Here is a 115,343-nt window from a genome sequence, read left to right as displayed (position 1 = left end):
GTGCCGTAGACGGAGTCGCCGCCGCCGGGCAGCTTCTCGGTGAAGAAGGGGATCTTCACGTCGCCGTTGGTGCCCGCGCCGCCCTGGTGAATGTGTCCGGCGGTGGGGGTGCCGGTGCCCTTCCAGGTGAAGGCGAAGGAGACCTCGTCGCCCTGGACGCGCATCAGGGCGATGGCGTGTCCGTCCTTGTCCCCGACCGCCGGACCGCCCTTCGTGGGCACCTCGTTGGCGCCGTTGAGTACGGAGGCGAAGAAGACGGCGTCACTCCGGTCGACGGGGTCGTACGCGCCGATCACGTCGGCCGCCGGCGCGCCGGTGTGCGGGTGCCCGCTCGACTCCGCCGCCGAGGGGGCGACCGTACCCGCGGCGCCGGTGTCGTCACCGTTGCAAGCGGTCAGGAGCATCGCTCCGGCGGCCGCGGCGGTGGCGGCGATCAGCTTGGCGCGGTGGTTCAACATGCGTGTCTCCCGAGGTCAGACCCACCGGAACGTCCGGTGCGGTCACCACGGGGTACGAGGGCGGGACGCGGCCCCCTCAGCCGGTTACGGCTCCGGGACACAACGCCGACAACACTCCGACAACCCCGACAAGATCAAGACGCCGGCGGCGGTGCGGATGCGGGGCGGGGGACGAAGCGGGCGCCGGAGAAAAACGATCCGCCCCCGCGCCGCCGACGGTCACGGTCGGCGGGCAGGGGCGGATCAGGGGTTGAGAGGCTGAGCCGAGAGGACTACTTACCGGCCTCGTCGACGACGCCGGACGCCGAGACGGCGATCTTGGCGCGGGTGGCTCCGGAGCGGGATCCCAGGGACTCGATCTTCTTGACCAGGTCCTCGCCCTCGACAACCTCGCCGAAGACCACGTGCTTGCCGTCCAGCCACGGCGTCTTCACCGTGGTGATGAAGAACTGCGAGCCGTTGGAGTTCGGGCCGGCGTTCGCCATGGACAGCAGGTACGGCCGGTCGTGCGTGAGGGTGAAGCCCTCGTCGGCGAACTTCTCGCCGTAGATGCTCTTGCCACCCGTGCCGTCGCCCCGGGTGAAGTCGCCTCCCTGAAGCATGAAGTCCGGGATGACCCGGTGGAAGGGCGAGCCCGCGTAGCCGAAGCCGTGCTCGCCGGTGGCCAGCTCCCGGAAGTTCTTGGCCGTCTTCGGTACGACGTCGTCGTACAGCTTGAAGACGATCCTTCCCGCGGCCTCATCCTGGATGGTGATGTCGAAGTAAATGTTGCTAGGCATGCGGACATCCTGTCACGACCGGTAGCGCGGGGTCGCACGACGCTCGGGGCACGGCGGGCGCGGGCCCGGTGCCGGCAGCGTCAGATGCGCCACCGGCGAAGCTGCTCGGCGACGTCGTAGAGGGTCACCCCGCCGGTCTGGATCTTGCGGACCAGCTCGGGGAGGGCTCCGTACGGCGGATCGATGCCCTCACCGGACTGCCCCATGTACTGGGCGGCGACGAGGGCCGCGAACCAGCTGTTGCGCTGGGGCAGCGGCTCCAGCCGCACAATCGTGTGGAGGAGCGCCGCCGCCCGCCAGGCCGCGTCGGGGTCGGCGGCGGCGAGGGTCGGCAGCTTCGTCCGGTGCCGGGCGACGGCGGCGACCAGCGCGGAGTAGTCGGCTATCGACACGTCCTCGGGGACTGCCCCTTCCTGGACGTCGAGCAGCCAGGGCACATCCACGTACAGGAGCATCAGGCGGCACTGGCTCCGTATCCGGGACGCTGTGCGGCGGGGATCTCCTCGGGGAAGGCCTCGTCGAACTGGCCGCGCAGTTTGTCGCCCCAGTCCAGCGCGCCGGTGACAAAGGTCCTGCGCTGGTGTTCGCGGACGCCGAGGTCGTGCAGGTACTGCTTCAGGCTCTTGCCCTCGGCTGCCGCGGCGACCCGGACATGTTCGAGTTCCTCATCGGTGAAGGACACGTTCAGAGAAGGCATGACAGTACGGTACCTGATTGGTACCGCGCGGCAGAGCCCCCGTGCGCGGACGGTCCGCCGGGCGGGGGCGCGCGCCCGGGGTGCGGCGGGTTCGTGGGGCGGAAGAGCAAGATGGGTTCATGGCTGCACCTCCCCTGCCTGGTCCGCTCGCGTATCTGGCCCCCCTGCTCGACCACTACGGCTACCTGGCGGTCGGCCTGCTGATCCTGGTCGAGGACTTCGGTGTCCCGGCCCCCGGCGAGACGATCCTGATCGCCGCGGCGGTCTACGCGGGGGCGGGGCAGCTCAACATCTTCGCCATCGCGGCGATCGCGGTCGCGGCGGCGATCGTCGGGGACAACATCGGGTATGTCATCGGCCGTACCGGCGGGCGGGCCTTCGTCCACCGGTGGGGGCGGTACATCTTCCTCACCCCGGAGAGATTCGGCCGCGCCGAGGACTTCTTCACCCGCAACGGCGGGAAGGTCGTCACGATCGCCCGCTTCGTGGAGGGGTTGCGGCAGGCCAACGGGATCATCGCCGGGACGACGGGCATGCCGTGGCTGCGGTTCCTCGCGTTCAACAGCCTGGGGGCCGTGCTGTGGGTGGCGTTGTGGGCGGGGCTCGGCTACACGGCGGGCACGAACATCGGGCCGATCTACGACGAGATCTCGCGCTACCAGACGTATGTGCTGATCGGGCTCGGGGTGCTGATCGCGGCGTTGGTCGCGCGCCATGTGATCCGGCGCCGGCGGCGGCGCGCGGAGGAGGCGCGCGAGGAGGGGGAGGACGGGGAGGACACGAAGCCGGAGGAGCGGGCGGACGACTGAGGGACGGGGCGGTGTGCCGTACGGGCATGGTGCGTCGTACGGCGAGGCCGGGCGCCCTGGGTCAGATGCGCCGCTGGATCGCTTCGAGCGCCCCGTCCTTGCGGCCCGGCACCTCGCGGCGCAGCGCGGTGAGCGCCGGGGCGAGCGAGCGGGCGCGTACGGGGTCACCGAGCTGCTCCCACTGGTGGTGGGCGCGGTCGACGTTCGCCTCGACGTCCTTGTCGTCGCCGGCCTCGCCCCGCGCGAGGCGGGCCTGGGCCGCCGCCATCCACAGCTCGCAGCTGCGGGCGGCGTCGTCGGCGAGGCGGGCGAGGTCGGCCCGTACCTCCAGCCAGTGGATCGCCTGCGCCGAGCCGGGCCCGTACGTGTGGAGCGCGGCGCTCTCCCAGGTGGCCGCGATGGACGCCGCCTCGGCGTGCCGGCCGTCCCGCGCGGCGGCCAGGATCGCCGGATGGGGATCGGTCTCGGGCTGAGGCTGAGGCTGAGGCTCGGGCGCGGGGTCCGGGGTGGCGGTACCGGCCACCGGCCGGACCGGCGTACGGTCGTCCTTCCCCCAGGCCGGCGGCCAGTTGCCCCGCCCCGGGGCGGCCGGAAGGGCAGTGTGCCCGGGGGCCGCCGGGACGGGACGGCCGGTGGCCGGTGACGGGGACGCTTGTTCTTGGGGCGGTGGTGCGGTTGCCCGCGTGGGCTCCTGCGGGCCCGTCGTCCCCCGGGCGGCGGGCGGGACGTCCTCGCGTGCCCGGCCCGACGGCTCCGGTACGACCGGCGGACCCGACGGCGTCCAACCGGTCCCGGCGGAACCGGGGACCGTGGACGCGGGTGCCGTCCCGACCGTGAGGAACAGCGCGTCGGGGGTGGCCGAGCGGGCCACCGCCTGTTCGTGCAGCTGGGTGAGCGTGGGCCGCATGCCGCTGCGCCAGATCGCCGCGCACGCCGCGAGATAGGCCGGGGCGAGGACGGTACGACGTGACGGGGCCGGGACCACGCGCCCGTACAGGCGGGTGCCGTAACCGAGCCCGATGCCCTCGGTGGTGACCTGGCGCCAGGCCTCCCCGTCGGCGACCAGGTCCACCACCACCGTGGTCGTGCCCGGCCTGCGGAGCTTGAGTTCACTGACCAGCCAGTGCCACGGCAGGCCGGTGTAGCGCAGGGTGGCCGGGGTCGTACGGGCCAGCGCCAGGTGGAAGAGACTCTGCTTGTGGTCCAGTTGGAGCTGCCCGGCGATGTAGAGGAACAGCGGCCCGGCCGTGGTGGCGGCCGCGCGGATCCGGGTGAGGACGGTCTGGGGGTCCAGCGGGTCGGCCAGTTCGATCACGGTCGCCGCCGGCGTACCGGTCAAGGTGCTGGGGGCCACGGTCGCGAGCGCCGGCAGGACCGACGTGGCGTCGATCAGACGTCCCTTGCCCGCGGGCGCCGCCGCGAGCAGCACCGCCGTCCCCGCTTCTGTGTCCGCTCCGCTGATCACCACCTCAGCACCGTATCCCGGCGCCGCCGGGAAGCCCGCCCCCACGACGGAGGAGCGCCGAACCGGTCTGTTATCTCTCCGTGATCCGGGTGGAGTTCACCGCCGCACGGCGGTCCGGGGGTGCCGGAGCCCGGCGGGCCGACTTCTGACGAAGCATCCGGTTTGGCTTGTTTGACCCCTGGGAAAGCGTGTGCGAATCTTGCCCCGTGTTCCGCTCCCTGCACCTCGTCGGCCGAGCCCACGTGGACCTCCTCCGCGTCGCGAGCGCTCTCTGTAGCCGCTCCGCCGCCTGACCGGTCCCCCCGGGCTCCCTTGGGCTGCGCGGCCTGTTCCCGCCGCCTCCGCCGGTACCACGGCCGGACCCACGTCCCACGGAGTGGACACGAGCCGAGCCGCCCACCCCTCCGCGGCACACCACGGAACAGGGTCGTTCCCCTCCTCCTCACGCCATGCCCGTCCCGGGTCCGGCCTCCCCATCTCACCTTTCGAGACGTGTGTCGAAGCACACATCCTCGCCGTTGAATCGAGTCAGCATGTCCCTCCCGTCGAGCGCCCCGGCGCGGATCACCGACCCCGCGCCGGACGACTGGAACGCGTGGCGCACCGCGCGGGCCGCGTCCGTGACGGCGCCCACCGGCAACCTCGCCCTGGTCGAGACCCGGTGGCTGCCGGCGGGTACGGAGGCGGACCCCGAGGCCGAGCGGCAGGGGCTTCCCCCGGACGTACGGGTGACGACGCTCGAACGGGCCGACATCCTCACCGGGGAACCGGAACAGGGGCTGCGTTTCTGGGACGCCCGCTCCCCCGCGATCCAGCACTTCTCGCACATCGACACGTTCGGCTTCGACCCGGCGTGGGTGACGCGGGCCACCTTCACCCCCGTCGCCGCCGACCGCCGGATCCCCTTCGAGTACATACGCGACAACGGGGGCAGCCGGGGCATGATCGTCCCCGGTGACATCAGCCTCTCGCTCGACGGCGTCGACTACACCCTGGCGGCCTTCGACGACGAGGGGACGCTTCTCCTGGTCTTCGGGGACCCGACCAACGGGGTCGAGACCTACGGCTCGGGCCGCTTCCTGTTCGTCCCGCGCGAGGACGGCGGTGAGACCGTCACCCTGGACTTCAACCGCGCCTTCGTGCCACCGTGCGGATTCTCGGCCCAGTACAACTGCCCGCTGCCTCCCCCGCAGAACCGGCTCCACCTCCCCGTCCGGGCCGGCGAGAGGCTCCCCGTCTTCCGCGACGGCCACACGATCGGCTGAGCCGGCCACCGTCCCGGCCGGAAGCCCCGAACACCCCGCAGCCCCTCACCCCACAAACCCCGCACGCGCGCACAGACGCACGCACCAGCGCCCCCGCCAGACCTCCGGCGGCCGCCCCTCAGGAGAACGAAGTGAAACGAATTTCCACGCCCCTCGCCGGTGGCGCTCTGGTGGTCGCCCTGTCCGTCGCCCTCACCGCGTGCGGTGGTGGTACGTCGAGCCAGAAGAGCGGCTCGGCGTCCGGGTCCTTCGACAAGAACGCGACCGTCGGCATCGGCTCCGTCTACGAACCGCAGAACCTGGACAACACGGGCGGCGGCGGTCAGGGAGTGACCGAGGCGCTCAACGGGAACGTCTACGAGGGCCTGTTCAAGCTCACGGACAGCGGCAAGGTCGAGAAGCAGCTGGCCCAGAGCTACACCGTCTCCCCGGACGGTCTGACCTACACCTTCAAGCTCCGCGACGGCGTGAAGTTCCACTCGGGCAAGGCCCTGGACTCCGCCGACGTGAAGTACAGCATCGAGAAGGTGACGGGACCCGACTCCCAGTCGGCCCGCAAGAGCAGCCTCACCGTCGTCAAGTCCATCGCCACCCCCGACGCGAGCACCGTGAAGGTGACGCTGTCGAGCAAGTCCATCTCGTTCATCTACAACCTCAGCTACGTCTGGATCATCAACGCCCAGGCCAAGAACCTGAAGACGTCGGAGGACGGGACGGGGCCGTACAAGCTGGACAAGTGGACCCGGGGCTCCGCGCTGAGCCTCGACCGGTTCGCCGGCTACTGGGGCGACCCCGCGACCAACAAGGAAGTCGTCTTCCACTACTACAAGGACGCGACCGCCCTCAACAACGCGCTGCTCACCAACGCCGTGGACGTGGTGACCAGCGAGCAGAGCCCCGACGCGCTCGCCCAGTTCAAGTCGAACTCCGCGTACAAGGTCAACAGCGGCAGCTCGACGACCAAGCTGCTGCTGGCCTTCAACGACAAGGTCAAGCCGTTCGACAACGTCAAGGTCCGCAAGGCGGTCACCTCGGCGATCGACAACAAGAAGCTGCTGGAGTCCATCTGGGGCGGCTACGGCAAGCTGATCGGGTCGATGGTCCCGCCGACCGACCCGTGGTACGAGGACCTGACCCACGTCAATCCGTACGACCCGGCGCTCGCCAAGAAGGAACTGGCCGAGGCGGGCTACCCCAAGGGATTCGACTTCACCCTCGACACTCCCAACTACGACCCGCACCCCACCGCCGCCACGTTCATCAAGTCGCAGCTGGCCAAGGTCGGGATCAACGTCAAGATCAACGTGATCACGCCGGACCAGTGGTACACGAAGGTCTACCAGAACCACGATTTCAGCGCGACGCTCCAGGAGCACGTCAACGACCGCGACATCGTCTGGTACGGCAACCCCGACTTCTACTGGGGCTACAACAACAAGCAGGTCACGCAGTGGGTCGCGCAGGCCGAGCAGTCGGACACCACCGACCAGCAGACCGCGCTGCTGAAGAAGGTCAACCAGCAGATCGCCACCGACGCGGCCAGTGACTGGCTGTACCTCTACCCGCAGATCGTCGTGGCCTCCTCGAAGCTCTCGGGCTACCCTCTCAACGGCCTGAACTCGCAGTTCTACGCCTACGACATCAAGAAGAGCTGATGGTACGGAGAGATCCCGCCCGGCCGGCCGGACCGACGGGACCGGTCGGCCCATGACCGTGTACGTGCTACGGCGGCTGGCGTTCCTGATCGCCTCGCTGCTGCTGGCCAGCGTGGTGCTGTTCCTGCTGCTCCGGCTGCTCCCCGGCGACCCCGCCAACGCGCTGACGTCCGTGGGCGCCAGTCCGGAGCAGCTGGCGGCGGCCCGTCACCAGATCGGGTCGGACCAGCCGCTGCCCGAGCAGTTCGTGACCTGGCTGCACGACCTGGCCACGTTCGACCTGGGGAACTCCTTCATCAGCACGCTGCCGGTCGGCCCCGAGATCGCCACCCGGATCGAGGTCACAGGACCCCTGACCCTGATGGCGTTCGTCCTGGCCCTGGTGATCGCGGTGCCCGTCGGCTTCCTGGCGGCCCACCGGGCGAACACCTGGTACGGACTGATCCTGAGCGGCGTCTCGCAGCTCGGGATCGCCGTCCCGGTGTTCTGGGTCGGCATGATCCTCATCACGGTGTTCTCGCTGCACCTGGGTGTGCTGCCGGCCGGCGGTTTCCCGCAGGACGGCTGGTCCGACCCGGCGGGCGCGCTGCGGTCGCTGGCCCTGCCGGTGATCACGGTGGCCCTGGTGATGTCCGCGTCCCTCATCCGGTACGTACGGTCGGCGACGCTGGACGTCCTCGGCAGCGACTACCTCCGGACGGCGCGGGCGCTCGGTTCCTCGTTCGGGGGTGCGATACGGCGGCACGGGCTGCGCAACGGAGCCGTACCCGTCGTCGCCGTCCTGGGCATCGAACTCGCCTCCACCCTGCTGGGCGCGGTGGTCGTCGAGACGGTCTTCGCCCTGCCGGGCCTCGGCAGCATGCTCTCGCAGGCCGTGGCCCAGCACGACTACCCGACCATCCAGGGCGTGCTGTTCGTCACCACGCTCGCGGTCCTGGTGATCGGGTTCCTCGCCGACCTCGCCCAGCGGCTCATCGACCCGCGGCTGCGCTCCACCCTCACCGGCGGGAAACCATGACCGAACACACCACGGCCGAACAGCCGAAGACCGGACGCCCGGAGACCGCGCACCCCAAGACCGCCCGCTCTTCCCGCCGGCGGCGTTCGGCGACCCTGATCACCGGTGGTGTGCTGGTCGGGGCGATCGCCGCGCTCGCCCTGGTCTCCTTCTTCTGGCTGCCGTACTCCCTGGACGACACCTCGGGCAGCCGACTGGCCCCGCCCGGGGCGTCGCATCTGCTCGGCACCGACAAGCTGGGGCGGGACCTGCTCTCCCAGGTGATGATCGGGGCCAGGATCGCGCTGGAGTCGGGGCTCGGGGCGGTGGCGATCGGCGGGGTGCTCGGGGTCGCCGTCGGCCTGGCGGCCGGCTTCGCCCAGCGCTGGCTGGACGACACCTTCTCGGCCTTCCTCGACGTCCTGATCGCCTTCCCCACCCTGCTGCTGGCGATGCTGGTGGTGGCCGCGCGGTCGGCGTCACTCGGCTCGGCGATCGTCGCGATCGGCCTCGCCATGACGGCGGTGGTCGCCCGGCTGACCCGCATCCTGGTCAAACGGGTGCTGGCGCAGGACTACATCACCGCCTCCCGGACGTCCGGCACATCCTGGTTCCGGGTCGTCACCGGCCATGTACTGCCCAACATCTGGCCGACGCTGGTCGTGAACCTCGCCCTCCAGTTCGGCCTCGCCGTGCTCGCCGAGGCGAGCCTGTCGTTCCTGGGGCTGGGCGCCCCGCCGCCCAATGCGTCGTGGGGGCGCATGCTCCAGGAGGCGCAGGCGACGGTGTCGATCGCGCCGTACGGGGCGATCGCCCCCGGCGTCCTGCTGGTCGCCCTGGTCGTGGGCGTCAACCTGGTCGCCGACGGACTGCGCGACACACTCGACCCCACCCGCAGGAGGACCGCATGAGCCTGCTCGACGTCTCGGGTCTCACCATCCGTACGGAATCGGGCCGCGCCCTGGTCTCCGACCTGTCGTTCACGGTCGAGCCGGGGGGCCGCGTCGGGCTGATCGGCGAGTCCGGGTCCGGCAAGTCGCTGACGGCGCTGGCCGTGATGGGGCTGCTGCCGCCCGGTCTGACGGCGTCGGGCAGTGTGGTGCTGGACGCGCCGGGCCTGGACCGTACGGACGTGGTGGGCGCGGGCGAGTCCGCGCTGCGCGCGCTGCGCGGGCGGGGCGCGAGTGTGGTGTTCCAGGAGCCGCTCACCGCGCTCGACCCCTTGATGCGGGTCGGCCGCCAGATCGCCGAGCCGCTGCGGCGGCGCCGGGGGCTGCGCGGTACGGAGTTGCGCCGGGCGGTCGCCGCGGCGCTCGACCGGGTCAGGCTGCCGGAGCCGGACCGCATCGCGCGTGCCTTCCCGCACGAGATCTCGGGCGGGCAGCGCCAGCGTGTCGCCCTGGCGATGGCCCTGGCCTGCGAACCCGCCCTGCTGATCGCCGACGAGCCGACGACCGCGCTCGACGTGACCGTCCAGGCGGAGATGCTGCGGCTGCTGAACGAGCTGATCACGGAGCAGGACATGGCGCTGCTGTTCGTCAGCCACGACCTGGCCGTCGTCTCCGGGGTCACCGACCGTCTGGTCGTCCTCAAGGACGGCTCGGCGGTGGAGTCGGGATCCACCGCAGACATCCTGCACGCGCCTCGACAGCCGTACACCCAGGGGCTGGTGGCGAGCGCCAGGACCTTCGAGAACGCACTGGAACGGATCACGCGATGAACGTCCCCGTCCTCGCGACCCGGGATGCCGGCTTCGCCTACCGCGGCGCCGCTCCCGTCCTGCACGGCATCACCCTGGACATCACGGCCGGCCGCAGTGTGGCGCTGGTGGGTGAGTCGGGCGCCGGGAAGACCACGATGCTGCGGCTGCTCCTCGGCCTCACCCGGCCGACCAGCGGGCAGGTCCTCTTCGACGGGGAGCCGCTGCGGATCGGGGACCGGGCGCGGATGCGGACGTTCCGGCGCAGTGTGCAGAGCGTCTTCCAGGACCCGTACTCCTCGCTGGATCCCCGGCAGCGGGTGCGGAACATCGTCTCGGAGCCGCTGCGCTCCCTGGGCCTGGCCGGTTCCGGCACCGCGGAGCGGGTGTCGGCGGCGCTGGCGGGCGTGGGGCTGCCCGCCGACGCCGGGGACCGCTATCCGCACGAGTTCTCCGGCGGACAGCGCCAGCGGATCGCCCTGGCGCGGGCGACGGTCTGCGACCCGCGGGTCCTGCTGGCGGACGAACCGGTCAGCGCCCTCGACGTCACCACGCGCGTGCGGATCGTGGATCTGCTCGAAGAGCTGAAGGAAACGCGGGGGTTGACCATCGCGATGGTCTCGCACGACCTGTCGGTGGTGGCCGCGCTGTGCGAACACACCGCCGTGCTGGAGAACGGCCGCATCGTGGAGCAGGGCGACACCCACGCCGTCCTGGGCGCGCCCGGCCACCCGTACACACGGCGGCTGATCGCCAGTGTGCCGCGGCTGCCGGCCGGCCCCTCCGACCGCGGCTGACCGGTTGACTTGGAGTGCTCTTCAACGCTCAGACTGCCCACGGGCGCCCGGAATTGCCGGGCGGAACGAGGGGACGGGCGTATGAAGTACCGCACGATCGGCACGGATCCGGCGACGCGCCGCGAGGTCAGTGTGCTGAGCCTGGGGGCCATGCTGTTCGGCTCGGTCACGGACGAGGCGACGTCGTTCGCGATCCTGGACCGGTACGCCGAGGCGGGGGGCACCTTCGTCGACACCTCGAACAACTACGCGTTCTGGGTCAACGGCACGCAGGGCGGGGAGAGTGAGGCGCTGCTCGGCCGCTGGCGGCGTGAGCGGGGCGCCGGGGACGAGATCGTGATCGCCACGAAGCTCGGGGGCCGGCCGAACGTGCCGACCAGCACGTTCAGCAAGAACATCGAGGGGCTCTCGGCGAAGGCGATCAGGGAGTCGGCGGAGCGGAGCCGGGAGCGGCTCGGTGGGGAGAAGCTGGACCTGCTGTACGCGCACGTCGAGGACCCGGCGGTGCCCCTCCAGGAGACGGTGGAGGCATTCGCGGAACTGGTCGCGGAGGGCGCGGTGGGTCTCCTGGGGGTGAGCAACCACTGGGCGTGGCGGGTGGAACGGGCCCGCGCGCTGGCCGCGGCGGCGGGCCTGCCGGGCTACGAGGTCCTCCAGTACCACCACAGCTACCTGCGGCGGCGCACCGACCAGCCCGGTCCGCGCTCCCCCGACGGCAACCAGGGCATCCTCGGCGGCGACCTGCTCAGCTACGCCCGCGCCGAGCCGTCGCTGGCGCTCGTCGCCTACTCGCCGCTGCTGTCGGGCGGTTACGTGCGCGAGGACAAGCCGCTGGACCCGGACTTCGACCACGCGGGCACGCCGGTACGCCGGGCCGCGCTGCGCGAGGTGGCGCGGGAGACCGGCGCGACGGTGAACCAGGTGGTGCTCTCCTGGCTGATCGGCGGAGAGGTCCCGGTGATCCCGCTGGTCGGGGCGTCCTCGGTGGCGCAGCTGGACGAGAGCCTGGCGGCGGTGGACCTGGAGCTGACCCCGGAGCAGCGGGCGACGCTGGACGCGGCGCGGTAGCCCGTACGTCCACCCGGGCGGTCCTGTGGTCCCGGCGCTCGCCGGCCACCGGACCGCCCGGGGACAGAAGCCGTGTCCAACTGACGCTAGTTCGCCGCCGGTTCCCCGGGTTTCGCGTGGATCAGGCGGATGATCCGGCCGCTCATGTCCGCGTAGTCGTGGTTGTTGCCGACCTCTCCGCGGGTACGGTTGTCGCCCATCACGATCACCCGGTCGGCGAGGGTCACCATCTCGCCCAGGTCGCTGCTGATCAGCAGGATCGCCAGGCCGTCCCTGGCCAGTTCCCAGATCAGTTCGTGGAAGGTCCGCTTGGTGCGGATGTCCACGCCGACCGTCGGCTCGTCGATGACCAGCATCCGGGTGTCGGCGGCCAGCCACTTGGCGAGGCTGACCTTCTGCTGGTTGCCGCCGGAGAGTTCCCCCGCCAGTTGGTGAACGCTCGACACACGGATGCCGAGGCGCTCCACGAGGTCGTCGGCGACGGCGGTCTCCTCGGCGCGGGGGACGTATCCGAAGGCCCGGGCCAGCCGCCGCCATACGGTGACGGTGATGTTCCGTACGATCGGCTGCTCCAGGAAGACGCCTTCCTCCTTGCGGTTCTCGGTGACGTACCCGATGCCGTACTCGTGCAGTGCCTGCCTCGGGGACGTGATGGTGACGGCCTTGCCGTGCACCCGGATCTCGCCCGCGGTGATCCGGTCGAGGCCGAGGATCGCCTTGGCCAGTTCGCTGCGGCCGGCGCCGACCAGTCCGTACAGGCCGACGATCTCACCGACGCGGACGTCGAGGGACAGGTCCCGGTGCCCGGACGCGGTGGAGACCCCGGAGAGGGAGAGCGCCGGCGGGGACGTGGTGTCGGCGGTACGGGGGGTGAGGGCGGCGGACGCGTGGGCGCGGCCCACCATCAGGTTCACCACGTCGTCGTGGGTGTGGTCCGCGAGGGGGGCGGAGTCCACCACGGAACGGCCGTCGCGCAGCACGGTGACGGTGTCGCAGACCGCGAAGACCTCTTCCAGTTTGTGGCTGACGAAGACGACGCAGGTGCCGCGCGCCGCGAGCCGGCGGACGACCTCGAAGAGGCGCTCGGTCTCCTGGGGGGAGATCGAGGCGGTCGGTTCGTCGAGGAGCAGGACCTTGCTCCGGGTGTACAGGGCCTTGGCGACCTCGACCAACTGCTTCTGCGCGACGGACAGTTCGGCGACGGGGGTGAGGGGGTCGAGCTCCACGCCGATCTCGGCGAGGCAGCGCAGGGCCGGTTCCGTCATCGCCGCGCGGTCGATCATGCCCCGGCGGGACGGCGGGTTCTGGAGGGTGATGTTCTCCGCGACGGAGAAGCCGGGCACCAGATTGCGCTCCTGGTGCACCACGCCGATGCCGGTGTGGGCGGCCTCCAGCGGGGTGCGGAGGCGGACCTCCTCGCCCCGCCAGAGCAGTTGTCCGCCGTCGGGGGCGTGCACGCCGGTCAGGACCTTGATCAGGGTCGACTTGCCGGCGCCGTTCTCGCCGAGCAGGGCGTGCACGGTCCCCGCCTCCAGGCGCAGTCCGACGTCGTCGAGGGCGCGGACGCCGGGGAAGACCTTGACGATGTTCCGGCATTCGAGGAGCACTTCGGGGAGCACGCCGGGGAGCGTCTCGCTCATCGCGCGCCTCCGGGGGCCGTCACGGCGGCGGCCGTCGTGGGTGGGGGCGGCGGCGCGCCGCCGCCGGGGGCCGGCCGGGGGTCCTTGAGCCGCGACTGGCGCAGCCGGCCGCCGACCACCGTGCCCAGCACCACCACGCCGATGAGGAAGTTGACCCAGCTGGGGTCGAGGGAGAACTGGGCGCGCGCGGTGTCGATGAGCCGCATCACGAACGCGGCGAGGACGGTGCCGAGGATGGCGACGGAACCGCCGGTCAGCGCGACCCCGCCGATGATGGGCGCCGCGAAGCTGGGCAGCAGCCAGTCGCCGCCGACGCTGCGGTTGACCCCGGGCAGTGACGCGGTGGCGGTGAGGGCGGCCACGCCGATGAGCAGGCCGGACAGGGTGTGGGCGACCACGATCTGCCGGTCGGTGGAGATGCCGGACAGGCGCGCGGCGAGCGGGTTCCCGCCCGCCGCGAGGAGCCGTCGGCCGGCGATGCCCCGGTGCATGAAGAGGGCGAGGAGGGCGGCCATGGCGAGGGCGGTCAGGAACACCAGCGGGATGTTCAGCGGGGCCGCGTCGCCCAGGTCCTTGAGGGCGGCGGAGTAGCCGTCGACGGTACGGGTGCCCACCACGCGGTACTGCGCGCCGAGCAGGATCGTCATGGTGGCCAGGGTGACGATGAATCCGTTGATCCGGGTGGCCACGATGAACAGGCCGGTGAGCAGTCCGACCACGGTGGCGATGAGAAGGCCCGCCACGACGGCGAGCACCATGGGCACGTGGGCGTCGGCCATGAGGACGCCCATCACACAGGCGGTGAAGCCGCCGAGGGCGCCGACGGCCAGGTTCAGCTGTCCGACGCAGAGCGCGACCATCTGGGCGAGGCCGATGAGGACGGGGGTGGCGAGGTACTGGAGGAACGTACGGAGCGAGTTCCCCTCGAAGAAGGAACCGGACGACGCGATGCCGAGGCCGGCGTATCCGGCCACCACGACGCAGAGCAGCGTCATCTCGGTGGACCGGGAGAACCGGCGCAGCCCGGCCCGGGCCTGAACCCGGTGGTCACGGGTCGTGGTCATGAGGAGCGCACCACCTTCCGGTAGGAGACGACGTTGCGCAGCCGGTCGACCGACAGGGCCAGCAGGAGTACGCAGCCGAGATAGATGTTGAGGCTCTCCAGGCCGACGCCGAGGAGGTCGAGTCCCTTGCGGATGACCCCCACCAGGGACGTGCCGAGGAGGGCACCCAGAACGGAGACGACACCGCCGGTCAGCAGCGTGCCGCCGAGCACCGCGCCGAGGAAGGAGGGGAGCATGAACTCGTCCCCGATGGTGGCCCGGAAGGATCCGGTGCTGACGGCCGCCATGAACCCGGCGAGCGCGGCGAGGAGACCGGAGAGCGCGTGGGCGGTGATCACCCGCCGTGCGGTGGGGATGCCAGACAGCTCCGCCGCGGCCGGGTTCGCCCCGGTGAGCAGCAGCTCCCGGCCGGTGCGGGTGTACGTGTAGAGGAAGCCGAGCCCGAGCAGGGCCAGGACGGTGAACTGCGCCATCTGCGGGACGGCGGGCGATCCGCAGACGGGGCCGGCGCAGATGTCGGCGAGGGAGTAGTCCCGCAGCTCGGCCATGCCGGACGGTGTGGTGGTGAAGGCCGCGTTCTCGGTGAGCGCCGAGTAGAGCAGGGAGACGAGCCCCAGGAGCGCGAAGTCCATGGCGAGGGTCACCACGAAGGAGCTGACGCCGGTCCTGGCGATCACCCATCCGGTGAGAGCGCCGATGGCGGCGCCCGCCAGCAGGCAGAGCAACAGGCCCAGCGGCAGGGGGAGATGGAGTTTATCGTAGCCGAGTCCCGCGAACATCGCGCCGAAGGCCGCCATGCGCCCGACGGCGAGGTTCATGTGGCCGACGGACAGGACGACCATCTGGGCCAGGGCCACCACGGTGAGGGTGGAGATGTCCCGCAGGAGGGGGAACAGCACCAGCCTGGCGTCGAAGAACGCGGGCCGCAGCACACCGAACAGCACGGTCAGGGCGATGATCAGCAGAAGCAGGCCGAGCCGCTGATTCACCCAGAAGGGCAGGCGGTGGGAGCGCGGGGCGGGCGCCGGGGACTCCCCGGTGCCGGGAGGCGCGGGCGCCGGTGCGGTGGTCATGCCACCCTCCGGTCGTCCATCGCGTCCCGGTCCCAGTCGATGCCGATGCCGGGCTCGTCGGGCGCCACGGCGTGTCCGGCACGGACCTCGATCTCGGTGCGGGTGACGGCCCTGAGCTGCGGTATGTACTCCACGTACCGCCCGTTGGGGATCGCGGCGGCGAGGCTGACGTGCAGTTCCATCAGGAAGTGGGGGCAGACCATGACGTTGAACGTCTCGGCGAGGTGGGCGACCTTCAGCCAGGGGGTGATGCCTCCGACGCGCGCCACGTCGACCTGGACGACGGAGGCGGCGCCGCTCTCCAGGTACTGGCGGAACTGCGTGGGCGAGTAGAGGGACTCCCCCACCGCGATCGGCACGGAGGTCGAGCGGGCGAGCCGGGCGTGGCCGCTGACGTCGTCCGCGGGGAGCGGTTCCTCCAGCCAGAAGGGTCCGTACGGTTCGAGGGCGGCGGCGAGCCGGACGGCGGAGGACAGGCTCTGCGACTGGTTGGCGTCGGTCATGATGTGCGTCTCGGGGCCGACGGCGTCCCGTACCGCACGCAGCCGTTCGACGTCGTGCGCGACGTGCGGCTTGCCCACCTTGATCTTCACCCCGGGCCAGCCGTTGGTACGCGCCTCGACCGCGCCCCTGACCAGTTCCTCGGTCGACAGGTGGAGCCAGCCGCCCTCGGTGTCGTACAGCGGCACCTCCTGGCGGTATCCGCCGGCCAGGCGCCAGAGCGGCTCGGCGGCCCGCTTGCAGCGCAGGTCCCACAGCGCGGTGTCCACGGCGGCGAGGGCGAGGGAGGTGATCGCTCCGACGGTCGTGGCGCGGGTCAGGGAGAACAGCTCCTGCCAGAGCCCCTCGACGTTCCTGGCGTCCTGGCCGGCCAGGCGCGGGAGGAGGTGGTCGCGCAGCAGCGCGAGGACCGACGAGCCGCCCGTACCGATGGTGTACGCGTAGCCGGTGCCGGTGAGGCCGTCGGAGGTGGTGAGGTCGAGGAAGATCGTCTCCTGTTTGACGAACGACTGGACCGCGTCGGTGCGTTCCTTCTCCACCTCGATGTCGACGAGGTGGGCGGTGGCGGCCGTGATGATGCTCATGGGGTTCCGTCAGCTCCTGGAGTTCTGGGCGCCGGCTCAGCGGCAGGAGAGCAGTTCGTCGGCGAACTGCTTCTTGAGCTTTTCCGTCCTGGCACGCCGGGCGGTGTCGTACGTGTCGACGTCGGCCTTCGTCACGACGAAGGAGCCGGAGTCGACGGCCACACCGGGGGTGCGCATCACGCACTGTTCCGTCTGGAGCAGGGCCAGGGCCCAGGTCCCCACGTCGGCCTGGCCGACGGGATTCTGGACGACGGTGGCGTCCACGGATCCGTTCCTGATCGAGCTGAGGATCTTCGCGTCGTCGTCGATGGCCACGACCTTGACGGGCAGTCCGGAGCGCTGTACGGCTCCCGCCGCCGCGACCGCCGGGTTGTACGCCGTGGACACGATGCCCTGGATGTTCCTGCCCTTGGCGGCGAGCAGGTCGGAGACCGCCTTCTGGGCGGTCTGGAGGTCCTTGTCGATGTCCGTGACGGTTTGCAGGAGCGTGACCCGGCCGCCGGTCTCCTTCACCGCCTTCGCCACGCCCCTGATGCGCAGCTGGGTGTTGGAGTCCACGTTGATCCCGGTCAGATGGACCAGCGTGCCCTTGCCGCCCATCGCCTCGATGGTGGCCCTGGCCGCCTTGTAGGCGGCGAGTTCGACGTCGGTGGAGAGGCAGAAGTCGGCCGCGTCGGTCTTGCCCGCGGGGCAGGAGCCGAGGGAGGCGACGGGGAAGCCCTGGGACGTGAGGTCGGCGAACGTGGTGTTGATGTCGGTCGGGGAGACGCCGAACACACCGAAAGCGTTGTATCCGCGGGCCGCGAGGGACGACAGCAGGTTGTTCTGCTTCTGCTGGTCCCATTCGGCGGTCTCGTCGAAGGTCACCCCGCCCAGCTTGTACGTGGTGCGGGCGGTGGCCCCCGCCTTCTTCCAGGGCTGGAAGTACGGGTGGGCGCCGCCGGGGACCAGGGCGACCTTGGTCCCGGACCCGTCCACCAGTGTCGCGGATCCCCCGCCCGCCGCCCGGGCGCCGCCCGGGGCCACGTTGTTCGCGGGCTCGCCCGAGTTCTTGATCGTGCATCCGGCCGTGCCGGCGGCGAGGACCGCGACGGCGACCGGGCCCGCCAGCATGGTTCTGAGGAGTGGCTGCTTCATCACGGCTCCCACATAATCCAATAGGATATTTGCCTGGTGATGGTGGGGGCAGCAACGCACGTACGTCAATACATCGGACCGAGAAAGAGCTGTAAGCTGCCCGATCCGGACAGTGACCACCGGGCGGATCGACAGCCGGGGCGCCTAAATCATATAGGAAAGAGAAAGATCCGGTCCGGACAGGACCGGTCCCGGACAGCACGGAAGCCCACGGCCTCGGGGGCCGTGGGCTTCCTCAGTGCCTCAGGACGTCAGTGTCCGCGTCACGCGGTCCGCGTCAGGCGGCGATGTGGCTCGACCGCGCCGGCGTGTCGGACCTGTCCTCCGCCGGACGGCGAACCTCCAGGGAGTGCACCACACGCTCGGTGCGCAGTTCGTGCGCGACCAGGTCGCCCAGGGCGACCGCCACCACGGCGGCCCCTCCGGCGAAGACCAGCCAGGTCAGCACAGTGCCGGAGAAGATCAGCGAAGCGATCAGCGACCACAGGGCGACCGCCGCCAGCAGGCCGTGGCCCGCCTTCGCGGCCGCCTTGCGGGCGAAGACAGCACCCACGATCCCGAGGACCGCGATACCGGTGAACACTCCGAAGCCGATCCAGCCGGCCACGGAAGCCGTGAAGGCCATGGCCACCACCGCCAGGAACGCACCGGCGATGACCGCGATGCCATTGAGCGCGAAACGAGGGCTGAGAGCCATCGTGAAACACCTCCTCGGTACCGCATCCGAGCGGCACCGCATATGAAAGCAAGGAAGTGGGTCGTCGCGGGGCGTCAAGAGACGCCGAGGGCGGCTCGCTTGCCTCCGATTCGCAACCGGAGACATATGTATGTAACTCGTGAAGAGAACGGTCCATGCCCGCTCAGTCACCCCTATTCCTGTGACCTGCATCACATTATATGAACCTTATCTGAGTCATCGCAACAGCGCCGGATCGACGGCTCCCGCGATGGCCCGGAGCCCCGCCTCGTTGGGGTGCAGATGGTCGCCGCTGTCGTACTCCGCACGGAACTTCGTCGGCCGCGCCGGGTCGTGTGTCGCCGCGTCCTGGTCGATCACACCGTCACACCCACTGCCCGCGCCCCGGACGAAACTGTTCACGGCGGCCCGCTTCGTCTCCAGTTCCGGCTTCCACCCGCCGGCCCCCTCGAACGGAGTGAGTGTGGAGCAGAGGAACTTGACGCCCCGTTCGTGCGCCCGCGCGATCAGCTGCTTGAGCCCGTCGATCAGACGGTCCGCCGTGGGGTTGGTGTTCGACAGATCGTTGATGGGGTCGTCGGCGAAGATCACCCACCGGACGCCGGGCTGCGAGAGCACGTCCCGGTCGAACCGGTTGAGGGCGCTCTGCCCGGCGCCGTCGGTGAGCAGTTGGTTCCCGCTGATGCCCTGGTTGAGCACGCCGACGGTGCGCCCGGCGCCCACCAGCCGGCTCGCCAGCTCGTTCGGCCAGCGCCGGTTCGCGTCGGTCCTGGAGGCGATGCCGTCGGTGATCGACGCGCCGAGCGTGACGACCGCGCCCTCGGCCGCCGGGTTCACCACGTCGAGCCCGGAGAGGAAGTAATAGCTGTTGGTCGTGCGGGCATTGGTCAGATTCGCGTTCCCGCTCACGTCCCCGGCGGCGACGTAGTTCGTCTGCAGTCCCGACTGGTGGTACGTGACGGGGCCGGTGGTCCTGGGGAGGTGGAAGCTGACCGCCACGTCCGACAGGGCGTCCACCGGGAACGCGACCTCGTCGCTGACCGCCGATCCCCCGGCCGGGATGGTGACGGCCCGCTGGCCGCCGAAGGTGACCGTACGGTCGGTGGCGGCGGACACCGAGGAGCCCGAGGTGCGGCGCGCGAGGTGTATGTCCTGGACGGTCAGGGGGGCGTTGCCGAAGACGTTCGACAGGCGGACGCGCGCCGCGGTGCCCGCGATGCTCGTACGGACTATCTGACGCACGGTCTGCTGAGTGAACGTGTCGCCGCCGCTCTGCGGCGCGGCGGCCCACGTACCGGTCCACGGGCCCGCGGCGGGAGCCGGGGCGGGGGCGGCCGACGCCGTCCCCTGGATTCCGGTCATGAGGAGGGCTGCCGCGCCCGCGGCAAGGATGTGGGGGGTTCGCTTCACGGGGGACTGTCCCTTGTCCGGATGAGGCGCCCCCGGCCGGGGCGCCCCTCCCCCACCACCTACCCCCTCGGCACCGGCGTGACCACCCAGTCCGGGTGGCCCGGCATCGGGGGCGTCGTCGGCCCGTACAGCCACGGGGTCAGGAACGGCTCCAGATCCCGTCCCGCGACCTTCGACGCCAGCGCGACGAAGTCGCCCGTACCGGCCGCCTCGCCCGTGTACGTACGGATCCAGGCCCGCTCGATCTTCTGGAAGGTGGCGTCACCGACCTCCTCGCGCAGCGCGTACAGCACGAGGGTGGAGCCGTCGTAGCGCATCCTCTTGAAGAGGTTGGGCTCGGTGGGTTCGGCGGGGGCGCCGTAGTCGTGACGCCACTGGTCGTGGTTCTGGTACGCGGTCCTCATCGCGGACTCGAAGCTGTCGCCGCCGTGCTCCTCCGAGTACAGCCGCTCGTAGAAGCGGGCATGGCCCTCGCTCAGCCACAGGTCCGACCAGGTGCGCAGAGCGATGCTGTCACCGAACCACTGGTGGGTCAGCTCGTGCACCATGGTGCGTTCCGCGTCCACGCGCGTGCCGAGCAGGTCGGCCTTGGGGAGCAGCGAGAGGGTCTGCGTCTCCAGCGCGACCGCCAGGTCGGTGTCGCCGACGAGCAGGCCGTACCGGTTGAACGGGTAGGCGCCGAGGCGCTGTTCGAGCCAGGTGAGGTGCTCGGGGGTGAGCTTGCGGTACGCGTCGGTCGCGTCGACCAGGGCGTCGGGGACGTAGTCCCGGATCGGCAGCCCGTGCGGGCCGGTGGTGTCGACGGCGGTGAACCCGCCGATCGCCAGCTGGGCGAGCTGGGTGGCGACCGGCTGTTCGGAGTCGTACGTCCAGCGGACCCGGCCGCCGGGCCTGTCCTGGCGGGAGACGAGCTTGCCGTTGGCGACCGCGGTCAGTCCGCTCGGCACGGTGATCCGGAAGGTGATCGGGGCGCGCCGGCTGGGATGGTCGTTGGACGGGAAGATCATCTTGGCGCCGTTGGGCTGCGGATAGAGAACCGTGCCGTCGGGCGTGGGTATCCAGCCGTAGTCCTCGATCGCGTCGTCGCGGTGACGCGTCTGGGTCGGGTCGGCGGTGTAGGTGACCGTGACGGTGAAGTTCCCGCCGTCGCGGATGGGCGACTTGGGGGTGATCACCAGCTCGTCGCCGTCGCGTACGGCGGCGGCCCTGGCGCCGTCGACCGTGACCGTGTGCAGGGTGTTGCCGGCGAAGTCGAGGTCGAAGCGCGACAGCGCCTGGGTGGCGGTGGCCTTGATCGTGGTCTTCGCCTCGAAGGGTGTCCTGGGCGCCTGCCAGTCGAAGTCGAGTGCGTAGTGGCGCACTTGGTAGCCGCCGTTGCCGTCGAGCGGGAACATCGGGTCGCCGAAGCCGGGAGCCCCGGGCGACGGCCTGCTGTCCGGTCCGGCCGCCGAGGCGGCGGGCCCGAGCGGGGCGGTCAGCGCGGCGGTCACCGCGACGGCCGCCGCCAGGGCGGGCCGTAGGCCGCGCCGGGACATCGCGAACGTGGTCATGTGGTGCCTTTCCCCCGTGACGGGAACATCAGGTCGTCCCGCCTCACCTCTCAGGACGGCGGAGAAGCACAAAGGGTTGCCCCGGCCCGGCCGCCCGGACCGGTGACGACGACGGGTCCCGGCCTCTTTCGGCGCATCCGGGCGGGCGGGAAACCGCTGCCAGGCGGGCCCGAGTCCGCGGCCGGGGACCCGCGTGTGCCGCTCGGCGGGAGCCCGTTCCCCCGGTGGTCGGGGGCATCGCCCCGTGGTTGCCTGGGAGCGTGACCACCGCCCTCCGCGACCGCCGCACCTGAGCCCCGAGGCAGGACGTCCCATGAGCGAGTCCACGCTGATCACCACCCCGTTCACCGCCCGGTCCACCGCCGCCGAGGTGGTGGCCGGCACGGATCTCCTGGGCCGCTTCGCCGTCGTGACGGGCGGGGCCTCCCCGGTGGGGATCGAGACGGCGCGGGCGCTCGCCGCCGCGGGCGCCGACGTGACGCTGGCGGTACGGGACACGGAGGCGGGACGGCGGGCGGCGGAGGACATCATCGACACCACCGGCGCCAGGGAGGTCCGTATCGCTCCGCTGGACCTCGCCGACCGGGCGTCGATCGCCGCGTTCCTCGCCGCGTGGCAGGGGCCGCTGCACATGCTCGTGCACAACGCGGGCGTACGGGAGACACCCGAGCGGCGGACCCCGGAGGGCTGGGAGCTCCAGTTCGCCGTCAACCACCTCGGCCACTTCGCCCTCGCCACCGGCCTCCACGGCGCGCTGGCGGAGGCGGGCGGGGCACGGGTGGTGGTGGTCGGCTCGGACGCCCACCTGCGGGCGCCCCTGGACTTCGACGACCTCCACTTCCGTACACGTCCGTACGACCCGGTGGCGGCATACGGGCAGTCCAGGACGGCCGACGTGCTGTTCGCGGGCGAGGCGTACCGGCGGTGGGCCGACGACGGCATCACGGTCAACACACTGGACGCCGGGGCGACCGAGGCCGAGCGGAGAACACCCGCGCAGGCCGCGGCCACCTCCGTGCTGCTGGCGGCGTCGCCCCACGTCGAGGGCGTGGGCGGCCGGTACTTCCAGGACTGTGCCGAGGCACCGCGCTACGTACCGGGCGGGCCGCTCCGGGGTGTCGCGCGGCACGCGCTCGACCCCGGGGCGGCCGCCCGGCTGTGGCAGGTGTCCCTCGGCCTGCTGGCCGCGTAGCCGGTCGGCGGCGCCCCGGCGATCAGGCGTCGGGACTCAGGAAACGGCCGTTCAGACCGGTGGGAACGGGATCTCGGCCAGGGCCGGGAGCAGCGATTCCTCCTCGTGGTCGAGATGCGCTCCCAGCCGGTGCGACAGATCGTCCAACGTGGCGAGGAACAGCGCCGGTTCGGCCGTGTCGATGCCGTCGAGCAGCGCGAGCAGTTCGCCCTGGATGCGGGCGACCGTACGGTGTTCGTCGCCGAGCCGGTCCAGGACGCCGCGCAGTCGCGGGTGGTGGCGTGCGAGCGAGGGGAACACATGGGTGTCCTCGCTGGTGTGGTGGAATTCCAGCCAGGCGCAGAACTCCAGGCAGTGGCGCCGCAGTTGCAGTCCCAGGCCGGGGGCCGGGGGTGCGCCGGGGCCCCGGTGGGCGGCCCGTTCCGCGACGTGTGCCTCGGCCTCCACACGCAGGGCGCGCACCTGCTCGCGGAGCCCAGTGTGCACCTCGATGAGCTTGTCGGCCAGGGTGGGGACGGCGCGGGAGCCCTCCGCCGTGTCGGCCTGGGGCCGTCCCAGCACCACGACCGGCAGGGTCCGCGCTGTCCTGGACTGGTAGTCGGCGTAGCCGGGGGCCGTACGCACCACCTGCGCGAACAGCCGGTCGCGCCGCGCCCCTTCGGCGGGGACGGCGCGGGCGGCAAACACCTCGGTGCCGATCTCCACCCGTACCAGGGGGTGGGCCAGCAGGTTGTGATACCACGCGGGGTGCCGGGGAGCGCCGCCCGCGGAGGCGACCACAAGCAGGTGTGCGCCGTCGCGGACGTAGCCGAGCGGCACGGTGTGTTCGGCTCCCGACCTGGCGCCGGTGGTGGTGAGCAGGAGGAGGTCTTCGCCCTCGAAGGGCCCGCCGACCTTTCCTCCGCCGGAACGGAACTCGTCGATGATCCGCTGGTTGAACGATGTGGGCATGCGCTGTCGCATCTCCTGATGGGCGCGGGCATTCCGCGCGAAAGGTATGAGTGAGGAACGACGTGATGCGCGCAGGACGTACTGACGTCACACTGCGGGGACGGAAGACGTCGTGCGCGGGCGCTGACGTCAGTCGCGGGGTGCGGAGTATGAACTCATGGCGTGGCCCCTTGGTGAAGGGTGTCGCCCAACTGCCCGCCTGCCCACTGCTCTTTGGCGGACGTCACGCGACACCGGACTTATTACAGCCGTCCGGCGGCCCGGTGTCAACGCGCGTGTCCTCGGGCGGTGTCGACCGCCGTGGGAGGGGAGCCCGGCTCAGCGAAGGGGGATGGTGAAGTCGTCCTCGACGGGCGGTGCCAGCTCCTCCGTACGGTAGCCGGTCGCCGCGAAGCACCGGATCCGCAGGTGGTCCGGGGTGACGTCCAGCCGGAGGAAGCTCTTGAAGAAGGGCGGGGTGTATGTCGTGGAGCCCGGCGAGAAGGCCTGCGCGTAGATCTTGCGGACGGGCAGCCGGAACCGTCGCCTGGCGTCCGGCCGGGCGGGCACGCCGAGGAGGGAGGCCACCAGTCTCGTACGCCGGGTCACCGGCGCGTCCGTCTCCCGGGTCGGTGCCACGCCGAGGCGCTCGGCGACGACGGCCGCCGCCTGTTCCGCGGTGAGTTCGAAGAAGCGCCGCATCCGCAGCCGCCGCCCGTAGAGCTTGCTGTAGAACGCCAGGGAGTCCCCGCGCAGCGGGTAGCAGCGGAAGTCCCGTTCGGTGACGTCGGCCACCGCGACGCGCGGAATGGTGTGGGTGGCGTGCATGAACGCCCCGCCGCCCCCGGCGACGAGGTACTCGACGGTCCTGCCGTCGACGTCGACCGGGTAGTGCTGGTAGTTGTGGATGTCACCGCCTATGGCCGCTATGTAGTGGCAGGCGGGGTCGCGGACGATGTCGTCGACCGTGCCGCCGCCCTCGATGGCACACGGCTCGTGGGCGCCGTCCACGTAGATCGGCGAACCGGTCACCAGGATCTTGGGCCGGGGGCCCGCCGAGACGCGGCGCAGCCACTCCCCCTGTTCCTGGTCGATGCCGCCGAGCAGACCGGTGTCGATGCCTATGATCCGCAGCGGGCCCGCGTCGACGGCCCAGTACGGTCCCGGCTGCGCGGCCTGCTGCTCGGGGGCGGACCGCAACTGCCGCGCCTCGGCGAGAAGTCGCTCGTCCACGGAGCCGGGGCGCCGCCACAGCAGGGCCCGCCACCAGCCGGCGGACAGGGGTTTCGGGCGGGCGGCGGGCGGCAGCGCGGGGGCGTCGCAGAAGACGCGCATGAAGCCGTTGAGGCCGTCGTACCAGTCGTGATTGCCCGGTACGGCGTAGACCGGGGCCGGGTAGTCCTTGTACGGCCGGAAGAACTTGGGGCCGTACTCGTCGGCGCTGCCGACCGGGTAGATCACGTCGCTGGACAGGACGGCGAAGCGGGTGCCCTCGGCCGCCTCCAGGAAGCCGGGCACCACGGCGTACTGCGGGGCGTCGCCCTCACCGGTGTCCGCGAGCAGCATGAACGAGAAGGTGTCCGGGTCGTCCCGCTCGATCACCAGGTCCGGTGCGGCGCCCCGGTCGAGCTGCCCCCGTACCCAGCGCTTCCGGTCGTCGCCGGTCGGGTCCCCGAACAGGGAGGCGACCACGCCGTTGCGCGCCTTCCACAGAGTGGCCGGGTTCAGCCAGGAGATGTGGGTGGTGCGCTCCGGCATGAGGGCCCGGTAGCGGCCGGGCTCCTGGCCCGGCTCCTGACCGTGCCAGCCTGCGCCTGCTGCCGAGTCACGTGAAGAGGGAGACACCGCCGCACCCTAGCAACCCTTCCCGGGCACAGGGAGGTTGGGGCGGTGGCCTGTCCGGGAGTACGGGCCGGGCGGCGGGTCGACGGTCGTGCGGCGGGACCGGCGGCGACCGGAAGGCGCCGCCCGGCGGGCGGGACGAGCGCGCCGACGACGATGATGGTGCGGAAGACCGGCAGGCCACCGCTCGCCCGGAAGAAGAGAGAAGAGTCCTTCGTGACGTACGACATCGACGCCGTCCGTTCGCACTTCCCCGCGCTGGACGCGGGGGGTGCCCACTTCGAGGGGCCCGCCGGTACGCAGACACCCCGGCCGGTCATCGACGCCATCGCCGAGGTGCTGGCGAACCCGCTCTCCAACCGGGGGGCGGCGACGCCGGGGGAACGCAACGCGGACCGCACGGTGGCCGGCGCCCGGCTGGCGATGGCCGATCTGCTCGGCGCGGACCCGGCGGGCATCGTCTTCGGCCGCAGCGCCACCCAGCTCACGTACGACTTCGCCAGGACGCTCGCCAAGACCTGGTCGCCGGGGGACGAGGTGGTCGTCACCCGGCTGGACCACGACGCCAACATCCGCCCCTGGGTACAGGCCGCGCGGGCGGCCGGGGTCACCGTGCGGTGGGCCGACTTCGACCCCGCGACGGGCGAGCTGTCCCCGGCGGACATCGGCGCGGTGCTCTCGGAGCGCACCCGGCTGGTGGCGGTCACAGGCGCCTCGAACCTCATCGGCACCCGGCCCGACCTCCCCGGGATCGCCCGGCTGACACACGCGCAGGGGGCCCTGTTCTACGTCGACGGGGTGCATCACGCGGCGCACTCCTTCGTCGATGCCGGGCTGCTGGGCGCCGACTTCTACGTCTGCTCGCCGTACAAGTTCCTCGGTCCCCACCTGGGGGTGCTCGCGGCCGCGCCCGGACTGCTGGAGGGGCTGGCGCCCGACAAGCTGGCGCCTTCCACGGACGCGGTCCCCGAGCGTTTCGAACTGGGCACGCTGCCCTACGAGTTCCTCGCGGGCGTGCGCGCGGCCGTGGACTTCCTCGCCGATCTCGCCGACGGCGGTCCCTCCTCCCCGGGCGCCACCGGTGACAGGCGGGAGCGGCTCGCGCGGTCCTTCGCCGCGCTGGAGGAGCACGAGGAGGGCCTGCGGCGGCGGATGGAGGAGGGGCTGGCGGGCCTCGCGCCGGTCACGCTGCACTCGCGGGCGGCGGACCGTACGCCGACCCTGCTGCTGACCCTCGAAGGCCGCGACACCCGGGACGCGTACCGCCATCTGGCCGGGCGTGGGGTCACGGCGCCCTCCGGATCGTTCTACGCGCTGGAGGCGTCCCGCCGGCTGGGTCTTGGCGACGCCGGCGGGCTGCGGGCCGGCCTGGCACCGTACAACAACGCCCAGGACGTCGACCGGCTGCTGGAGGGTCTCGCGGACTTCCTGCGACAGCCGTCGACGTGACGTGTGACGCGCCGGGCCGGGGCATGCTGGGGGTGCGCGGACGCGCACTACCGCTGTGACAGGGGGCCGGCCGGTGTTACGCATTCACTTCACCGCGGAAGACCTCGCGCGGACCCGTGTGGCCGCGACGATCGGAGTCGCGGCGGAGACGTACTACAGCCTGGAACTGCTGGGAGGGGGCCGGGACCATCCTCACTTCCGCGCGTGGCGGTCGGCGGTCGCGGGCCGGACGGGAGCGGACACGCGCCCGCTGACCTCCCCGCTGACGTCCCTGCTTCCGGTACGCGGCCCGGGGCTCGACCTGCTGGCCCTGATGGGTGACGTGCCCTCGCTGGATCACGCCGTGGACAATCTCCTGCACGCGCCCGCGGCCCGGCTGCGCCGTGAATTCGAGGGTCTCGACTTCCGTCCCGCCCATCTGCCGTGGGCCAGACGGGTGGCCGAGGGGGACAGCGACGCGCGGAAGGAGCTCGCCGAGGCCGTGCGTGCCTGCCATCGGCTGACCGTGGAGCCCCACTGGGACAGAGCGCGGTCCGAACTGGTCGCGCTCTCCGCCCGCTACGCGCGTCTGATGCTTGAGGGAGGCATCGATCTGCTGCTGCGCTCGCTCTGCGCCCCCTTGGTCCGCTGGCGTCCGCCCGTGCTGGAAGCGCCCTATCCGCGCCCGACCGAGGTGCGTCTCCGGGGCAGGGGACTGATCATCACCCCCACGGTGTTCGCCACGCGCCCGGCGAGCTTTCTGTGGGACCCGCTCGACACAGCCCAGCCGCCCCGGCTGGCCGTGCCGGCCCTCCGCGGACCGCTGGCCGAGGCCGGCCCGGCCGCACCGGACGGCTCCTCCGGCCGGAACCTGGAGTCGCTGCTCGGCCGCACGCGGGCCGCCGCGCTGCGTGTGGCGGTGGAGGGCTGCACGACCACCGAGCTGGCACGCCGCCTCAACGTCTCGGCCGCGGCGGCCAGTCAGCACGCGACGGTGCTGCGAAACACGGACCTCATCACCACCAGCCGCCGGGGCGGATCCGTGCTGCACCTCATCACCCCTCTGGGGCTGGCCCTGTTGAAGACCGGCACCACGACGGAACCGTGAGCCGAGGCGGCGCGGGCACCGGCCCGGCGGAGTGCCTGAGCGGCCCCCTTTAAGCCGTGGCTTAAGAGCTGGGCCGCGGGTGTACGGCCCGGGCAGCATTCGAGGCCCCAACCGGCTCACACCTTGGAGATCGCATGCGTACCAGTCTCGCCGCCGCCCTCGGTTCCGTCGTACTGACAGCGGGCACCTTGCTCGGCGCACCGGCCGCCGCCGCCGACGCGACGGCCTACCCCGTGGTGGAGTTCGACATCCCCCTCGGGAACACGTGGACGAAGGGGACGCTGACCTGGTACAACCGGTCGGTCGTCGTGACGGGAACACACAAGTCGGTGAGCTCGGCCGGCCCGGAATACTGCCGGCTCACCTGGGCGTACACCTACAACGCCGCCGACACCGTGAAGCTGGGCTCGAACGGGTCCGCGGCCTCCGCCACGGCGTGCAACACGTCCAAGAACTTCAGCTTCACCGTTCCGGCGGATGTCCCGGGCGGAGCCGGCCTCGTGCGCGTCTGCCTCGACGACGGCAACTACAAGGACCTTCTCTGCAAGCCCTTCCGGCGGCCCTGACCTCTGAGCGGTGACCGCCGCGTGTGCAGCGATATCCAACTGGTACGCCAGTAGGCCCCGTTGAGGGTGGCGGTTGGGAGTACGGCTCTGCCAAGCTCTCAGCCGCGATCAACACGGGTGCGACCAGGAGGAATTGGGATGGGTACTGTGCGGCGGCTCTTGACGGGGCGGCTCATGGCGCGGTGGCTGATGGTGGCCGCGCTGTTGCTGGGCGGTACGACGCTGACGGGAGCCCCCGCCGCCGTCGCGGCCGGGACGGCGGCTCAGGGCGCCACGACGACGATCTGCGGCTACACCCCCGTCCCCGCCGGGTGGGTGATCATCAACCAGACGACCGCGGGGTGCAGCGGCTACGGGTCCCGCACCATCACCGAACTGGGGTCCGCGACCAGCATTCAGGCCTGTTCGAACTCGCCCATCCCCGACTGGTGGGTCATCACCGCCATGCAGAACTCGAGCACGTGCGGCCTCTACCCGGTGTACTCGCTGTTGAAGATCACGGACCAGACCACCGTCACGGACTGCGGGCAGTCCTTCATCCCGCCCGGCTGGGTCATCATCTCCGTCCAGCAGGGCGCCCAGTGCGGGGCCTACACCGTCTACACCGTCACCGCGCTCGGTGACCGGACGACGATCCAGGCGTGCGGCCACTCGGCCATCCCCAACGGCTGGGTCATCACCGCGATGCAGAACAACGCGGGCTGCGGCGCCTACCCGCTCTACACGCTGCTGAAGATCACCGATCAGACCACCATCACGGACTGCGGGCAGTCCGCCATCCCGGACGGCTGGGTCATCACGTCCATCCAGCAGGGCGCCCAGTGCGGGGTGTACACCGTCTACACCGTCGTGAAGCCGACCACCCAGACCGTCATGCAGGTCTGCGGGCCGACCAGGATCCCGGGCGGCTGGTCGATCGTCAGCCAGCAGTCCGGCTCGCAGTGCGGTGTCTACGCGATCTACACGATCCAGCGCACGGGCTGACGTACGGACCGGCCCATGGACCGGCGCACGGCCCGCCTGCCTGAGGGGGCGGGCCCGGACACCCGGGTGGCGGTCCCGGCCTCGGGACCGCCACCCGACCCGTCCCGGGCCTCAGTTGACGAGGTCGTTCGCGGACTTCACCACGTCGGCCCCGCCCCGCACCATGCCCTCGGCGGCGTTCACCTTCTCGCCGAGGTCGGGGCGGTGTTCGCCCTCCTCGCCCGCGACGGCGCCGGCGGTACGCGCCGCGCCGTTCAGGGTGTTGCCGAGGTCGACGGCGTGGGCGGCGGGGACGACGACGGCGAGGAGAGTGGAGCCGGCGGCGGCTGCGGTGAGGAATCGGCGCATGTTCATGGTCCGTGTAACGCGGCGGGCGCCCCGAGGTCACGATGCCGTGGCACCGTCGTACCGGATTCACCTCCGTGGCCCGCAGCCGGCCGTTACGGTTTTTGTATGACCGACACCTGGCAGCCCACCGACACCGGAGTCCTCACCCTGCCCTCCGGACGCCTCGTCAGGGGACGTGGTCTCCGCCGGCCGCTCCCGGCCGGTGCCACCCCGTCCTTCGCCGTGTACCTGCTCGGCAAGGAGCCGCCCGAAGTCGCTTGGGAGACACGGTGGTTGCGCTGGCCCGACTTCCGGCTGCCCAGCAGCCGCCCGCAGGCGAGGGCCGTGCTCGGCGAGGTGTGGGAGCGGGCGGCGGACGAGCGCGTCGAGCTGGCGTGCGGCGGCGGACGCGGCCGTACGGGCACCGCCCTGGCGTGTCTCGCCGTCCTCGACGGGGTCCCGGCGGACCGGGCGGTGGAGTACGTACGCGCCCACTACTCCCGGCACGCGGTCGAGACGCCCTGGCAGCGGCGGTACGTCCGCCGCTTCACCGCCTGACCGCCGGCGCCGGGACCTGTCGCGCACCAGGCACCGGCGCCGTCCTCGGCCGACATCCGGCACGGGAGCGTGCCCCGCGCACGGGAGCATGTGATCGTGTGGGGAACGCGCACCCGTGTGCCCGGCCGGCGAGGAGCAGGAAGGTCCCATGACACAGCCCACGCACCCCTTTCAGGCCGATCCGGCGCTGCTGCGCCGTCATGTGACGGCGCTGGCCGGGGAGCCCCGCAGCCGCCGTCACGCCCCGCAGGCCATGGAACGGGCCGAGGAGTACGTCACCGACCACCTCACCGGGGCCGGCTGGGACGTGCACCGCGACCCGTTCGACGTGCGGTGGCGGTGGGGCTCGGCCGACGGGCCGGGGCATCGTGCGATGCCGCTGAAGATCCGTCTGCACCGGCGGGTGACGGGCGCCAACCTCCGCGCCGAACCGCCAGGACCGCGGGACCGGGGCGAGGGCCCCGCCCGGCGCTCCACCATCGTGGTCGGCGCGCACCTCGACACGGTGGTGGACAGTCCGGGAGCCGACGACAACGCGTCCGGCGTCGCGGTGGTCCTGGAGACCGCGCGGGTCCTCGCGCGGCTGCCCCAGCCGCCGGACGTCACCCTGATGCTGTTCGACATGGAGGAGATGGGCCTGATCGGCTCACGGGAAGCCGTACGGCAGTTGCTGCGCACCCGCCGCGTCGCCGGGATGATCTGCCTGGAATCCGTCGGCTACTTCTCCTCGGCCCTCGGCAGCCAGCGGCTCCCGCCGGGCGCGGGCCTGGCGTTCCCCGCCGCCGCGGAGGCGGTCAGCGAAGGCCACCACCGGGGCGACTTCACCCTCGTGGTCCACCGCACGTCCTCCCGCCCGGCCGCCGAGGCGTGGGCGCGGGCCGCCGCCGAGGCGTCCCCGTCGCTGCCCTCGGTCCTGCTGCGCGACCCGCGCCCGGACGGGCGGTTCGGCGCGGCCGCCGGTCTGGCCCTGCCCGTACTCAACAACCTCTCGCGCAGCGACCACGCGCCGTTCTGGAACCACCGGATCCCCGCGCTGATGCTCACCGGCACCGCGAACTTCCGCAACACCCACTACCACCGGCCCACGGACACCCCCGGCACACTGGACTACGACCGGCTCGCCGCGGTGGCGACGGCGACCGCCGCCACCGCGGCCGCCTGGCCCGGCGCGGCACCGGCCGGCGCCTGAGGACGGCACGTGAGTACGGGGACGGGACTTCCCGCCCTCAAGCGCGGCCGCCGTCGCCGGGGAGGGGGAATCCGAGCTCCCTGGCCGCCGTCTCGGGGGTCGGCTGGGACCAGCGGTCGATCATGTGCGGGGTGGTGGCGAAGGAACGCGTCTCGGCGAGGTCGAGGTAGAGCGTGCCGCCGAGATGGTCCGTCTCGTGCTGGACGATACGGGCCGGCCACCCCGAGAACTCCTCGTCGAACTCCCGCCCTGTCTCGTCCTGTCCGCGCAGCCTGACCGTCTCGGGCCGGGCGACGACGGCCTGGAGGCCGGGGACGCTGAGGCAGCCCTCGTAGAAGCCGGCACGCCGGTCACCGACGGGTTCGTACGACGGATTGACCAGGACGCGGAACGGCTGGGGCACCCGGCCGCGCGTCCGGCCGACCTCCTCCGCCACCTCGGCGGGGTCCTCGATGACGGCGATCCGCAGTGGGATCCCGACCTGCGGCGCCGCCACGCCGACGCCGGGGGCGGCGTGCATCGTCGCGCGCATCGCGTCCACCAGGCGCTGGAGCCGGGCGTCGCCGAGCTGTCCTTCGTACGGCGCGGCGGGGCGGCGCAGCACCGGGTCGCCGACGTGGACGAGGGGCAGCGGTACGGGGCCGTCGAGGAGTCCGTCGACGAGTTCGGTCAGTGTGGTGTCGATCATGGGTCCACTTTCCCAGACCCGGACCCGGGCACGGAGCCGGACCCGGAGCCGGGCGCGGAGCCCGGCCCGGAGCGGGTCCGGGGCGGGGGCTCCCCCGGCGGTACGAAGGAGAGCAGCGTCGCGCCCAGGAGCAGGCCCGCCGGCAGCACGGGCGCGTAGGTGCGCGCCCAGGTCACCAGGATCGCGCTGAGGGCGGCGCCCAGCGGCAGCACGGCGATCAGGACCACGTTCGACCGCTGGAGCCGCCCTTTCGTGGCGAGTTCGGCCAGGATCCCGGTGAGTGTGCCGGTGAGGTAGGTGGTGGACATGGTGGGGGTGCCGATGACCCGGATCATCCCGCTCTGGCAGCCCATGGCCACGGACGCGGTGGCCAGCAGCCCCATCTCCGCGCCCCCGGCGGGCCGGCCGCCGACCGCGATCCAGCCGGCCAGGAACCCGCAGAGGAGCAGGGTCTCGACGGCCAGCGCGCCGCGGTGGGGCGCCTTGCCGGAATGGCCCGAGGCGGCGATCCGGCTGCCGAGGAGCACGCCGCAGATGTATCCGGCCAGGGCGACGGCCACATGTCCGGTGAGGGTGAAGTCGTCGGATCCCACGGACAGTCCGAGCAGGGCGAGATTCGCGGTCATGACACTGGTGAAGACGTCACCGAGGGCCATGAAGCTCAGGGTGTCGACGGCGCCGGTGACCAGCGTCAGTGTCACCACGGTCGCGGACGGCGTGGAGCCCGCGTGCCGGGAGGTGAGCGGGCCGCCCGCCCCGCCGGACCGCGCCTGCGCCGTCACCCGATCTCCCCCTCCGGTCGGACCGCCTCGTGAGCGGTCCGGTGCCGGGCCGGCGCGGGCGCTCAGGGGAAACCTGCCCCACCGGGGCGGACGAGCACGGCGCCGACACCTCGGGGGCCGGCAGATGGGCCCGGATGGAGTCATCGGACGGGCCGGGGGACGGACGAGGCCGGGGGTAGGACGAAGCGGGGGGTAGGACGAAGCGGCCCGCCGGACGATCCCGGCGGGCCGCTTCACCGGCCCGGCTGTCCCCCGGTCGGCCCGGGGGTGTGGTGCGGCCGGAGTGTGTTACGGCTGCTGGACGAGCTGGAACGACTGGGCGGCCGATCCGTTGCAGGCGCGCTGGACCAGACCGGTCCCGATGGTGGCGGTGTCGGGAGCGCTCAGGCACTTCCCGCTGTGCCGGGCAGTGAAGTGGAAGCGGCCCCCGGTCTCGGCCACCGCCTGCCACTGCTGGTTCGTACCGCCGCTGTAACTCCACAGCTGGAGCGCGGCGTTGTCGGCGGTCGACACGTTGGTGACGTCGATGGCCTGTGCGGCGTTGGCGCGCGGGCCGATGCGGGAGAACCCGCCGTCGGTGGCGCGGACCTGGTACTGCTGGGCCTGCGTGCTGTTGCAGGTGTACTGCTGGATCACGGTGCCGTTGGCGGTGGCCGCCGCGCGGGCGTCGACGCAGAGGTTGTTACCGCTGTTGACGAGGGAGTACCAGGCGTTCTCGTTGATGGGTCCCGGCGGGTTGGTGGTGCCGCCCTCGCCCGTGCCCAGCCACTTGAGGCTGTCGAGCACGAAGCGGTTCTGGGTGGCGCTGCCGAACGTGGAGGACAGGGTCTGACCCGTGCTGTAGTTCATGGCGTTGTGCCCGAAGTTGGCGTAGATCATCTTGTAGTTGGTGTTGGTCCACGTGATCGGGTAGTCACCGCTGTACCAGGACTGATTGGGGTCCGTGCCGAGCGGGAAGCTGACCGGGTCGACCGAGGAAAGGACCTTGATGCCCGGGCGGGTGCGCAGGTTGTTGGTCCAGCTGTACCACTCGCTGACCGACGAGGTGAAGGTGCCGGGCAGGCCGACGGTGGTGGGGTGCGTACGGTCGTCGACCTTGATGGTCGCCGTGGTGGGTCCCCAGGTGTTGGACTTGAAGTTGCCGGAGCCGAGGAAGTCGTTGTAGTACCAGGACCAGGCGCCCGCGTTGGTGGTGAAGGCGGAGACGTGGAAGCCCATCCAGGCGCCGCCGCTGCGGATGTACCGCTCGAACCCGGCCCGCTGGGAGGCGCCCTGCGGGGCGTCGTCGAGGAAGAGGACGACCTGGTACTGGTCCTTGGTGATGTTGTTGAGCTGGTCCCAGTTGGTGGTCGCCGTGTACGTGAAGTTGTTGGCGGCGGCCTGCTGGGGGAACCAGGTGTTGGCTTCCCGTACGAAGCTGATGTGCGCGTCGTCCCAGGTGCCGTTATAGAACGCCAGCACCTTGTACGGGGCCGCGGCGGCCTTCTGTTCGGCTCCGTGGGCGGCGGGAGCGGCGGTCAGGCCGAACAGCACGGCGACGAGCGCGAGGAGTCGGAGGCCGACGTTTCTCGCGCGGACCCTGTCTATGGTCATCCGGGGATGATCCCTTCTTCTGCCGACATGGGGGGTGAGGTCGCGCCGGTCAGCGACCTATCATGTATATGACAGGCGTTCACAGCACGACGGCCGGGGAATGCGCCGCCCCGGGCAGGGCGGCAAGGCTCGTTCGTGATTTAAGAAGTGAACCCACCCCATGTCAAGGCTTTGGTATGGACCAATACTCTCGAACGCGGTCCGCGTGAACTCGACGGGCCACCAAGGCAGTTGCGCCACCCCGCGTTCACGAGTCTGTCCAGGGGTCCGTCAGGGGACCGGGAGGATCATCTCGGGCCGGTCCCACATTACGGCCGGCGGACGGGCGTACTCCGTACCGGTTCGTCCCGCCCCCACCCTGAGGTAGAAGCCCTCCGAGGGCGGATGCGCGACCACCCGTACCCCGGTCAGCCCCGCTTCGCGGGCCCGGTCCGTCAGATGCGCGACCAGCAGGCGGCCGATGCCGCGCCCCTGGGCGTCGTCGGCGACGAACATCAGGTCCAGCTCGGCCGCGGTGACCAGGAGGGCGTAGAAACCGAGCACCCGCTCGGAGTTGTCGCCTCCCGTGGGGCTCCCCGCCGCCTCGACCGCCACGAAGACCTCGTGCGTCTCGATGTAGTCGGGGCCGATCCGGTAGCCGGCGATCATCGGCGCGTACGGTCCCTCGTAGGCGCGGGAGGACCGGACGATCCGGGTGAGGCGCCGGGCGTCCCGGGCCGTGGCCCGCCTGATGCGCACGGCGTCGCCGCGGCCGCTCTTCACGAGGCCCTACTCCTGAACTTCGTCACCGGGACGCCGAAGTGTCCCATTCCGGGTCGGCGGTCATCGGCAGGCAGATCTGGAACCGGGTGTCCCCCGGCCGCGAGTCCACCCGGATGTCCCCGTGGTGCTTGTTGACGACGATGCGGTACGAGATGTCCAGCCCGAGGCCCGTCCCCTCGCCCACCGCCTTGGTGGAGAAGAAGGGCTCGAAGATGCGCGGCCTGACCTCGTCCGGGATCCCGGAGCCGGTGTCGCCGATCTCCACGATCAGCCGGTCGACCTCACCCCACGTACGCAACGTGAGCGTGCCCCGCCCGCCCATCGCGTAGACGGCGTTGTCGATCAGGTTGGTCCACACCTGGTTCAGCTCGGCGCCGAACGCGGGGATGGGCGGCAGGTCGCGGTCGTACTCCTTGACCACCCGTACCCCGGTCGGGATCTTCGCGCGCAGCATGGTCAGCGTGGCGTCGAGCAGGGTGTGCACGTCGACGGGCTGCTGGGGCGCCCGGTCCAGCTGGGAGTACTGCTTCGCCGCCCCGACCAGGTCGGAGACGCGGGTCACGGCGTCGTCGATCTCGCCCATCAGCAGCTCGGCGTCGATGGTGTACGCGAGCCAGCGGACCGCCGACTCCAGGTGTTCCGCGCCGACCGCGTCGGCGACCGTGGCCAGCCAGGGCACCTCGATGCCGCCGGCGACCAGCGCGGGCGCCAGGTCCCAGGCGCTGCTCACGCCCTGCTCGTCCAGCCAGTCGCCGATGACGTCCTCCGCGTCGGCGGCGGCGAGCGCGGGCAGCGGGGTCGCGGCGGCGGCCTGCTTGACCGCGGCGTCCTGGAGCTCGACCAGGCCGCGCAGCCGGCTGCCGTCCAGCCGGCCGTCGGCGATCATGGCCAGCTTGTGGCGCATCCCCGCCACCCGCTCGCGCAGGGCCTCGGTGGCCCGCACGGCCGCCGCGGCCGGGTTGTTGAGTTCATGGGTGAGGCCGGCGGACAACGATCCGAGGGCGACCAGCCGCTCCCGCTCCCCCACGATCATGTTGGCCGCGCGCGAGCCGAAGAACAGCCCCTCCAGGAGATGGAGTGCCATCGGGAACCACGTCCGGATCGCGGTGGTGAAGTCGTCCGCCGACAGGACGAACAGCTCCACGTCGCTCACGGCCCGCATGGTGTTGCCGTACACCTGGTCCACGCGGTCGCCGAGGTAGGCCTGCATGGCGCCGCTGTAGACGCCGCGCTGGTCGGTCCTGGTGACCTCGATGTCGTCGCCGTGCAGCCGCCGGTTGAGGGTGATCGCGCCGCTCAGCAGGACGAAGAAGCAGGTGGCCGGCTCGCCCTCCTGGTAGACGGCGGTGCCGCCGTCCCGCCTCTCCACCCTGCCCCGCTCGGAGAGCCAGGCCAGTTGCCCGTCGTCCAGCGCCTCGAAGAGGAAGAGCGTGCGCAGTTCCGCCGGGCTCAGCCGTTCCTCGGGGGCACCGGCCGGCGTGTCGGAAGAATGCTCCGAGGACGAGGAATGCTCTGAAGTCTCTGAAGACGTCACTGTGCCTCCATGTAGCGATGGACCAGCGAGATGGCCATCGCGCCGTCACCCACGGCGGACGCGACGCGCTTGAGAGATGCCGCGCGGACGTCACCGGCGGCGAAGACCCCGGGAATGCTGCACTCCAGGTGGTACGGGTCCCTGGGCAGCGTCCAGTCGGCCGGCCGCTGTCCGCCGGCGAGCAGGTCGGGTCCTGTGACCACGAAGCCCAGCTCGTCGCGGACCACCACACCGTCCAGCCACTCCGTACGCGGCTCGGCGCCGATGAAGACGAACAGCCACGACGTACTGACGGTGTCGGTCGCGCCCGACCGGGTGTCCCGGAGGGTCAGCTGCTGGAGGTGACCGTCGCCCTTGCCGTCGACCACCTCGGTCCACGGGTGCAGGACGATGTTGTCGATGGCCTCGATCTGGTCGATCAGATAGCTGGACATCGACCGTCTCAGGTCACCGCCCCGGACCAGCATGTGCACCCGGTCCGCGTAGCGGGAGAAGTGGACGGCCGCCTGGCCCGCGGAGTTGGCGCCGCCCACCATGTAGACCTCCTGGCCCTTGCAGGTGGGCGCCTCGGTGACGGCGGCCCCGTAGAAGACCCCGGCGCCGGCGAACTCCTCCAGGCCCGGCGCGTCGAGCCTCCGGTACGAGACCCCGGTGGCCAGCACCACCGTGTGCGCGGTGATGGAGGCGCCCTCGCCGAAGTGCAGCACCCGCCCGGAGCCGGCGGCCTCCATGCCGGTGACCTCGCGGGTGCTGAGGATCTCGGCCCCGAACTTCAGCGCCTGGCGGCGGGCCCGGTCGGTGAGCTGCGATCCCGACACGCCGTCCGGGAAGCCGAGGTAGTTCTCGATACGGCTGCTCTGGCCGGCCTGGCCGCCGGTCGCGGCGCGCTCGACGAGGACCGTACGCAGGCCCTCGGAAGCGCCGTAGACGGCGGCGCCGAGTCCGGCGGGGCCGCCGCCCACCACGACGAGGTCGTAGAAGTCGGACGTCGGTGTGGTGCTCAGCCCGACGTGCGCGGCCAGCTCGCCGTCGGCCGGCGCCAGCAGCGACGTGCCGTCGGACGTGACGACCAGCGGCACGTCGGCGGCGGTGGCCCCGGCGGCGGCCAGCAGCCGCTCGCCCTCGGGCTCGTCCGCCTGGAGCCAGCGGTAGGGGACCAGGTTCCGGGCGAGGAAGTCGCGTACGGCGAACGACGGCGCCGACCAGCGGTGTCCCACCACGCGGATCTCGGTGGCCGTCGGGTCGGGGGTGGCGAGCCAGGCGTCCAGCAGGGTGTCGATCACCGGGTAGAGGTGTTCCTCCGGCGGGTTCCACGGCTTGAGGAGGTAGTGGTCGAGATCGACCACGTTGATCGCGTCGATGGCCGCGCCGGTGTCGGCATACGCCGTCAGGAGCACGCGCCGGGCGCGCGGGAAGAGGTCCATCGCCGCTTCGAGGAACTCCAGGCCGTTCATCTGGGGCATGCGGTAGTCGGCGAGCATGATCGCGAGTTGTTCGCCGCGCAGCTTTATCTCGCGCAGCGCTTCCAGGGCGTCCGCTCCCGAGATGGCGCGCACCACCCGGTACCGGTCGCCGTAACGGCGCCGGATGTCGCGGGCGACCGCTCGGGAGACCGCCGGATCGTCGTCCACGGTCAAGATCGTCGGATTCACCATGACACCGCACCACCCCTGCTCTGCCGGCAGCTCCGCGCGAAGCACCGCCCGGTCGAGGCCGGCGGCGTGATCGACTCCCCACATTACGCCGTCGACCCCCGCCGGCGCCGTTTGTGAGTCTTCGGTGAAGCAACCTGAGATGTCCATGAGGATCGCGTGCGGGATCGGTTTGTGGGCAGCGGCTGGGAGTGGACAGCATTCGAACAGCCCCGGCGACCAGGACAGGAACGGACAGATCGGGCGGGACCGGCACCCTGGGGGTGGTGCCCGTCCAGGTCGGGCGCCGTGCCGGGCACGGCTTTCCCTCGGCGCTGACCGGCGGGCGGATCGACGGGGTGGACGGGCTGCGGGCGCTCGCCGTCGCGGTGGTCATGGTCTACCACCTGGACGCGGACCTCCTGCCGGGCGGTGCCTTCGGTGTGGACGTCTTCTTCACCATCAGCGGGTTTGTCATCACCCGGCTGCTGCTGGCCGAGTTCGCCCGCAGCGGGTCCGTGGCCATGGGCCCGTTCTACCGGCGCCGCTGGCTGCGGCTGGTGCCCGCGCTGCTGGCGCTGTGCGCGGTGTGCGCCGTGCTGGCCCTCACCACCGGTCTGCCCGGCTTCGACAACGCCTGGGCGTCGATCGGGCTGTCCGCCGCGTTCCTGGTCAACATCGTCCGGGCGGGACAGCCCGGCGCGTACTCGGACGACACCACACTCCTCGCGCACACCTGGTCACTGGGGGTGGAAGAGCAGTTCTACCTGCTCTGGCCGCCGGTCCTGGTGGTCCTCCTGCGGTGGGTCAGGCCGCGGACGGTCCTGGTCGCGGCGGGCGGGCTGTGCCTGCTGCCGGTGTTCTGGCGGTGGTACCTGTGGGACCCGAGCGCGGCCCACCGCATCTACAACGGCACCGACACCCGCGCGGACCAGCTGCTCGCCGGGGCGCTCCTGGCGATCGTGGTGGCCCGGCTGCACGCGGAGGACCGGCGGCTGGCCGCGCTGCGGCGCTGGTCGGGCCGGCTGGCCTGGCCGGCGCTGGGGGTGCTGGGCCTTCTCGTGTGGTACATCCCGAGCACCCACGCGGGGGCGTGGACCGTGCCGCTGTACACCGTCGGTTTCCTGGTCACCGCTGTCCTGACGGCCACGATCCTGGCGGCGCTCGACCTGTCCCCGCGCTCCCCGCTGGCCCGGGTGCTGTCCGTCGCGCCGCTCGTCTGGGTCGGGCGCAACCTGAGCTACGCCCTCTATCTCTGGCACTACCCCCTCGGGCGGCTGCTGGCCGGGCTGGGGGTCGGCACCTGGCACACCCCGGCCACCCTCGCGGCCTCCTTCGCGGCAGCCACGGCGTCGTACTACCTGATCGAACGACCGCTGACGCGCCGCAAGCGCCCGAAGCGGGCGGCACCGGACACGCCCCCGCCCCCGGAGCCCGCGCCGTGCGCGGCCGCTCCCGCCGTGCATGGCGGTCCGGCCGGCTGACCTGTCGGCCCTCTACTTTCATCTCGTCATACCTCACATATCCGTACAGAACGAGGATGAGATGAGAGTCCGTACCTTCGGCACCCCCACCGGAGCCGGGACCGGTCGCCGGTTCCTGGCGGTGCTGCTGTCCCTCGCCGCGGGTCCCGCGGCGGTCCAGGTGCCGTCCGCCGCCGCGTCGACGCCCGCCGCGTGCGCGACCTCCGTGCCGTACCGATCCGGCCAGTCGGGTTACTTCACCTTCCGCATCCCCGCCGCCCTGCAGGTGCCCGGCGGCGCCCTGCTCGCCTTCGCCGAGGGGCGGCGGCGTTCGTCCGCCGACGACGGTGACATCGATCTGGTCCTGCGGCGCTCCTTCGACGGCGGATGCACCTGGGGGCCGCTCCAGGTGGTGGCCGACGCGGGCGCCGACACCGCGGGCAACCCCGTACCGGTGATCGATCCGGCGAGCGGCGACGTGGTGCTGCTCAGCTGCCGGACGATCAGCGGGGCGAGCCGCCGCCAGGTGACGACGGGCGCGGCGCCCGCGTCGACCCGCCGCGTGTACGTCCAGCGCAGCGCCGACGGCGGCGCGACGTGGACGCCGCAGCGCGACCTCACCGACACGGTCAAGCCCGCGGACTGGCGGTGGTACGCGGTCGGCCCCGGGCACGCGGTGGCCCTGCGCAGGGGCGCGCACCGGGGAAGGCTGCTGATCCCCGCGAACCACACGTCGGGCCGTACGGGACGCAGCGGCGCGCACTCCCTCTACAGCGACGACGGCGGAGTGACCTGGCACGTCGGTTTTGTGGCCGGCTCGGCCGGCGGGCCCGTCCAGCTGAACGAGAGCACCCTCGCCGAACTGCCCAACGGCCTGGTGTACGTCAACTCCCGTGACCACAGCCGCAGACCGGACGAGGCCCGCGCCGACGCCTACAGCTCCGACGGCGGGCTCACCCTCTCCGTACCGTTCCGGCCGCAGCCCCTGATCGCGGGCCCGGTCGTCCAGGGGAGCGTGCTGCTCGCGTCCGGACTGCCGGGCAGGGGACCGCTGTTGTACTCGGGACCGGCGGATCCGCGCGCCCGGGTGCGGATGCAGGTGCGGGCGAGCGGCGACGGGGGCCGGTCGTGGCGGCCCGTGTGGACGGTGTCGGAGGACCGCGCCGGTTACTCGGACCTGGCGCAAACCGGCCCGGGGGCGGTGGGCTTGCTGTACGAGACCGGGCCCCGGACGTTCCACGACACCATCCGCTTCACCCGGCTCCCGGCCCGCGTCCTGTCCCCCTTCTCCGCCTCCACGGTCGCCCCACCCTTGATCGGTCGCCCTCGGTGAACGTACCATTACCTTGAGTGACGCCATGTCACTGCCCGTACGGCCCTCATGCTCCCTACGCTGCCAGGCCGTACACCGTCGGTACCGGTGAAAGGGATGCGATGGGACAGCGTGGATCCCCGTTCGTGGAATGGCTCGCCGAGAAGCTCGGCCGGGTGCCGGGACCGAGGGGCGGACCACCCGGTCCGGTGTCCCAGGACCCGGCGCGTCCGAAGCCTCCGGGGCCGGTGCCCACCGGACCGGTGCCCTCGCGCCCCGGAGCGCCGCCGGTCTTCACCGCCGACTTCTCCTCGACCGACCAGTGGGTCGCGGGCCGCTCGTGGGCCTATCCGAACGGCGGGCCCACCAATCCCGGCGACAACAAGCTCGACCACCTATCCCCCGACGCGGAGTTCAGCCGCGACGGGGTCTTCCGCGCGTCCCGCAGGAGCGACGGCTACTGGGACACGGGCCTGCTCACCACGGAGGGCAGCGAGGACGGGTTCATGGTCCGTACGGGCGACGTCCTGGAGGCGCGTGTACGGCTGCCGGCCGAGATCGGCGCGTGGCCCGCGATCTGGACCTGGCGGGACGGCGGGAACGAGATCGATGTCTTCGAGTACCACCCGGACAACCCCGATCTGCTGGAGCTGACCAACCATGTCCGGGGCGGACAGCGCTACTTCACCGATGCGGCGATCGCGCCCGGCGCGTGGGTGGACCTGCGGGTCGAGTTCCGGAGGTGGTCGGTCGTCTGGTGGGTCAACGGGGTACGGGTCTTCGCCGACAACCGGGGCGTGGGGTGGTTCTGGCGCGCGTATCTCATCGTGAACCTCTCCGTCTGCGCCGGCGCCTTCCACCCGGCCCCCGAACCGTCCGTGGACACGATGTCGTACGAGGTCGCGTATCTGCGCGTCTACCGCCCCTGACGCGCCCCGGCCTCCGAGGAGGACCCGCCGGCCGCCTCCGACATGCGGGAGCGCGGCCGGTGGGCAAGACTCGACGGGATGAACCGCGACGATCAGGACACCGGGGCGGAGGGGCCGTGGAGAGCTGCCGGGCAGCGCTCCGCGGAGCGTCCCGACGACCGGAGCGAGGACTACCTCCCGATCGCCGACCACGGTCTGATCGGTGATCTGCGCACCGCCGCGCTGGTGGGCACGGACGGCCGGGTCGACTGGTTCTGCGCGCCCCGCTTCGACTCCCCCAGTGTCTTCGCGTCCCTGCTGGACGTCCGGCGCGGCGGCTTCTGGGAGATCGCGCCGGTGTGCGAGGTGGTGGACCGGCACCAGTTCTACTTCCCGGACACGAACATCCTGATCACCCGCATGTTCACGGTGGACGGCATCGTGGAGATCCAGGACTTCATGCCGGTCCTGCGGGAGAACGACTCCGCCCACCGGCAGCGGCTGGTGCGGCGGGTGGTGAACATCCGCGGTGGGATGTTCATGTCGGTGCGGATCGCGCCCCGGATGAACTACGGACGCGACGAGCACCGGCTGGAGCGGATCCCGGAGGGGGTGCGGTTCAGCGGCGACACGCTCACCGTGTCGGTGCGGGCGAGCGTGGATCTGGAGCTGGACGACACCGACGCGTTCGGCGAGTTCGTCCTCGGGGAGGGCGAGACGGCGCTGTTCGTGCTGGAGACGTCCGCCGAGACCACCGGGCCCACCGAGCCCAACGAGTCCAACGACCGGCCCACGGGCACGGTCGAGGCGGCGGCCGCCGACGAGCTGTTCACGGCGACGGTCGCCTTCTGGCGGCGCTGGCTGAGCCGGTCCACCTACACGGGCCGCTGGCGCGAGATGGTCCACCGCTCGGCGCTGACCCTCAAGCTGCTCACGCACGAACCGTCGGGGGCGGTGATCGCCGCGCCGACGCTCGGGCTTCCCGAGCAGCTGGGCGGAGTGCGGAACTGGGACTACCGGTACGTGTGGATCCGCGACGCCGCGTTCTCGCTGTACGCGCTGCTGCGGCTCGGCTTCACCCAGGAGGCGCAGTCCTTCATGGACTGGCTGACCGAGCGGCTGCGCGACGCTACGGACGGGGAGGCGGGCCCGCTGCGGGTCATGTACTCGATCGACGGCCACGCGCACCTGCCCGAGGAGGTGCTGGGGCACCTGGAGGGCTATCGGGGCTCGTACCCCGTCCGTACGGGCAACGACGCGAGCGGCCAGCGGCAGCTGGACCTCTACGGCGAACTGATCGACTCCATCTACCTGTTCGACAAGTACGGCGCCGGGATCTCGCACGAGAGCTGGACCGATCTCTGCGTCGTCCTGGACTGGCTGCTGGAGCACTGGAACACCGTCGACGAGTCGATCTGGGAGACCCGGTCGGGCCAGCAGCACCACACGTACTCACGGCTGATGTGCTGGGTCGCGGTCGAGCGCATGATCAGGATGGCGCGCCGCCGGGGTCTGCCCGGTGACCTGGGCCGGTGGATCGCGGTCCGGGACCGGATCTACCACGAGATCATGGCGCGCGGCTGGAACGACGAGGAGCGGACGTTCGTGCAGCGGCTCTCCGCGGACGACGGGCAGCAGCCGGCGAACATCCTGGACGCCTCGCTGCTGCTGATGCCGATGGTCAAGTTCGTCTCGCCGGTGGACCCGCGCTTCCGGTCCACGGTCGAGGCCATCCGCCGCCGGCTGGTGGTGGACAGCCTGGTGTTCCGGTACGACCCCGAGCAGGCGCCGGACGGGCTGGACGGCACCGAGGGCACGTTCTCGATCTGCTCGTTCTGGTGGGTGGAGGCGCTGGCCAGGACCGGGGACGTGGAGGCGGCGCGGCTGGCGCTGGAGAAGATGTTCACCTACTCCAACCACCTGGGGCTGTTCGCGGAGCAGATCGGGCTGACGGGTGAGCACCTGGGCAACTATCCCCAGGCGTTCACCCATCTCGCGCTGATCAGCTCGGCGATCAACCTCGACCGTGCGATGGGCTGAGCGCGCCCGTCACCGCTCCTGACACCGCTCCCGACGCCGTTCCCGCGGCCGTCGCCACGGCGTGCCGGGCCGCGTCGGTGTGTCCGACGGCGGTGTAGGCCAGGAGGACGGCGGCGGCGTCCTCCAGCAGGGCCGCCGGCCAGTCGGGGCGGCCCGCCCCGGCGACCGTGCGGCGCCAATACGCACCGGCCAGGGTGCCCACCGCGGACGCGGCGGCCCCCACCGCGGCGGCGAGGACCGGCGGGGCGCCGTCCGGCTCCCGCGAGGACAGCGCGACGGCGGCGAACCCGCCGAACGCCATCCGGGAGACGATCCCGGCGGGGTTCAGCCGGCTCGGGGTCCACGGCAGCTTGTCCGCGACCAGTTCCCCGACGGCCCCGGCGGCGGCGCCCCGTTTGCCCCACACCCCCGCGAACAACGACGCGGGCCGGGCGCTCTCCCCCGGCTCGGTGGTCAGCGCGACGGCCGCCACCGCCATCTGGCTGCGCAGTCCGGAGACCAGCCCCACCAGGACCAGGCGCGTCACGTCATATTTCACACAAACACTTTCCCGGGTCATGCACGCCTGAGTGCCCGGCCCCGCTTCCCCGGAAACGGACCTGGCGGCCGCTCACCCCAATGCCGGGAGCTGCGACGATGTCACCATGAGCGCGCAGAGCGGGAACGATTCGCTGTCCGGGGCCGTACGACTCAGGGAAGAAGGCCGGCCCGAGGAGGCGCGCACGCTGCTGCTGGACCTCGCCGCGCGGTTCCCGCAGGACGCGGAAGTGGCGTACCAGACGGCGTGGATCCACGACGTGCTGGGGCTGGAGGCCGAGGCCGTGCCGTACTACGAACGTGCGCTGGCGGGTGACGGGCTGTCCGAGGAGGACCGCCGAGGCGCGTTGCTCGGGCTCGGGTCCACCTACCGGGTGCTCGGCCGGTACGGGCAGGCCGTCGAGACGCTCCGGCTCGGTGTGGCGCGGTATCCCGGCGACGGGGCGCTGCGGGCGTTCCTCGCGATGGCCCTGTACAACACGGGCGCGCACCGCGAGGCGACCGGGACGCTGCTGGAGGTGCTGGCCGCGACCAGCGGGGACCCGTCCGTACAGCGGTACCGGCGGGCCATCGCCCACTACGCCACGGATCTCGACGGGACGGTGTGACGGAACGGTCTGACGGGACCGTGCAAGGGCGTCGCCGAACCTGCGGCGCGTCACATGCGTAAGAGCGTGTCCGGCGGCAAGGTGGGGAGCATGCGTCGGGGGCGGGGGTCGATCCGTCCCCGCCCGGACGAATGGAGCGCACCAGCGTCATGCCGGCGTCACCTCAAGCCGTCACCGGATCGCCCTGCTGGGTGAGTCTGATGGCCCGCGATCTCCCCGCCGCCCAGGAGTTCTACCGCGCGGTCCTCGGCTGGTCCTTCCGTTCGACGTCCCTGGGCGACGAGTTCTCCGTCGGGCTCGTCGACGGGGAGGCCGTCGCCGGGATCGGCGGTCTCGCGTCCACCCTGCGGACCGCCGTCGCCTGGACTCCGTACTTCGTGGTGGACGACGTGAACGGGGCCACGTCCCGGGTCCGGGAGCGGAGCGCCACCGTCGCCGTCGGTCCCCTCGCGATGAAGACCGGGCGCGGGGCGCTGGCCGCCGATCCCGACGGGGCGGTCTTCGGCCTCTGGGAGGGCAGGATCATCCCGGGCTGGTCGATCGGGAAGGGGCAGGGCCCCGCGCGGCTGGAGCTGCGCACCCGGGACGCCTTCGCCGCCGCGATCTTCTACGGGCAGGTCCTGCACTGGGCCCCGGAGGGGACACCGGGGCTGGAGGTGCACTACGAGCAGGACCGGGTGGTGGTACGGGACGGCGAGCGCACGGTCAGCGCGCTGCGCGGCGGGGCCGTGGGCAGCGCTCCCGATCCGCGGATCCGCCCGCGCTGGCAGGTGTCCTTCCGGGTGGACGACGTGGACGCGGCGGTGGCCGCCGCCCTCGCGGCGGGGGGCGAGGCCGTCGCTCCCCCGTCGTCCCCGCCGACCGGCCGGGAGGCGACGCTGCGCGACCCGGACGGTGGCATGTTCACCGTGGTGAGCGACGGTTAGAAGGGTCCGGGAGGCCCGCCCGGAGGCGGGCCTCAGGCGTCGGACCCGCTCTTCTCCAGGCGCCTGTTGCGGAGGACAGAGGACCAGAACGACCAGCCGATCAGGACCACGCCGACGAGCCCGGTGATGAGTTCGCTGATCTGGTACTGGATGGTGACGATCAGGATCACGGCGAGCGCCCCGATCGCGTAGTGCGCGCCGTGCTCCAGGTACACGTAGTCGTCCAGGGTGCCCTTGCGCACGAGGAAGACCGTGAGCGACCTGACATACATCGCGCCGATGCCGAGGCCCAGCGCCAGCAGCACGATGTCGTTGGTGATGGCGAAGGCGCCGATGACCCCGTCGAAGGAGAACGACGCGTCGATGACTTCCAGGTAGAGGAACATGAAGAACGCGGCCTTGCCCGTGACGGCCGCCGCCGAGCGCGCCCCGCCGCTCGCCTCGGCCTTCTCGGTCTCGCGTTCCTCTTCGTCCTCCAGCCGGCCCTCGAAGAAGCTGGAGAGCCCGGCGACGATCAGATACGTGATGAGCCCCGCGACCCCTGCGGTGAGCACCGTGGACGTCTTGTCGGCATGGTGCCCGCCGTGCTGGTGGGCGCTGGTGGCGACCGTCATGGACGCGACGAGCAGCGCGATCAGCGCGAGGCAGACGGCGAGCATGTCGACCTGGCCGAGCTTGGCCAGCGGCCGCTCCAGCCAGGCCTGCCACTTGATCTCCCGGTCCTCGAAGATGAAGTTGAGGAAGATCATCAGCAGGAACATGCCGCCGAAGGCCGCGATCGACGGGTGGGCGTCGGTGACCAGCTGCTGGTAGCGGTCCTTGTCGTTCAGGGCGAGCCGTACGGACTCGATCGGACCGATCTTGGCCGTGACGGACACGATCAGGATGGGGAAGACCAACCGCATGCCGAAGACCGCGATCAGCACACCGATGGTGAGGAAGATCTTCTGCCAGAAGGCACTCATCTTCTTGAGGATCCCGGCGTTGATCACCGCGTTGTCGAAGGACAGCGAGATCTCCAGCACCGCCAGGATCGCGACGATCCCCAGTGCCTTCGTGCCGTCGTAGAGGACCCCCAGCCCCAGGCCGAGCGCGGTGACCACGAAGGCCCACCGGAAGGTCTTCAGAATCACTGGCTATCCCATCATCCGTATCATCCGTGTGCGAAGTCGCGTCATCCGGGTACGAAGGCGCGGATCTCCGGCCCAGTGAATCATCATGCGTCCTACACCGTCCTGGCGGGGCGGCCGACGGGCCCCGCGCCCCGGATGTTCGTACGGCTGTCCCCGCCGGTCGGTCTCCGGGGAGTCAGTTGTTGGGGTAGCGGTCCGGGTCGAAGCCGGTGCGCTCGTCGCGGTTGAGCGCCGAGATCTCCGCCATGTCCCCCTCGGTGAGGGTGAAGTCGAAGAGCCGGAAGTTCTCCTCGACCCGTGCGCGGGTGACGGACTTCGGGAAGACGATGTCGCCGCGCTGGATGTGCCAGCGCAGGGTCACCTGGGCGGGGGTGCGGCCGAGGCGCTCGGCGATGGACGTGATGGTGGGGTCGTCGAGCACCTTGCCCTGGGCGATCGGGGACCAGGCCTCGGTGGCGATGTCGTGCTCGGCGTTGAAGGCCCGTACGTCGTCCTGGCTCAGGTAGGGGTGGATCTCGATCTGGTTGGCGGCCGGCACGATCACACTGCTCTGGAGCAGCCGGCGCAGGTGGTGCGGCTGGAAGTTGGAGACGCCGACCGCCCGGACCCGCCCGCCGTGGTACATCTCCTCCATGGCGTGCCAGGTCTCCACGAAGTCGCCGACGGAGGGCATCGGCCAGTGGATGAGGAAGAGGTCGAGCGGGCCGATGTCCAGGACCTCCAGGGTCCGGTCGAAGGCCCGCAGGGCGTCCTCGGGCGCGTGGGCCCGGTCGTTGAGCTTGCTGGTCACGAAGATCTCGCTCCGGTCGATGCCGGAGTCGCGGACGGCCTGGCCGACCTCCTTCTCGTTCCCGTAGGCCTCGGCGGTGTCGATGTGCCGGTAGCCGGTCTCCAGGGCGAGGAGCGTCGCCTCGCGGGTCTGCTCCGGCGGGATCTGGAAGACGCCGAATCCGAGCTGCGGGATCGTGACGCCGTTGTTGAGCGTGCGGGTGGGGACTGCGGGCATGGGGGTTCCTCGATCTGTCTCGGCGTCAAGCGGGAAGATATCGGCACAGAAGGTGACTGGATCTCCCTGGACAGGACAAAACGTACCCATGATCCGGGACCCCGGCCGTGATTGATGGGGCCGTCCCGCGCACCGGACCGGCCCTTCCGGGAAGCGCGGGCGGCTGACAGACTCCTCCCGTGCCCGACTTCGACATGCTGGTCATCGGATCAGGACCGGGCGGCCAGAAGGCCGCCATCGCCGCGGCCAAGCTCGGTCGCCGGGTGGCGGTCGTCGACCGCCCCGACATGGTGGGGGGCGTCTCCATCCACACGGGGACGGTGCCCTCCAAGACGCTGCGCGAGGCGGTGCTCTATCTCACCGGGCTCAGCCAGCGCGACCTGTACGGCCAGAGCTACCGGCTCAAGGAAGAGATCACGGTCGCCGACCTGACGGCCCGTACGCAGCACGTGGTCAGCCGTGAGGTCGACGTCGTCCGCAATCAGCTGGCCAGGAACCAGGTCACGCTGCTCTCGGGCACCGGACGGTTCGTGGACGACCACACCGTGGCCGTACGGGACACCTCCGGCCAGGACCGGCTGCTGACCGCCGACCACATCGTCATCGCGACCGGCACCCGTCCGGCGCGCCCCGCGACCGTCGAGTTCGACGACCGTACGGTCATGGACTCGGACAGTGTCCTCAACATGGCCGACGTGCCGCGGTCCATGGTGATCGTGGGCGCGGGGGTCATCGGCATGGAGTACGCCTCGATGTTCGCGGCCCTCGGCAGCAAGATCACCGTGGTGGAACAGCGGGACGGGATGCTGGACTTCTGTGACGTCGAAGTGGTCGAGGCGCTCAAGTACCGCCTCAGGGACCTGGCCGTGACGTTCCGGTTCGGCGAGACGGTCGCGGCGGTGGAGCGGCACGAACACGGCACGCTCACCGTCCTGGAGAGCGGCAAGAAGATAGCCGCCGACGCGGTGATGTACTCGGCGGGACGCCAGGGGCTGACGGACGAACTCGACCTGGACAAGGCGGGGCTGAGCGCCGACAAGCGCGGGCGCATCAGCGTGGACGAGCACTACCGCACCACCGTGCCGCACATCTATGCCGTCGGTGACGTCATAGGCTTCCCCGCGCTGGCCGCGACCTCCATGGAACAGGGCCGCGCCGCCGCGTACCACGCGTGCGACGAGCCGGTGAACGCGATGCACCACTTGCAGCCGATCGGGATCTACACCATTCCCGAGATCAGCTTCATCGGGAAGACCGAGGACCAGCTGACGGACGAGAAGGTGCCGTTCGAGGTCGGCGTCTCCCGCTACCGGGAGCTGGCCCGGGGCCAGATCATCGGCGACACGCACGGCATGCTGAAACTGCTGGTGTCACCGGGGGACCGGAAGCTGCTGGGGGTCCACTGCTTCGGCTCCGGCGCGACCGAACTGATCCACATCGGCCAGGCCGTGATGGGCTGCGGCGGGACGGTCGACTATCTGGTGGACGCGGTGTTCAACTATCCGACGCTCGCGGAGTCCTACAAGGTCGCGGCGCTCGACGTGACGAACAAGATCCGCCAGATCGACCGCATGGAACGCTGACCCGCCCGCTCCCCCGCCGCTTATTCTTCAGGCTACCTGCACATTTGCTGTACGATGCGAGCCATGACCGGTCGGAGGAACGAGGCGGCGCGGGCGGCGGTGGACCTGTCGCTCGCCCTGGGCAGGCTGCGGGGGCGGTTGCGGGCGGAGGGCGGGCCCGGGTCCTCGGTGTGGACCCGCAGTCAGCTCGCGGCCCTGCACCGGGTGGTCAGCGGGCCGCCCGCCACGACCAGCGACCTGGCCGCGGCGGAGTACATGCGGCCGCAGTCCATGGCGCAGACCCTGGCCGCGCTGGAGAAGGGCGGGCTCCTCACCCGCCACCCCGACCCCGACGACGGCCGCCGGTTCCTGGTGGTGGCCACGGAGCAGGGGCGGGACGTGCTGCGGGCCGCCATGGAGGGGCGTGAGGCGTGGCTGGCGCACGCCATCGAGACCACGCTGAGCCCCGAGGAGCTGGCGGCCCTGCCGGGGCTGATCGGAGTGCTGGACCGGCTGGCCGCGTCTCCGCCCGGAGTGCCGTCGCGCCGCTCAGGCTGAGGGCGGCCTGCGGTCCGCGAGGAGGCCGAAGATCAGGTCGTCGGTCCACTCGCCCTTGAGCCAGGTGAACGCGGGGCGCAGGCCCTCCCGCTGGAAGCCGACCCGTTCCAGCAGCCGGGCGGAGCGGGTGTTGCGCACGTCGCACTCCGCCGACACCCGCCGCAGCCCGCGCGCGAACAGGTCGTCCAGCACGGCGCGTACGGCTTCCGTGGCATAGCCGTGCCCCTGCCGGTCGGCGGCGAGGGTGAAGCCCAGGTCGGCCTGCATCAGGTTCTCGTGCAGGTTCACCCCGACATCCCCGATCAGGCATCCGTCGGCCTTCAGCTCGATCGCGTACTGGAACCAGCCGGGCAGGCCGGGGTCGGCGGCGGCGAACCGCTTCACGAGCGGCGCGGCCTCCTCGACGGGGACCGGCGCCGTCCAGCCCTGGTAGCGGGCGACGTCCGGGTCGGACTGGTAGGCCGAGAAGGCGGGCACGTCGTCGGCCTGGAAGTGGCGCAGGCGGAGCCGGGGGGTTTCGAGCAGCACCCCCCAACCCTCTCACGACCCCTCGGAGGGCGGGGCCGGATTCCGTCCGGTTTATCAATGGGCGAAAAATACGGCAAAACAGTAAACAGCCATCGCAAACAAACATCAAACACCATCTAAATGCCCAATTCGCCAAGAATGATTGACAGTGCTCAGTTCGGCTTGAGAGGGTGACCCGGATCGACATTGCTGTCAAATTGCTTAATTGGCTGCTCCTGGCACGGAGCGCGAGCGTCGACCGGGGTGCGGAAATGTCTGGATCATATGAAGACCGTCGTGAACTGATGGCCGGACAGCTTGGCGTATGGCATGCGCAGCAAATGAATCCAGATAATCCGATCTACAACATGAGTGAATACATAGAGATTCACGGAAAGGTGAACACCGGCTTCTTTGAAACGGCAGCGCGACGAGTTGTCCAAGAAGTCGACTGTTTTCACCTGCGCTTCGAGGGATCCATAGGCGAAGACCCGCAGCAGTATTTTGACCTGCGGAGCGATTGGCCGTTTCACGTGATCGACGTGAGCGACGAGGAAGATCCCCGTGCCGGCGCGGAGACGTGGATGCGGGCGGACCTGCGGCGTGCGGCGGAACTCCAGGGCGGCGAACTCTTCACCCAGGCCCTGTTCAAGGTGGAGGAAGACCTCTTCTTCTGGTATCAGCGAATACACCACATCATCGCGGACGGACTCGCAGGACCCCTGATAGCGGCCCGATTGGCTTCGGTTTACTCGGCACTGCTGGCCGGCGAATCAGTCACGGACAGCACGCTTCCTTCGAGTTCCGTACTGATGGACGCCGACGCCGATTACCGGGTTTCCGCAGAATTCGAACGGGACCGGGAGTACTGGACGGAGCGTCTTTCCGATCGCCCTCGTACGGTCAGTCTGAGTGGCCGGGAACCTTCCACCACGCCCCGTGAATTGACACGGCATACGCTCCGCATTCCTCCCGACGCCGCTGGGGAACTCAGAAGCTCCGCACGCCGGCTGGGAACAAGCCTCTCGGGCCTGTCCATAGCCGCGAGCGCCGCCTACCTGCATCGCGCGACGGGACAGGAGGACATCATCCTCGGGGTCCCCGTCATGGGCAGAGCAACCGCACTGCGGGGCATCCCGGGAATGACGGCGAATATCGTTCCGCTGCGCCTCACCGTCCAGCCGATGGCCACGGTGAAAGAACTCGTGAAGCAGGTGTCTCGCGGGGTGAGGGATTCCTTGCGGCATCAGCGCTACCGTTACGAGGACATCCTCAGGGACCTGAAGCTCGTAGGGCGCGGCGGCCTTTACCCTCTGCTGGTCAATATCGTCTCCTTCGACTACGGGCTGAGATTTGGTGACGCCCCCAGCACTGCGCACGGACTCGGTGGCATAAATTTCAATGACCTGTCGATTTCGGTGTACGACAGGTCGTCCGACGGAAGCATGTCCGTGGTCGTGGATGCCAACCCGGATCTTTACGACCGGGGAGCAGTGCGTGAGCACGCCGCGAAATTCCTGGACGTGATGAACTGGATGGCGCGTTCCACCGCCGAGGAACGCGTACACGAGATCACGTTGATGAGCCGCTCCGAGCAGCGTCTGGTTCTCGAGGACTGGAACGACACCGCCCGGGAGGTGCCGGCGGCGACGCTGCCGGAGCTGTTCCAAGCCCAGGCCGCCCGTACCCCCGACGCGACCGCGGTGGTCTTCGAGGGGATCGAGGTGACCTACGCCGAGCTCAACGCGCGTGCCAACCGCCTCGCCCGGCTGCTGATCGGCCGGGGTGTGGGACCCGAGTCGCTGGTCGCCGTCATGATGCACCGCTCCGCCGACCTGGTCGTCGCCCTCCTCGCGGTGGTCAAGGCCGGCGGCGCGTACGTACCCGTCGACCCGGACTATCCCGCCGAGCGGATCACGTACGTCCTCACCGACGCCCAGCCCCTCCTCGTCCTCACCACCACAGACCTCGCCTCCCCACTCACCGACAACCACCCGCCCTACGTGGCCGTCAACGACCCCCACACCACCACCGCACTCAAAAACCTCCCCCACACCGACCCCACCGACACCGAACGCCACACCACCCTGCTCCCCGCCCACCCCGCCTACGTCATCTACACCTCCGGCTCCACCGGACAGCCCAAGGGCGTGGCCGTACCTCACGCGGGTGTGGTCAACTGGCTGACCTGGTTGCAGGGCACCTACCACTTGACCTCCTCGGAACGGGTGTTGCAGAAAACCCCCTTCGGTTTCGACGTGTCGGTACGGGAGTTCTTCTGGCCGCTGCTCCACGGTGCGACGTTGGTGGTCGCCAGGCCCTCGGGCCACCGCGACCCCGCGTACCTGGCCGAGGTGATCCAACGCGAACGTGTCACGATCGCGCACTTCGTCCCGTCCCTGCTCCAGGTCTTCCTGCGCGAACCGGCCGCCGCCGCCTGTACCGACCTGCGAGCTGTGTTCTGCAGCGGCGAGGCGCTCCCCGGCGACGTCGCCGGACAGTTCCGGAACGTCCTGGACGTTCCGCTTCACAATCTCTACGGTCCCACCGAGGCGTCGGTCGAGGTCACCGCATGGACGTGTGACGGCGACACCAGCAGGAGCAGTGTCCCCATCGGACGCCCGGTCTGGAACACCCAGGTCTATGTGCTGGACGCGGCGCTGCGGCCGGTGCCGGTGGGTGTCGCGGGCGAGCTGTACCTGGCCGGCGTGCAGCTGGCCCGTGGGTACCACGCCCGGCCGGGACTGACCGCGCAGCGGTTTGTCGCCAACCCCTTCACCTCGGGTGAGCGGATGTACCGCACCGGCGACCTCGCCCGCTGGAATGCCGACGGGCAACTGGAGTATCTGGGCCGTACGGATGACCAGGTGAAGATCCGGGGTTTCCGGATCGAGCCGGGTGAGATCGAGGCCGCGCTGACCGCGCACCCGGACGTGGCCCAGTCGGCGGTGACGGTGCGTGAGGACCGCCCCGGCGACAAGCGCCTGGTCGGCTACCTCGTCCCGGCGAGCGGTCCGGAGAACGGTACGGCGGGTGTGGACGTCGCCGGAGTGCGCAGGCATCTGCAGCGCGTGTTGCCGGAGTACATGGTGCCGTCCGCGCTCGTGGTCCTGGATGCGCTGCCGTTGACGGTGAACGGCAAGCTGGACCGTAAGACCCTGCCCCCTCCGGACTACCAGGCGGCCGAGCGTGGCCGGGGGCCGGCCACGGTGCAGGAGGAGCTCCTGTGCACCGTGTTCGCCGAGATCCTGGGCCTGGACACGGTCGGCGTGGACGACAACTTCTTCGAGCTGGGCGGCCACTCACTGCTGGCGACCCGCCTGGTGAGCCGCATCCGGTCGGTCTTCGGAGCCGAGGTCCCGATCCGGACCCTCTTCGAGGCGCCCACACCGGCAACCCTGGCCGGCCGATTGGCCTCCTCCCGTGCCAGGCGGCCACCGCTGGTACGGGCGGAGCGGACGGAGCGGGCGCCGTTGTCGTTCGCACAGCAACGGCTCTGGTTCCTGGGCGAGTTGGAAGGCCCGTCGGCCACCTACAACATCCCCCTCGCCCTGCGGCTGACCGCGCCCGTGGATGTCGGCGCCCTGAAGGCCGCCCTGCGGGATGTGGTCGGCCGCCACGAGGTCCTGCGCACCGTGTTCGCGACGGTGGATGGGGAGCCGTACCAGCGGATCCTGCCGGCCGAGAACGCCCCGGTCCCCCTCACAGTCGAACGGGCCGCTGACCTCCAGGCCGCGGTCACCGAGATCGCGGGTCACCACTTCGATCTTGCCAGGGAGATCCCGCTGCGGGCCTGGCTGTTCGACACCGGTCCTGACGAGCACGTCCTGATGATCATGGTGCACCACATCGCGGGTGACGGGTGGTCCCTGGCCCCGCTGACGCGGGATCTGACGGCCGCGTACGCGGCCCGATCCGCCGGCCGGCCCCCGGAGTGGGCGCCGTTGCCGGTGCAGTACGCCGACTACAGCCTGTGGCAGCGCGAGCTGCTCGGCGACAAGACCGACCCCGACAGCGTCCTGACCGAGCAGTTGGCCCATTGGCGCCAGGCATTGGCCGACCTGCCGGAGGAGTTGGCGTTGCCGTTCGACCGGTCGCGTCCCCCGGTCGTCTCCCATCGGGGTGGCAGTGTCGCACTGACCATTGACGCGCGGGTGCACCAGGGGCTGGTCGAGCTGGCCCGGGTGCAGGGCGTGACGGTGTTCATGGTGGTGCAGGCGGCGTTGGCCGTCCTGCTGCACCGGCTGGGGGCCGGAGACGACATCCCGGTCGGCACCCCGATCGCCGGACGCACCGACGAGGCACTGGACGATCTGGTCGGGTTCTTCGTCAACACCCTCGTCCTGCGCTCCGACCTGTCCGGCGATCCGACCTTCCTGGAACTGCTGGCCAGAACACGGGAAGCGGACCTCGGCGCCTATACGCACCAGGATGTGCCGTTCGAGCGGCTGGTGGAGGACCTGGCCCCGGCCCGGTCGATGGCCCGCCATCCGCTGTTCCAGGTCATGCTCACCCTCCAGAACGCCGCCGACGCGCATCTCGACGTGCCCGGGCTGGACATCGAGGCACTGCCCGCGGGCGTCCTTCCCGCCAAGTTCGACCTGGACTTCCAGATCGCCGAGCAGACCACCGACGGCGGCACCCCGGCGGGCCTGACCGGACGGGTCATCTACGCCACCGACCTGTTCGATCCCGCGAGTGTCGAGGCGATCGCACGGCGCTTCCTCATGGTCCTGGAGACAGTGACCACGGATCCGTCGGTGCCGGTCGGCCGCGTGGACGTCCTGGACACCGTGGAGCGGGAGCGGATCCTGTCCGGGTGGAACGGCCCCAGCCACGAGATCCCGCCGACCACGCTGGCCGCACTGTTCGAAGCACAGGTCGCCCGCACCCCCGGCGCGACCGCGGTGGTCTTCGACGGCACCGAGACGACCTACGCGGAGTTGAACGCGCGGGCCAACCGGCTGGCCCGTGTCCTCGTGGGCAGGGGCGCCCGGCCGGAAGAACGTGTGGCGGTGATGATGGACCGCTCCGCCGACCTCGTCGTCGCACTCCTCGCGGTGGTCAAGACCGGAGCCGCGTACGTCCCGATCGACCCGGCCTACCCCGCCGACCGCGTCACCTACACGCTCCACGACGCCCAGACCACACTGCTGGTCACACACCGGGCCATGACAGGCGCGGTGGACGACGGTGTGACGCGCGTCGTGACGGATGCCCCGGACACCACGGCGGCCCTGTCCGCCACGGCCGGGGAGAACCTCACGGACCGCGAGCGAGGAGCGGCGCTCCTGCCCGCCCACCCCGCCTACGTGATCTACACCTCCGGTTCCACGGGACGCCCCAAGGGCGTCGTGGTGAGCCACGCGGCAGTCTGCTCCTATCTCACGTGGGCACGCGGCGCGTATCCCGGGTTGAGTGGCCGGACCGTGCTGCACTCGTCGGCCGCGTTCGACCTGACCGTCACCCCGTTGTACGGCACGCTGATCTCGGGCGGTGCCCTGCATGTCGCGGATATCCGGGAGGGGATTCCGGCTGGACTGGCGCCCACCTTCCTGAAGGTGACGCCCAGTCACCTGGGCCCGCTGTCCGAAGAGCCCGGCGGATCCTTCGCCCGGGGAGACCTCGTCGTCGGCGGCGAGAGCCTTGCGGGCGAGCAGCTCACCCGGTGGCGGTCCGCGCACCCCGACGTCCTGATCACGAATGAGTACGGTCCGACCGAGGCGGCCGTCGGATGTGTGACATTCACCGTCCGTCCCGGGGATCCGGATGGGCGGGGTGGCGTCCCCATCGGCCGTTCCGTTCCGAACATGGCAGCCTTCGTCCTGGACGCGGCCCTGCGGCCGGTGCCGCCCGGGGTGGCGGGTGAGTTGTATCTCGCCGGCGTACAGCTGGCCCGCGGCTACCTCGGGCGGCCGGGGCTGACCGCGCAGCGGTTTGTCGCCAACCCGTTCGGTGGTCAGGGTGAGCGGATGTACCGCACGGGTGACCTGGCCCGGTGGAACGCCGAGGGGCAGCTGGAGTATCTGGGCCGTACGGATGACCAGGTGAAGATCCGGGGTTTCCGGATCGAGCCGGGTGAGATCGAGGCCGCGCTGACCGCGCACCCGGACGTGGCTCAGTCGGCGGTGGTGGTGCGTGAGGACCGCCCCGGGGACAAGCGCCTGGTCGGCTACCTCGTCCCGGCGAGCGGTCCGGAGAACGGTACGGCGGGTGTGGACGTCGCCGGAGTGCGCAGGCATCTGCAGCGCGTGTTGCCGGAGTACATGGTGCCGTCCGCGCTCGTGGTCCTGGATGCGCTGCCGTTGACGGTGAACGGCAAGCTGGACCGTAAGGCGCTGCCCGCTCCGGACCATCAGCCGACGGACGGCGGGCGGGAGCCCTCGACGGTGCAGGAAGAACTCCTGTGCTCGGTGTTCGCCGAGATCCTGGGCCTGGATACGGTCGGCGTGGACGACAACTTCTTCGAACTGGGCGGCCACTCACTGCTGGCGACCCGGCTGGTGAGCCGCATCCGGTCGGTCTTCGGGGCCGAGGTCCCGATCCGAACCCTGTTCGAAGCGCCCACTCCGGCAGCTCTGGCCGGCCGATTGACCTCCTCCGGTACGAGGCGGCAATCACTGGTACGGGTGGAGCGGGCGGAGCGCGTGCCGTTGTCGTTCGCGCAGCAGCGCTTGTGGTTCCTGGGCGAGTTGGAGGGCCCGTCGGCGACCTACAACATTCCTGTCGCTCTGCGGCTGAGCGGTGACCTCGACGTCGAGGCGTTGCGGAGGGCGCTGGGCGATGTGGTGGGCCGGCACGAGGTGCTGCGGACGGTCTTTCCGACCGATGAGGGCAGGCCGTATCAGCGGATTGTCGCCGCGCCTTCCTCTTTCGAGCTGCCGGTGGTCGAGGTGGGACGGGAGGGCCTGACGGAAGCGGTCGCCGGGCTGGCGGGTCATGCGTTCGACCTGAGTGCTGAGCTTCCTTTGCGGGGGTGGCTGCTGCGGGTGGGGCCGGGTGAGTGCGTGCTGGTGATGGTGATGCATCACATCGCCGGTGACGGGTGGTCGATGGGACCGCTTGCGAGGGATGTGTCGGTCGCGTACACGGCCCGTGCTACCGGGCGGGCACCCGACTGGGAGCCGCTGGAGGTGCAGTACGCGGACTACACGCTGTGGCAGCGCGAGCTCCTCGGCGAGGAGAGCGACCCGGAAAGCCTCCTGAACGAGCAACTGGGCTACTGGCGCAAGGCCTTGGACGGGGTGCCGGAGGAACTGGTGCTGCCGTTCGACCGCCCACGGCCACCGATGGCCTCCCACCGCGGCGGCCAGGCGGAGCTCCGTGTGCCGGCCGACGTACATGCCCGGGTGGCGGAGCTGGCCCGTGCCCAGGGCGTGACCGTGTTCATGGTCCTCCAGGCCGCTTTGGCAGTACTGCTGTCCCGGATGGGCGCGGGGAGTGACATCCCCGTGGGCACCCCCGTCGCGGGACGCACCGACGAAGCACTGGACGACCTGATCGGGTTCTTCGTCAACACCCTGGTGATACGCACCGACCTGTCCGGCGACCCCACGTTCACCGCCCTACTGGAACAGGTCCGCGAAAACGGCCTGGCCGCCTTCGCCCACCAAGACGTGCCCTTCGAAAGACTGGTCGAAGACCTCGCCCCAGCCCGCTCGATGGCCCGCCACCCCCTCTTCCAAGTCATGCTCGCCCTGCAGAACAACGACCAAGCCGTCCTCGACCTGCCCGGTATCGACGCCGCGCTGTTGCCCGCCGGCGAGCCGGTGGCCAAGTTCGATCTGTCCTTCACCCTGGCCGAGACCTTCCACACCGACACCGAAACCGCCGCCAGCACCGGCACCGGCAGCGGTAGTCGCCCGGCCGGTCTGCACGGCGGTATCGACTACGCCCTCGACCTGTTCGACCCCGAAACGGTGGAGACTCTGGCCGAACGGTTCGTCCGCGTCCTGGACACCGTCACCGCCAACCCCCACCAGCACGTCAACGCCATCGACGTACTGGACCCGGCGGAGCGGCAGCGGATCCTGGCCGAGTGGAACAACACCGCCCGGGAGGTGCCGGCGGCAACGCTGCCGGACCTGTTCCAGGCCCAGGCCGCCCGTACCCCCGACGCGTCCGCCGTCGTCTTCGCCGGCATCGAGGTGACCTACGCCGAGCTCAACGCGCGTGCCAACCGCCTCGCCCGGCTGCTGATCGACCGCGGAGTGGGTCCCGAGTCGCTGGTCGCGGTCATGATGCACCGCTCCGTCGACCTGGTGGTGGCCCTCCTCGCGGTGGTCAAGGCCGGCGGCGCGTACGTACCCGTCGACCCGGACTACCCCGCCGAGCGGATCACCTACCTCCTCACCGACGCCGAACCCCTCCTCGTGCTCACCAGCACGGACCTGGTCTCCCGCCTCACCGGCACAGAGCTGTCGCACCTGATCGTTGACGACCCTCGGACCATCACCGCACTCGAGGATTTCCACAACACCGATCCCACCGACACCGAGCGCCGCACCCTCCTGCTGCCCGCCCATCCCGCCTATGTCATCTACACCTCCGGCTCGACCGGGCAGCCCAAGCGCGTGGCTGTCACCCACCAAGGGCTGCCGAGCCTGACCGCCGCGCAGGCGGAGGAATTCACGATCACAACAGGTAGCCGGGTACTCCAGTTCGCCTCGGCGAGCTTCGACGCGGCAATCTGGGAGACGGTGATGGCCTTGTGCAACGGGGCCTGCCTCATCTCGGCCCCGCCGCACGACCTGCTGCCGGGCCAGGCGCTCGTCCGCCTGGTCGCGGAGCAGTCGGTCACCCACGCGCTCCTGCCCCCGGCCGTACTGGCTCTCCTGGAACCGGGCAGTCTGCCGTCGATCACAACTCTCATCACCGGCGGCGAGGCCCTCAACCAGAACGTGGTCGCCCGTTGGGCCGACGGCCGCCGTCTCATCAACGCCTACGGACCGACGGAATCCACCGTCTGCGCCACCACCACCGACCCCCTGCCCGCCAACGACAACAAGACTCCGCACATCGGCACGCCTGTCGCCAACACCCGGGTCCATGTGCTGGACGCGGCGTTGCGGCCGGTGCCGGTGGGTGTGGCAGGTGAGTTGTACGTCTCCGGCGCGGGCCTGGCCCGTGGCTACCACGCCCGGCCGGGACTGACCGCGCAGCGGTTCGTCGCGAACCCGTTCGGTGGTCAGGGTGAGCGGATGTACCGTACCGGCGACCTCGCCCGCTGGAACGCCGAGGGGCAGTTGGAGTATCTGGGCCGTACGGATGACCAGGTCAAGGTCCGCGGGTTCCGTATCGAGCCGGGTGAGATCGAGGCCGCGCTGCTCACCCACCCGGACGTGGCCCAGGCAGCCGTGATGGTGCGTGAGGACCGCCCCGGCGACAAGCGCCTGGTCGGCTACCTCGTCCCCGCCACCGGTCACCCAGGCGGTGTCGACACCGCTGCCCTGCGCGCTCGTCTTGGCGCGATGCTGCCGGAGTACATGGTGCCGTCCGCGCTGGTGGCCCTGGATACTCTCCCGCTGACGGCGAACGGCAAGCTGGACCGCAGGGCCCTGCCCGCTCCGGACCACCGGCCGACCGACGGCGGCCGGGGGCCGGCCACGGTGCAGGAGGAGATCCTCTGTGCCGTGTTCGCCGAGGTCCTGGGCCTGGACACGGTCGGCGTGGACGACAACTTCTTCGAACTGGGCGGCCACTCACTGCTCGCGGTGCGGGTGGTGGAGCTGCTGCGTGCCCGGGGGATGTCGGTTGATGTGCGGTCGTTGTTCGCGGCGCCGACGGCTGCCGGACTGGCCGCGTCGGACGGCCGGGCCGAGGTGGCGGTGCCGGAGAACCGGATTCCGGACGATGCCTCGACGCTTTCTCCCGACATGCTTCCCCTGGTGGATCTGACGCGCGGGGAGATCGACCGGATCGTGGCCCGGGTTCCCGGCGGAGCGGGCAACGTGGCGGATGTGTACCCGCTGGCTCCGTTGCAGGAAGGGATCCTCTTCCACCACCTGATGGGTGACTCCGGTGACGGGACCGATGTGTACGTCCTGCCGGTGCTGTTGGGGTTCGACTCCCGGCAGCGGCTCGACGGGTTTGTGGAGGCACTACAGAGGGTCGTCGACCGGCATGACATCCTGCGGACCGCCGTCTTGTGGGAAGGTCTGCGCGAGCCGGTCCAGGTGGTGGTACGCCACGCTGCGATCCCGGTGGAGAACGTCGACCTGCCCGAGGGGCCCGACGATGAGCTGACCGGCCGGATGCTGGCCGCGTGTCCTGGATCGATGGACATCGGCCGGGCGCCGCTGATCCGCGTGTACACGGCGGCCGACCCGGTGAACGGTCAGTGGCTCGGGCTCGTTCAGGCCCATCACCTGATCTCGGACCACACCACCCTGGACGTGCTGCTGGAGGAGGTGCGCTCGTTCGTCGAGGGCCGCGAGGACACGCTGCCCGCGCCTTTGCCGTTTCGGAACTTCGTCGCCCAGGCCCGCCTGCGGGTGACGCAGGAGGAACACCAGAGGTACTTCTCCGCCCTGCTGGGGGACGTGACCGAGCCGACCGCCCCGTTCGGCCTGCTCGACGTCCGCGGCGACGGCACCGGCGTGACGGAGTCCCGTCGCGTGATGGATACGGAACTCGCGCGGCGACTGCGGGACCAGTCACGCCGGCTGGGCGTGAGCCCGGCCACGGTCCTGCACGTGGTGTGGGCGCGGGTTCTGGCGGCCACCGCGGGCCGGGACGACGTCGTCTTCGGTACCGTCCTGTTCGGCCGCATGGCCGCGGGAAGCGGCGCGGACCGCGTTCTGGGCCTGTTCATCAACTCCCTGCCGGTACGGGTGCGGACTCACGGCGCGCAGGTGAGGGACACGGTCCGGTCGGTGCAGGACCAGCTGGCGGACCTGCTCGTCCACGAGCACGCCCCTTTGAAACTGGCCCGGCAGGCCAGCGGTATCAAGGCGGACACCCCGCTGTTCACCTCCCTCTTCAATTACCGGCACTCCAGGAGCGCCGAGCCAGGGACGGACAACAGCCTTGACGGCATTGAGGTGCTGTACGAACAGGAGCGGACGAACTACCCGATCGGGCTGAGCGTCGATGACGCCGGTGACGGATTCACCCTCACCGTGCAGGCCGCCGAACCCGTCTCGGGTGAATCACTGTGCGCCATGGTCCATACCGTCGCCGAAGGCGTCGTCAGCGCCCTGGAAACAGCACCCCACCAGCAGATCAGCGCGGTGGACGTCCTCGATCCCGCAGAGCGGCACCGGGTCCTGGTCGAGTGGAACGACACCGCCCGGGAGGTGCCGGCGGCAACGCTGCCGGACCTGTTCCAGGTCCAGGCCGCCCGTACCCCCGACGCGACCGCCGTCGTCTTGGAGGACGTGGAACTGAGTTATGCGGACCTCAACGCGCGTGCCAACCGCCTCGCCCGGTTCCTGATCGACCGGGGTGTGGGACCCGAGTCGCTGGTCGCCGTCATGATGCACCGCTCCGCCGACCTGGTCATCGCCCTCCTCGCGGTCGTCAAGGCCGGAGGCGCGTACGTACCCGTCGACCCGGACTACCCCACCGACCGCATCACGTACGTCCTCACCGACGCCCAACCCCTCCTCGTCCTCACCACCACAGACCTCGCCTCCCCACTCACCCACAACCACCCGCCCTACGTGGCCGTCGACAACCCCCACACCACCACCGCACTCAAAAACCTCCCCCACACCGACCCCACCGACACCGAACGCCACACCACCCTCCTGCCCGCCCACCCCGCCTACGTCATCTACACCTCCGGCTCCACCGGACACCCCAAGGGCGTGGCCGTCACCCACCAAGGGCTGCCGAGCCTGACCGCCGCGCAGGCGGAGGAATTCGCGATCACAACAGGTAGCCGGGTGCTGCAATTCGCCTCGGCGAGCTTCGACGCGGCAGTCTGGGAGACGGTGATGGCCTTGTGCAACGGGGCCACCCTCGTGTCGGCGCCTCACAACCTGCTGCCGGGCCAGGCGCTCGTCCGCCTGGTCGCGGAGCGGTCGGTCACCCACGCCACCCTGCCTCCCGCCGTACTGGCTCTCCTGGAACCGGACAGCCTGCCGTCGATCCACACCCTCGTCACCGCCGGCGAAGCGCTGACCCAGAACCTGGTTGCCCAATGGGCCGACGGCCGCCGGCTCATCAACGCCTACGGACCGACGGAGTCCACCGTCTGCGCCACCATCAGCAGCCCCCTGTCCGCCAACGAACACAACACCCCCCACATCGGCACGCCCATCGCCAACACCCGGGTCTATGTCCTGGACGCGGCGTTGCGGCCGGTGCCGGTCGGTGTCGCGGGTGAGTTGTACATCGCCGGCGCGAGCCTGGCCCGTGGCTATCTCAACCGGCCGGGACTGACCGCGCAGCGGTTCGTCGCCAACCCGTTCACCCCGGGTGAGCGGATGTACCGCACCGGCGACCTGGCGAAATGGCGACCGGACGGTGTCCTGGACTTCCTGGGCCGTACAGATGACCAGGTGAAGATCCGAGGGTTCCGGATCGAGCCGGGTGAGGTCGAGGCCGCGCTGCTCAGCCACCCGGACGTGGCCCAGGCAGCCGTGATGGTGCGTGAGGACCGTGCCGGGGACAAGCGCCTCGTCGGCTACCTCGTCCCCAACGATGGCAGTACTCCGCAGGCGGACAGTGCCGCGCTGCGTGCCCATCTCGGCGCGATGCTGCCGGAGTACATGGTGCCGTCCGCTCTGGTGGTTCTGGATGCGCTGCCGTTGACGGTGAACGGCAAGCTGGACCGCAGGGCCCTGCCCGCTCCGGACCACCGGCCGGCCGACGGCGGGCGGGGGCCGGCCACGGTGCGGGAGGAGATCCTCTGTGCCGTGTTCGCCGAGGTCCTGGGCCTGTCCCAGGTCGGCGTGGACGACAACTTCTTCGAACTGGGCGGCCATTCACTGCTCGCGGTGCAGCTGACCAACAGGATCCGGACGGATCTGGGGGTGGAGGTCGCGATGCGGGCGCTGTTCGAGGCGCCGACCGTGGCCGGACTCGCGCAGCGGCTGACTGATTCGGGTGCGGCACGTCCCGCGCTGGTGGCGATGGTACGGCCCGAGGCGGTACCGGTCTCGTTCGCGCAGCAGCGGTTGTGGTTCCTGGGCGAGTTGGAGGGCCCGTCGGCGACCTACAACATCCCCGTGGCTCTGCGGCTGAGCGGTGACCTCGACGTCGAGGCGTTGCGGAGGGCGCTGAGCGATGTGGTGGGCCGGCACGAGGTACTGCGGACGGTTTTTGCCGCCGATGAGGGCAGGCCGTATCAGCAGATCCTTCCCTCGCCCTCCTCTTTTGAGCTACCGGTGATCGAGGTGGAGCAGAAGGGTGAGGTGGAGCAGAAGGGTCTGGAAAGGGCGGTTGCCGGCTTTGCTGGTCACTCGTTCGATCTGGCGGCTGAGCTTCCTTTGCGGGGGTGGCTGCTGCGGGTGGGGCCGGGTGAGTGCGTGCTGGTGATGGTGGTGCATCACATCGCCGGTGACGGGTGGTCGATGGGACCGCTGGCGAGGGACGTGTCCGTGGCGTATGCGGCACGGTCCACGGGCCAGGTGCCCGACTGGGAGCCGTTGGCGGTGCAGTACGCGGACTACACGTTGTGGCAGCGCGAGCTCCTCGGCGAGGAGACCGACCCGGAAAGCCTGCTGAACGAGCAACTGGGCTACTGGCGCAAAGCGTTGGACGGGGTGCCGGAGGAACTGGTGCTGCCGTTCGACCGCCCACGGCCACCGATGGCCTCCCACCGCGGCGGGCAGGTGGACCTCCACGTCCCGGCCGACGTGCATGCCCGGGTGGCGGAGCTGGCCCGTGCCCAGGGCGTGACCGTGTTCATGGTCCTCCAGGCCGCTTTGGCAGTACTGCTGTCCCGGATGGGCGCCGGCAACGACATCCCCGTGGGCACCCCCGTCGCAGGACGCACCGACAAAGCGCTGGACGACCTGATCGGGTTCTTCGTCAACACCCTGGTGATACGCACCGACCTGTCCGGCGACCCCACGTTCACCGCCCTACTGGAACAGGTCCGCGAAAACGGCCTGGCCGCCTTCGCCCACCAAGACGTGCCCTTCGAAAGACTGGTCGAAGACCTCGCCCCAACCCGCTCGATGGCCCGCCACCCCCTCTTCCAAGTCATGCTCGCCCTGCAGAACAACCCCCAGGCGGTGGTGGACCTGCCCGGCATTCGCACCGAACCGTTGCCCACCGGCGAACCGGCGGCCAAATTCGACCTGTTCTTCGCCCTGAGCGAGACCTTCCACACCAACACCGGTGCCGGCAGCGGCAGCGGTAGTCGCCCGGCCGGTCTGCACGGCGGCATCGACTACGCCCTCGACCTGTTCGACCCCGAAACGGTGGAGACCCTGGCCGAACGGTTCGTCCGCGTCCTGGACACCGTCACCAGGGAACCGCACCAGCGGGTCAGCGTGGTAGACGTGTTGTCGGCGGAAGAACGGCACCGGGTTGTGACGGGGTGGAACAACACCGCCGAGGAGGTGCCCGCGGCGACTCTGCCGGAGCTGTTCCAGGCCCGGGTCTCGAAGCATCCTGCCGCGGTCGCGGTGGTCTTCGACGGCGCCGAGGTGACTTACGCGGAGCTGGACGCGCGTGCGAACCGGGTTGCCCGGTCGCTGATCCGTCGCGGTATCGGTCCCGAGAGCATCGTCGGGCTGGCCGTGCCCCGTTCAGTGGACCTGATCGTCGGCCTGCTGGCGGTGCTGAAGTCGGGAGCCGGTTACCTGCCGATCGATCCGGAGTACCCGGCCGAACGGATCGCCTTCATGCTGGCCGATGCCGTCCCCTCTCTGACGCTGACCACCACAGAGATCGCCGGGCGCGTGGCCGCCGGGCCCGCGCTGCTGTTGGACGACCCCGCGGTGGTCGCCGAACTCGCCGCACTGCCGGCCGGCGTTCCCGGCGATGACGAGCGGACCGGTCCGCTGCTGCCGCAGCACCCGGCATACCTGATCTACACCTCCGGCTCGACCGGGCGTCCCAAGGGTGTGGTGATGTCCTGTGGCGCGCTGGTCAACCTGATGTCCTGGCACGCTTCCGCCATCCCCGCCGAGGCCGGTTCGCGGGTCGCCCAGTTCACCGCGATCAGCTTCGACGTCTCGGCCCAGGAGATCCTCTCGGCCCTCTTGGACGGCAAGACCCTTGTCGTACCGGACGAAGAGGTCCGGCGTGACCCGGAAAGGTTCGTGGCATGGCTGAGGGAGCAGAAGGCCACCGAGTTGTACGCCCCCACCATGATGGTGGACGCGCTCGGTGAGGCTGTGGCGGAGCGGGGCACGGACCTGCCGCGGCTGCGTCATGTCTCCCAGGCCGGCGAGGCACTTGTGCTCAGTGACCGGGTCCGTGACCTGTGCGGGGCGGACGGAACGGTGCTGCACAACCACTACGGTCCGTCCGAGACCCATGTGGTCACCGCCCATACCCTGCCGGCGGACCGGGCGGCATGGCCCCGGGGTGCCGCGCCGATCGGCCGTCCGGTGTGGAACACCCAGGTCTACGTCCTGGATCCGGCTCTCCGTCCGGTGCCGGTGGGTGTCGCCGGTGAGTTGTACGTCTCCGGCGCCCAGCTGGCCCGTGGTTACCACGCCCGGCCGGGACTGACCGCGCAGCGGTTTGTCGCCAACCCCTTCACCGCAGGTGAGCGGATGTACCGCACCGGCGACCTCGCCCGCTGGAACGCCGACGGGCACCTGGAGTATCTGGGCCGTACGGATGACCAGGTCAAGGTCCGGGGTTTCCGTATCGAACTGGGTGAGATCGAGGCCGCGCTGCTCGCCCACCCGTCTGTCGCCCGGGCAGCGGTGACCGTGCGGGAGGACCACCCCGGGGACAAGCGCCTGGTCGGCTACCTCGTCCCCACCACCAGTCACCCGGGCGCTGTCGATACGGCCGCCCTGCGCGCCCACCTCGGCGCGACGCTGCCGGAGCACATGGTGCCGTCCGCCCTGGTGGTCCTGGAGAGCCTGCCGCTGACGGCGAACGGCAAACTGGACCGCAGGGCCCTGCCCGCTCCGGAGCACCGGCCGACCGACGGCGGCCGGGGGCCGGCCACGGTACAGGAGGAAATCCTGTGCAGAATTTTCTCCGAAGAACTGAATGTGCCGCGCATCGGCGTCGAGGACAACTTCTTCGAATGCGGAGGACATTCACTTCTGGCGGTCAAGCTGGTGAGTCGGATTCGTTCGGTCATGGGTGTCGATGTCTCCGTCCAGATGGTGATGCAATCACCCAGCGTCGCCGGACTCGCGCATCGGCTCAGCCTTCCCGCGATGGAGGACTCGCTTCGTACGCTTCTTCCCATCAGGACGCAGGGGAGCCGGCCGCCCCTCTTCTGTGTCCATCCGCGATCCGGCTTGAGTTGGTGCTTCGCGCCTCTGGCCGGATTTGTACCTCCTGGCATCCCCTTGTACGGCCTCCAGGCGCGCGATGCCGACGATGCGGGTGAGTTGCCGGGATCCATCCGGGAAATGGCGGAGGAATACGTCAAAGAGTTGCGCACCGTGCAGCCGTCCGGTCCGTATCATCTGCTGGGGTGGTCCATGGGAGGCCGCGTGGCGCAGGAGATGGCCGTACAACTTCAGGAAGACGGCCAGCACGTGGCACTCGTCATCATGGGAGGCTACGCACCCGCCCCGCTCGAAACGTTCGACTCGGCGGAGGAATCGGCAGAACTTGACGAGGCGCCTTCTCTCCATGATCTCGCCGGACTTCCGGGCTACTTCCGCAACGAGATTTCAGAGGAAGAGGCCGAAGTACGGGCGCGGATCATTGCGAACAATACCCGCATCTATGTGAAGCATTACCCTCGCAGATTCCACGGCGATCTCCTCTTCATCTCGTCGGACGAACTCGAGGACGGTTCGGGTCGTTTCATGTGGCAGCCCTATACTTCCGGCCACATAAGCGAGTCGCGGTTGCCCTGCTCTCACGACGACATGGCCGATCCCCCCATGCTCTCCCTGCTGTGGGATTCGATTTCCGACTGGCTGTCCTCGGCAGAGGACGGAGAGAGGACTGAGGGGACCGAATAGGGGCTCACGGACCGCTCCCCTCAGAGCCGGCCCGCCTCCACGATCCGGCGGAGGAACTGCTGGGTGCGGTGCTCGCGCGGTGCGCCGAAGACCTCGGCCGGTGTGCCGCGTTCCAGCACCACGCCGTCGTCCAGGAAGCACACCTGGTCCGCGACCTCCCGGGCGAAGCCCATCTCGTGGGTGGCCAGCACCATCGTCATGCCCTCGCCCTTGAGGTCCCGTACGACCGACAGCACCTCGCCGACCAGTTCGGGGTCGAGCGCCGCCGTGATCTCGTCGAGGAGCAGCAGCCGGGGCCGTACCGCCAGCGCCCTGACGATCGCCGCGCGCTGCTGCTGGCCACCGCTGAGGCGGTCCGGGTACTCCCCCGCCTTGTCGGCGAGGCCGAGCCGGGCGAGCAGCTCGCGTGCGCCCGCCTCCGCCTCGGCGCGCTCGACGCCGAGGACCCGGCGGGGGGCGAGGGTGACGTTCTGGAGGACCGTCATGTGCGGGAAGAGGTTGTACGCCTGGAAGACGACGCCGATACGGCGGCGCACCGCGTCCGGGTCGGCCCGGGGGTCGGTGATCTCCTCGCCGTCGAGGAAGATCGCCCCGTCGTCGATCTCCTCCAGGAGGTTGGCACACCGCAGGAGTGTCGACTTGCCCGAGCCCGAGGCGCCGATCAGCGCCGTCACGGTGTGCTGCGGGACGTCGAGGCTGACGTCCCGCAGGATGACGCGGTCCCGGCCGAAGGTCTTGCGTACGGACTCCAGCCGCAGCACGGGGGTGGCCCTGTTCAGGTCGCTCCGGTCGTTCCGGTCGGCCGTCATACGGTCCCTCCCTGCGCGCGCCGGCGGTCCATCCGGGCCGTGACCCAGTCGGTGAAGCGGGTCATCGGGATCGTCAGCGCGACGAAGACGAGGCCCGCGACCACGTACGGCGTGTAGTTGAAGTACTTCCCGGCGATGATCTGCGCCGCGTAGACGGCGTCGACCGCGCCGGCGATCGACACGAGGCCCGTGTCCTTCTGGAGCGAGACCAGGTCGTTGAGGAGCGGGGGCACCACGCGCCGTACCGCCTGCGGGAGCACCACGTACCGCAGCGTCTGCGGCCCGGAGAGCCCCAGCGAGCGGGCGGCGGCCCGCTGCGAGGGGTGGACGGACTCGATGCCCGCGCGGAAGACCTCGGCCACGTACGCGGAGTAGGTCAGGACGAGCGCGGTACCGCCGAGGACCACCGGGTCGTTGGTGACGCCCTGGAGCCGGAGGGCCGGTACGCCGAAGACGACCATCAGCAGGCAGATGATCAGGGGCAGTCCGCGGAAGAAGTCGGTGTACGCGGTGGCCAGCGCGCGGACCGGGAAGAAGACCGGGCCGCGCAGCGTGCGGGCGACGGCGAGCAGGAGGCCGAGCAGGAGGACGCAGACGCCACAGATCGCCAGCAGCCGCAGGTTGAGGAGCAGGCCGTCGAGGACGTCGGGCAGGGCCATGCGGGCGTACTTGGCGCTGAAGAACGTCTCGCGGGTGCGCTGCCAGCCGGGTGAGCCGGTGATGACGACGAACAGGACGCCACCGGTGACCAGGGTGGAGAGGGCGGCGATCGCGGTGGCGCGGCGGGCCCGGACCCGTTTGAAGCGCTCGCGCTCCAGCCGCCGTGCCGAAGGGGTGTACGTGTCCCCGCCGGCGCTCCCCCCGCCGTCCTCGCCGCTCTCCTTGCGGATGGTGCCAGTGGTCACTTGAGCACCGGAGCGTCCACCGCGTCCGACAGCCACTGCTTCTCCAGGTCCGCGAGCGTGCCGTTCTTCCGCAGCCCGTCGACGGCCCGGGTGACGCAGGAGGTGAGCTCGCTGCCCTTGTCGAGGACGAGCCCGAACTGCTCCGTGGCACCGCCCGCGTTGGGGAATTGGCCGACGACCTCGGCGTCCGTCACCTCGGCGCCGGTGATGTAGAAGGCCGTCGGCAGGTCCACGACGATCGCGTCGACCTGCTTGTTGCGCAGCGCCGACTTGGCGAAGTCGTTCTTCTGGTACACGGCGGGCTTCTGCCCGGGCTTGATGACGTCGTTGATCGTGTCGAGGCTGGTGGTGCCGACCTGGGCGCCCAGCTTGGCGCCCTTGAGGTCCGCGATCGTCTTCGCCTTCGCGTACGGGGAGCTCTTCAGCGCGATGACGGCCTGGCGGACGTCGTAGTAGCCGGACGAGAAGTCGACGGCCTGCTTGCGTTCGTCGCTGATGGAGACCTGGTTGATGTCGAAGTCGAAGTCCTTGGCGCCCGGCGAGAAGGAGTTGTTGAAGGGCACCGTCTGCCAGACGACCTGGTCCTTGCCGTACCCGAGTGCCTCGGCGACGGAGTACGCGACGGCGGACTCGAATCCCTTGCCGTTGGCCGGGTCGTCCTGGAACCAGGGCGCGTACGCCGGTTTGTCGGTGCCGATCGTCAGCTTGCCCGCGGTGTGCGTGGCCAGCTTCCCCTTGTCGCAGGCCGGCGCGGTGGCCGAGGTTCCGGGGGACGCCGCGTCGTCGGACGTCGAGTCGTCCTGCGGGGCGCAGCCGCCGACGGTGACAGCGGCGGCGACAAAGAGGGCGGGAAAGCCGATTCGGGCTCTGAGGTGCATGGCGGGAGAATTGCACTCCACGGGCCGCGCTGTCGAGATCACCTGATTGTGATCGTATGAAATTCCACCGATGTGTGTTTTCTTCACGCCCGGACCCGCCCCCGGCACCGGAACCGCCGCGTACGCGACTACGCTCCTGAGTGATGTTCACCCCCCAGGGCCCGACCCTTCGCGAACTCGCCGTCCAGGCGCTCTCGTCCATCGAGCACGGCTACGACCTGCTCGCGCCCACGTTCGACCACACCCCGTTCCGCACACCGGAGCGGGTGCTGGACGCGGTGACCCGGGCGGTACGGCCGCTCGGCCCGTTCCGTACCGGCGTCGACCTCTGCTGCGGCACCGGGGCGGGGGTGGGGGTGCTGCGGCAGGTGTGCGAGGAGCGGGTGACCGGGGTCGACTTCAGCGCGGGCATGCTCGCCGAGGCCGCGGCCCGGTTCGGTGACGAGGGTGAGTTGCTCGGTGACGAGTTTGCGTATCCGCGCCCCGGCCCCGCCGTCGAGTGGGTACGGGCCGACGCCCGCGCCCTCCCCTTCACCTCGGCCTTCGACCTGGCCGTGAGCTTCGGCGCGTTCGGGCACTTCCTGCCCGCCGAGCGCCCCGGCCTCTTCGCCCAGGCCCACGCGGCGCTGCGACCCGGGGGCCTGTTCGTCTTCCCCGTACCGGCGCCGCCGCCGGTCGGCTCGCGGCTGTACTGGACGCTGTGGGGCTTCGACGGCGTCATGCGGCTGCGCAACCTCGTACGCCGTCCCTCCTTCGTGATGTACTACCGCACCTTTCCCCTGCCGGACGTCCTGGCCGATCTGACCCGGGCCGGCTTCACGACCGAGCTGCTCCCCCTCCCGGACCTGGGCGAGCGGCCCGACGGAACGCCGCGGGGCGCGCTCATGGTCGCGCGCCGGGGTGGATCGGCGCATTCGCGATAGCGCTCGGCCGCTGCCCGTTCGGCGGTCACTCCGGGTGGGCACGGTTGAATGGGAGAGGCACACGGCAGGCGAACACGGGAGGACCAGCGCCATGGACCACGGGACACCACGAACGGTCGCGCTCTCCGCCGTCCCGGAGACGCTGCTGTGGAATCTCTACCACCGCTCGTTCGCGGCCCGGCAGCCGCTCGCCGCGTTCGAGGACCCGCGCGCGGTCACGCTCGTGGACTCCATCGGCTATCCCTTCGAGGAGACGTTCGGGCCGCCGAGCCCGTTCCTCGCGCAGGGCCAGGCACTGCGGGTGCTGACCTTCGACTCGGTGGTACGGGACTTCCTCGCCGAGCACCCCGACGGCACGGTCGTCGCGCTGGGCGAAGGCCTGGAGACCCAGTTCTGGCGGGTGGACAACGGGCGCGTGAACTGGCTCTCCGTCGACCTGCCCGAGACGGTGGCGGTCCGGCGGGACCTGCTGCCCGACGGTGAGCGGCGCCGTACGCTCGCCTGTTCCGCCCTCGATCCCGCGTGGATGGAGGAGGTCGACACCTCCCGGGGTGTCCTCGTCACCGCGCAGGGACTGCTGATGTACCTGCGTCCGGCCGAGGTGCGGGAGCTGATCGCCCGCTGCGCCGAGCGCTTCCCCGGGGGCGCGCTCGTCTTCGACGCGGTCCCGCGCTGGTTCAGCGCGCGGACGGCCCACGGCGGGATGACCACCGTGCAGGGCTACACCACCCCGCCGATGCCGTGGGGCATGAACGCGGGCGAGCTGCGGAAGGTCTTCACCGCGCATCCGGGCATCAGCGAGGTGCGGGAAGTGCCCGTCCCCCGCGGTCGCGGCGTGTTCTTCGGCACGGTGGCCCCGCTCGCGCGGCGTGTGCCGGGCGTACGGAACCTGCGGCCGACCATGACCGTTCTGACGCGTTTCGCACCGCGCTGACCGGAGCGGACGCGGAAGGGCCGGTTGCCGTGCTCGGTGCCGGCGACCTCGACGATCGCGGCGCGCGGACGGGCCCTCAGCCGAACGCGATCACCGAACGGCCGTGGGTACGGCGGCCGGTCGCCAGCGCGTCCACCGCGGCGGGTGCGTCGTCCAGGTCGATCGGGGTGATCTCGGGGAGGATCCCGTGGGTGGCCGAGAACGCCAGCGTGTCGCGCAGGTCGTGGGGGGAACCGGACGGGCTGCCCATCACCCGCAGCCGGCTGAGGACCATCGACTGGCTGGGCACGGTGACCGGCCCGGAGTCGTATCCGCAGAAGACAAGGGTGCCGCCCGGGGCGAGGCCGCCCACGGCGGCGTTGCCGGCCGCGGTGGAGGGGGCGGCGTTCAGGATGACGTCCGCTCCCCCGTCCCACTGCTTGAGCGCCGCGGCCGGGTCCGTCTCGGCGCCGGCCACGAACAGCTCCGCGCCCAGCTCCTTCGCCCGGTCGTCGCCCGAGCGCGAGCGGCCGACCACGGCGACGCGGGCTCCCATGGCGATCGCGTACCGAATGGCGAGGGCCCCGATGCCGCCCGCGCCGACCACCGCGACGCGGGAGCCCGCGCGGGTGCCCGCCCGGCGCAGCCCGTTGAACGCGGTGAGGCCCGCGCACATCAGCGGGGCCGCCGCGACGGGATCGAGCCCGCTCGGCAGCGGGGTGACAAACGCGCCCTTGAACACGCCGTACTCCGCGTAGCCGCCGTCGGCGACGACACCGGTGATCCGCTTGTGGGGGCAGAGGATCTGGTCACCGCTGACGCAGTAGTCGCAGGAGCCGTCCGAGTCGTAGAGGAACTGCGCGCCCACGGCGTCACCGACACGGTGTCCCGCCACGCCGTCGCCCACCGCGGCGATCGTTCCGGTGATCTCGTGGCCGGGGATCACCGGAAACCGGGCGAAGGGATACTCGCCCTGGATCAGCCTGAGGTCGGAGAAACACACCCCACACGCGGTCATCTTGACGAGGACTTCCCCGGTGCCGATGTCCGGGACGTCCCGCTCGACCCGGGACAGCGGCGTGTTCACCGCGTTCGCAACAACTGCACGCATGCTGGAAGCACCCCATCCACGACGACGACATAGGCGGTATGTCTTCATTGTCGCGAGATGTGCGCATTCGTGCAGAGGCTGTCGCCCAGGGCGTCTCAGCGGCCGTGGGCGCGCGGGCGAATCAGGTGGTCAGAGCCGATACGGCCGACTTCGCCGCCCTCTCCACCAGCGATATCCCGCTTCCCATCGAGACATTGCCCTTCGACACCACCGCGACCAGGTAGGCGTGCCCGTCCACGGAGACCTCCCCGATGCTGTTGATGTCCCACAGGCCGGTCGCGCTGCGCGGCAGCCAGCCGTTCTTCAGCCCCACGGTCCTGCCCGCCGCCGAGACCCCCCAGTCCTGGCCGTCGGCTATCCGGCCCATCAGCGTCCGCGCGTAGGACCGGGACGAGGCGGTCAGCGGGGATTCCTCGCCGAACACCGCGGAGAGCAGTATCAGCTGGTCGGGGGCGGTGGTCTGGGTCAGTCCCCACAGCCCGCCCGCGCCGGCGGTTGTCCCCTTGAGTCCCAGCCGGCGGTTCGCCGCGTCCAGACCGCCGGCCCCGCCGATGATCCCCCACAGCGCGTCCGTCGCCGCGTTGTCACTGACGCGGATCATCGAGGACGCGTACGACTTCTCCGCAGCGGTGAGCCCACGGTGCTCGTCCTGCGCCTTGAGCAGCAGGGTCGCCAGGATGTCGACCTTGACGATGCTCGCCGTGTCGTACGTCCGGCCCGCCTTGACTCCGTACTGCGCCCGGCTCGTGTCGTCCAGGTCCACCACCGCCACGGACAGTGAGGCCGAGGTGGACGCCATCGTCTTGTGGAGCTTCGCCGAGAGGAGGGCGTCCCGGTTCGCGGGCACGACAGCCCGCGCCGTACTCCTGGAAGCCTGAGGTGAGGGCGACGGGGACGGGACCGACGAGGTGCCGGGGAACAGGGTCTGGAGCAGGGGTACGACCCCGGAGGGCGAGGCCGGTGCCGAGGCGGGCAGGCTCAGCGTCCCGAGGCCGCCCACCCGCAGTTCCGACTCAGGGCGGCTCTGCGCCGACGCGTCGAACCCGCTCACCACCGCGCAACCGGTCATGAGCAGGACCACCGCCGAAGAGGTGGAGAGGGCGGGGCGGCGCCGCACGGAGGACGTGGGGCGCCGCGCGGAGGGAATGCGGGGCATGTCGCGAGGTTAGGAACCGAAACTGGGTCCCGGCTATGCCCCAGGTAAAAATCCGGTGACAAATCACATTCCGGGCCGGCCGGGGACACCTGGGATTCGGACCTGCCAGCAGGGGACCTGTCAGCAGCGGACCCGTGAGCGGTGGAGCCGTCAGCGGGGGAAGTAGCGCGCGATCAGCTCGTTGCGGAACACACCTGCGGGATCCAGCCGGGCGGTCAGCCGCTCGAAGTCGCCGTAGCGCTCGTACAGCTCCCTCATCCGCTCAGGACCGGTCGTGAACAGCTTGCCCCAGTGCGGCCGCACACCGAACGGGGCCAGTGCCTCCTCGATGGCGCCCAGCACGGGGGTGACGGCCCCGGTGTCGGGGATCCAGGTGAAGTGGAAGGCCACCGAATCGCGTCCGTACGCCGGGCTCAGCCACAGGTCGTCGGCCGCGATCGTCCGGATCTCGCCGACCTGGAGGACGGGCGCGATCCGGTCGCTGATCCGCGCCAGGGCGTCGAAGGCGGCCGGGCCGTCCTCGCGCGCCACGAAGTACTCGCTCTGGAGCTCGTCGCCGTTGCTCGGGGTGAATTCGGGCCGGAAGTGCGGAAGCCGCTCGTGCCAGGGCCCCGGGACGCCCGACTGGGGAGTGCAGGTCGCCGGGTCCATGCCCGGCACGGGGTGGCGGGGGCCGTCGGCCAGGGTGGCGCCCAGCCACCGGCCGGGCGCCCGGTCCTCGCCATACCCGGGCCCCGAACCGGCGGCGGTGTCGCCGGCCCGCTGCTTGAGCCAGACCTGGGCCTTCTCGTCCGACTGCCAGCGGGTGAACACACTGACGCTGTACGCGGCGGACAGGACATCGTCGAAACGCTCACGGAGGCGTGCGTACGGCAGCCCGTCGTACACCCACTGCCTGACGTCGTAGGACGGTACGAGATCGAGTGTCATCCGGGTGACGACGCCGGTGGCCCCCAGCGCGACCACCGCTCCCGCGAAGTTGTCGTTGTTGTCGTCGTTGTCGTCGCCCCGGCGGAGGTGGCGCAGCCCGCCGTCGGCGGTGACGAGGTCCATCGCGCGCACGGCCGTGGCCAGCGAGCCGTTGCCTATACCGGAGCCGTGGGTGCCCGTGGCGCAGGCACCGGCGACGGAGATGTGCGGGAGCGAGCCGAGGTTGTGGAGCGCGAGGCCCGCCGCGTGCACGGCCCCGGTGAACGCGGCGAAGCGCAGGCCTGCGCCGACCGTCACCGTCAGGGCGTCCGGGTCGACCTCCACGGTCCCGGGCAGCCCCGCCACCGACACCAGGTCGCCGGTGGTGTCCGCGAGGGTGTTGAAGGAGTGCCCGCTGCCCAGCGCCCGTACCCGGTGGCTTCCCGCGACGATCTCCCGCAGGTCGTCCACCGTGGTGGGGCGGTGCACCCGCGCCGCGCGGAAGGCGATGTTGCCCGCCCAGTTGGTGAGGGGCTGTGCGGTGAGGGGCTGGCCGCCCGGGACGTCGGACCGGCCGGGCGTGCGGGGCACGGTGTTCTCCTTCGCTGCGTCGTACGTACGGGCCGGGCCCGTCCGTACGTCCTGCTTCGTCGTCTCGCAGCACTCTGGCACGCCCGGATCCGGGGCGGTGCCCCGCCCCTGTCAGCGTGCGGTGACGGCGAGCAGCCTCTCCACCCGCCGGATCGTGTCGCGGACGTTGGCCAGCGCGGTGTCCTCCACGGCCTCGGCGGGGGTCAGCCAGCGCAGGGGCGCGTCGGGGTTCTCGGGACGCGCTTCGTCGGGTCGGGCCGTGGCCAGGACGAAGCGCAGGTCGGCGTGTTCGTGGGCCGGTTCGTCGCCCCGGGCGGGGACGGGCACCACGGCCACGTGGACGAGCGACGCGTCCGGCCACGGCGTCAGGTCGGTGAGCCCGGTCTCCTCCGCGCCCTCGCGCAGGACGACGCCGAGGGGTTCGCTCTCTCCCGGGTCTCCGTGGCCGCCGACCTGCAACCACGACCGCATGCCCGGGTGCCAGCGCATCAGCACCCGGCCGCTCGGCGGGTGCACGATCAGCGCGGAGGCCGTCGTGTGGAGGGGGGTCGAGCGGAGCCATGGATCCGGCGCGGTCCCGGCCAGTTCGCGGACGCGCCGTACGTCGGCCGCCTCCGCCGGGTCCTGCGCGCGGTATCCGTCCAGCGCCTTGATGATCGGTGTGCCCACAACGTCCATTCCGAGGAGCGTACGGACGCGGGCGGGCCGGTGTCCTGCGAATATCCGGGCCCCGGCCCCACCGGTGTCCGCCGGTGTGCGGCTCAGCGCTCGGCGAGATGCGCGCCGACCACGGACAGCAGCTCCAGCCGCCGCTGCGCCTGCGTGCCGGGGGCCGCGGTGAACACCGCGAGCACCTGCGACCTGCTCTCCTCGATGAGCGCCTGGCAGTCCAGTTCGACCACCCCCACCTCGGGGTGGCTGATCCGCTTGCGGCGCCCCCGGAGCACACCGACCTCGTGATCGGCCCAGATCCCCGCGAACTCGTCGCTCTCCGCCCGCAGCCGGGCCACCAGGGCCCGGGACCTCGGGTCCTGCCCGCGCCGTACGAGCGCCGCACGCAGGTCGGCGACCATCACCCGGCTCTCCTCCCGCTGTTCCTCCACCGCGTACCCGGACCGGGCGCCGGGCTCGGTGAACCACCGGTAGACACAGCTGCGCGCCGCGCCCGTACGGTGCTCGAAGTCACCGAACAGCGCCCTCGCCAGGCGGTTCTGCGCGAGGGTCTCGCCGAGATCCGTCATGACCTGCGCCGGGGTGTCGTAGAGCCGGTCCAACATCCGCAGCAGCGCCGGGCTGACGTGCTCGCTCGCCGCGTGGCGTTCGGGGATGTGCTGCCCGGCCAGCCGGAAGAGGTGGTCCCGCTCGTCCAGGGTCAGCCGCAGCGCCCGGGCCAGGGACAACAGCAGGACCGGGGAGGGCTGGGGCGCGCGCTGCTGTTCGAGTCTGGCGTAGTAGTCGGTGGACATCGTGGCCAGTGCCGCGACCTCCTCACGCCGCAGCCCGGCCGTCCGCCTGCGGACGCCCGGTCCGAGCCCGACGTCCGCGGGCCGGAGCGCTTCCCGGCGGGCCCGCAGGAAATCAGCCAGTTGAGCTCTGTCCATGTGTCCAGTATCAGGGGCTTCGCCGCACTCAGCCAGGGATCGCCGATCCCTGGACAACCGCTCTCTGCCGCACGGGCCGTGGACGGCGGAGGCTGGAGGCCCGGCGCCGGGAATCCGGCGCCGGGCCGCAGGACACCCCCCGGACCCGCAGGAGCCTTCCCCATGAGCGAGACCACAGCCCGGACGACGAGCGGGAACACGCCCAAGACGTGGTTCATCACCGGCACTTCCCGGGGCTTCGGCCGGCACTGGGCCGAAGCCGCCCTGGAGCGGGGCGACCGGGTCACCGCGACCGCCCGGGACCTCACCACGCTGGAGCCGCTCGCCGAGCGGCACGGCGACCGTGTGCTGACCCTCGCGCTGGACGTCACCGACAAGGCGGCGGTGGACGCGGCGGTGAGCCGGGCCGCCGAGCATTTCGGCGCCCTCGACGTCGTCGTGAACAACGCGGGATTCATGCAGTTCGGAGCCGTCGAGGAGGTCGGTGAGGAGCAGGCCAGGCAGCAGATCGAGACCAATTTCTTCGGCGCGCTGTGGGTGACCAAGGCCGCCGTCCCGCTGCTGCGGGCGAGGGGCGGCGGAAGCATCATCCAGGTCTCCTCCGTAGGAGGTGTCCTGGCCTTCCCGACCCTGGGTCTCTACCACGCGTCCAAGTGGGCGCTCGAAGGCCTCACGCAGTCCCTCGCCGCCGAGGTCGCCGGGTTCGGGATCCGGGTGACGCTGGTCGAGCCGATCGCGTACGGCACCGGCCTGCTGGAGAACGGTGTCCGGGCGACGGCCGATCCGGCGTACGACCCGGCCCGCGCCGCCCTCTACGCCGGGGCGGACGGACTGGTCACGGGCGACCCCCGGGACACCCGCGACGCCCTCCTCGAACTCGCCGACAGCGCGGCCCCGCCGCTGCGCGTCTTCCTGGGCCGGGGCGGCCTGGAGATCCTGCGGGAGGAGTACGGCCGGCGTCTCGACGGCTGGGAGAAATGGGACGACCTGTCCCGCCGCGCGCAGGGCGGAGTTTGAGCCAGGGAGGGCTCTGACGGCCCCGTCCGCGCGGTGCCCGGCGGACGCCCCGCAGGCAGGAAGGCATACCATCACTTCCCGGCATGGACATATCGTGGTGGGGATTCGCGGCACTGGCGGCGGCGGCGACTCTGGTCGGCTTCTCGAAGACGGCCGTGAGCGGAGCCAACACCGTCAGCCTGGCCGTGTTCGCGACCGTCCTGCCGGCGCGTGAATCGACGGGTGTCCTGCTGCCCATCCTGATCGTCGGGGACGTACTGGCGGTCCTGACCTACCGGCGGCACGCGCACTGGCCGACGCTGTGGCGGCTGTTCCCCGCGGTCGCGGCGGGGGTCGTGCTGGGCACGGTGTTCCTGCTCCTGGCGGGGAACGACGCCGTCCGTACGTCCATCGGGGCCATCCTGCTGCTGATGGCCGGCGTCACGATGTGGCGGAGGCGCGGCGGGGCGGAGACCTCGGCGGCGGTGCCGGCGGCGTCGTCGGCGGGCGGGCGCGTCAAGGCCGGTTCGTACGGGGTGCTCGGCGGCTTCACCACGATGGTCGCCAACGCGGGCGGCCCGGTGATGTCGATGTACCTGCTCTCCGCGGGCTTCCAGAAGCTGGGCTTCCTCGGCACCTCGGCGTGGTTCTTCCTGATCGTCAACACGACCAAGGTCCCGTTCAGCGTGGGGCTGGGCCTGATCGACGTCCACTCCCTGCTGCTCGACGCCGTCCTGGTCCTGTTCGTCCTCCCCGGCGCGTACCTCGGCAAGATCTGTGTGAACCGCATCGACCAGCGGCTCTTCGAACGTCTCGTGATCGGGGCGACCGTGCTCGGCGGGCTGCAACTGCTGCTGCGGTGACACGCCCTGGGGCGAAAGTGGCTGCCGGCGCCTCGTACCCTGAGCGCCATGAATCCAGGGGGATCCGCGGGACGTGTCATCGACGGCCGGTTCGAACTGCTCGACCGGCTGGGCGGCGGCGGTATGGGCCTCGTGTGGCGCGCCCGCGACCTGGCCCTCCACCGTGAGGTGGCGCTCAAGGAGGTGCGGCCGCCGGACCCCGCCATGATGGCGGCGGACCCGACGGCCGCGCGGGTGCTGCGCGAGCGCGTCCTGCGGGAGGCCCAGGCCCTGGCCGCGATCGACCACCCCGGGGTGGTGACGATCTATCACATCGTGGACGCGGCGGAGGTGGCGCATCCCTGGATCGTCATGGAGCTGGTGCCCGGCCACTCGCTCCAGGAACGCCTGGAACAGGGACCGTTGACCCCCGTCGAGGCCGCCGCGATCGGCCGCGGTGTGCTGTCGGCGCTGCGCGCCGCGCACGCGGTCGGCATCCACCACCGCGATGTGAAACCCGCCAACGTACTGCTGCGCGCCGACGGCCGCCCCGTGCTCACGGACTTCGGCATCGCCGCGCTGCGCGAGTCCTCCAACCTCACGGCCACGGGTGAGCTCATCGGCTCGCCCGACTACATCGCGCCCGAGCGCATCCGGGGCGACGAGGGCAACCCCGCGTCCGACCTCTGGTCCCTGGGCATGCTGATGTACGTCGCCGTCGAGGGACGCCATCCGCTGCGCAGGACGTCCGCGCTGGCCACGCTGGCGGCCGTGCTCGACGAGGAGATACCGCCGCCCGTCCGGGCGGGGCCGCTGGCGCCCGTACTGGTCGCGCTGCTGGACCGGAACACGGCCGCCCGGCCCGACGCGGCGGCGCTCGACGGGCTGCTGGCGGCGGTGGAGCGCGGGGCGCGGTGGCCGGAGCCCGCGGACGCCGTGCCCGGTACGCCCACCACGCGGCTGCGCACGGCGGGGCCGTCGCTGCCCGGGCCGTCTCCGACGCCTCCGTACGCGCCGTTTCCGACGCCTCCGTACGCGCCCCCGCGACCCGTCTCCACGAACACCCCGGCGCGGATCCGCCTGGCCCGCAGGATCTCCATCGCCGCGACGGTCGCCGGTATCGCCGTGGCCGGGGCGTTCACCTGGTACCTGGCACCGTTCTCCACCGAGTCCGAGGCCACGGACGGTGAAGGCGGCCCGTCCGCCGACCGCCCCGCCGCCTCCGCGCCGGACCAGTCGCCTTCCCGGTCCCTCTCCCCCACGCCCACGCCGACCCCCGCACCCGCCGCCGCCGAGGACCTGTTGTCGCCCGCGGCCGTCAAGAAGGTCATCACCGCGCTCGACCCCGTCATGGGCGGTACGGAGGCCACCAGCTTCACGGTGCACGAGCAGTTCGCGTCCGCCGAGGCGCTGGTCAAGGGCGAGAAGAAGCTGTTCGACCGGTACGAGTACCGGAACGGCGCGGCCACGCGCCTGGGTCCTGGCCGGGAACTCGTCTCCGGGGAGGGCAGCGTCGACCTCACGTCCTTCGACTGGGACAAGATCCCCGAGCTGCTCCGCAAGGCGGACAACGATCTCGGCGTGCGCAAGCCGACCAGTCACTACCTGATCGTCGAACCCGCGTGGGTGTTCGCCGACGACCAGCCCGTGCTCCTCGTCTACGTGTCGGACGAGTACGGCGGCGCGTATCTGGCCGCCGACCGGAAGGGCAAGGTGCTGAAAACGTACCCCCGTTGACGTGCGGTCATGACCGGCCTCCGACGCTCCGGGACCGGCCTGGCAGAGTAGGGACTCATTCATGGAGTCGGACGTGGGCGGAGTGAGCGGTGTGAGCGGTGTGAGCGGTGTGGAACACGACAAGGTGAACTCACAGGCTGTGGCCGGGGCTCCCTGCTGGGTGACCCTGCTCTCGCGTGAACTCTCCGCCTCGCAGGCCTTCTACGGAAACGTCCTCGGCTGGAGCTACCGGGCCGCGGGGCTCGGCGACGACTTCTGCGTGGCGCTCTCCGACGGGATGGCCGTCGCCGGCATCGGCGCGCTCGCCTCGTCGCTCCAGGTCGCGGTCTCCTGGACGCCGTACTTCGCCGTCGCGAACGTGGACGAGGCGGCGGCCCGGATCCGGGAACGCGGCGCGACCGTCGCGGTGGGACCGCTGGCCTTCCACACGGGGCGGGCCGCGCTGGCCACGGACCCCGACGGAGCCGCCTTCGGCATCTGGGAGGGCGCGGTGCGCTCCGACTGGACGGTGGGACGCGGGAGCGCGCCGGCCTGGCTGGAGCTGCGGACGCGGGACACGGTGGACGCGGCGAGGTTCTACGGGCAGGTACTCGGCTGGGCGCCGGAGACCGCGGACGGTTTCACGCTCGTCCACGAGGAGGACCACGCGGTGCTGCGACAGGACGAGCAGGTGGTGGCGCGGATCCGCGGGGGCGCGGTGCAGGCCACGCCGGATCCGCAGTCGCGTCCGCGGTGGCACGTGTACTTCCGGGTGCCGGAGGTTTCACGGTCGGTGGAGGCGGCGGTGAAGGACGGCGGGAGGTTGATCTCGCCCCCGGAAGCGACGGAGGGCCTCCGCGAGGCGACGCTGCGCGACCCGGACGGAGCGCTCTTCACTGTGACGTCGCGGTAACTACGGCCGCGCGGCCGTAGTTCGCGTTTGTCCTCAATCGCCGGACGGGCTTGATTGTGCCCCTGCCCGGTGCGCGGGTGCCGCTTACCGATGTCCTCAAACGCCGGACAGGCTGGATGTGTGTCTTGACGCGGGCCTGGAAGGGGGACGGGCAGGGGTCGTGTCCGGAACGTAGAGCGTGTTTTGTGTCGCATGGCGAACGTTGATCAAAACAAGGTGCTGAACGCGACGTAAAACATGCAGTGCAGGGCACGACCCCTGCCCGGCCCCCGGCAACCGACCCGCACCCAAAAAGCCGGCCCGCAGCCGGCACAACCAAGCCCGTCCGGCGTTTGAGGACAATCAGTAAGCGCAACGGACACCGCTCACCGCACGGGAGCAATGCCCTCTACCTCAAAGACGATCTCGTCCTCATAGCACCACCACCACCCCTCACCCGGCTCGTAAGACCGGATCAGCGGATGCCCGGTCGCCTCGTAGTGCGCCGTCGCGTGCTTGTTCTTCGACGAGTCGCAGCAGCCGATGTGCCCGCACGTCTGGCACTCCCGCAGGTGCACCCAGCTGTCACCCAGCGCCACACAATCCAGGCAGCTGTCCTCGCTGTCGGGCGTCACCTCGTCCACATCCGCGAGATGGCTACAGATCAGCCCGCCGGTCCGCTCTTCGTTGTTCGCCATATCGCCGCCGCCCGTCCGACCGCACAGGTCACTTCGAGTCAGTGCACCTTCACCGTAAGGCCGGTCCCGCGCCGACGCCAGCAGGGAGGTATCGCAGAGGCGGGCCCTGGGTATCAAGCCTGCGTGTGCGGCGCCGGACCGGGTGCCGCAGGGGGACAGGGGCAACAGGGTGAAGCTTTTACGTGCGCGCAGGTCAAAAACCGCCACCGCGCTCAGTGCCGTGCTGGCACTCGCGCTGCCGTTGACAGCGTGTTCCGGGGACGGCGGGGACCCGAAGACCCCCGCCACGGTGGCCAGCACCACGCCGGCGACGCCGGCCACGCCGACCCCCACCCCCGTCGACCCCGCCGCCTACCGCCAGGCACTCGCCAAGATCGTCGCCCCGCTCGACGCCACCCTCCGCACAGTGGACCGCGCGAGTGAGGGCAAGGCGCTCAACACCGCGCTCGACACCGCGAGCAGCGCCGCGGAGACCGCCGCCGGCCTGCTCGACGCGGAGCGGGTGCCCGACGACGCCTGGAGCGGGAACACCGCTCTCGCCGAGGCCGTGCGTGACCTGGGCGTGAGCCTCGGCGACGCGCAGACGGACGGCGGGCGCTGCGCCACCTCGCCTCGGATCACACTGCGCTCGGACGACGCGCTGGCGTCCGTACGGAAGGCCGACGCCACGCTGACCGCTCTCGGTTACGCCGTGGACCTCAAGCTGCCCCGTACGGAGAAGGCCAGGCACCGGCGCCTCGGCAACAACTCTCTCGTGAAGGACCGGCGGCAGGGGGGCCTGGGCCGGCTCGTCATCAAGAACGGCACCTCGTCCGACGCGGTGGTCACCCTGACCAAGGGGCAGCGGACCAACTTCACCGTGTACATACGCAAGGGCAAGGACGCGACCGTCCGGCGCGTCGCCGACGGCGGGTACACCGTGTACTTCGCGTCGGGCACGGACTGGAGCTCGTCGAAGAAGTCCTTCACCCGCGACTGCTCGTTCCAGAAGTTCGACGACAAGGCGGATTTCAACACCCGCCAGGTCTCCGGCGGCACGCAGTACACAATCCTCACCTTCTCCCTGAAGAAGACCGCCGGTGGCAACGCGACGACCAGCGAGGTGCCCGAGGACGAGTTCCCGTCCTGATCACGGCCCGGGACGGCGGCGGGAACATTCTCCGGGGGGCCGCCGTTGAACACACTGAGGACGCGGATGGAACAGTGTCCCCGGGCCCCATTTGAGAATCGCCCATGGGGAAGATCGTTCGGCTGAAGCCCCATGGAGCCCATCGCCGCGAGGCGACCGCCATCCGCACCCTTCCTTCAATCGACCCCGATCGGCGTCCCCCGTCCGGTCGGGGTCTCTTGTCGCCTCCGTACAGTCACGCGGATCCGGTTAATAGTTGTTGCGTGCATCTATTACGCGGGCAACTCCCCCTGAGGACAAAGCTGTTGCGGTTCCACGGGTGCGGCGGCCCGTCACCGGGCGAAGTGACGGCCTAGACTCGCCGACTGTGCGTTTCACAGTTTTGGGGCCGGTCAGAGCCTGGCGTCACGGAACCGAGCTGGAACTGGGCCCTCCCAAGCAGCGGGCCCTGCTCGCGCTGCTGCTGACGCAGGCGGGACAGCCGGTGGCCGTCCACGAGATCCTCGACGTGCTGTGGGGGCAGGACCCCCCGGACAGCGCGGTGAACGTGGTGCACCGGCACGTGGGCGCGCTGCGCCGCCTCCTGGAGCCCGACCTGCCGACCCGCGCGGCCTCCCGGCGACTGGTGCGCGGTTCCGGGGGATACCGCCTGGACGTCGACCCGGACGCGGTGGACCTGCTGCGTTTCCGCGCCCTGCGGGACGAGGCCAGGCGGGCGTCCGAGGCCGGGGACCCGGCCGGCGCCACCGAGCTGCTCATCGAGGCCCTCGGCCTCTGGCGCGGCCCGACGGCCACCGGCATCCCCCCGCGGACCCAGGCGCACCCCGTCTTCGCCGCCGTCGACCGTGAGCACCTGGCCGTGGTGAAGGAAGCCGCGGAGAGGGCGCTGGAGACCGGTCCGAGCCTCACCGGGCGGGTGCTGATCACGCTCCGGCACGCCGCAGCCCACCACCAGCTGGACGAGGTGCTCCAGGCCCGGCTGATCGTCGTGCTCGCGGCGACCGGCCACCAGGCCGAGGCCCTCGGTGTCTACCAGGCGGTACGGGCCCGGCTCGCCGACGAGCTGGGACTGGACCCGGGTCCTGAGCTGCGGGCCGCCCAGCAGCAGGTCCTGCGCCAGAGCGTGCCGGCCGGACCCGCCCCGGCGACGCCTGCCGACGCACCCGGCGGGGACGCCGACGATTCCGTACCGCCCACGGAGCCCGCCGACGGGCAGAACGACGAGCCGGCCGGACCCGAGAGCGCCGGGGAGCGGACGTACGCGCCCAAGGTGCGCCCGGCGCAGCTGCCCGCCGACCTGTCCGCGTTCACCGGCCGCCGCTCCGAGCTGGCCAGGAGCCACGCCCTGCTGCCCGACGAGGGCGAGCAGCCGGCCGCCGTGGTGATCAGTGCCATCGGGGGCATGGCCGGGGTCGGCAAGACCACGCTCGCCGTGCGCTGGGCCCACGAGGTCGCGCACCGCTTCCCGGACGGGCAGCTCTACGTCAATCTGCGCGGCTTCGACCCGACTGGCTCGGTCATGGACCCGGCCGACGCGATACGTACCTTCCTCGACGCCTTCGGGGTCCACCCGAACCGCATCCCCACCGGTCTGGACGCCCAGGCCGCGCTCTACCGCAGTCTCCTCGCGGGCCGCCGGGTGCTCGTCCTGCTGGACAACGCCAGGGACACCGAGCAGGTGCGCCCCCTGCTGCCGGGAGCGCCCGGATGTCTCGCCATCGTCACCAGCCGCAACCAGCTCCACGGGCTGATAGCGGCCGACGGCGCCCGCCCCGTCACCCTGGACGTGCTGACCGTCTCCGAGGCACGGGAGTTCCTGGCCCGGCGCCTGGGCGCGGACCGGCTCACCGCCGAGTCCGACGCCGCCGACGAGATCGTCGCCCTCTGCGGACGTCTTCCGCTGGCCCTGGCCATCGTCAGTGCCCGCGCCGCCGTACACCCCGGCTTCCCGCTCTCCTCCATCGCCGCCGAGCTGCGCCGCGGCCACGGCAGTCTCGACGCCTTCGCCGGCGGGGACCCCGTCACGGACGCGCGCAGCGTCTTCTCCTGGTCGTACCGCACCCTCACCCCCGCCGCCGCACGGCTGTTCCGGCTGCTCGCCCTACACCCGGGGCCGTGCTGCTCGACGGCGGCGGCGGCGAGTCTGGCCGGCCTGCGGGAGCCGGAGGTGCGGCCGGCGCTGGCCGAGCTGGTCCGCGCGCAGCTGCTGACCGAGCAGATGCCGGGCCGCTTCGCGTCGCACGAGCTGCTGCGGGCGTACGGCGCCGAGCTGGCCCACGCGCAGGACTCCAAGGACGACCGCTCCGCCGCCCGCCACCGGATGCAGGACCACTACCTGCACACCGCGCTGGCCGCCGACACGTCGATGGCGCCCCACCGGGAGCGTTTCCCGCTGCCGCCGCCCGCGCCGGGCTCCGGTCCGCTCACCTTCGCCGACGCGCGGGAGGCCGCCGACTGGATCGAGAGGGAGCGCTCCGTCCTGCTCTCGTCCGTCGAGCAGGACGCCCGGTACGGCTCGACCGGCCACTGCTGGCGGCTGGCCGCGATCCTGGAGCTGTTCCTCGACCGGCGCGGACGCTACCAGGACCAGCTGACCATGCAGACCTTCGCGGTGACGGCCGCGCAGCGGCTCGGCGACGTGTACGGGCAGGCGCACGCGCATCAGGTCCTCGGCTTTGTCGGCGGGCGGCTGAGGCGTCACGACGAGGCCCGTGCCCAGCTGTCCCGGGCGCTGGAGCTGTACGGCGAGCTGAACGATCCGGTCGGCATGGGCAGGACCCACCGATACCTGGCGTTCCAGTCCAACCGGCTCGGCCGCCACCTCCAGGCCCTGGAGCACTACCGGCAGGCGGCCGTCCACTACCGGGAGGCGTCCCACACCAGCGGCCTGGGCAGCATCTTCAACGAGGTCGGCTGGACGCACATCCTGCTCGGCGAGTACGAGACGGCGCTCGCGGAGTGCCGCCAGTCCCTGGCGCTGCACCAGGAGATCGGGGACCGCAACGGCGAGGCGGCGGCCTGGGACAGCCTGGGGTACGCCCATCACCACCTGCGCCAGTACCAGCAGGCCCTGGCGTCGTACGGACACGCCCTGGACCTGTACCGCGAGCTGCGGGACTGCCCGCTGGAGGCGGACACGCTCGTGCACATCGGGGACACCCAGGCGGCGCTGGGGGCTCCCGTACGGGCCTCCTCGGCCTGGCTGCGGGCGCTGGAGATCTTCGACGGTTTCGATCATCCCGACGCCGAGGGGGTCCGGGACAAACTTCATTCGCTCGGCGGGCCGGCGCACCGCGACTCACCGGTGCTGAGGGTCTGACGGTTTCCGTCAGTTTTTCGGCACAGGGTCCTGCCTAGGCTCTCTCCCAGGTGGCACTCCCGACCGGAGCCGGCACGATTCCCCTCAGGAACCAGGACATGAAGCCAATCGCGGCACCCAAGGCCTCCTCGCAGGCCGGCCAGGAACAGCTCCTCCACGTACTGGTGGCAGATCACGGGAAGGCGCTGCTCGCGTACGCCGAGAAGCTGCTGAGCGACCGGCAGCTCGCCGAGGACGTCGTCCAGGAGACCATGATCCGCGCCTGGCGCCACACCGAGCGGCTGTACAGCACGGACGGTTCCGTCCGTGGCTGGCTGCTGACGGTCGCGCGCAACCTGGTCATCGACCGGATGCGCAGCGCCCCCAACCGGTACGAGACGGTGGGCACCGACAACCAGGACATGGCCCAGCGGGACCACGCCGACTCCGTGCTCGCGTCGGTCGACGCCACGTACCTGTTGCGGCAGCTGTCGGTGGAGCACCGGGAGGTGCTGGTGCACACGTACATCTGCGGCCGGACCGTGCAGGAGACGGCCGGCATCCTGGGCATACCGCCCGGGACGGTGAAGTCCCGCCAGCACTACGCGCTGACCAACCTCCGCCGGCGGGTGCAGGGCGCGAACTGAGCCGCGTCCGCACCCCGGCCGCCCCGGCCGCCCCGGCACAGTCCGTGGCACAGTCTCCGGGACGGTACAGGGCGAACGGGACAGGGGCGCGGGCGATGGCGGGGGACGACGGGGCACCGAGCGGCGGGGCACGGGGCGACGGCGGCTTCGAGGCCGCGACGGGTGACGGGCCGGTGTCCGGTGTGGCGCCCCGGGTGCGGGCCGCTGAGGTACGGGTCGCCTTCGAGGGGCTGCTCCAGATCCGCCGGCTGACACACACCGGGACGGGCGACCCCGTGGCCGTACCGGCGGCGTGGGAGCGGCAGCGGCCGGTGCGGGCCGTGGCGCTCGCGCTGGAGGCGGCGGGGATCGCGCCGTCCGCGGTGGAAGCCGCCGGGCCGCGGGTGGCGACCGGCTTCCTGGTGCGGGAGGGCGAGCGGCCGGGGACCGTACGGGTGGAGTGGGCCGGTCCGCCCGGCGGCGGGGCCGCCCAGGACGAGGAGCGCGCGCTGGGGCGCTGCGCGGCGGAGCTGAGGCGCCTGGGGTGGGAGGCGCTGCTGTACCGGGGTCCCCGCAGGCGGCGGTTCCTGGAGGTGGAACCCCTGACGTGAGGGCGGGCCCCCGGGCGGCGGTGACGCCCGGCCGGGGACCCGTTCGGGCCGCGGTGGTCAGGCCTGGGTGGGCCGCGCGATCTCCGTCAGCACGTCGTCCACGTGCCGCGGCTGCCAGCCGGTGTCCCTGCGGGCCCGGGCGCTGGTCATGCGCTGGTCCAGGGCGAAGGCCTCGGCGATCGGCCCCATCCGCTCCAGGGCCGCCTCCAGGCTCAGGGATTCCGTCCGGCCGGGGTGCCCCGCGGCCTCGGCGGCGGCGGCCGCGATGTCCGCCTGGGTGGGTGCCTCCTCGCTGACACCCACGTACACCGAACCGGCGGGCGCGCCGAGCGCCAGCGCGTACAGCTCGGCGATGTCGTCGACATGGACCACGCCCCAGTGGTTGCGGCCGTCGCCGATCACCGGCGCCGCGCCCCGTTCGCGCGCCGGGGCGGTGTAGAACATCTCGATGAGTCCGGCGCCGTGGCCGTAGACCACCCCCGGCATGACGAGCACGGGGTGTCCCCCGGTCGCCGCGCGGCCCAGGACCAGGTCCTCGTTGGCCCGGCGCCAGGCGGTGAGGGCCGGCGGCTTCTGGGGCGCGTCCTCGTCGGTGACCCCGTCGGTGTCGCCGTACACCCAGGCCCCGCCGGTGTGGACGTACGGTCCCGCGCCGACCCCGTCGAGGAGGGCCTCGGCGGCGGCGCGGTCGACCTCGTCGCCGCCGGGGCCGACGTCGGAGCCCAGGTGGATCACGCCGTCCGCGCGGGACGCGGCCTCGCGCAGGACGGCGGTGTCGGTGAGGGTGCCGCGTACCGGTTCCGCCCCCAGGCGGGACAGCCTGCGCGCGGAGTGCTCGCTGCGGGCGAGCGCGGCGACGGTGATGCCCCGCCGGACCAGTGCGGCGACGGTGGGCCGGCCGACGTAGCCGGAGCCGCCCGTGAGGAACACCTTGGTGACTGACATTCTGTGCCTCCATAAGCCCGGCCCCGGAGTGTGGCCGGCTCCTCCACGATCGCCCGGGGGGCGGGGACCCGTCCAAGACCTCTTGTGTCGATGGTGATGTCCGCAGGGCATCAGCGCCCGTCGGCGGGGTCCGGACGGAGGCAGCGGGAAGGCCCCGGGCATCCGCTCGCGCGGGCCGCCCGGGGCCTTCCTGAGATGGTGTTACGGGTGGTGCGGTGTTACGGGTAGCTGACGAGGTTCGCCACGTTGGTGGACGAGTTCGACGGGCCGCCCCTGTCGTTGATCACGTGCCGGATGGTCCCGACCCCGCCGAGCGACACGGTCACCATGTTCTTGAACTTCACGTTCGGAGTGTTGGGAACCTCGAACGCGTGCTCCGCGGTCACTCCGTTGTTGACGTTGAAGAAGCAATAGCTGCCGAGCCCGTACGCCTCGTGGCTCGTCACGGTGTTCGCCACCTTGTAGGCGGCGTACCCCTGCGTGCTGCCGTTCATCCAGGCCGCCTGGTTGGGCGGGTCGTACGGCATCTCGTTCTGGTAGAAGTACGTCTTGCCGCCGTTGCCGTTCCAGATGGTCTGGTGCTTCTGGTAGTGCTCGACGAACAGGCCGTACATGGTGACGTCGGCGCCGTTCACGATCAGGCCGGTGTCCGCCGTGTTGGTGGTCCAGCCGACCCCGCTGCCGTGGTCGGCGCGCCAGATCCACATGTGGTCACCGATGACGTTGCGGCTGTTGACCACCAGGCTGGTGGTCGCCTTGCCGACGCCCGCGCCGCCGATCCGGAAGAACACGTCGTGCAGCGAGGTCGGGTTGGCCGCGTGGCTCACGTTCGAGCCGTCGGCGCCGACCTCCATCAGACGCTGGGAGTTGACCGGACCCGCGTCGATGAGCAGACCCGCGACCTTCACGCCGTCGACGTCCGAGACGGAGACGGCGGTGATGCCGTTGTCCGGGATGAAGGTGGCGAGGCCGAGACCGAGGACGACCGAGTCGGGGCGGGTGACCCTGATGGTCTGGTTCAGGTGGTAGACACCCGGGGTGACCAGCAGGTTCTTGCCCGCGGCCAGGGCCGCGTTCATGTCTGCGGCGCTCGCGCCGGGCTTGGCGATGTAGAACTGGTCCAGCGGGATGGACGTACCTGCGGGGGTGCCGGCGCTCCAGGTGGTGCCGGACGAGTTGTTGCGCAGTGCGGGTACGAACACCTTGTAGGCGCCGGCCGCGTCCACGTACAGGAAGGGCTTCTCACGGATCTGCGGGGTGGTCGCGACCGTGGTGTAGGGCGGGTTGGGGAAGGTGCCGGCGGGCGCGTTCCTCGCGCCGACGAACACCATGTTCCAGTTCTGCCCGGTCCAGCTGCCCCACTCGGTATTGCGGGACAGCCACTGCTGCTGCGTACCGGAGCGGACCTGGCCGTCGACCTTGGTGTCGGCCATGAAGCCGCCGCTGGCCCAGCCGCCGTCGTCCAGCGCGAGGTTGCCGCGCACGTGCATACGGCGGTACGGGGCGGCCTGCGAGACGGCCCAGCGGTCGGTGCCCGAGGGTGGCGTGACGGAGAGGTTCTCGGCGCTGCGCCAGAAGTTCTGCGTGGCGTTCTGCGGCGGGAACCAGTCGGCCTCGACGTGCACCGTGCCGCCGATGTTGACGTCGTCGGGGCTCAGGCCCAGGCCGGCGACCTGGGTGTAGAAGCCGACGTTGACGTTGACGTTGTTGTAGTTGCCGGGACGGAACAGGAACGCCTGGCGCTGGGTGCCGAACTGGTTGGTCTCCTGCTGGCGGAAGACCGCGTCCACCCGGCTCTGGATCGTCGCGGACGGCATCGACGGGTCGAAGACCTGGACGTTGGGGCCGAGGTCCGGGGTGCCGGCGGGCGGCGGGGTGTCGGCCGCGGTCAGCCGGAAGGACTGGGCGGCGGACCCGTTGCAGGTGTACTGGCCGAGGACCACTCCGTCGGCGGTCGAGGCGGCGGGCACGTCGAGGCACTTGCCGCTGTTGCCGTTCACGAAGTGATAGGCCCCGTCCGCCTCTTCCACGGGCTGCCACTGCTGATTGAGGCCGCCGCTGTACAGCCACAGCTGGATGGCGGCGCTGTCCGCGGTGGAGACGTCCTTGACGTCCCAGACCTGGCTGGCGGCGCTGCGGTTGCCGACCCTGACGCGGCCGCTCCCGGTGTCCGTCAGGGTCCAGTTCTGGGCGGTGGTGCCGTTGCAGGCGTACTGCTGGACGGCGGTGCCGTTGGCCGTGCCGGCGGCGGCCGCGTCGACACACTTGCCGCTGCCCTTGTTGACGACGTTGACCCAGCCGGTGGGGAGGGCCGCGGCGGCCTGGGCCGCTCGCGGGGCCGTCTGCGGGGCGCTCGACGGCGCTGCCTGGGCGGGCAGCGCGACGAGCGCCGTGCAGAGGGACGCCGCCGCGACGAGAAGCGTCGTCACCGACGGTCCCGTCCGGCCCCGGCGGCGGAGGATCCCGCCGCCTTCGGTGCGTGAGTTCACTGGTGCTCCTTGATGGTTCAGCCGGCGTACTGGGCGAACGTGCGGGTGAATTCCCACGCCTGCTGGCTCACACCGGAGCAGGTGTCGTTGTTCGGGTACGCCCCGGGGCACGGCCGGTCACGGTTGGCGGACCAGAAGGTCAGCCGCGCGAGGTGGTGCTGCTGGGCGTAGGCGAGGATCGTACGGAAGTCCGCCACGGTCACCGTCTCGTTGACGTCGGTGATGCCGTTCATCGACGAGATGCCGATGCGGCGGTACGTCGTGTCGTCGCTGTACCCGTACGCGTTCTTGACCGCGGTCTTGAGGCCCTCGGCCGCGCGGAGCGTGAGGGTGCCCATGTTCTGGCCGGCCCCGCCGAAGTCGAAGGGCATGATCGTCCAGCTGTCGACGGTCAGGCCGGCGGCCGCGCCGCGGTTGATCAGGCTGGTGTCGGGACCGTTGATGCTGGTGCCGATGGTGATGTAGACCTTGATGCCCGGGTTGTTGGCCTTGACGGTCTTGAGCGCGTCGATCGTCCGCTGCTGGACGGTCGGGTTGTCGTACGCGGCCGCCTCCAGGTCGATGTCGATCGCCTTGAGGCTGTACGCGTTGATGACCTTCTGGTACGCCGCCGCCAGCTCGCCCGCGCTGGAGCAGGAGCTCTCCAGCTTGTTGCCGCTGTAGCCGCCGAACGACGGGACGATGTCGCCGCCCGCGGCGCGCACGGTGTTGACCGTCTGCTGGTCGACGCCACCGGTGAGCGGACGGCCGCCGTCCCACTGCGGATTGCAGTAGCCGTTGCTGAGCACGAACGCCAGTGTGAACCACTTGACGCCGGTCGCGTTCATGATCGTGACCGGGCTGGGCGGGCTGCCCCAGCCGTTGTAGATGTACGGCGCGACCGCCATGGCGCCGGGCGCGGGGGGCGGGGTGTCGCCGCCGCCACCGCCGGCCGCGGGCGCGGTCCACTTCTGATTGGCGGTGCCCGTGCAGGTCCAGATCTGGAGGCGGGTGCCGTTGGCCGAGCTGTTGCCCGTGGCGTCCAGGCACTTGTTCGCCTGGGTGTTCACGATGTCGCGGGCCGCGGAGACGGTCCACTTCTGATTGGCGGCGCCGGTGCAGTCCCAGATCTGGAGCTGGCCGCCGTTGGCGACACTGCCGTCCTTGACGTCGAGGCACTTGCCGAGCACGCGGACCGTGCCGTCGGTGCCCACCGTCCACTGCTGCGCGGCCGAACCGTTGCAGTCGTACAGCTGAACGGCCGTGCCGTTGGCGGAGCTTGCCGCCGCCACGTCGACGCACTTGCCGCCGAGGCCGGTGATCGTGCCGACCGCCGCCGCGGCGGGGGTGGAGGTGCTCACGATCGAGGCGCCCACCGCGAGCGGCAGGGCCGCCAGGACGGCCAGGGGCTTGAGGAACCCGCGTACGCGCGTCATGAGGCGTTCACCGTCCACTTCTGCGCGGCGGAGCCGTTGCAGGTGTAGATCTGGAGCCGGGTGCCGTTGGCCTGGTTGGCGCTCGGGACGTCCAGGCACTTGTTCGCCTGGATGTTCACGACGTCCAGCGCCGCGGGCGTGGCCCATTTCTGATTGTTGGCGCCGGAGCAGTCCCAGATCTGGAGCTGCGCGCCGTCGGCGGCACTGCCGTCCTTGACGTCGAGGCACTTGCCGAGCGCGCGGATCGTACCGTCGGTGCCCACCGTCCACTGCTGCGCGGCCGAACCGTTGCAGTCGTACAGCTGGACAGGCGTGCCGTTGGCGGAACTTGCCGCGGCGACGTCGACGCACTTGCCGCCGAGGCCCTTGATCGCCTTGCCCGTACCGGGAGTGCCGGTGTCGCCGGTGGTGACGCGGACGTAGTCGATGACCATGTACTGGGGGAAGACCGTGCTGCCGTTGGGGTCACCGGGCCAGTAGCCGCCGACCGCGAGGTTCAGGATCATGAAGAAGGACTTGTTGAACACCCAGGCGTCGCCGCCGAGATCGGCGGGCGTCCTGCGCTGGTAGACGACGCCGTCGACCGACCAGGTGATGGAGTTCGGGGCCCAGTCGATCGCGAAGGTGTGGAACGCGTCGGCGAACTGCTGGCCGCCCGGAAGGGTGTAGCCCGCGCCGATGCCCTCGGCGCCGGAGTAGCCGGGGCCGTGCAGGGTGCCGTGGACGGTGCTGGGCTCGAAGCCGACGTTCTCCATGATGTCGATCTCGCCCTGGGCGGGCCAGCCGCCGCCACCGTTGCCGAGCATCCAGAAGGCGGGCCAGATGCCCTGGCCGCGCGGGATCTTGATGCGCGACTCGACACGGCCGTACTGCGCGCTGAACTTGTTGGCGGTGTTCAGCCGGGCCGAGGTGTACTCACACCGGCCGTACCAGCACTGGTAGTTGTTGGGGTTCTCCTTGCGGGCCTGGATGACCAGGTTGCCGGCGCCGTCGAGGGCGGCGTTGTTGGTACCCGAGGTGTAGTACTGCCGCTCGTGGTTGTTGACGTTGTCGCCGGTCTCCAACTGCCACTTGCTGCCGTCCACGCCGGAGCCGGCGGGACCGTTGAAGTCGTCGTTGAACGTCACCGCCGCCGCGGCGGCGGGAACCGGTGCGGGGGCCGCGGTGGCCGCGCCCGCAGGGCCGGCCGCGATGGCGCTCGCACAACACAGGAGAGCAAGGCCGTACAGCGCCATCCGGCGCCGCAAGGGGGTTCGCACAGGTCATCACATCACTTCATGTGGGGGGCATGCGCATGACATTCCAGGCGCCGAGAGGGTGTGAAGATCAGGGATGCCGTCTCGGACGCTTATTTCAATACTTGATTTAAGGGAGAGGAGGTGGGGCCGTCAAGGGATAGGTATGGACCAAAGTTCGGCGGATTCACGGCCGTCGCACCACGATATGACCGCAGACCCGCCGCAACCGGGCACCCTGTCACCGCTCCCCGCCCTGACGGGACGTCACAGACCACTCTCCCGCCCCGCCCGCCCCATAGATTTGACCTGCACATGACCAACACGGGGCGTTCACTCCAGGTCCACAGGTCCTGTGGAAGGCTCCCGCTGAACCGTTCCGTACGACCACCACAGTGCCACTCCCGACCCTGTGAATCGTGCGCCGTGGTGGTCCCGCCCGAAGGGAAACCCCCCACATGGTTCGTCGCCGACACACCGTCAGGCGCACGCTGCTGGCCCTCTGCGCCGCCACCGCGGTGCTCGCCACCACCGCCGCCGCGGCGCCCGCCGCGACCCCGCGGGCCGCGCTCGACGACACGTACTACCAGAGCGCACTCGGCAAGAGCGGCCCCCAGCTCAGGACAGCGCTGCACTCGATCATCAAGACGCAGACGAAGATCTCGTACGCGGCGGTGTGGGAGGCTCTCAAGGTCACCGACGAGGACCCGGCGAACAAGTCGAACGTGATCCTGCTCTACACCGGGAAGTCCCAGTCGAAGGCGAGCAACGGCGGCAACTCGGGCGACTGGAACCGCGAGCACGTCTGGGCCCAGTCGCACGGCGGCTTCGGTACGTCGGCCGGCCCCGGCACCGACATCCACCACCTGCGGCCGAGCGAGGTCGGGGTGAACTCGACGCGCGGGAACAAGGACTTCGACCTGGGCGGCAGCGCGGTATCGGGCGCACCGGGCAACTACACCGACTCCGACTCCTTCGAGCCGCGCAACGCCGTGAAGGGCGACGTGGCCCGGATGATCCTGTACATGGCCGTGCGGTACGAGGGTGACGACGCGTGGGCCGACCTCGAAGCCAACGACAAGGTCAACAACGGCTCCAACCCCTTGATGGGGAAGCTGTCCGTGCTCAAGCGGTGGAACGACCAGGACCCGCCGGACACGTTCGAGAAGCGCCGCAACGACGTCATATACACGTCGTACCAGCACAACCGGAACCCGTTCATCGACCACCCCGAATGGGTGGAGTCCATCTGGTGAGCGCGGCGCGGCAACGCCGTACGTGATCCCACGCGGGCCAGACTGACCGCGTTAACTCCAAGCGCCCCCGACGGGGAATGCTGGCCGGGGCCTCCAGGGACGCGCTTCCCTGGGGGCCCCGGCTCATTCACACCCGCACTCGTTCACGCCGGTACCTGTTCAGGCACGCCCGTACCTGTTCAGGCACGTACGCGCGCCGGCTCACGCCTGCGCCGGGGCGAGCAGCTCGCGGTACCACGCCAGGGTGCTGTCCACCGTCCGGGACAGCGGGACCGGCCGGACGCCGAAGGCGTTCTCGAAGGCGGACGAGTCCACGATCTGCGGCTCGGTGTGCTGGTAGAACATCTCCTCGTACTCCGCCATGAAGACCTCGTCGAACGGACCGAACGGGCGCGGCTCGGGGAGCGGGACGATGGTGAGCGGGGCGCCCAGGCGTTCCCCGATCAGGGTGAGGATCTCCCGGGTGGTGGCGGCGGGCGCGGTGGGCAGGTGCCAGACCCGGCCGTCCCCCTCGGGGTGCTCGCCGAGGGTCGCCAGGCCCGTGGCCACGTCCTCGATGTTCGTGTAGCTGTGGGGCAGGTCGATGTCGCCGATGCCGGGAACCTCTCCGCCGGTCAGCGCCGCCGGGAAGACCGCGCCGCCGAGGGTCGAGTTGAGGACGCCGGGGCCGACGAAGTCGGCGGAGCGGCCGAGCACGACCCGGGCGCGGCCCTCGCGGTGGGCGTCGAGGTAGATCCTGTCCAGCTCCGCCCGCATCAGCCCCTTGCGGGAGGTGGCCCGCCAGGGGGTCTCCTCCGTCATGACCTCGCCGTGCGTCTCGCCGTACGGGTAGAGCGTGTCGAGGACGACGAGGCGCGCACCCGTCTTCTCCACGGCGGCCAGGACGGCCCGCTGGATGCGGGGCATCACCTCGACCTGGAGGTGATAGGCGACGTTGAGGCAGTGGTGGACGACGTCGGCGCCCGCCACGGCCGCCAGGGCTCCCTCGGGGGTGCCCGCGTCGGCCGCGAAGCGTTCGACGCCGTCGGGGGCCGGGCCCGTGCCGGACCGGTCCACCAGGCGTACGGCGTGGCCGCGGCGGGCCAGTTCGGCGGCGAGCGCGGTCCCGGCGGCGCCGGCGCCGAGCACGGTGTGGGCGGTACGGGGGGTACCGGCGGTGACGGGTGCGGCGGCGGACATGGGGGCTCCCTCGGGGTTGACCGGATGACGATGCGAACATGCTCTCACTTCTGTTAGATACCGTAACTCTCACGACGGGCCATCGCAAGGGCGGGAGTCATCACAAGGAGGGGGCCGGGGCGGCGCCCTCATGGACAGGTGTCTAGACTTCCGGGACACTTGTCCAGAAGTTCTCTATCGGGGGATCCCGTCATGCAGACAGCCGCGAACGTCCTGGTCGGCCTGTTGGCCGCGCTCCACGTCTACATCCTGGTGCTGGAGATGTTCCTGTGGGAGCGCAGACAGGGCCGCGAACTCTCCGGCTTCGACGCGGACATGGCCAGGGCGACGGCCGCGCTCGCGGGCAACCAGGGTCTCTACAACGGCTTCCTGGCCGCCGGGCTCATATGGGGGCTGATCGTCTCCGACCCGACCGGCTTCCGCGTGCAGGTCTTCTTCACGATCTGCGTGACGGTCGCGGGCCTGTACGGCGGCCTCACCGCGAACAGGCGCATCCTCTTCGTCCAGGCGCTGCCCGGCGCGGTCACCCTGGCCGTCGTCCTGGCGGCCGGATGACCGCCCTTCCGCCCGGCGGCGGGGGCGATCCGCGGACGGCCGGGACACGCGCCAGGCTGCGGCAGGCGCTGCTCGACGCGTGTGCGGAGCGCCCGCTGGACGAGATCCGGGTCGCCGCGCTGGCCCGCCGGGCGGGGCTCGGCCGGGCGACGTTCTACCTGCACTACGCCGATCTCCAGGCGCTGGCGGTCGACGCCTGCGCGGAGGTCGTACGGGATGCGGTGGACGCCCTGCACGCGTGGCGGGGCATTCCCGATCCACGGACGCCGCCGCCCCCGCTCACCGCGTTCTTCGTCGGCCTGACCCCGCACGCGGCGCTGTACCGGACCTTGCTGCGGCCGGGGGGCGGCGGCCCGCTGGGCGAACTGCTCCACCGTCAACTGCGCGAGCGCAGCAGGGCGGAGCGCGCGCTCGCGGGCGCGCCCGCCCCCGACCTGATCGCGTCGGCGGTGGCGGCGGTCTTCGCCGGGGTGCTGGCCGACTGGCTGCACGGCCTGGTCGAGGACACCCCGGAGGACATCGCCACCCGGATCTGGCGCCTGCTGGTGGCGCTCCACCGCCTGCCGGTCACCTGAGGCCTGCCGTAGGGCCGCCGGACGCGGGACTGGCGGACGCGGGACTGTCCGAAGCCTCCCGATGTGCAGCCGCTGACATATGCCTTCCGCATGACCCCGTCGAGTGTGGCCAATCGGCCCACGGGCCTCCCGTGCCTGTGCGACAGTCTTAATGGTCCATCATCCGGACCAGGCAGTGCCGCCGCCCCATCGGAGTTCGAGATGCCGTCCCCTCTGTTCGCGGACCGTCCCGCCCCACAGCCTCCCGAGCGGGGCTCGGTCGACGCCCTGATCAGGCAGACCCGCAGGCTCCGCGGAGACGTGGACGCCGTACGCCGGGACGCCTCGGCCGAGGCCGACGACGACATCCTCCGGCGCTGGCAGCGCGCGCTCTGCGACCTGGCCGTACACCAACTGGACGATCTCGGCGCCCACTTGGACCAGCTCAGGGCCGGCAAACCGGATCTGTCGGACGACCTGCGGGACGGCATCCCCGCCCAGGGAACGACCGCCCGGCCGCCCGCCGCGCGTCCCGCCCCGCTCACCGGCCGGGTCGGCAGCGCCGAATGGAACCTCCTCACCGACGAGGTCACCTGGTCGGACGAGTTGTACGAGATCTTCGGACGCCCGCAGGAGTCGGGCCCGTTGTCGCTCGACGAACTGCCGTCGCTGCTGTTCCCCGAGGACCAGGCCCTGCTCACCGCGATGGTGACGGCCTGTCTGATCGACGGGCGGCCCATCGACGGGGAGTTCCGGATCCTCACCGCCCAGGGCCGGGTCCGTACGCTGCACATGATGGGCGAACCGGTCCTCGACACGGGCGGCTGCACCGCCTCCATGTGGGCGGTCCTGCGCGATGTCAGCGCCCTGCGCCGCAGCGAGCGGGCCCTGCGCGACACCCGTGACTCGGTCCAGCGGCGGCAGCACCTCGTACAGACCGAAGAGCGGCTGGTGGCCGAGTTGCAGGAGGCCGTACTCCCCACGCGTGGAGGCTCGTTGGAGCTGGCACGGAACGGACCGGCCGCACTGGACCTGGCCGCCCGCCATCTCCCCGCCGCGTCGTCGCCCACCGCTCGCGGCGACTGGTCCGACGCGCTCGACCTGCCCGGCGGGGACACCCTGGTGACGGTCGGGGACCTCCCGGGACAGGGCGTGGCGGCCGCCTCCACCCTGGCGATGCTGCTCGGGGCCCTGCGCGGGATGGCCGTGGCGGGCATCGAGCCCGGCGCCCTCCTCGGACATCTCAACCAGCTCCTGGAGACGTCGCGGCAACCCGCGCTCGGCAGCGCGCTCTGTGCCCGCTACCGGCCGGCCACCGGCACCTTCGTGTGGGCGCAGGCGGCGAACCCCGCCCCGTTGCTGTTCCGCGACGGGACGGGGCGCGCGCTCACCCCGCCGGACGGGGTGCTGCTCGGGGCGACGTCGGGCGCCGCGTACGAACAGGCCGACGTCCGCCTCCTCCCCGGTGACGTGCTCGTACTGCACACCGACGGAGCGGGCCGTGCCGGAACGGAGGCACGGCAGAATCACCTCCTCGCGCTGGCGCCCCTGTTGACCCGGGCCCGCTCGGCGCGGGAGTGCGCGGAGACGATCGTCGCGGAACTCGGCGGGGCCGAACGCACCGACGACGCCTGTGTGATGGTCGCCAGACCGGACGGACGGACGGCCTAGACGGATCGTCCGGTGGACGGACGGCCTAGACGGATCCGTAGGTCTTCCTGGCCGGGCCGAGCACGGACGACTTCCCCTGGCTCTTCTTCGGCATGGAGAGTTCGATCTCCTCCCGTAGATCCTGGACCTTCGCGTAATCCGCGTACTGACCGGTGAGCCGGTACATCTCGCGCAGCCGGTCCCAGGTGCGGAGCGAGGAGGTCTCCCTTATCGACACCAGGGCCAGCCGGGCGTAGGTCGCCGCCTGCTCCGGGTCGTCCGCGATGAAGCAGGCGGAGGCCAGCGAGATGTGGTCGAAGATCTTCGACCGCTGCCGGCCGCTGACCCGCAGGTCCAGCGCCCTTCTGGCGTGGCGCTGGGCGCTGGCCGCCGCCGAGGGGTCGTGTTCGGCGAGCGTACGGAAGGCCAGGGCCTCCATCCCGTGCAGGTCGGCCTCGTCGAACATCTGCATCCAGCCGGGCGGCTCCACGTCCCCCTTGTCCGAGACGAAGAGGTCCTCCGCCTCGCCCAGGGTGCGGCGCATGGCCTGCCCGCGCCCCAGGGACGCCTGCGCCCACGCCTCGATGGTGTGGAGCATGGCGCGGGTACGGGGCAGAGCCTCCTCACCCGATCCCGACCTGGCGAGCTTCACCAGGTCGAGGGCGTCGTCGGGCCGGCCCAGATGGATCATCTGGCGTGCGGCTCTGGAGAGGGCCTCCCCCGCGCGGGGCCGGTCGCCCCCCTCGCGTGCCGCGTGGGTGGCGATGACGAAGTACTTCTGGGCGGTGGGTTCGAGGCCGACGTCGTGGGACATCCAGCCCGCGAGGACGGCGAGGTTGGCGGCGACGCCCCACAGGCGCCGCTGGAGATGGTCGGGGTGACGGTAGGCGAGCATGCCGCCCACCTCGTTGAGCTGGCCCACCACGGCCTTGCGCTGAAGTCCGCCGCCGTGGGAGGCGTCCCACGCGCGGAACACCTCGACGGAACGCTCCAGCGCCTCGATCTCCTGCGACCCGATGGGGGCGGCCTCGTAGCGGTCGAACCCAGCGGGGTCGGCGTGCAGGGGAGCGTTGAGCCGGGGGGCGTCGTACGAGAGGACGGGGTCGTGATGCAGCCAGTCGTGCATGGCACTGCTGAGTGCGGAGCCGGTGGCGAGCGCGGCGCCCGCGCCCACCAGGCCGCGTCGGTTGAGCATGAGGTCCATTCCCGTGAATTCGGTGAGGACCGCCGCCGTCCGTTCGGGCGCCCACGGCAGGCCGTCGGGGTTCTCCGCACTCCCGGCGTCCTGTCGTTTCCCGGCGCGCCCGGACCGTTCAAAGCCGAGGTCCTCGATGGTCACGACACGACCGAGCCGCTCGGTGAACAGCGCTGCCAGCACCCGCGGCACGGGATCGCGCGGGGTCTCCCCCATGTCGATCCAGCGCCGTACGCGCGAGGTGTCCGTGGCCAGTTGGGGGTGGCCCATGGCCGCCGCCTGTCGGTTCACCAGCCTCGCGAGTTCGCCCTTGGACCAGCCGGCCAGGCCGAACAGATCCGACAGACGGGTGTTGGGTTCGCCGCTCACGTCAAGCCCCCAGGTTCTCGGCCGACTTCGACACTAACCCCCCGTCAGATGCCGGCAGAGGGGTGGCGACTATTCGCCAGGGTTCGCCAGGGTGCGCCAGATGGTGTGCCACCCGCGCGCCGGTGTCGGGTAGGAACGCGCCACCCCGGCCCGGCAGCCGGCCGTACTCCCCAGGGTGCGGACCGGCCGCCGGGACGGGAGGCGCGCGCTCATCAGTCGGCACACGAAGGGATCTGTCTCGCCCATGTACACAGCATCGTCCTCCGTGTCCGCCCCGCCCCGGTCGACGCGTACGGTCGCGCCCGGCAGCGGACCGTACCTCGACCCCACGAACGCTCCCCGGCGCTGGGCCGGGGCGGTCAAACAACCGCTCAGCGGGAGACTCGACTTGTCCGGCCCCCAGGGCGCGCAGCTGCGGATGGCGATCGCTTCGGTGCACCGGATCTGTCCGGAGTTCAATCCGGTGCAGGTCCTGCGCCGCAGCGGGCGGTCCGTCCTGCTCGTCGGATCCACCGGGCGCACCACCGCGGTCGCCAAGTGCCTGCTGGACCACTCGCCCGTCTGGGCGGAGCGGTTCCGCCACGAAATAGCCGCTTATCGCGCGTTCGTGCGGCACCGGCCGCCGGTACGCGTACCGCGCCTCATCGCCGCCGACCCCGACAACTGCACGCTGGTCGTCGAGCGGATGCCCGGCCGCGCGGCGGCGCTGGCCCGCCACCCCGTGGAGGCTCCGCCCCGGGCCGACGTACGGGCCGCGCTCGGCGCGATCGCCCGGCTCAACACCTGGCGGCCGCCGCCCGGCATGTTCGACGCCCCCCTCGACTACGCCTCACGGATCGCCCGCTACCACGAGCTGGGCCTGTTCACCGACCGGGATCTGGGCGATCTCCAGAAGCTGCTGCACGGCCTGGCGGCCGGCCGGCAGGGCGCGGGCCAGTTCTGCCACGGCGACGCGCTGCTCTCCAACATCCTGCTGTCCCCGGCGGGCCCGGTGCTCGTCGACTGGGAGCACGCCGGGTGGTACCTGCCCGGGTACGACCTCGCGACGCTGTGGGCGGTGCTCGGGGACGCCCCGGCGGCGCGCCGGCAGATCAGCCAGCTCGCCCAGGCCCCGGGACCGGCGGCCCGGGACGCCTTCCTCGTCAATCTGATGCTCGTACTGACCCGGGAGATCCGGATGTACGAGACGGCCGTGCAGCGCGCCATGCGGGAGACGCAGCCGCCCGCCGCGGGCGCGGCGCAGGCCGCGTCCTCCGGGCAGGGCGGCCCGCCGACCGGCGAGGAGCAGCGGTTGCTGCTCAGGCGCCTGCACGACGACTGCGCGATGGCCCGCCGGGCCGTGCGCGCGGCGGTCGGGACCCGCTGACACGGGGAGACCCCGGTCGCACGGGGAGAACCTGAAAAGGCCGCACCGCCGCGCGCCCCGTACCGACAGACGGGGCGCGCGGCGGTGTGCGGTGTTTCCTATACGGTCATTGGTTCATTCCACTGACGCGCCGCAGGCCCGGGCGCCACCATCACGAAACCTCCCGACACGCGAGCTGACGTGCGAAATCCTTGTCGTGGCGCCTGATTGACGGATCGTCCGGAAGCCGATACCCCTGTAGCGAGCCAGAGCTACCGGCATCTCGCGCACCACCCGTCACTGGAGGCCGCATTGCCCCGTTCCGTCCCCCCACGACCGAGGAACGTACGCGGACGCACGCTCGGAGCGGGAGGTGTCCTGGCGGCGGCCGCGCTGCTCCTGCCGCTGGTGTCGGCCGCTCCCTCCGCCACCGCGGAACGGCCCGGATCCGGCACGTTGCAGACCCGGTTCGAGGCCGCCGCCGCGCGGTACGACGTGCCGGGGAGCGTGCTCCTCGGTGTCGCGTACCTCCAGTCCCGCTGGGACACCCACAGCGGCGCGCCGAGCGTCACGGGCGGCTACGGGCCGATGCACCTGACCGACGCGCGGACCGCGCTCGCCGACGCCCCGCACCACTCCGACGGTACGGAGGACGCGCGCGGTGACTCGGCCCGCCCGGTCAAGGTGGCCGCGCCGGCCGTCGCGACGGGGACGGCGGTGCCGAAGACGTCGGAGCTGCCCGCGCGGCTGCGCACCCTGGACCGGGCCGCCCGTCTGACCGGGCTGCCCGCGAAGGACCTGCGGGAGAGCCCCGCCGCGAACATCGAGGGGGGCGCCGCGCTGCTGGCCGCCGCCCAGCGTGAGCTGGGCAAGCCGCTCGGCGGCGATCCGGGCGACTGGTACGGCGCGGTCGCGCGGTTCTCGGGGGCCGACGACTCCGCGACCGCCGCGACGTACGCGAACGACGTGTTCGCGGTGATCAGGGACGGCGAGCGGCGCACCACGGACAACGGGCAGCGGGTGGCGCTGCGCGCGGTGCCCTCGGTCGCGCCCGACACGTCCCAGCTGCCGGCGCTCGGACTGCGCAGGACGGGCGCCGCCGGGACGGAGTGCCCGCGCACGGTCGCCTGCGAGTGGATCCCGGCGCCGTACGAGGAGTTCGGCGAGGGCGACTACGGCAACCACGACCTGGCCGACCGGCCCGCGTCGCAGACGGTCGACTCGATCGTCATCCACGACACCGAGGGCTCCTGGGACACCACCCTCAAGCTGGTGCAGGACCCGACGTACGTGTCCTGGCACTACACGCTGCGCTCGTCGGACGGGCACATCGCCCAGCACGTGCCGGTGAAGGACGTCGCGTGGCACGCGGGCAACTGGTACACGAACGCGAAGTCCGTGGGCCTGGAGCACGAGGGCTTCCTGATCGCGCCGGACGCCTGGTACACGGAGGCGATGTACCGCACGTCGGCCCGGCTGGTGGCGTACCTGGCGGAGAAGTACGACATCCCGCTGGACCGCCAGCACATCCTCGGGCACGACACCGTTCCGGGGCCGACGGCCGCGACGGTCCCGGGGATGCACACGGATCCCGGCCCGTACTGGGACTGGGCGCACTACTTCCAGCTGCTGGGCAAGCCGTTCAGGGCGACGGCGGGCGCGGACGCCGGTGTGGTGACGATCCGCCCCGACTTCGCCGCCAACCAGCCCTCGTACACCGGGTGCGTGACGGCGGGTGACGCCTGCGCGCCGCACGGTTCGGGCGCGGTACGGCTGCACACGGCGCCGGACGCGAACGCGCCGCTGGTGAAGGACATCGGGCTGCGGCCCGGCGGCCAGGACTCCACGACCGGCGTGAACGACGTCGGCGCGCGGGCCTCGACGGGCCAGCAGTTCGCGGTCGCCGGGCGTGAGGGCGACTGGACGGCGGTCTGGTACCTCGGCCAGAAGGCGTGGTTCGAGAATCCCCGCAGGCAGCCGACGGCCGTGGGTTCCAAGGCCTCGGTGCTGACGCCGAAGGACGGTCTCGCGGAGGTGCCGGTGTACGGGCGCGCCTATCCGGAGGCGTCCGCGTATCCGGCGGGTGTCCCCGTCCAGGCCGTGTCCGCGCTGCCGTACAAGCTGCTCACCGGGCAGCGGTACGTGGTCGGTGACAAGGTGCCGGGCGAGTACCTGTACGCCACGACCTTCGCGACCGCGGGTCACCAGGTGGTGCGGGGCAAGGAGCAGTACTACGAGATCCAGTACGGACACCGGATCGCCTATGTGAAGGCGTCGGACGTCACCGTGCGGTCGTCGGCACACTGACCGCCGGACACCAGAAACGCCGGGCGCCGTCAGCCTGTGGGGGTCCGACGGCGCCCGGTCCCCTGTCCGCCCCGGTCCCCGTACCTCAGTGGCGACCCCCGTACGTCGATCCCCGTACGTCAGTAGCGCAGTACGGCGGCGATCCTGTCCTGCCCGGCGAGCGCGTCGTCCGGCAGGAACACCACCTCGGCGCCCCCGTCGAGGGCCGACTCGACCAGTTCGTCGACGATGTCGTCCTGGACGCGCACGCCGGGACCCTGCCCGTCGCGGTCCTCCACGGGCACCAGGTGCCCTTCGCTGATCCGGACGGACTGGCGGTAGTGGTCCTCCACCGCGATGACCTCGGCGCGCTTCTCCCGTACCGACTCCCAGACCTCGTCCAGACCCGCGGCGAACGTCCTGCGTCCCTTGGCCGCGTCGAGCTTGTCGAACAGTTCGCGCTGCTCCCGCCGGTCGTGCGCCGCCCTCACCGGCTCGATCTCCTGCCGCAGGAGCGACGCGGGCCCCTCGGCCAGGCCGCCCTTGACCAGCCGGCCGACCGCGCAGTGGGTGGCGCTGCCCGCGTCCTCCAGGAGGGCGAGGGCGGGCGCGAGGCCGACGACGTAGAGCGGCCGGGAGTGCCGGGCCAGCACCGATCCCACGGCCCGGTCGACCGACCGCAGGAACTGCCGGGTCTCCTCGTCACGGAAGGCGCCCGGGTCGCCGACGCGCTCCTCGTGTTCGGGGTCCCAGGTGTCCTCGGGCGGGGTCATCGGGAACCCGTCGTCGCGGTGCTCGTGGAGCGTGTCGCCGGACCCGTCCCAGAGCGTCGCGCGGTCGGCCGCGACGCTCAGTGCCCAGTACGGGCGTGACTGGGCGGTGGCGGCCACCAGGTTCCTGGTGAGGTAGGTGTCGCCGAGGACGACCTGCTCGGGGACCTCGCGGGGCAGGTACCAGATCCGGTAGTCGAGGGTGTCGGCGAGGATCAGCAGCCCGTCGAGCGTCTGCCTCAGGTCCACCTCGGCGACGGCCCGGCCGATCCGGCTCTTGACGGCGGTCCTGGCCGCCCGGTCCAGTCCTGGCTCGGTCTCCAGCCTGCGCCACGCCTCGGCGAGGAGATTGCGCAGCCGTACCGTGTCCTGGTCGTGGTGGGGGTCACGGCGGTGCGTGGGCATCGTGAGGGACACCGCGGGATACGGGCGCGGGGTGCGCAGTTCCCGCAGGACGTCGGGCGTCAGAGCGTTGTTGTCCATGCTGTCCCTTCGCTCGATGAAGGTCCGGCAGCGGGCGGACGGCCGGCCGGTGCGCGGGCCCCCATACGTCCATCCATTTTGCGCGCAGGGACGGCGTTTCGCAGGTCGGTCGGCCGCTGTCCCCGGCGGTCACGCACGACGGCCGGGGACAGGCGGGCGGGCGTCAGGCGTGGAAGACGTACGTCCTGCCCGCCGTCGCCCGGAACCTGCGCTCGCCGCCCGGCAGCAGGGTGCTGCGTACGGTCAGCTCGCCCGTACGGCTCGCGCGCAGCGTGACGCGGGTGGCGCGGCCGCCGGCCCAGACGAGGTCGAGCGTGGCGCCGCCGCGTGCCCGCAGGCCGGTGACACTGCCGTCCTGCCAGGACGCGGGAAGGGCGGGAAGGATCTCGATCGGCCCGTGCTGGCTCTGGACGAGCATCTCGGCGATCCCGGACGTGGCGCCGAAATTGCCGTCGATCTGGAACGGCGGATGGGTGTCCCAGAGGTTGGGCAGGGTGGAGCTCTTGAGCTGCTCGGAGAGCATCTTGTGCGCGTGGTCCCCGTCCCGCAGGCGCGCCCAGAAGTTGATTTTCCAGGCCTTGGACCAGCCGGTCCCGCCGTCGCCGCGCGCGGTCAGCGAGACCTTGGCGGCGTCGGCCCACTCGCTGCCCGCCTGGATCTGCCGGCCGGGGTGCAGCGCGAAGAGGTGCGAGACGTGGCGGTGGTCGTTGGTGGGGCTGTCCAGGTCGGTCTTCCACTCCTGGAGCTGCCCCCAGGAGCCGACGCGCAGGCCGGGGTCGAGCTGCGCGAGCGTGTCCTGGAGCCGGGTGCGGAAGGCGGGCGCGTCGCCGAGGGTCCTGGCGGCCTCCAGCGTGTTGGTGAGCAGGTCGTGGACGATCTGCTGGGACATGGCGGCGCCCGCCGTGAAGTCGCCCTGTTCCGGCGAGTAGCTGGGGGTGACGACCAGCGTGCCGTCCCGTGGGTCCGTACGGAGGTTGGCGAGCCAGAACTCCGCCGCCTCCTTCATCACGGGGTAGGCGGTGGTGCGCAGGTACTCGGTGGAGCCGTTGAAGCGGTAGTGGTCGTACAACTGCTGGGTGAGCCAGGCGGCGGCCTCCGGGAACCAGAAGGACGTCGCCCAGTTGTGGACGCCGGTGAAGCCGTACGGATTGGTCTCGTTCTGCACGACCCAGCCGCCCGAGCCGAAGATCTCCTGGGCGCTGCGGCGGCCGGGGGCGCGCATGGCCTCGACGTAGCGGTCGTAGGGGGCGGTGGTCTCGGCGAGGTTGGTGACCTCGGCGAGCCAGTAGTTCATCTGGAGGTTGATGTTGACGTGGTAGTCCGCCGACCAGGGCGGGTCAGTCACGTTGTTCCACACGCCCTGGAGGTTCGCGGGCAGTGAGCCCGCGCGTGAGGAGGCGATCAGCAGATAGCGCCCGTACTGGAAGAAGAGGGCTTCGAGCGCCTTGTCGGCGGGGGTCGTCCCGCCGGTGTAGCCGGCGAGCAGCCGGTCGGTGGGCAGGTCGGGGAGTTCCTGGCCGATGTCGAGCGAGACCCGGTCGAACAGCGCGCGGTGGTCGGCGACATGGCGGGTGCGCAGATCGGTGTACGAGCGGCGGGCCGCCGCGTCGACCGAGCCGGTGACGGCGGCGTGCGGGTCGCTGCCCCGGTAGCGCGGGTAGGTGTCGGCGTAGTCGGTTCCCGCGGCGAGGACGAACCACGCCTTGGTCGCGCCGGTGACGGTGAGGGTGCCGTCCGTCCCGGCCCGGACGCTGCCGCCCTCGGTCCGTACCCGTATCTGCGCTTCAAAGCGCAGCCCGTTGTCCTGGAGCGCGCCCCTCACCGTCAGCCGGTCGCCGCTCGCGGTGGCGGTGAAGTCCTGGCGCGGCGAGGTGTAGCGGAGGGTGAAGGCGACCTTGCCCGGCTGGTCGGCGCCGAACCGTCCCGCGATGACCTTGCCGGGGTAGGAGGCGAAGAACTCCCGTGTGTACGCGACGCCTTGGTGCGTGTACGAGACGGCGGCGAGGGCGGTGGAGAGGTCGAGGGAGCGCCGGTACGAGGCGTCGGGGGCGGCCGGCGCGCCGGGCACCGCGAATTCCAGGTCGCCGAAGACCTGGTAGGAGCCGAAGCCGTGCTTGGGCTGGCCCAGTTCGGCGACGACGGCTTCGGGGGTGAGTCTGCCCTCGGTGTCCAGACGCTGCTGGACGGAGGCGAGGACGCCGGGCCTGGGCTCGGTCCAGTTGCCGTGGTCGTAGCCGCCGGCGGCGCCGGGGCCGCCGGTCCACAGTGTCTTCTCGTTGAACGTGAGCCGCTCGGTGGCGAGCGTCCCGAACACGCTCGCGCCGAGGGCTCCACTGCCGATGGGCAGGGATTCCCGCTCCCAGTCGGCGGCGGGTGTCTGGTACCAGAGCGTCAAATCATCGGAGGGGTCGGCGGCGGCTGCGGTTCCGGCCAGTGCCGGAACTCCCAGTGCGACAGCGCCTGTTGCTCCCAGTGCGGACTTGATGGTGGTTCTGCGGCTCATCCCTGGAGTCATGGCCAGCACGGTAAAAGTCCGATGACTGATTTGGCAATAGACATGACAAATCAGCTCCGCGTGCGGGGCGGAGCTGATAACGGCGGGCGGGGGGTGTACGGGCCGGGCGGGCCCGGCCTTCCCGGCGGGCGCGGGAAGAGGTGGCGCGGAGGGAGGCGCGCCGGGTCGTGCGGGGGCGGCGCTCAGCCCTGCTGGAACAGCTCCGCGGGGAGCGGCTTGAGGAGCGCGTAGAGATCGTCGGTGATCGGCCGGTCCCAGCTGGCGATCGTCACGAGGACGTTGTCGCTGCGGTCGAACTGCACACAGGAGATGCGGCTTTCGGAGAGCTTGAGGCGCCGCACGATCATGAGGTTGTCGCCCTGCATCACCGGCATGTCCTCCACGCCCACGACCTCGACGGACTCCTCGTTCTCCAGCGCCAGCAGCAGCTGGGCCACCTCGAACGGGATCTGGCCGTCCAGCAGCTCCCGGGCCGGGGAGCCCTCGGGGAGGTTGCCGATGATCATCGCGGGGCCGCGGCCACCGAACAGGTCGTAGCGCAGGAAGACACCCTGGCAGCTGCCGTCGGGGGCGGGCAGCAGCCCGGCCCCGAGGTTCCCGGGCCAGTCACCCGGATCCATGGCCAGGACATCAAAATCCGGGCCCGCGGGTGTGGCGGCGCTGCGGCGGCGGAGAAAGGACATCCCACCATGGTACGGGTTCGCGACACCCCGATGGAGCCGGGTGGGAACAGTGGCAGAGCCTCGGAGAGCGTTCTCCAGGGCGCCTCAAGGGGGCGGGTTCCGGCCGGCGGAAACGGGTGGGGCGGATGGTGCGGATGTGGTGGGTGGTGCGGACCGCGGGGGCGGGGCGCCGCGCCCGCTCCCGGGGCCTCCTCCCCCGTACCGCACCCGTCAGGTGAGGTCGAACTCCCCCTCGCGCGCGTTGATCACGAAGGCCCGCCATTCCGCGGGGCTGAAAATCAGCGAAGGGCTTTCCGGCTTGCCGCTGTTGCGCATCGCGATGAAGCCCTCGACGAAGGCGATCTGGACATCACCCCTGCCCTGGCTGCCCGACCGCCACTCCGCATTGCTCAGGTCCAGCTCCGGCTTGTTCCAGCCCGTGAGCGGCTGATGGGTGGTGGTGCTTTCGGCCACGTCCTGCTCCTCCCGCTGCGTCGTCCCGGGCCAGACTATCGACCACCGCCGGTCCCGGACAGGCCACGATGGCACGACACTTGGAGCACGCCACTCAGACCACGCAGAACTCGTTGCCCTCCGGGTCCGCCAGCAGGACGGCATAGTGCCCCGACTCCGGGTCGTCCGTGATCCGCAGGACGCCGGCGCCCGCTCCGACCAGTCGTTCCACCGTCGTGGCGACCCGCCGCGCGCGGACCGCCAACGGGACGTCGCGCCCGCCACCGACCTTCAGGTCGAGGTGTATCCGGTTCTTGGCGGCCTTCCGTTCCGGAACCTCCTGGAACCACACCCGCGGCCCCCGCCCCGCAGGGTCGACGATCGACTCCGGGGTGTCGCCCGCCCCGGCGGGCAGTTCCTCCTCCGGCACCCCGGCGGCCGCCCAGTACTCCCGCCACGTGGCATGCCCGCCCGGCGCGGGTTCTGGTTCGTACCCGAGAGCCTCGCTCCAGAACGCCACCAGCCTCCGGGGGTCGGCGCAGTCGATCGTCAGTTGCAGTGTCATCTCCATGGCGCGAGCCTGGCAGACACCTCTGACAGTCACGTGGGACGGACAGGCCGCGGTGCCGCCCTAGATGCCGAACTCCCTTACCGCCGCCAGGAATTCGGCGGGGCGCGCGCTGTGGACCAGGTGTCCCGCGTCGATCGTGACCAGCCGGGCGTCCGGCACACGTTCCGCCAGCCACGTGAACTTCTCCTGTGCGACGTGGCTCTTTGGGCCGCCCGCGATCACCAGCGTCGGCGCCGTGATCCGGCCGAACCCCTCCCGCCACGCGGGGTCCGGTGTGTTCAGCTCCGCGTCCACGGCGGGCACGAGCGGCCAGTCGTAGTCGAGGTCGCCCTCCTCCCGCACGGCCGGCGGGCGCGGCGGGTCCAGGGGCAGGAGCGGCGGGCTCTCCTCCAGGACGAGCCGGCCGAACAGCTCCGGGGACTCCTGCGCCAGCAGGTACGCCGCGAAGCCGCCCATCGAGTGGGCCACGACGTCCACCCCGGTCAGCCCGAGCGCGGCCAGGAAGCCGCGCAGCTCGTCGCGGTAGCGCGCCAGCCCGTACCCGCCCGGCCAGTCGCTCAGGCCGTGCCCGCTGAGGTCGGGGGCGACGACCCACCGGTCGCGCGCGAGATCCCCGGCGATCTCCGCCCAGTCACGGCTGCTGCCGCACCTGCCGTGCAGGAGCACCACCGGCGGCGCGTCCGGCTCGCCCCACGTGCGGTAGGCGAGCCGTACCCCGTCCACGTCGACGCTGCGCACCTCCGGGTCCAGGAACGCCGCGACCGTACGGACGAACGCGCCCGGTTCGTCCAGCCAGGGGAAGTGCGCCGCGCCCGGCACCACCGCTGCCCGGGCGTCCGGGAACAGCTCCACCAGCGCCCGCGCCCGCTCCGGGCGGGGACCGCCGTCCAGCTCCCCCGCCAGCACCAGCACCGGTACGTCCAGCGTGCGCAGCGCGGCCCGCGTCGCGGCCGGGTCGAACGCGCCCTCCGCCGAGTACAGGGCGGCCGCCTCCCGGTTCATCTGCCCGTCCGAGGCGGCGGAGAAGGCCCGCGCCGCGTCGTCCCAGCGTCCGTAGTTGAAGGGCGTCACCGCCGCCCACGCCCCGGGCGACTCGCGGCCGGCCACGATCCCCTCGAAGGCCGCGAGGGCCGCCTCGTACCACGGCTCACCGGAGCGCAGGGCCATCGCCTCCCGCCGGTCCTCGTCGGTCGGCTCGATCCCGGCCGCCGGGACGACGGGCGCCACCAGCGTGAGCGAGCGCACCCGGTCCGGGTACCGCGCCGCGTAGAGCGCGGCCAGGCTCCCGGACGCCGAGTGGCCGAGCAGGTCCATCCGCTCCAGGCCCAGGTGGGCGCGCAGCGCCTCGACGTCGTCGACCTGCCGGTCGCAGCGGTACGTCGCGTGGTCCGCCGGGACCCCGGAGCCGCCGGTGCCCCGCAGGTCGAGCAGGACCAGCCGGCGGTACGCGGCCAGCCCTCCCAGGTCGCCGAGGTACTCCGACGCCCGCATGGGGCCGCCGGGCAGGCACACCAGCGGCTCCCCCTCCCCCACCAGGTGGTAGGCGAGTTCCGTCCCGTCGTACGCGCTGATGTCGGCATGGTCCGATCCTCCCGGTCCCCCGCCGATCGTGCCAATGGCGTTCCGCGCCGGGTGAACACACCCCTTGACGGCCGGGAGCGGTCCTGGATTACTGACCCCGGGACCGGTCGACCGAATGATCGGTCGTCCGGATGTCGACCGGGGAGAACAACGCCATGACACCTCTGCTGGACGCGGCGGAGCAGCTCGGCCGTGAGGAGCTGGCCGTACTCCAACTGGCGCGCCTGCGGGCCACTCTGCGGCACGTGTACGACCACGTCCCCTTCTACCGGCAGGCCTTCGACAAGGCGGGCCTGCGGCCCGAGGACTGTCACTCGCTCGCCGATCTGGCCCGCTTCCCCTTCACCGCCAAGGCCGACCTGCGGGACAACTACCCCTTCGGGATGTTCGCCGTCGACCGGTCCGAGGTACGGCGGATCCACGCCTCCAGCGGCACGACGGGACGGCCGACCGTCGTCGGGTACACGGAGAAGGACCTGGACACCTGGGCCGACCTGGTCGCCCGCGCGATCCGGGCGGCCGGCGGGCGCCCCGGGCACAAGGTCCATGTGGCGTACGGATACGGGCTGTTCACCGGCGGCCTGGGGGCGCACTACGGCGCGGAGCGGCTCGGTTGTACGGTCATTCCCGCGTCCGGCGGCATGACCGCCCGCCAGGTCCGGCTCATCCAGGACTTCGAGCCCGAGATCATCATGGTGACGCCCTCGTACATGCTGACGCTCCTCGACGAGTTCGAGCGCCAGGGCGTCGATCCCCGGACGACCTCCCTGCGGGTGGGCGTCTTCGGCGCCGAGCCGTGGACGGAGGAGATGCGGCGGGAGATCGAGGAGCGGTTCGCGATCGACGCGGTCGACATCTACGGCCTCTCCGAGGTGATGGGCCCCGGCGTGTCGTTCGAATGCGTGGAGACCAAGGACGGGCTGCACATCTCGGAGGACCACTTCTATCCGGAGGTCGTGGACCCGTTCACCGGCGAGGTGCTGCCGGACGGCGAGGAGGGCGAGCTGGTCTTCACGTCGCTCACGAAGGAGGCGATGCCGGTCGTCCGCTACCGGACGCGCGACCTCACCCGGCTGCTGCCCGGGACGGCGCGGAATTTCCGGCGGATGGAGAAGGTCACGGGCCGGACCGACGACATGGTGATCCTCCGCGGGGTGAACCTCTTCCCCACCCAGATCGAGGAGATCGTGCTCCGTACGCCGGGGGTCGCCCCGCACTTCCAGCTGCGGCTGACCCGCGAGGGGCGGATGGACGCGCTGACGGTACGGGCCGAGGCGCGCGCCCTGGCCGGTCCTGGGGTCCGGGAGGAGGCGGCGCGGGCGATCGCGGCGGCCGTGAAGGACGGCATCGGGGTGTCGGTGAAGGTGGAGATCGTGGATCCGGAGACGCTGGAGCGTTCGGTGGGGAAGATCAAGCGGATCGTGGACCTCAGGGACTGAGCGGGGACGCCGGGCGCGTATGCCGGCCTGTCACCGGCCTCACGGGCTGATCGCCAGGAACACGAACGCGGCGAAGATCCCCAGGTGCACCCCGCCCTGGAGCAGCGTGGCCCGGCCGGGCGCCACGGTCAGCGCGCCGACCACGACGGTCAGGGCGAGCAGGACCATGTGGACGGCGTTGAGCCCGAGCACCAGCGGTCCGTCCAGCCAGATCGTGGCGAAGGCGATCGCGGGGACGGTCAGCCCGATGCTCGCCATCGCGGATCCGAGCGCCAGGTTGAGGCTCGTCTGTACGCGCTCGTGGCGGGCGGCCCGTACGGCGGCGATGGTCTCCGGCAGCAGCACCAGCAGGGCGATCACGACCCCGACGACGGCGTGCGGCAGCCCGGCCGACTCCACACCGGACTCGACGGTGGGCGAGACGGCCTTCGCGTCCCCGACGACGGCGATCAGCGCCACGAGGAGCAGCACCAGGCTCACGGTGGTCTCACGGCGGGTGGGCAGCGGGGCGTGCGTGTCCTCCTGCTTGAGATCACCCTCCTGGGTGACGGGCAGGAAGTAGTCGCGGTGGCGCACGGTCTGTACGGCGACGAACAGCCCGTACAGAAGCAGTGAGGCGACCGCGGCGAAGGCCAGCTGCTCGGTGGAGAACTGGGGGCCCGGCCGGCTGGTGGTGAAGGTCGGGAAGACGAGGGTGAGGGTCGCCAGGGTCGCGACGGTGGCGAGCGCGGCACCGGTGCCCTGCGCGTTGAACACGGCGATCCTGCTGCGCAGGGCCCCGACGAGCAGGCAGAGGCCGAGAATGCCGTTGCAGGTGATCATGACGGCGGCGAAGACGGTGTCCCGGGCGAGGGTGGCGGTCTTGGGGCCTCCGTCGATCATCAGGGTGACGATCAGCGCGACCTCGATGATCGTCACCGCGACGGCGAGGACGAGCGAGCCGAACGGCTCACCGACGCGGTGGGCGATCACCTCGGCGTGATGCACGGCGGCGAGCACGGCGCCCGCGAGGCAGAGGGCGATCAGCCCGACCGCGTACGGCGGTACGTGGCGCCCCCAGCTGAACACCAGGGCGACCACCGCGATCAGCGGCACCACCACGGTCCACCGGGACGTCAGTGCCCGGATGCCGGTGCCCGTCCTCATGCGCGTCACGCTGCCAGAGGGGGCGGGGGGCCGCGCGGTGGGCTGCGCCGTACGCCACGCGGGGGTTTCATGGCCGCACTGCTGATATTCCTTTCAGGGAGGCTGCCGGATGGGCGAGGACTGCCGGACGGCCGAGGACGCTGCGGGCGCCGTCCCGCCCCGGCTGCGGCGGCGGACCACCCTGCGGCACGGTTCCCCGGAGCGGGCCGGGCTGCTCGCGGGCCCGCTGGAGCGGCTGGTCGCTGAGGCGACCGCGTTCCTCGGCCCCTCCCCCACCCATCCCTGGTACGCGGGCGCCGTGCTGCTCGCCGGGCGTGGCGGGACGGTGGCGCTGCACCGGGCCCTCGGGAAAGCGGTGCGCTATCGCGCGTACGACGAGACGACCGGTGCCGGGGTGGAGTTCCCCGCGGATCAGCAGATCGCGACGGCCGAGGACACGGTCTACGACCTCGCGTCCGTGTCGAAGCTGTTCACCGCGATCCTGGCGGTCCGGCGGATCGAGAGCGGGGAACTGGACCTGGGCGCGCGGGTCACCACGTATCTGCCGGAGTTCGGGACGCG

91 protein-coding genes (2 of these 91 cut by a window edge) are annotated in these 115,343 nt (G+C 71.2%); 43 read left to right on the top strand and 48 right to left on the bottom strand.

What is annotated here, in order from left to right; genetic code table 11:
- The 4 genes from ACIO1C_RS12885 to ACIO1C_RS12870 all read right to left on the bottom strand — a co-directional run.
- On the bottom strand, positions 1–458 hold the 5' end (the start) of the coding sequence (locus ACIO1C_RS12885) for a CHRD domain-containing protein (protein WP_401861936.1). 568 nt of this gene lie to the left of the window's left edge; 458 of the gene's 1,026 nt are visible here — the first part of the coding sequence; its start codon is at positions 456–458; its stop codon lies off the left edge, out of view.
- 272 nt (positions 459–730) lie between these two features.
- A complete protein-coding gene (locus ACIO1C_RS12880; RefSeq protein ID WP_401861933.1) occupies positions 731–1,237 on the bottom strand; it encodes a peptidylprolyl isomerase in 507 nt (168 codons plus the stop codon).
- Between the two features lie 80 nt (positions 1,238–1,317).
- Positions 1,318–1,692 carry a toxin Doc gene (locus tag ACIO1C_RS12875; RefSeq protein ID WP_401861931.1) on the bottom strand — a complete coding sequence of 125 codons (375 nt, stop codon included), beginning with the start codon at positions 1,690–1,692 and terminating at the stop codon, positions 1,318–1,320.
- Complete coding sequence (locus ACIO1C_RS12870) at positions 1,692–1,934, bottom strand: hypothetical protein (RefSeq protein ID WP_161307700.1); 243 nt, start codon at positions 1,932–1,934, stop codon at positions 1,692–1,694. The genes ACIO1C_RS12875 and ACIO1C_RS12870 overlap by 1 nt, the downstream gene beginning before the upstream one ends.
- A 119-nt stretch (positions 1,935–2,053) precedes the next feature.
- On the opposite strand from ACIO1C_RS12870, the gene ACIO1C_RS12865 reads away from it, so the two are divergent.
- On the top strand, positions 2,054–2,743 hold the full coding sequence (locus tag ACIO1C_RS12865) for a DedA family protein (protein WP_401861928.1): 690 nt from the start codon (positions 2,054–2,056) through the stop codon (positions 2,741–2,743).
- Between the two features lie 61 nt (positions 2,744–2,804).
- Here the strand turns inward: ACIO1C_RS12865 and ACIO1C_RS12860 are convergent, their stop codons facing one another.
- A complete protein-coding gene (locus ACIO1C_RS12860; RefSeq protein ID WP_401861926.1) occupies positions 2,805–4,211 on the bottom strand; it encodes a hypothetical protein in 1,407 nt (468 codons plus the stop codon).
- A gap of 185 nt (positions 4,212–4,396) precedes the next feature.
- Between ACIO1C_RS12860 and ACIO1C_RS12855 the strand changes: the two genes are divergently transcribed.
- From ACIO1C_RS12855 to ACIO1C_RS12820, 8 genes are all read left to right on the top strand, one after another.
- Positions 4,397–4,501, top strand: coding sequence for a putative leader peptide (locus ACIO1C_RS12855; protein ID WP_388334372.1), 105 nt, complete (start codon positions 4,397–4,399; stop codon positions 4,499–4,501).
- Positions 4,502–4,741: 240 nt separating this feature from the next.
- A complete protein-coding gene (locus ACIO1C_RS12850; protein ID WP_401861922.1) occupies positions 4,742–5,473 on the top strand; it encodes a DUF1684 domain-containing protein in 732 nt (243 codons plus the stop codon).
- 131 nt (positions 5,474–5,604) lie between these two features.
- On the top strand, positions 5,605–7,128 hold the full coding sequence (locus ACIO1C_RS12845; RefSeq protein WP_401861919.1) for an ABC transporter substrate-binding protein: 1,524 nt from the start codon (positions 5,605–5,607) through the stop codon (positions 7,126–7,128).
- 52 nt (positions 7,129–7,180) lie between these two features.
- Positions 7,181–8,146 (top strand): ABC transporter permease, encoded by a 966-nt coding sequence (locus tag ACIO1C_RS12840; protein WP_401861916.1) that lies wholly within the window; start codon positions 7,181–7,183, stop codon positions 8,144–8,146.
- Entirely contained in the window at positions 8,143–9,036 is an 894-nt protein-coding gene (locus tag ACIO1C_RS12835; protein WP_401861914.1) for an ABC transporter permease, read from the top strand. The genes ACIO1C_RS12840 and ACIO1C_RS12835 overlap by 4 nt, the downstream gene beginning before the upstream one ends.
- Entirely contained in the window at positions 9,033–9,845 is an 813-nt protein-coding gene (locus tag ACIO1C_RS12830) for an ABC transporter ATP-binding protein (RefSeq protein WP_401861912.1), read from the top strand. The genes ACIO1C_RS12835 and ACIO1C_RS12830 overlap by 4 nt, the downstream gene beginning before the upstream one ends.
- Positions 9,842–10,621 carry an ABC transporter ATP-binding protein gene (locus ACIO1C_RS12825; protein ID WP_401861910.1) on the top strand — a complete coding sequence of 260 codons (780 nt, stop codon included), beginning with the start codon at positions 9,842–9,844 and terminating at the stop codon, positions 10,619–10,621. Before ACIO1C_RS12830 ends, ACIO1C_RS12825 begins: the two co-directional genes overlap by 4 nt.
- An 81-nt stretch (positions 10,622–10,702) precedes the next feature.
- Positions 10,703–11,689 carry an aldo/keto reductase gene (locus ACIO1C_RS12820; RefSeq protein ID WP_401861908.1) on the top strand — a complete coding sequence of 329 codons (987 nt, stop codon included), beginning with the start codon at positions 10,703–10,705 and terminating at the stop codon, positions 11,687–11,689.
- 86 nt (positions 11,690–11,775) lie between these two features.
- Here the strand turns inward: ACIO1C_RS12820 and ACIO1C_RS12815 are convergent, their stop codons facing one another.
- The 8 genes from ACIO1C_RS12815 to ACIO1C_RS12780 all read right to left on the bottom strand — a co-directional run bounded on the left by ACIO1C_RS12815 (position 11,776) and on the right by ACIO1C_RS12780 (position 21,345).
- A complete protein-coding gene (locus tag ACIO1C_RS12815) occupies positions 11,776–13,329 on the bottom strand; it encodes a sugar ABC transporter ATP-binding protein (protein WP_401861905.1) in 1,554 nt (517 codons plus the stop codon).
- Positions 13,326–14,393, bottom strand: coding sequence for an ABC transporter permease (locus tag ACIO1C_RS12810; protein ID WP_401861902.1), 1,068 nt, complete (start codon positions 14,391–14,393; stop codon positions 13,326–13,328). The genes ACIO1C_RS12815 and ACIO1C_RS12810 overlap by 4 nt, the downstream gene beginning before the upstream one ends.
- Positions 14,390–15,466 (bottom strand): ABC transporter permease, encoded by a 1,077-nt coding sequence (locus ACIO1C_RS12805; RefSeq protein ID WP_401861899.1) that lies wholly within the window; start codon positions 15,464–15,466, stop codon positions 14,390–14,392. Before ACIO1C_RS12805 ends, ACIO1C_RS12810 begins: the two co-directional genes overlap by 4 nt.
- Entirely contained in the window at positions 15,463–16,551 is a 1,089-nt protein-coding gene (locus ACIO1C_RS12800) for a mandelate racemase/muconate lactonizing enzyme family protein (protein ID WP_401861897.1), read from the bottom strand. The genes ACIO1C_RS12805 and ACIO1C_RS12800 overlap by 4 nt, the downstream gene beginning before the upstream one ends.
- A gap of 36 nt (positions 16,552–16,587) precedes the next feature.
- Positions 16,588–17,688: a sugar ABC transporter substrate-binding protein gene (locus ACIO1C_RS12795; protein WP_401861895.1), complete on the bottom strand. Its 1,101-nt coding sequence runs from the start codon at positions 17,686–17,688 to the stop codon at positions 16,588–16,590.
- 277 nt (positions 17,689–17,965) lie between these two features.
- Positions 17,966–18,385, bottom strand: coding sequence for a hypothetical protein (locus ACIO1C_RS12790; RefSeq protein WP_401861892.1), 420 nt, complete (start codon positions 18,383–18,385; stop codon positions 17,966–17,968).
- A 216-nt stretch (positions 18,386–18,601) separates the two neighbouring features.
- Entirely contained in the window at positions 18,602–19,795 is a 1,194-nt protein-coding gene (locus ACIO1C_RS12785; RefSeq protein WP_401861889.1) for an SGNH/GDSL hydrolase family protein, read from the bottom strand.
- 59 nt (positions 19,796–19,854) lie between these two features.
- Positions 19,855–21,345, bottom strand: coding sequence for a M1 family metallopeptidase (locus ACIO1C_RS12780; RefSeq protein WP_401861886.1), 1,491 nt, complete (start codon positions 21,343–21,345; stop codon positions 19,855–19,857).
- 313 nt (positions 21,346–21,658) lie between these two features.
- Here ACIO1C_RS12780 and ACIO1C_RS12775 point away from each other — a divergent pair, with 313 nt between their 5' ends.
- A complete protein-coding gene (locus ACIO1C_RS12775; RefSeq protein WP_401861884.1) occupies positions 21,659–22,537 on the top strand; it encodes an SDR family NAD(P)-dependent oxidoreductase in 879 nt (292 codons plus the stop codon).
- Positions 22,538–22,588: 51 nt separating this feature from the next.
- On the opposite strand, the gene ACIO1C_RS12770 is transcribed toward ACIO1C_RS12775, so the two are convergent.
- Entirely contained in the window at positions 22,589–23,488 is a 900-nt protein-coding gene (locus tag ACIO1C_RS12770; RefSeq protein WP_401861882.1) for a nitroreductase/quinone reductase family protein, read from the bottom strand.
- 318 nt (positions 23,489–23,806) lie between these two features.
- Complete coding sequence (locus ACIO1C_RS12765) at positions 23,807–25,312, bottom strand: metallophosphoesterase family protein (RefSeq protein ID WP_401861879.1); 1,506 nt, start codon at positions 25,310–25,312, stop codon at positions 23,807–23,809.
- A 213-nt stretch (positions 25,313–25,525) separates the two neighbouring features.
- On the opposite strand from ACIO1C_RS12765, the gene ACIO1C_RS12760 reads away from it, so the two are divergent.
- From ACIO1C_RS12760 to ACIO1C_RS12745, 4 genes are all read left to right on the top strand, one after another.
- Positions 25,526–26,758 carry a cysteine desulfurase-like protein gene (locus ACIO1C_RS12760; protein ID WP_401862190.1) on the top strand — a complete coding sequence of 411 codons (1,233 nt, stop codon included), beginning with the start codon at positions 25,526–25,528 and terminating at the stop codon, positions 26,756–26,758.
- A gap of 73 nt (positions 26,759–26,831) precedes the next feature.
- The gene (locus ACIO1C_RS12755) at positions 26,832–27,845 is read left to right on the top strand and encodes an ArsR/SmtB family transcription factor (protein WP_401861876.1); all 1,014 of its coding nucleotides are present in this window, start codon (positions 26,832–26,834) and stop codon (positions 27,843–27,845) included.
- Positions 27,846–27,979: 134 nt separating this feature from the next.
- Positions 27,980–28,411 carry a hypothetical protein gene (locus ACIO1C_RS12750; RefSeq protein WP_401861874.1) on the top strand — a complete coding sequence of 144 codons (432 nt, stop codon included), beginning with the start codon at positions 27,980–27,982 and terminating at the stop codon, positions 28,409–28,411.
- 138 nt (positions 28,412–28,549) lie between these two features.
- Positions 28,550–29,395 carry a hypothetical protein gene (locus ACIO1C_RS12745; RefSeq protein ID WP_401861871.1) on the top strand — a complete coding sequence of 282 codons (846 nt, stop codon included), beginning with the start codon at positions 28,550–28,552 and terminating at the stop codon, positions 29,393–29,395.
- A 111-nt stretch (positions 29,396–29,506) separates the two neighbouring features.
- Here the strand turns inward: ACIO1C_RS12745 and ACIO1C_RS12740 are convergent, their stop codons facing one another.
- Complete coding sequence (locus ACIO1C_RS12740) at positions 29,507–29,749, bottom strand: hypothetical protein (protein ID WP_401861868.1); 243 nt, start codon at positions 29,747–29,749, stop codon at positions 29,507–29,509.
- Positions 29,750–29,848: 99 nt separating this feature from the next.
- Here ACIO1C_RS12740 and ACIO1C_RS12735 point away from each other — a divergent pair, with 99 nt between their 5' ends.
- Positions 29,849–30,280 (top strand): protein phosphatase, encoded by a 432-nt coding sequence (locus tag ACIO1C_RS12735; protein ID WP_401861867.1) that lies wholly within the window; start codon positions 29,849–29,851, stop codon positions 30,278–30,280.
- A 148-nt stretch (positions 30,281–30,428) separates the two neighbouring features.
- Positions 30,429–31,469: a M28 family peptidase gene (locus tag ACIO1C_RS12730; RefSeq protein WP_401861864.1), complete on the top strand. Its 1,041-nt coding sequence runs from the start codon at positions 30,429–30,431 to the stop codon at positions 31,467–31,469.
- A gap of 37 nt (positions 31,470–31,506) precedes the next feature.
- On the opposite strand, the gene def is transcribed toward ACIO1C_RS12730, so the two are convergent.
- From def to ACIO1C_RS12700, 6 genes are all read right to left on the bottom strand, one after another.
- Positions 31,507–32,157 (bottom strand): peptide deformylase, encoded by a 651-nt coding sequence (gene def, locus ACIO1C_RS12725; protein WP_401861861.1) that lies wholly within the window; start codon positions 32,155–32,157, stop codon positions 31,507–31,509.
- A complete protein-coding gene (locus ACIO1C_RS12720; RefSeq protein ID WP_401861859.1) occupies positions 32,154–32,939 on the bottom strand; it encodes a YoaK family protein in 786 nt (261 codons plus the stop codon). The genes def and ACIO1C_RS12720 overlap by 4 nt, the downstream gene beginning before the upstream one ends.
- Positions 32,940–33,227: 288 nt before the next feature.
- A complete protein-coding gene (locus ACIO1C_RS12715) occupies positions 33,228–34,532 on the bottom strand; it encodes a ThuA domain-containing protein (RefSeq protein WP_401861857.1) in 1,305 nt (434 codons plus the stop codon).
- A 270-nt stretch (positions 34,533–34,802) separates the two neighbouring features.
- Positions 34,803–35,294, bottom strand: coding sequence for a GNAT family N-acetyltransferase (locus ACIO1C_RS12710; protein ID WP_401861855.1), 492 nt, complete (start codon positions 35,292–35,294; stop codon positions 34,803–34,805).
- 22 nt (positions 35,295–35,316) lie between these two features.
- On the bottom strand, positions 35,317–36,747 hold the full coding sequence (locus ACIO1C_RS12705) for an ATP-binding protein (protein WP_401862188.1): 1,431 nt from the start codon (positions 36,745–36,747) through the stop codon (positions 35,317–35,319).
- A 77-nt stretch (positions 36,748–36,824) separates the two neighbouring features.
- Positions 36,825–38,483 carry an FAD-dependent oxidoreductase gene (locus ACIO1C_RS12700; RefSeq protein ID WP_401861853.1) on the bottom strand — a complete coding sequence of 553 codons (1,659 nt, stop codon included), beginning with the start codon at positions 38,481–38,483 and terminating at the stop codon, positions 36,825–36,827.
- A 263-nt stretch (positions 38,484–38,746) separates the two neighbouring features.
- On the opposite strand from ACIO1C_RS12700, the gene ACIO1C_RS12695 reads away from it, so the two are divergent.
- From ACIO1C_RS12695 to ACIO1C_RS12680, 4 genes are all read left to right on the top strand, one after another.
- Complete coding sequence (locus ACIO1C_RS12695; RefSeq protein WP_401861850.1) at positions 38,747–39,943, top strand: acyltransferase family protein; 1,197 nt, start codon at positions 38,747–38,749, stop codon at positions 39,941–39,943.
- 61 nt (positions 39,944–40,004) lie between these two features.
- Positions 40,005–41,255, top strand: coding sequence for an exo-alpha-sialidase (locus ACIO1C_RS12690; RefSeq protein ID WP_401861847.1), 1,251 nt, complete (start codon positions 40,005–40,007; stop codon positions 41,253–41,255).
- Positions 41,256–41,356: 101 nt separating this feature from the next.
- Positions 41,357–42,163: a beta-glucanase gene (locus ACIO1C_RS12685; RefSeq protein ID WP_401861844.1), complete on the top strand. Its 807-nt coding sequence runs from the start codon at positions 41,357–41,359 to the stop codon at positions 42,161–42,163.
- Between the two features lie 78 nt (positions 42,164–42,241).
- On the top strand, positions 42,242–44,182 hold the full coding sequence (locus ACIO1C_RS12680) for a glycoside hydrolase family 15 protein (protein WP_401861842.1): 1,941 nt from the start codon (positions 42,242–42,244) through the stop codon (positions 44,180–44,182).
- On the opposite strand, the gene ACIO1C_RS12675 is transcribed toward ACIO1C_RS12680, so the two are convergent.
- Positions 44,157–44,720, bottom strand: a complete 564-nt coding sequence (locus tag ACIO1C_RS12675; RefSeq protein WP_401861839.1) for a hypothetical protein — start codon at positions 44,718–44,720, stop codon at positions 44,157–44,159. The genes ACIO1C_RS12680 and ACIO1C_RS12675 overlap by 26 nt on opposite strands.
- 106 nt (positions 44,721–44,826) lie before the next feature.
- Here ACIO1C_RS12675 and ACIO1C_RS12670 point away from each other — a divergent pair, with 106 nt between their 5' ends.
- Complete coding sequence (locus ACIO1C_RS12670; protein WP_401861836.1) at positions 44,827–45,327, top strand: tetratricopeptide repeat protein; 501 nt, start codon at positions 44,827–44,829, stop codon at positions 45,325–45,327.
- A gap of 200 nt (positions 45,328–45,527) precedes the next feature.
- A complete protein-coding gene (locus ACIO1C_RS12665; protein WP_401861834.1) occupies positions 45,528–46,253 on the top strand; it encodes a VOC family protein in 726 nt (241 codons plus the stop codon).
- A gap of 32 nt (positions 46,254–46,285) precedes the next feature.
- On the opposite strand, the gene ACIO1C_RS12660 is transcribed toward ACIO1C_RS12665, so the two are convergent.
- Complete coding sequence (locus ACIO1C_RS12660; protein ID WP_401861831.1) at positions 46,286–47,386, bottom strand: DUF475 domain-containing protein; 1,101 nt, start codon at positions 47,384–47,386, stop codon at positions 46,286–46,288.
- Between the two features lie 175 nt (positions 47,387–47,561).
- Complete coding sequence (locus tag ACIO1C_RS12655) at positions 47,562–48,392, bottom strand: aldo/keto reductase (RefSeq protein ID WP_401861828.1); 831 nt, start codon at positions 48,390–48,392, stop codon at positions 47,562–47,564.
- 179 nt (positions 48,393–48,571) lie between these two features.
- Between ACIO1C_RS12655 and sthA the strand changes: the two genes are divergently transcribed.
- Together sthA and ACIO1C_RS12645 are read left to right on the top strand one after the other, a co-directional pair.
- Positions 48,572–49,975, top strand: coding sequence for a Si-specific NAD(P)(+) transhydrogenase (gene sthA / locus ACIO1C_RS12650; RefSeq protein WP_401861825.1), 1,404 nt, complete (start codon positions 48,572–48,574; stop codon positions 49,973–49,975).
- A gap of 63 nt (positions 49,976–50,038) precedes the next feature.
- A complete protein-coding gene (locus ACIO1C_RS12645) occupies positions 50,039–50,512 on the top strand; it encodes a MarR family winged helix-turn-helix transcriptional regulator (RefSeq protein ID WP_401861822.1) in 474 nt (157 codons plus the stop codon).
- On the opposite strand, the gene ACIO1C_RS12640 is transcribed toward ACIO1C_RS12645, so the two are convergent.
- Positions 50,504–51,040 carry a GNAT family N-acetyltransferase gene (locus ACIO1C_RS12640; protein WP_401861819.1) on the bottom strand — a complete coding sequence of 179 codons (537 nt, stop codon included), beginning with the start codon at positions 51,038–51,040 and terminating at the stop codon, positions 50,504–50,506. The two genes, ACIO1C_RS12645 and ACIO1C_RS12640, sit on opposite strands and share 9 nt — an antisense overlap.
- A 251-nt stretch (positions 51,041–51,291) precedes the next feature.
- Between ACIO1C_RS12640 and ACIO1C_RS12635 the strand changes: the two genes are divergently transcribed.
- Complete coding sequence (locus ACIO1C_RS12635; protein WP_401861816.1) at positions 51,292–68,085, top strand: amino acid adenylation domain-containing protein; 16,794 nt, start codon at positions 51,292–51,294, stop codon at positions 68,083–68,085.
- Between the two features lie 20 nt (positions 68,086–68,105).
- On the opposite strand, the gene ACIO1C_RS12630 is transcribed toward ACIO1C_RS12635, so the two are convergent.
- The 3 genes from ACIO1C_RS12630 to ACIO1C_RS12620 are packed head-to-tail and all read right to left on the bottom strand — an operon-like array spanning position 68,106 to position 70,677.
- Positions 68,106–68,894, bottom strand: a complete 789-nt coding sequence (locus ACIO1C_RS12630; protein WP_401861814.1) for an amino acid ABC transporter ATP-binding protein — start codon at positions 68,892–68,894, stop codon at positions 68,106–68,108.
- On the bottom strand, positions 68,891–69,799 hold the full coding sequence (locus ACIO1C_RS12625; RefSeq protein WP_401861812.1) for an amino acid ABC transporter permease: 909 nt from the start codon (positions 69,797–69,799) through the stop codon (positions 68,891–68,893). The genes ACIO1C_RS12630 and ACIO1C_RS12625 overlap by 4 nt, the downstream gene beginning before the upstream one ends.
- The gene (locus ACIO1C_RS12620) at positions 69,796–70,677 is read right to left on the bottom strand and encodes an ABC transporter substrate-binding protein (RefSeq protein WP_401861809.1); all 882 of its coding nucleotides are present in this window, start codon (positions 70,675–70,677) and stop codon (positions 69,796–69,798) included. Before ACIO1C_RS12620 ends, ACIO1C_RS12625 begins: the two co-directional genes overlap by 4 nt.
- A gap of 143 nt (positions 70,678–70,820) precedes the next feature.
- Here ACIO1C_RS12620 and ACIO1C_RS12615 point away from each other — a divergent pair, with 143 nt between their 5' ends.
- On the top strand, positions 70,821–71,600 hold the full coding sequence (locus ACIO1C_RS12615; protein WP_401861806.1) for a class I SAM-dependent methyltransferase: 780 nt from the start codon (positions 70,821–70,823) through the stop codon (positions 71,598–71,600).
- A 91-nt stretch (positions 71,601–71,691) separates the two neighbouring features.
- A complete protein-coding gene (locus ACIO1C_RS12610; RefSeq protein ID WP_401861803.1) occupies positions 71,692–72,534 on the top strand; it encodes a class I SAM-dependent methyltransferase in 843 nt (280 codons plus the stop codon).
- A 76-nt stretch (positions 72,535–72,610) separates the two neighbouring features.
- Here ACIO1C_RS12610 and ACIO1C_RS12605 read toward each other — a convergent pair whose 3' ends face one another.
- The 5 genes from ACIO1C_RS12605 to ACIO1C_RS12585 form a co-directional block, all read right to left on the bottom strand.
- Positions 72,611–73,624, bottom strand: coding sequence for an alcohol dehydrogenase catalytic domain-containing protein (locus tag ACIO1C_RS12605; protein ID WP_401861800.1), 1,014 nt, complete (start codon positions 73,622–73,624; stop codon positions 72,611–72,613).
- Positions 73,625–73,745: 121 nt separating this feature from the next.
- Positions 73,746–74,780 carry a serine hydrolase gene (locus ACIO1C_RS12600; RefSeq protein ID WP_401861798.1) on the bottom strand — a complete coding sequence of 345 codons (1,035 nt, stop codon included), beginning with the start codon at positions 74,778–74,780 and terminating at the stop codon, positions 73,746–73,748.
- A 150-nt stretch (positions 74,781–74,930) separates the two neighbouring features.
- The gene (locus ACIO1C_RS12595; protein WP_401862185.1) at positions 74,931–76,199 is read right to left on the bottom strand and encodes a D-arabinono-1,4-lactone oxidase; all 1,269 of its coding nucleotides are present in this window, start codon (positions 76,197–76,199) and stop codon (positions 74,931–74,933) included.
- Positions 76,200–76,391: 192 nt separating this feature from the next.
- Positions 76,392–76,958 carry an NUDIX hydrolase gene (locus ACIO1C_RS12590; protein ID WP_401861796.1) on the bottom strand — a complete coding sequence of 189 codons (567 nt, stop codon included), beginning with the start codon at positions 76,956–76,958 and terminating at the stop codon, positions 76,392–76,394.
- Positions 76,959–77,041: 83 nt separating this feature from the next.
- Complete coding sequence (locus ACIO1C_RS12585; protein ID WP_401861794.1) at positions 77,042–77,881, bottom strand: helix-turn-helix domain-containing protein; 840 nt, start codon at positions 77,879–77,881, stop codon at positions 77,042–77,044.
- Positions 77,882–78,043: 162 nt separating this feature from the next.
- Between ACIO1C_RS12585 and ACIO1C_RS12580 the strand changes: the two genes are divergently transcribed.
- The 4 genes from ACIO1C_RS12580 to ACIO1C_RS12565 all read left to right on the top strand — a co-directional run bounded on the left by ACIO1C_RS12580 (position 78,044) and on the right by ACIO1C_RS12565 (position 82,348).
- The gene (locus ACIO1C_RS12580) at positions 78,044–78,898 is read left to right on the top strand and encodes an SDR family NAD(P)-dependent oxidoreductase (RefSeq protein ID WP_401861792.1); all 855 of its coding nucleotides are present in this window, start codon (positions 78,044–78,046) and stop codon (positions 78,896–78,898) included.
- Positions 78,899–78,981: 83 nt separating this feature from the next.
- Positions 78,982–79,740, top strand: coding sequence for a sulfite exporter TauE/SafE family protein (locus ACIO1C_RS12575; protein WP_401861789.1), 759 nt, complete (start codon positions 78,982–78,984; stop codon positions 79,738–79,740).
- A 48-nt stretch (positions 79,741–79,788) separates the two neighbouring features.
- Positions 79,789–81,456: a serine/threonine-protein kinase gene (locus tag ACIO1C_RS12570; protein WP_401861786.1), complete on the top strand. Its 1,668-nt coding sequence runs from the start codon at positions 79,789–79,791 to the stop codon at positions 81,454–81,456.
- A 61-nt stretch (positions 81,457–81,517) separates the two neighbouring features.
- Complete coding sequence (locus ACIO1C_RS12565) at positions 81,518–82,348, top strand: VOC family protein (RefSeq protein ID WP_401861783.1); 831 nt, start codon at positions 81,518–81,520, stop codon at positions 82,346–82,348.
- A 365-nt stretch (positions 82,349–82,713) separates the two neighbouring features.
- Here the strand turns inward: ACIO1C_RS12565 and ACIO1C_RS12560 are convergent, their stop codons facing one another.
- On the bottom strand, positions 82,714–83,025 hold the full coding sequence (locus ACIO1C_RS12560) for a UBP-type zinc finger domain-containing protein (RefSeq protein ID WP_401861782.1): 312 nt from the start codon (positions 83,023–83,025) through the stop codon (positions 82,714–82,716).
- A gap of 169 nt (positions 83,026–83,194) precedes the next feature.
- Here ACIO1C_RS12560 and ACIO1C_RS12555 point away from each other — a divergent pair, with 169 nt between their 5' ends.
- The 4 genes from ACIO1C_RS12555 (at position 83,195) to ACIO1C_RS12540 (ending at position 88,689) form a co-directional block, all read left to right on the top strand.
- Positions 83,195–84,154, top strand: coding sequence for a hypothetical protein (locus ACIO1C_RS12555; RefSeq protein WP_401861779.1), 960 nt, complete (start codon positions 83,195–83,197; stop codon positions 84,152–84,154).
- A 367-nt stretch (positions 84,155–84,521) separates the two neighbouring features.
- Positions 84,522–87,473, top strand: a complete 2,952-nt coding sequence (locus ACIO1C_RS12550; RefSeq protein WP_401861777.1) for an AfsR/SARP family transcriptional regulator — start codon at positions 84,522–84,524, stop codon at positions 87,471–87,473.
- 98 nt (positions 87,474–87,571) lie between these two features.
- Positions 87,572–88,099, top strand: coding sequence for a sigma-70 family RNA polymerase sigma factor (locus ACIO1C_RS12545; protein ID WP_401861774.1), 528 nt, complete (start codon positions 87,572–87,574; stop codon positions 88,097–88,099).
- A gap of 95 nt (positions 88,100–88,194) precedes the next feature.
- Complete coding sequence (locus ACIO1C_RS12540; protein ID WP_401861772.1) at positions 88,195–88,689, top strand: hypothetical protein; 495 nt, start codon at positions 88,195–88,197, stop codon at positions 88,687–88,689.
- Between the two features lie 57 nt (positions 88,690–88,746).
- Here the strand turns inward: ACIO1C_RS12540 and ACIO1C_RS12535 are convergent, their stop codons facing one another.
- From ACIO1C_RS12535 to ACIO1C_RS12520, 4 genes are all read right to left on the bottom strand, one after another.
- Positions 88,747–89,634: an NAD-dependent epimerase/dehydratase family protein gene (locus ACIO1C_RS12535; protein ID WP_401861770.1), complete on the bottom strand. Its 888-nt coding sequence runs from the start codon at positions 89,632–89,634 to the stop codon at positions 88,747–88,749.
- A 218-nt stretch (positions 89,635–89,852) separates the two neighbouring features.
- Positions 89,853–92,123: an RICIN domain-containing protein gene (locus tag ACIO1C_RS12530; protein ID WP_401861767.1), complete on the bottom strand. Its 2,271-nt coding sequence runs from the start codon at positions 92,121–92,123 to the stop codon at positions 89,853–89,855.
- A gap of 17 nt (positions 92,124–92,140) precedes the next feature.
- Positions 92,141–93,538, bottom strand: coding sequence for a ricin-type beta-trefoil lectin domain protein (locus ACIO1C_RS12525; RefSeq protein ID WP_401861764.1), 1,398 nt, complete (start codon positions 93,536–93,538; stop codon positions 92,141–92,143).
- Positions 93,535–94,773: a family 16 glycosylhydrolase gene (locus tag ACIO1C_RS12520; RefSeq protein WP_401862182.1), complete on the bottom strand. Its 1,239-nt coding sequence runs from the start codon at positions 94,771–94,773 to the stop codon at positions 93,535–93,537. The genes ACIO1C_RS12525 and ACIO1C_RS12520 overlap by 4 nt, the downstream gene beginning before the upstream one ends.
- A 458-nt stretch (positions 94,774–95,231) precedes the next feature.
- Between ACIO1C_RS12520 and ACIO1C_RS12515 the strand changes: the two genes are divergently transcribed.
- Complete coding sequence (locus ACIO1C_RS12515) at positions 95,232–96,029, top strand: endonuclease I family protein (RefSeq protein WP_401861763.1); 798 nt, start codon at positions 95,232–95,234, stop codon at positions 96,027–96,029.
- Between the two features lie 201 nt (positions 96,030–96,230).
- Here ACIO1C_RS12515 and ACIO1C_RS12510 read toward each other — a convergent pair whose 3' ends face one another.
- On the bottom strand, positions 96,231–97,208 hold the full coding sequence (locus ACIO1C_RS12510) for an NAD-dependent epimerase/dehydratase family protein (protein ID WP_401861760.1): 978 nt from the start codon (positions 97,206–97,208) through the stop codon (positions 96,231–96,233).
- Positions 97,209–97,400: 192 nt separating this feature from the next.
- Between ACIO1C_RS12510 and ACIO1C_RS12505 the strand changes: the two genes are divergently transcribed.
- From ACIO1C_RS12505 to ACIO1C_RS12495, 3 genes are all read left to right on the top strand, one after another.
- A complete protein-coding gene (locus ACIO1C_RS12505) occupies positions 97,401–97,763 on the top strand; it encodes a DUF1304 domain-containing protein (protein WP_401861757.1) in 363 nt (120 codons plus the stop codon).
- A complete protein-coding gene (locus ACIO1C_RS12500) occupies positions 97,760–98,338 on the top strand; it encodes a TetR/AcrR family transcriptional regulator (protein WP_401861756.1) in 579 nt (192 codons plus the stop codon). Before ACIO1C_RS12505 ends, ACIO1C_RS12500 begins: the two co-directional genes overlap by 4 nt.
- Before the next feature lie 201 nt (positions 98,339–98,539).
- Positions 98,540–99,988 (top strand): PP2C family protein-serine/threonine phosphatase, encoded by a 1,449-nt coding sequence (locus ACIO1C_RS12495; RefSeq protein WP_401861753.1) that lies wholly within the window; start codon positions 98,540–98,542, stop codon positions 99,986–99,988.
- Positions 99,989–100,013: 25 nt separating this feature from the next.
- On the opposite strand, the gene ACIO1C_RS12490 is transcribed toward ACIO1C_RS12495, so the two are convergent.
- On the bottom strand, positions 100,014–101,531 hold the full coding sequence (locus ACIO1C_RS12490) for a hypothetical protein (protein ID WP_401861750.1): 1,518 nt from the start codon (positions 101,529–101,531) through the stop codon (positions 100,014–100,016).
- Positions 101,532–101,775: 244 nt separating this feature from the next.
- Between ACIO1C_RS12490 and ACIO1C_RS12485 the strand changes: the two genes are divergently transcribed.
- Positions 101,776–102,897 carry an aminoglycoside phosphotransferase family protein gene (locus ACIO1C_RS12485; protein ID WP_401861747.1) on the top strand — a complete coding sequence of 374 codons (1,122 nt, stop codon included), beginning with the start codon at positions 101,776–101,778 and terminating at the stop codon, positions 102,895–102,897.
- A 291-nt stretch (positions 102,898–103,188) separates the two neighbouring features.
- A complete protein-coding gene (locus ACIO1C_RS12480; protein ID WP_401861744.1) occupies positions 103,189–105,183 on the top strand; it encodes an N-acetylmuramoyl-L-alanine amidase in 1,995 nt (664 codons plus the stop codon).
- A gap of 119 nt (positions 105,184–105,302) precedes the next feature.
- Here ACIO1C_RS12480 and ACIO1C_RS12475 read toward each other — a convergent pair whose 3' ends face one another.
- The 6 genes from ACIO1C_RS12475 to ACIO1C_RS12450 all read right to left on the bottom strand — a co-directional run bounded on the left by ACIO1C_RS12475 (position 105,303) and on the right by ACIO1C_RS12450 (position 112,149).
- Positions 105,303–106,415, bottom strand: a complete 1,113-nt coding sequence (locus ACIO1C_RS12475; protein ID WP_401861741.1) for a chemotaxis protein — start codon at positions 106,413–106,415, stop codon at positions 105,303–105,305.
- Positions 106,416–106,578: 163 nt separating this feature from the next.
- Entirely contained in the window at positions 106,579–108,930 is a 2,352-nt protein-coding gene (locus tag ACIO1C_RS12470; protein WP_401861738.1) for a glycosyl hydrolase family 95 catalytic domain-containing protein, read from the bottom strand.
- A gap of 182 nt (positions 108,931–109,112) precedes the next feature.
- A complete protein-coding gene (locus ACIO1C_RS12465) occupies positions 109,113–109,613 on the bottom strand; it encodes a hypothetical protein (protein ID WP_401861735.1) in 501 nt (166 codons plus the stop codon).
- A gap of 210 nt (positions 109,614–109,823) precedes the next feature.
- Positions 109,824–110,066, bottom strand: coding sequence for a DUF397 domain-containing protein (locus ACIO1C_RS12460; RefSeq protein ID WP_401861733.1), 243 nt, complete (start codon positions 110,064–110,066; stop codon positions 109,824–109,826).
- A 94-nt stretch (positions 110,067–110,160) separates the two neighbouring features.
- On the bottom strand, positions 110,161–110,616 hold the full coding sequence (locus tag ACIO1C_RS12455) for a VOC family protein (RefSeq protein ID WP_401861730.1): 456 nt from the start codon (positions 110,614–110,616) through the stop codon (positions 110,161–110,163).
- 60 nt (positions 110,617–110,676) lie between these two features.
- Positions 110,677–112,149, bottom strand: coding sequence for an alpha/beta fold hydrolase (locus ACIO1C_RS12450; protein WP_401861728.1), 1,473 nt, complete (start codon positions 112,147–112,149; stop codon positions 110,677–110,679).
- Between the two features lie 203 nt (positions 112,150–112,352).
- On the opposite strand from ACIO1C_RS12450, the gene paaK reads away from it, so the two are divergent.
- The gene (gene paaK / locus ACIO1C_RS12445; protein WP_401861725.1) at positions 112,353–113,636 is read left to right on the top strand and encodes a phenylacetate--CoA ligase PaaK; all 1,284 of its coding nucleotides are present in this window, start codon (positions 112,353–112,355) and stop codon (positions 113,634–113,636) included.
- Positions 113,637–113,675: 39 nt separating this feature from the next.
- Here the strand turns inward: paaK and ACIO1C_RS12440 are convergent, their stop codons facing one another.
- Positions 113,676–114,782 (bottom strand): calcium:proton antiporter, encoded by a 1,107-nt coding sequence (locus tag ACIO1C_RS12440; protein ID WP_401861722.1) that lies wholly within the window; start codon positions 114,780–114,782, stop codon positions 113,676–113,678.
- A 109-nt stretch (positions 114,783–114,891) separates the two neighbouring features.
- Between ACIO1C_RS12440 and ACIO1C_RS12435 the strand changes: the two genes are divergently transcribed.
- Positions 114,892–115,343 carry the 5' end (the start) of a serine hydrolase gene (locus ACIO1C_RS12435; RefSeq protein ID WP_401861720.1) on the top strand. The gene runs 1,279 nt beyond the window's last position, so 452 of the gene's 1,731 nt are visible here — the first part of the coding sequence; the start codon lies at positions 114,892–114,894; the stop codon falls past the right edge of the window.

The sequence above is a fragment of the Streptomyces sp. NPDC087420 genome, assembly GCF_044744165.1.
Taxonomy (GTDB): Bacteria; Actinomycetota; Actinomycetes; order Streptomycetales; family Streptomycetaceae; genus Streptomyces.
This window is presented reverse-complemented; position numbering and strand designations above follow the sequence as displayed.

What these genes read in the sequence shown, in the direction of transcription:
- ACIO1C_RS12880 (WP_401861933.1), bottom strand. Translation starts at nt 1,237, where the DNA reads ATGCCTAGCAACATTTACTTCGACATCACCATCCAGGATGAGGCCGCG.
- ACIO1C_RS12875 (WP_401861931.1), bottom strand. Translation starts at nt 1,692, where the DNA reads ATGCTCCTGTACGTGGATGTGCCCTGGCTGCTCGACGTCCAGGAAGGG.
- ACIO1C_RS12870 (WP_161307700.1), bottom strand. Translation starts at nt 1,934, where the DNA reads ATGCCTTCTCTGAACGTGTCCTTCACCGATGAGGAACTCGAACATGTC.
- ACIO1C_RS12865 (WP_401861928.1), top strand. Translation starts at nt 2,054, where the DNA reads ATGGCTGCACCTCCCCTGCCTGGTCCGCTCGCGTATCTGGCCCCCCTG.
- ACIO1C_RS12850 (WP_401861922.1), top strand. Translation starts at nt 4,742, where the DNA reads ATGTCCCTCCCGTCGAGCGCCCCGGCGCGGATCACCGACCCCGCGCCG.
- ACIO1C_RS12840 (WP_401861916.1), top strand. Translation starts at nt 7,181, where the DNA reads ATGACCGTGTACGTGCTACGGCGGCTGGCGTTCCTGATCGCCTCGCTG.
- ACIO1C_RS12835 (WP_401861914.1), top strand. Translation starts at nt 8,143, where the DNA reads ATGACCGAACACACCACGGCCGAACAGCCGAAGACCGGACGCCCGGAG.
- ACIO1C_RS12830 (WP_401861912.1), top strand. Translation starts at nt 9,033, where the DNA reads ATGAGCCTGCTCGACGTCTCGGGTCTCACCATCCGTACGGAATCGGGC.
- ACIO1C_RS12825 (WP_401861910.1), top strand. Translation starts at nt 9,842, where the DNA reads ATGAACGTCCCCGTCCTCGCGACCCGGGATGCCGGCTTCGCCTACCGC.
- ACIO1C_RS12820 (WP_401861908.1), top strand. Translation starts at nt 10,703, where the DNA reads ATGAAGTACCGCACGATCGGCACGGATCCGGCGACGCGCCGCGAGGTC.
- ACIO1C_RS12815 (WP_401861905.1), bottom strand. Translation starts at nt 13,329, where the DNA reads ATGAGCGAGACGCTCCCCGGCGTGCTCCCCGAAGTGCTCCTCGAATGC.
- ACIO1C_RS12810 (WP_401861902.1), bottom strand. Translation starts at nt 14,393, where the DNA reads ATGACCACGACCCGTGACCACCGGGTTCAGGCCCGGGCCGGGCTGCGC.
- ACIO1C_RS12805 (WP_401861899.1), bottom strand. Translation starts at nt 15,466, where the DNA reads ATGACCACCGCACCGGCGCCCGCGCCTCCCGGCACCGGGGAGTCCCCG.
- ACIO1C_RS12800 (WP_401861897.1), bottom strand. Translation starts at nt 16,551, where the DNA reads ATGAGCATCATCACGGCCGCCACCGCCCACCTCGTCGACATCGAGGTG.
- ACIO1C_RS12795 (WP_401861895.1), bottom strand. Translation starts at nt 17,688, where the DNA reads ATGAAGCAGCCACTCCTCAGAACCATGCTGGCGGGCCCGGTCGCCGTC.
- ACIO1C_RS12790 (WP_401861892.1), bottom strand. Translation starts at nt 18,385, where the DNA reads ATGGCTCTCAGCCCTCGTTTCGCGCTCAATGGCATCGCGGTCATCGCC.
- ACIO1C_RS12780 (WP_401861886.1), bottom strand. Translation starts at nt 21,345, where the DNA reads ATGACCACGTTCGCGATGTCCCGGCGCGGCCTACGGCCCGCCCTGGCG.
- ACIO1C_RS12775 (WP_401861884.1), top strand. Translation starts at nt 21,659, where the DNA reads ATGAGCGAGTCCACGCTGATCACCACCCCGTTCACCGCCCGGTCCACC.
- ACIO1C_RS12770 (WP_401861882.1), bottom strand. Translation starts at nt 23,488, where the DNA reads ATGCCCACATCGTTCAACCAGCGGATCATCGACGAGTTCCGTTCCGGC.
- ACIO1C_RS12750 (WP_401861874.1), top strand. Translation starts at nt 27,980, where the DNA reads ATGCGTACCAGTCTCGCCGCCGCCCTCGGTTCCGTCGTACTGACAGCG.
- ACIO1C_RS12745 (WP_401861871.1), top strand. Translation starts at nt 28,550, where the DNA reads ATGGGTACTGTGCGGCGGCTCTTGACGGGGCGGCTCATGGCGCGGTGG.
- ACIO1C_RS12740 (WP_401861868.1), bottom strand. Translation starts at nt 29,749, where the DNA reads ATGAACATGCGCCGATTCCTCACCGCAGCCGCCGCCGGCTCCACTCTC.
- ACIO1C_RS12735 (WP_401861867.1), top strand. Translation starts at nt 29,849, where the DNA reads ATGACCGACACCTGGCAGCCCACCGACACCGGAGTCCTCACCCTGCCC.
- ACIO1C_RS12730 (WP_401861864.1), top strand. Translation starts at nt 30,429, where the DNA reads ATGACACAGCCCACGCACCCCTTTCAGGCCGATCCGGCGCTGCTGCGC.
- def (WP_401861861.1), bottom strand. Translation starts at nt 32,157, where the DNA reads ATGATCGACACCACACTGACCGAACTCGTCGACGGACTCCTCGACGGC.
- ACIO1C_RS12715 (WP_401861857.1), bottom strand. Translation starts at nt 34,532, where the DNA reads ATGACCATAGACAGGGTCCGCGCGAGAAACGTCGGCCTCCGACTCCTC.
- ACIO1C_RS12700 (WP_401861853.1), bottom strand. Translation starts at nt 38,483, where the DNA reads ATGGTGAATCCGACGATCTTGACCGTGGACGACGATCCGGCGGTCTCC.
- ACIO1C_RS12690 (WP_401861847.1), top strand. Translation starts at nt 40,005, where the DNA reads ATGAGAGTCCGTACCTTCGGCACCCCCACCGGAGCCGGGACCGGTCGC.
- ACIO1C_RS12685 (WP_401861844.1), top strand. Translation starts at nt 41,357, where the DNA reads ATGGGACAGCGTGGATCCCCGTTCGTGGAATGGCTCGCCGAGAAGCTC.
- ACIO1C_RS12680 (WP_401861842.1), top strand. Translation starts at nt 42,242, where the DNA reads ATGAACCGCGACGATCAGGACACCGGGGCGGAGGGGCCGTGGAGAGCT.
- ACIO1C_RS12670 (WP_401861836.1), top strand. Translation starts at nt 44,827, where the DNA reads ATGAGCGCGCAGAGCGGGAACGATTCGCTGTCCGGGGCCGTACGACTC.
- ACIO1C_RS12665 (WP_401861834.1), top strand. Translation starts at nt 45,528, where the DNA reads ATGGCCCGCGATCTCCCCGCCGCCCAGGAGTTCTACCGCGCGGTCCTC.
- ACIO1C_RS12655 (WP_401861828.1), bottom strand. Translation starts at nt 48,392, where the DNA reads ATGCCCGCAGTCCCCACCCGCACGCTCAACAACGGCGTCACGATCCCG.
- ACIO1C_RS12645 (WP_401861822.1), top strand. Translation starts at nt 50,039, where the DNA reads ATGACCGGTCGGAGGAACGAGGCGGCGCGGGCGGCGGTGGACCTGTCG.
- ACIO1C_RS12635 (WP_401861816.1), top strand. Translation starts at nt 51,292, where the DNA reads ATGTCTGGATCATATGAAGACCGTCGTGAACTGATGGCCGGACAGCTT.
- ACIO1C_RS12630 (WP_401861814.1), bottom strand. Translation starts at nt 68,894, where the DNA reads ATGACGGCCGACCGGAACGACCGGAGCGACCTGAACAGGGCCACCCCC.
- ACIO1C_RS12620 (WP_401861809.1), bottom strand. Translation starts at nt 70,677, where the DNA reads ATGCACCTCAGAGCCCGAATCGGCTTTCCCGCCCTCTTTGTCGCCGCC.
- ACIO1C_RS12615 (WP_401861806.1), top strand. Translation starts at nt 70,821, where the DNA reads ATGTTCACCCCCCAGGGCCCGACCCTTCGCGAACTCGCCGTCCAGGCG.
- ACIO1C_RS12610 (WP_401861803.1), top strand. Translation starts at nt 71,692, where the DNA reads ATGGACCACGGGACACCACGAACGGTCGCGCTCTCCGCCGTCCCGGAG.
- ACIO1C_RS12605 (WP_401861800.1), bottom strand. Translation starts at nt 73,624, where the DNA reads ATGCGTGCAGTTGTTGCGAACGCGGTGAACACGCCGCTGTCCCGGGTC.
- ACIO1C_RS12600 (WP_401861798.1), bottom strand. Translation starts at nt 74,780, where the DNA reads ATGCCCCGCATTCCCTCCGCGCGGCGCCCCACGTCCTCCGTGCGGCGC.
- ACIO1C_RS12590 (WP_401861796.1), bottom strand. Translation starts at nt 76,958, where the DNA reads ATGGACGTTGTGGGCACACCGATCATCAAGGCGCTGGACGGATACCGC.
- ACIO1C_RS12585 (WP_401861794.1), bottom strand. Translation starts at nt 77,881, where the DNA reads ATGGACAGAGCTCAACTGGCTGATTTCCTGCGGGCCCGCCGGGAAGCG.
- ACIO1C_RS12580 (WP_401861792.1), top strand. Translation starts at nt 78,044, where the DNA reads ATGAGCGAGACCACAGCCCGGACGACGAGCGGGAACACGCCCAAGACG.
- ACIO1C_RS12575 (WP_401861789.1), top strand. Translation starts at nt 78,982, where the DNA reads ATGGACATATCGTGGTGGGGATTCGCGGCACTGGCGGCGGCGGCGACT.
- ACIO1C_RS12570 (WP_401861786.1), top strand. Translation starts at nt 79,789, where the DNA reads ATGAATCCAGGGGGATCCGCGGGACGTGTCATCGACGGCCGGTTCGAA.
- ACIO1C_RS12565 (WP_401861783.1), top strand. Translation starts at nt 81,518, where the DNA reads ATGGAGTCGGACGTGGGCGGAGTGAGCGGTGTGAGCGGTGTGAGCGGT.
- ACIO1C_RS12560 (WP_401861782.1), bottom strand. Translation starts at nt 83,025, where the DNA reads ATGGCGAACAACGAAGAGCGGACCGGCGGGCTGATCTGTAGCCATCTC.
- ACIO1C_RS12545 (WP_401861774.1), top strand. Translation starts at nt 87,572, where the DNA reads ATGAAGCCAATCGCGGCACCCAAGGCCTCCTCGCAGGCCGGCCAGGAA.
- ACIO1C_RS12540 (WP_401861772.1), top strand. Translation starts at nt 88,195, where the DNA reads ATGGCGGGGGACGACGGGGCACCGAGCGGCGGGGCACGGGGCGACGGC.
- ACIO1C_RS12535 (WP_401861770.1), bottom strand. Translation starts at nt 89,634, where the DNA reads ATGTCAGTCACCAAGGTGTTCCTCACGGGCGGCTCCGGCTACGTCGGC.
- ACIO1C_RS12525 (WP_401861764.1), bottom strand. Translation starts at nt 93,538, where the DNA reads ATGACGCGCGTACGCGGGTTCCTCAAGCCCCTGGCCGTCCTGGCGGCC.
- ACIO1C_RS12520 (WP_401862182.1), bottom strand. Translation starts at nt 94,773, where the DNA reads ATGGCGCTGTACGGCCTTGCTCTCCTGTGTTGTGCGAGCGCCATCGCG.
- ACIO1C_RS12515 (WP_401861763.1), top strand. Translation starts at nt 95,232, where the DNA reads ATGGTTCGTCGCCGACACACCGTCAGGCGCACGCTGCTGGCCCTCTGC.
- ACIO1C_RS12510 (WP_401861760.1), bottom strand. Translation starts at nt 97,208, where the DNA reads ATGTCCGCCGCCGCACCCGTCACCGCCGGTACCCCCCGTACCGCCCAC.
- ACIO1C_RS12505 (WP_401861757.1), top strand. Translation starts at nt 97,401, where the DNA reads ATGCAGACAGCCGCGAACGTCCTGGTCGGCCTGTTGGCCGCGCTCCAC.
- ACIO1C_RS12500 (WP_401861756.1), top strand. Translation starts at nt 97,760, where the DNA reads ATGACCGCCCTTCCGCCCGGCGGCGGGGGCGATCCGCGGACGGCCGGG.
- ACIO1C_RS12495 (WP_401861753.1), top strand. Translation starts at nt 98,540, where the DNA reads ATGCCGTCCCCTCTGTTCGCGGACCGTCCCGCCCCACAGCCTCCCGAG.
- ACIO1C_RS12485 (WP_401861747.1), top strand. Translation starts at nt 101,776, where the DNA reads ATGTACACAGCATCGTCCTCCGTGTCCGCCCCGCCCCGGTCGACGCGT.
- ACIO1C_RS12475 (WP_401861741.1), bottom strand. Translation starts at nt 106,415, where the DNA reads ATGGACAACAACGCTCTGACGCCCGACGTCCTGCGGGAACTGCGCACC.
- ACIO1C_RS12470 (WP_401861738.1), bottom strand. Translation starts at nt 108,930, where the DNA reads ATGACTCCAGGGATGAGCCGCAGAACCACCATCAAGTCCGCACTGGGA.
- ACIO1C_RS12465 (WP_401861735.1), bottom strand. Translation starts at nt 109,613, where the DNA reads ATGTCCTTTCTCCGCCGCCGCAGCGCCGCCACACCCGCGGGCCCGGAT.
- ACIO1C_RS12455 (WP_401861730.1), bottom strand. Translation starts at nt 110,616, where the DNA reads ATGGAGATGACACTGCAACTGACGATCGACTGCGCCGACCCCCGGAGG.
- paaK (WP_401861725.1), top strand. Translation starts at nt 112,353, where the DNA reads ATGACACCTCTGCTGGACGCGGCGGAGCAGCTCGGCCGTGAGGAGCTG.
- ACIO1C_RS12440 (WP_401861722.1), bottom strand. Translation starts at nt 114,782, where the DNA reads ATGAGGACGGGCACCGGCATCCGGGCACTGACGTCCCGGTGGACCGTG.